Below are 106,599 nucleotides of genomic sequence, written 5' to 3'. Positions count from 1 at the left end.
CTGGGGTGACCGACGGGGCTCGAACCCGCGACAACCGGAATCACAATCCGGGACTCTACCAACTGAGCTACGGTCACCAATACTACTTTTCGTCCAATACCAGATGGCGCGCCCGACAGGATTCGAACCTGTGACCTCTGCCTCCGGAGGGCAGCGCTCTATCCAGCTGAGCTACGGGCGCTCTACATTTGGACGCTGCGAATACTAAGGTTCACCCCCTTTCTTGTCCAGCACTTTTTCACAATAAAGCACCGAGTGCTGATTTTACCGGCAGGATGCTGATTTTTTTGGCTAGACTGGCGGTAGGTGTCACGGATGCCGATTGACTTATAGAAGAAAAGATCTAGAATCCCCAAAAAATGAATGAACGTTCATTCACAAGTCATCTCATACGGTAACGCGGTAATCTCATGTCCGACAAACGCGAACGCATTCTCAGTGCAGCAGAAACCCTGATCGCCCGCTGCGGCTTTCAGGGCATGTCGATGCACCTGGTGGCTCAGCATGCTGGCGTCGCCACCGGCACCATCTATCGTTATTTTGCCGATAAAGAAACCCTGCTGCGCTGTGTGCACGAAGAGCGGATGCAGGAGATTGGAAACCGCGTCACCCGGGGACTCGATCCCGGGGCGAGCTGCTACGACCAGTTTCGCACCCTCTGGCTGAATACCATCCACTGCCTGCTCGACAGCCCGGATTGCCTGCTCTACCGGGTGCAATATGAAGCCTCACCGCTGTTCAGCAAGGAAGAAGACCAGGAACTGCACGACCGTTACTTCAAACCCGTGTTCGAATTTTTCGAACAGGGCCTCGAAGAGGGCCTGTTCCGGGAGCTGCCGGCCGAGGTGTTGTGCGGCATGACCCTGGAAAATCTGCTGCTGCTGACCCAGAAACACACCAAGGGACGTATCGATTTGCACGAAGGGCTGTATGAATCTCTGATCGATGCCAACTGGAACGCCATCCTGAAACGATAAACATTTGCGGAGCAATCTGATGAAAAAATGGACCCTGTCCATGCTGCTGATAGTCATAGTGATTTTTGGCAGCGTGATCGGCTTTAACCTGTTCAAGCAAGAGAAAATGGCACAGTTTTTCGCCAATCAGCCCGTGCCCAGCTTCCCGGTCACCACCCGGACGGTGGAGGCAGTCGACTGGTCCCCCAGCATTGCCGCCATCGGTTTTATCGAGCCCATTCAGGGTATCAACGTCAGTAACGAATCGGCCGGCATTGTGCGTACCATTCACTTCGAATCAGGCCAACAGGTTGCCACCGGCGATATTCTGCTTGAACTGGATGCCGATGTAGAAAAAGCAAACCTGCGCAGTACCCAGGGCCGCCTGCCAGCGGTGAAGGCCAATCTGGAGCGGATGCGCCAGCTCTACTCCCGCGGCTCGGTCTCCAAGGGCCAGCTGGATGATGCCCAGGCCAGTTATCAGGAGCTGCAGGGTCAGGTTGACTCACTCAAGGCCACCATAGAAAGACGCACCATTCGTGCCCCCTTCGATGGCGTCATGGGCATCCGTAATGCCTTTCTCGGTCAGTACCTGAATGCGGGCACCGATATCGCCCGACTGGAAGACATCAGCCAGTTCCGCATTCGCTTTACCATTCCCCAGACCCGGATTGCCGACATCAAGGTGGGGCAGACGCTGAACATCTTCGTCGATGCCTATCCGGAGACGCCGTTCGAGGGCGAGATCACCGCCATCGAACCCCAGATTAATCCGGAGTCGGGCGTGGTACAGGTGCAGGCCAGCATCCCCAATCAGGATGGCAAACTGCGCTCGGGCATGTTCGCCAAGCTGAACGTCAACCTGCCGACCCTCGCCGGTCAGCTGCTGGTGCCCCAGCATGCCATCAACTTTACCCTCTATGGTCAGACCGTCTATGTGGTGGAAGAGCAGCAGAACGATGACGGCGACACCGTGCTGGTCGCCCGGCAACGGGTGGTGGAAGTCGCCGAACGTGAAGCCGATTTTGCCCGCGTGACCAAAGGCCTGAAATCCGGCGAGACCATCGTTACTTCGGGCCAGGTGCGCCTGTCCAACGGCAGTCTCGTCAAGCCGGTGGAAAGCGATGCCCTCGACACCCCCGAATCGGCCCCCCTGCTGTAAGCGGAGAACCTGATGCGCTTTACCGATATCTTTATCAAACGGCCGGTACTGGCCGTCTCGATCAGCCTGCTGATCGTCCTGCTCGGGCTGCAGGCCCTGCAGAAAATGCAGGTGCGTGAATACCCGGAGATGACCAATACCGTGGTCACCGTCAGCACCAGCTACTTCGGCGCCAGTGCCGACCTGATCCAAGGCTTTATTACCCAGCCTCTGGAGCAGGCCATCGCCCAGGCCGACAACATCGACTTCATGAACTCCTCCAGCACCAACGGCAGCTCCACGATCACGGTGCAGATGAAGCTGAACACCGACCCCAATGCGGCACTGTCGGATATACTGGCACGGGTCAACTCGGTGCGTTCCGAGCTGCCTCAGGAGGCAGAAGACCCCAGCCTGGAGATGAGTACGGGGTCGTCAACCTCGATCATGTATATCGCCTTCAGCAGTGACGAGCTCAATTCCCCCCAGATCAACGACTACCTGGAACGGGTGGTGCAGCCCCAGTTCTACTCGGTGGACGGGGTAGCCAAGCTCAACCTGTTCGGTGGCACCCAGTTCGCCCTGCGTATCTGGCTGGATCCGCTGCGTATGGCGGCCCATCAGCTGACCGCCAGCGAAATCCTGTCGGTGCTGCAGGCCAACAACTATCAGTCGGCGGCCGGTCAGTCGACCGGTTATTTCATGCTCTACAACAGCGACATCAACTCCCAGGTCGAGAACACCGAACAGCTGGAGTCGCTGGTGGTTGCCACCCGGGATGATGCCGTGGTGCGGCTGCGCGACGTGGCCAAGGTATCGCTGGAAAAAAGCCACGATGTGGTGCGCGCCCTGGCCAACGGTGAGCCAGCGGTAATCATCGGTGTCGATCCCACCCCCTCCGCCAACCCGCTGGATGTGGCCGACAATGTGCGGATCATGTTGCCGGAGCTTGAGCGCAACATGCCCGACACCATCAAGATGAAGCTGCTGTACGACGCCACCGACGCCATCAACGAGTCCATCGCCGAGGTGCTCAAGACCATACTCGAGGCCTCGCTGATCGTGCTCGTGGTCATTACCCTGTTCCTGGGCTCGCTGCGCGCCGTACTGATCCCCATCATCACCATCCCCCTGTCGCTGATCGGGGTGGTCATGCTGATGAGCATGTTCGGCTTCAGCATCAACCTGATGACGCTGCTGGCCATGGTACTGGCCATCGGTCTGGTGGTGGATGACGCCATCGTGGTGGTGGAAAACGTCGACCGGCACATCAAGGCCGGCGAACCGCCCTACCGAGCCGCCATCCTCGGCACCCGGGAAATTGCCCTGCCGGTGATCACCATGACCATCACCCTGGCGGCGGTCTATGCGCCCATCGCGCTGATGAGCGGCATTACCGGTTCCCTGTTCAAAGAATTTGCCCTCACCCTGGCCGGTGCCGTGTTCATCTCGGGCATAGTGGCGCTGACCCTGTCGCCGATGATGTGCTCGAAATTGCTCAAGGCCCACGACAACCCTGACCGCTTCGAACAGGGGGTGGAAAACACCCTGAACAGGATTACCGCCATCTACGCCCGCATGCTGGATGCGGTGCTGCAAAAACGTCCCGTGGTGATAGCCTTTGCCCTGCTGGTGTTCGCGACCATGCCGGTACTGTTCAGCTTCATTCCCAGCGAACTAGCCCCCAATGAAGACCGTGGCGTCTTCATGATGATGGCCAAGGCCCCCAATACCGCCAACCTCGACTATATCGAGAGCAACATGCGCCAGGCGGTAGGTATCCTCAACCAGGACGATGCCGTCGGTACCTCGATAACCCTGTCCGGCGTGCCCAATGCCAACCAGGGCCTGGGGGTCGCCGTGCTCAAACCCTGGAGCCAGCGGGATGCCCAGCAAGACGTCATGGGTCGCCTCAGTCCCCAGCTGCAGACCATACCGGCGGTGGCCATCAGCGCCTTCCCGCGGCCCGAGCTGCCCGGGGTTTCCAGCGGCCTGCCGGTACAGTATGTGCTGACCACTCCCAACAACTTCGAGAGCCTGTATGAAGTGGCCGCCGAGATGCTGGGCAAGGTCCGCCAGAGCCCGCTGTTTGTCTACAGCGAGCTGAACCTGGCGTTCGACTCGGGCACCATGAAAATCGAGGTCAACCGGGACAAGGCCGGCGCCTACGGCGTCACCATGCAGGATATCGCCATTACCCTGTCCACCATGATGAGTGACGGCTACGTCAACCGGGTCGATCTGGATGGCCGCAGCTACGAGGTCATTCCCCAGGTTGCCCGGGAAAACCGCCTCAATCCGGACTCCATCAACGACTATTATGTGCGCGCCAACAACGGCGACATGGTACCGCTGGCCAATCTGGTGTCGATCACCATGGAAGCCGAGCCCCGCGCCCTGCCCCACTACAACCAGCTGAACTCGGCCACCATCGGCGCCGTGCTCACCCCCGGGGTATCCATGGGCGATGCCATCGGCTTTCTGGAGCAGGAAGTCACCGCCCAGCTGCCCAGCGGCTACAACCACGACTATCTGGGAGCGGCCCGCCAGTTCGTGACCGAAGGCGATGCCCTGTACATGACCTTTTTGCTGGCGCTGTTCATCATCTTCCTGGTGCTGGCGTCCCAGTTCGAGAGTGTGCGTGACCCGCTGGTGATCATGGTGTCGGTGCCGCTGGCCATTTCCGGCGCCTGGTGGCGCTGGCCTGGGGCCTGGGTACCATGAACATCTATACCCAGGTGGGGCTGATCACCCTGGTCGGCATCATCACCAAGCACGGCATTCTGATGTGCGAGGTGGCCAAGGAAGAGCAACTGCATAACGGCCGCGACCGCACCGACGCCATCCGTATCGCGGCTCGCGTCCGCCTGCGCGCCATCCTGATGACCACCGCCGCCATGGTGGCCGGCCTGATCCCGCTGCTGTTCGCGGTCGGTGCCGGTGCCATCTCCCGCTTCGGCATGGGCATCGTCATCGTCTCGGGTCTGAGCATAGGTACCCTGTTCACCCTGTTCGTGCTGCCGGTGATCTACACCTTCCTGGCTTCACGGCACAAACCCTTGCCGGTATTCGATGAAAGCCAGACGCCCAAGGCACAGGGTAATCATTAAGCAAAGCTCGATGTAATATCAATCGAAGGGCTGCCTCGTGCAGCCCTTCCTTTATTACGGCGGTCATTGGATAGTAAGCTGACCTTGTCACACCGGAGGGAATCATCATGTTGCTGTGGATACTGTTGCTGGGGCTGGTCATCGGTCTGGTGTTACTGCTGGTACATCAGGGCCGCACTCAGAGCGAAGTCGACGAGCGTCTGCAGGAGCTGGAAGCGGAAAACCACCGGCTGCGCGAGCGGGTCCGAATTCTGGAGGAGCTCACGCTGGAAGAAGAAAAACGCCGCCCCTTCGACGAACTGCAATAGCCGGCCGCTTACCCCTTGCTCCCCGCCCCCTGGCTTCCTACACTGGCCTATTCTCTGCACGGTTGATAACAGTTGATAACAGTTGATAACAACAATGAAAGATCAAAAGAAAGCCTATCTGTTCGGGCTGGGGGCCGTGGCCTGCTGGTCGACGGTGGCCACCGCCTTCAAGCTCTCGCTGAACTATTTTTCGCCGGCTCAGCTGTTGCTGGTGGCCACCGCCAGCTCCATCCTGGTGCTGCTGGGGCTGCTTTCCTACCAGGGCAAGCTGGCCTTGCTTGGCACTTATCTACGCGCCCGGCCCGGTTTTTATCTGCTGCTCGGCCTGCTCAACCCGGCACTCTATTACCTGATCCTGTTCCAGGCCTATGACCGGCTGCCGGCACAACAGGCACAAACGCTCAACTACACCTGGGCCATTACGCTTACCCTGCTGGCGGTGCCCTTCCTGGGTCAGAAAATCCGCCGACAGGACTGGGTCGCCATCGTGCTCGGTTATCTGGGCGCCATGGTCATCGCCACCAAGGGCAACGTGCTCAGCCTGGATTTTGACGATCCCCTCGGCGTAGCCCTGGCGCTGATCTCCACCCTGATCTGGGCAAGCTACTGGATACTCAACACCCGCAATCAGGGTGATCCGCTGGTGGCGCTGACCCTGAGCTTCATCCTGGCACTGCCGATTATTACCCTGGCCACCGCCATCTGGTCTGATTTCAACCTGACCGCCTGGCAAGGCTGGGTTGGCGCCATCTATGTGGGCATGTTTGAAATGGGCTTCGCCTTCGTGATGTGGCTGATGGCCATGCGCCATGCGGAAAATACCGCCCGTATCTCCAACCTGATCTTCATCTCGCCGTTCGCTTCGCTGCTGCTGCTGCGTTTTCTGGTGGGCGAAGAAATCTACCCCGCCACCCTGGTCGGGTTGTCGATGATAGTGGTGGCGTTGTTGATCCAGCAATTGAAGGTCAAGCCGCGGTTTGCCAACCCTTCGCAGGCGGAGTAGAGTGAGTCAATCGCAAACCCTATACAATTCCAGATGAACCGGGCCCCCTGCAAATCCCTGATCCAGCCGGCTGCACTGCCCGACCTGTGCAGCCTTGGCCATGGTCGTGACCCCCAGCGGGAGCGGCGCCAATTTGAAGCCGCCGTCCGGTTGAAACAACATATCGCATCGGCGGATCAGTCCATCACGCAACTGCTTAATTCTCGCTAAGGAGCCACCATGACGCATGCTTCTCGTCTTGCCGCCGTGCGCAACAGCATGGCACAACAGGGTCTGGACGCCTTTATCGTGCCCCATGACGACGAACACCTGGGCGAATACATTCCCCCCCATGCCGAGCGACTGGACTGGATCAGCGGCTTCAACGGCTCGGCCGGCGCCGCCGTGCTGCTGGCCGACAAGGCTGCGGTGTTCGTGGATGGCCGCTATACGGTGCAGGTGCGTCACCAGTGCGATCCGGCACTGTTCAGCTTTCACCACCTGATCGCCGATCCCTATCTGGACTGGCTGAGCGCCGAGCTGACCGCCGGCAGCCGGGTCGGCTTCGATCCCAGGTTGCACAGCCACCACTGGCATCAGCGCGCCGAGGCCAGACTGGCTGCCAGCAACATCACGCTGGTACCGGTCACGGCAAATCTGATCGATCTGCACTGGCACGACCAACCGGTGCCAGACTGTCGCCCTGCGTTACTGCTCGACCAGGAATACAGCGGCCAGCACAGCGAGGCCAAACGCAATCGCCTTGCCGACACCCTGGCCGCCGACCGGGTCGATGCTCAGTTGCTGACCCAGGCCGAGCCCATCAACTGGCTGCTGAATATTCGCGGCCGAGATATCGACTGCCTGCCGGTGGTACTGAGCTTTGCGCTGCTGCACCAGAATGGTGAAGTGCAGCTGTTTGCGGACACCGACAAGTTCGAGGATCTGGACCTGACCGCTCACTGCGGCCAGGGGGTGGCCCTGTTACCCATCGGTGAACTGGAAACGGCACTGCAAACACTGGGCGAACAAGGCGCCCGGGTGCAACTCGATCCGCACACCGCCAACGCCTGGAGCACCCTGATGCTGAGCCAGGCCGGGGCCGAGCTGGTATTTGCCGAAGACCCCTGCATGTTGCCCAAGGCCTGCAAGAACCCGGTAGAAGTAAACGGCAGTCGCGCCGCCCATCTGCGCGATGGCGCCGCCGTGTGTCGCTTTCTGGCCTGGCTGGACCGCCGGACAGCCGAGCCCCATCCCGAGCAGGAAGACGAAGGCACCCTCGCCGACCAGCTGGCGGCCTTTCGTCGCCAGAACCCGGAATTTGTGGAGCCGAGTTTCAACACCATCTCGGCACTGGGGCCCAATGCCGCCATGTGCCATTACCACCACGACAACGGCACTCCCCGTGCCCTGGGTCAGGATGCCATTTATCTGGTCGACTCCGGCGGCCAGTATCTGGACGGCACCACCGACATCACCCGTACGGTGGCCGTCGGCCAGCCCGATGACGAAATGCGCAAGCTGTTCACCCTGGTGTTGCGTGGCCATATCGATCTGGCCTGCGCCCGCTTTCCGGCCGGTACCGGCGGCCAGCAACTGGATGCCCTGGCACGCATGCCCCTGTGGCAACAAGGTTACAACTTCGACCACGGTACCGGCCACGGCGTGGGCCATTACCTCAGCGTGCACGAAGGGCCCCAGCGGATCTCGCCCAAAGGCAGCATGGTGCCGCTCACTACCGGCATGATCGTGTCCAACGAACCCGGCTATTACCGGGAAGACGGTTTCGGCATTCGCTGCGAAAATCTGCAGGTGGTGCAGCCCGCACACACCCGGGGGGATATCCCGGTCTTCGAATTTGAAACCCTGACCTTTGTACCCTTCGACGCCCGACTGCTGGATCTCGACTGGCTCGAGCCCAAACATGTCCAGTGGCTCAACAACTACCACAAGGCGGTATGGGAAAAAATCAGCCCGCAACTGAGCGGTAGTGATCTCACCTGGCTGGAACAAGCCACCAGGCCGCTGTAAGCCCCTGGGCGGTAATTTGCCGCCCCTGCTCAATATTCGGTAAACTGCCCCGAATCTTGTCGTGCGAGTATGCTCTTGCAGGACCGCCTTATTAACCGGGTTTATCTATGCCACTAGCCAAAAACTACCGAGCCTTGCTGGAGCGCCTGCCAACGCTGGCGGTAAATGCCGATCAGGTGCAGATACTGCATTCTGCCCATGCCTTCCGGCAGCGGTTGCTGGAACTGATCGCCAACGCCCAGCACCGTATTTACCTGGCGGCGCTCTACCTGCAGAACGACGCCGCCGGCCGTGAAATTCTGACCGCTCTTTATGAAGCCAAACAGGCTCGCCCCGAGCTGGATATTCGTCTGTTCGTCGACTTTCACCGGGCCCAGCGCGGCCTGATTGGCCATCAGGGCCAGGGTGGCAATCACCAGATGTATCAGGAATTTGCCGCCCGCTATCCGGAGCCTGTGGGCATTTACGGTGTGCCGGTCAAGGGCCGGGAAATACTGGGGGTGCTGCACCTCAAGGGCTTCGTGTTCGACGATACCCTGCTGTATTCCGGTGCCAGTATCAACGATATCTATCTGAACCAGCAGGACCGCTATCGCTGTGATCGCTACCATCAGTTCACCGACGCCAGACTGGCGGACACCATGGTCGACTATATGGACCGGCTGTTTGCCGATAACCCGGCAGTGCCTTTACTGACCGATAGCCAGATCCCCAGAGCCCGCCAGCTGCGTCATGCCATCCGCCAGTTCAAGCAGCAAATGAGGCGCACCCGCTACGAATTCACCCACCGGCCCCGCCAGTCTGGTCAGGTGGCGGTCACCCCGCTGGCCGGGCTGGGCAAGCTCGGCAACCGGTTGAACCGCGCCATTCGCACCCTGCTACGCGGTACCCGGGAAAAACTGTTTATCTGCACACCCTACTTCAACCTGCCCAAGCCGCTGGCCAAGGACATTCGCAGCCTGTTGAAGAAAGGGGTCGAGGTCACACTGGTGATCGGCGACAAGACCGCCAACGACTTTTATATTCCGCCGGATGAGCCGTTCCGTACCATCGGCGGCCTGCCCTATCTGTACGAGACCAATCTGCGCCGTTTTGCCCGCGCGAATCAGACCTATATCTATCAGGGCAAGCTCAACATCATGCTGTGGCATCATGATCGTAACTCCTACCATCTCAAGGGGTTATTCGTCGATGATGATCTGGCGATGATTACCGGCAATAACCTCAACCCCCGCGCCTGGGGCCTGGATCTGGAGAACGGTCTCCTGCTGCAGGATCCGGAGCAACTGCTGCACGCACCTTTCGCAGCAGAAAAGGCCAATATTCTCGCACACTGCCGCCGGCTGGAGCACTTCACGGAAATTGAAGAGCTGGCGGATTATCCCGCCCCGGTACAGAAACTGCTGAAGCGGGTCCAGCGCACCCAGGCCAACGTGCTGCTCAAGCGTCTGCTGTAACATCCGGGATTCGGGACTGGGGACTGGCCAGTCCCCTTTTAATCCCGGCTTTGCTATTCTCTGTAAATATTTACAGTGAAGGGCCGTTATGAATCTGGACAAGATGTCCCTCAGCCTGCTCAAGGGCGTTGGCGAGAAGATGCTGGAAAAACTGCACCGGTTAGGCCTGGAAACGGTGCAGGACCTGCTGTTTCATCTGCCGCTGCGCTACGAAGATCGCACTCATATCTGTCCCATCGCCGGGTTGATGCCCGGTATGCACACCTCGGTGGTGGGCGAAATCGTCGACAGCAACATCAGCTACGGCCGCAAGCGCATGCTGATCTGCCGGATGCGTGACGACAGCGGCACCCTGACCCTGCGCTTCTTCAACTTTGCCGCCGCCCAGAAAAACAGCCTGACGGCCGGTACCCGGCTGCGGGCCTTCGGCGAGATCAGGCCCGGTCATCACGGCCTGGAGATTATTCACCCGGAATACACCCTGTTGCAGGGCGACCAGCCCGCCAGTGCCGAGGCCAGCCTGACCCCGGTGTACGGCACCACCGAGGGACTGCGCCAGATAAGCCTGCGCCAGCTCACCGACCAGGCGCTGGCACTACTGGAGCAGCAGCCGCTGCAGGAATGGCTGCCCGACGGTCTCTACGACCGACAGTTGGGCCTTAACGAGGCCGTACGCCTGCTGCACCGGCCGCCGCCGGATGTCGCCCTGTTCGAACTGGAGCGGGGCCAGCACCCGGCCCAGCAACGACTGGTGATGGAAGAACTGCTGGCCCACAACCTGTCGGTGCTCAAGGTGCGCGAGCAGAGTCAGTCCCACCAGGCCCGGAGCCTGGCGCATCCCGGCCGGCTGATTGACGACTTTCTGGCCCGGCTGCCGTTCTCGCCCACGGTTGCCCAGCAGCGGGTGGTGGCAGAGATCGGTGCCGATCTGCAGAAAAACGTGCCCATGATGCGGCTGGTACAGGGCGATGTCGGGTCCGGCAAGACTCTGGTGGCGGCACTGGCGGCCCTGCAGGTGATCGGAAATCAGGGCCAGGTGGCCTTGATGGCGCCGACCGAACTGCTGGCCGAGCAGCATGCCAACAACTTCGCCGCCTGGCTGGCGCCACTCGGAATTCAGGTCGGCTGGCTGGCGGGCAAGGTAAAGGGCAAGGCCCGGGCCGAGCAGCTGGAACGGCTGGCCAGCGGCGAGCTGGGCATGATCGTCGGCACCCATGCGCTGTTCCAGGAGCAGGTGCAGTTCAACGCCCTGGAGCTGGTGATCATCGATGAACAGCATCGCTTCGGGGTGCATCAGCGGCTGGCCCTGCGCGAGAAAGGCAGCCAGGGCGAGGTCTATCCCCATCAGCTGATCATGACCGCCACCCCCATTCCCCGCACCCTGGCGATGACCGCCTACGCGGATCTGGACACCTCCATCATCGATGAGCTGCCGCCGGGCCGCACCCCGGTGACCACAGTCGCCATGCCCGATACTCGCCGCGAGGACATCGTCGCCCGGGTACGCGAGGTATGTCGGGAGCAGGGCCGCCAGGCCTACTGGGTCTGCACCCTGATCGACGAGTCGGAAGTACTGGAATGTCAGGCGGCAGAGGATACCGCCGCCGAGCTGACCGCTCAGTTGCCGGAGCTGAAGGTCGGGCTGGTGCACGGGCGGATGAAGGCGGCGGAAAAGCAGCAGGTGATGGCCGATTTCAAGGACGGCAAGCTGGATCTGCTGGTTGCCACCACGGTAATCGAGGTGGGGGTGGACGTGCCCAATGCCTCGCTGATGATCATCGAAAATCCGGAGCGCCTCGGCCTGGCCCAGCTGCATCAGCTGCGCGGCCGGGTCGGTCGGGGCGCCGTCGCCTCCCACTGTGTGCTGCTCTATCACGCGCCCCTGACCAAGACCGCCGGTCAGCGGCTGGGGGTACTGCGCGATACCAACGACGGCTTCGTCATCGCCCAGAAAGACCTGGAAATCCGCGGCCCGGGCGAGCTGCTCGGCACCCGCCAGACCGGGCTGGCGGATCTTAAAATTGCCGATCTGGTGCGCGATCAGGCCCTGTTGCCCGAGGTGCAGCGCCTGGCCCGCTACCTGGCCGACCGCCACCCGGCGGTGGTAGAACCGCTGATCCGTCGCTGGCTGGGGCAGCGGGATCACTACGGCAAAGTCTAGGGCTGCTTTGGGTCACCAATCGTGCATGCAGCGACCAAAGGGCCCGCTCCGCCGACTCGCTACGAGTACATCCATGTAAGCTCAGACATGCCATCCATGGCATGTCATGGTCGGCGGAACAGATCCCTTTGGCCTCCTGAAACGCCAATATCGCTTGATGGAGCCACCAGCAGGCGCCTCTTTAGCGATGAAAAGACTGGCCATGTATGGCAGGCTATTTCCGCCCCAGTTCAAGCTATGTATGATACAAGTATCGGATTTTAAAGGGATACACCATGAAGAAGCTGGCCAGATATCTGTTGGTGTTCGTGCTGCTGCTGCTGCTGGCCGGCTGGCTGCTGCTGAGTGTCTTTGATGCCAACCAGCTGAAAAAGCCGGTGCTGGGCTGGCTCAACGAGCACACCGAGCTGGACTTGTCGATCGGCAGCCTGGAATTCAACCCCCTGCATCCCTATACCCTGCTGGCGGAAGAGGTACGGCTGGGTGACTGGTTCAGCGCCCGCCAGTTGTATCTGCAACTGGCCACGCTGTCACCGCTGGCGGGCCAGACCCGCATCGCCACCCTAGACGTCATCGACGGCAAGCTGCAGCTGGACAAGGTCTCCGAGCTGGATCTGCCGGACAACCTGGCCAATATCACCATCGACGAGCTGAACACCAAAAACCTGACGCTGGCCTGGGATGGCTGGGAGGCTCAGGGCGCGAACCTCACCCTGAGCCGGTGGCAGCCCAGGCGCCAGGGGGAATGGCAGTGGTGGTCGGATCTGACCCTGAGCGGTCAGATCCGTCAGCTGTCTCACCCCTGGCTGGAGATGTCACAAATCAACCTCGCCGGCCGTATCAGCCAGCAGCAGCTGATGCTGGATCAGGTACAGAGCCGGTTGTTCGATGGCCTGTTCGATTCGGCGCTGACACTGGATCGTTCGACGCGGGAACTGACCCTGAACGAGCCGCAGTTCAACCATAACCAGCTGCAGTTCGAACAACCGCCTCGGCTCGATAAAGCGTGGACCCTGCTGCTCAACCGGGCCCGGCTCAAGGATGTCAGCATCACCAGCCCGACCCTGACCGCCAACGGCATCGACGGTCATCTTCGCTACCTCGAATGGCAAGACGGCGGCCTGCCCGAAGCCAGAGGCGAATGGCAGGCACGGGAAGCGGTACTGGACTGGCTGCGGCTGGACGAGCATCAGGGCCAGCTGCTGAGCAGCCGTGAACAGTTGGGGCTCACCCTCAGGGGCAAGGCCTACGAGGGCACCGTCGACACCGAGCTGCGCTGGTATCCACTGCAGGGACGGCTGGATATCGATAATCTGCAGTTGCTGGGCAGCAAGCTTATCTGGCAGCCGGATCTGAACTGGCCGGTGCCGGACCTCCGCATTCACAAACTCAACCTGAGCCAGACTGAACTGCTGTCGATGGATCCCAGGCTGCCGCTGTCACTGTTGGACGGACAGCTTTTTATCACCGACCTGGCCTGGTCCACGGCCCAGTGGCGGCCGCTCAGCGAACAGGCCCGGATCGAAGGCAACTGGAGCGAGCTGGCCTTCGACAGCCTGATCACCCGTCACGGCGCTGTCGAGGCCCGGCTCGATGACACCCGGCTGCTGCTGGATAACCTGAGCGGGGATTTCCTCGACGGCGAGATCCGCCTCGACGGCAGCATCGGACTCTATCCACCGCACCGGGGCCAGTTACGACTGGAAGGTCAGGAGCTGGAATTACGGCGATTAAGCCAGTGGCTGCAGGCAGAACGCGACTTTTCCGGGCGGCTGGATATCAGTGCCGATCTCACCGGTGCCGTTCGGCAGCCCGCCAGCTGGGAAGGCTCACTGGCGCTGGATGGCCGGGATATCTTCATCGAAAAACTGGGACTGGACGACTGGCTGAAGCATCGACTGGGCGAAGACTATGGCCGCCCAACTCGGGTCGACCCGATATTGGCGGCCCTGGATCTGGAACAAAGCGATGGTTTTATCTATCACACCGAGCTGAAAGGGCCGGTCCGGCAGGGCCGCTGGCAGCTGGACGGCAGTGCCCTGCAGAGCGTTCGTCACCTGCTGGCGGTTCGCGGAGCGCTGAACTTCGCCGGAAGCTGGCAGCTGGAGCTCGGCGCCATCAATGACCAGGGCTGCCGGGAACTGGCCATTCGACTGGAAGATCAATGGCAGACGCCGCGCCTGCGGCTGTTCCAACCCAAGCTGCCCACCCCCTGCCAGCCCTGGTACAAAGGCCCGGTGCCCTACCCTGCCGCCGGTCTGCCCGGCGGACTGGTAGAGTCGGTACGCAAGCTCAAGCGCGAGGATTAAGGAGCGGAGATCAGTGCGGCAGAATCACATAACGACCGGTGAAGGTCGCCGCCTTCTGTTCGCCGCTGTACAGGGTCACGTTCAGTTCGACCCTTACCCGCTCCCCCTTCTGCAACGGCAACAGTTGCTCCCGCAGCCGGCCCTGTACCTCGGCGGTAGGCTGATCCCATACCGGGGTCAGATATTTGATGTCACCACTGCCCTGCACTATGTCGCCGCTGAGGCCGAACTCCTGCATCTGCAACCAGATCAGCCCCCAGCCGGTCAACACGCACTGGCTATAGATACTGCCGGCGAACATCGATTCATGCAGGTTCAGGTTGGCAGTGAGGTTGGCCTTGGTCTTGAATCGGCTGCCGGTGTACTGAATGATCTTGACGCCCATTTTCTCACTGATGGGTATGCGTCGGTGCCACTGGCGCTGCAGTTCGTCACACAGCTCGGGGCAATGGCGGATCTGATGAATCGAGGTCAGCGCCTTGATCATCTGCCGATGGGGGATTTTGCCGAAACTGATGGGACCTTCCCCCACCACGGTAAAACCGCAGCGGCCGTAAAACGCCACCGCCTCTTCCCGGGCGTTCATCACCAGCCGGCGCACCCCCTGCTGCCGCGCCACCTGTTCCAGCGCCTGCACCATACGGGTACCCAGACCCTGGTCGCGCCAATCGGGCGCCACCGCCATAAAACGGATCTGGGCCTCGTCACCGCTGACATACAGGCGACCAATGGCGACCAGATTGCCGCTGTTGTCCACCATCATCCGATGGTGGGCATACTCGTCGAATTCATCTCGCTCCGAGCCTCTGGGCTGTTGCCAGGGCTTGCGCAGCAGCTGCCAGCGCAGCAGGTAATAGGCTTCAAGTTCCGCTTCCGTTTGCGGGGTGACCACCTGATACATGGTCTGCTCCTGTTGTCATCATTCCGGGATATCTGGCCGTGGGAGACGGCAGAGGTTTAGTTGGCTGCGTCAGACCTGCAGCCAGAAGGTGACGGGGCCGTCGTTGGTCAGCGTTACCTGCATATCGGCGGCAAAACGGCCCGATTCGGTGGTAATTCCCTGAACTCGCGCCGCCATCACGAAATAGTCGTACCAGTGTTCGGCGTCCTTCGGCGCGGCGCCACGGGAAAAGCTGGGCCGCAGGCCGCTGTTGGTGTCGGCGGCGAGGGTAAACTGCGACACCACCAGCAGGCTGCCACCGGCCTGACGCAGGTTCAGGTTCATCTTGCCGGCTTCGTCACTGAACACCCGATAACCGAGTACCTTGTTCAGTAACTTGTCCGCTCGGCTCTTGTCGTCATCCCGCTCCACGCCCAGCAACACCAGCAGACCGGGGCCGATGGCGCCCAAGGTCTCGTCGGCCACCACAACCGAGGCCGAACTCACTCTCTGGATCAGGGCTATCATGCCTGCGCTAACTCCTTCGCCATATGATCGGTGGCTTTCACCAACGCGTCTATGATACCCGGTTCGAAGGCGGAATGTCCGGCTCCCGGCACGATTTGCAGCATTAATTCGGGCCAGTGCGCGGCCAGTTCGGTGGCACCGGCAGCCTTGCAGATGACATCGTAGCGGCCATGTATCAGCACGGCGGGCAGACTCCTAACCTTGTCTAGCGCGCGGATAATATAGTTTTCCTCTACAAAACAGTTATTTACGAAGTAATGGCACTCTATGCGCGCCAACGCCAGGGCGCTGTGTGCCTCGCCGTAATGGCTTTCTGCGTCCATTCTCGGTAGCAGAGTCGCAATGCGTCCTTCCCAGATGGCCCAGGCCCTGGCTGCCTGCAGCCGGGCCACTTCGTTACTGCTGGTCAGCAACCGGTAGTACCGGCTCAACAGGTGACGGGCATCGCCGTCCAGCGGAAGCAGAAATTCCCGGTAATAGTCCGGGAACAACTGAGCGGCCCCCCCATCGGGCTGATAGAGCCAGTGCAGATCCTGCTGGCGGCCCAGAAAGAGACCGCGCAGCACCAGCCCCAATACCCGCCCGGGATGCTCGATGGCATAAAACAGGGCCAGGGTCGAGCCCCAGGAACCACCGAACACCAGCCAGGACTCCACGCCCACGGCCTCGCGGATCAGCTCCATGTCCGCCACCAGTGCCTGAGTATGGTTATCAGCCAGCTCTGCATGAGGCTCAGACTGACCGGCACCACGCTGATCGAACAGGATGATGCGGTACCGTTCGGGATCGAAAAAACGCCGGTGTTCGGGACTGGTGCCGGCGCCTGGCCCCCCGTGGACCAGCACCACCGGAATGCCGAGCGGGTTGCCGCTTTCTTCCACATAGATCCGGTGTCGCTCCGACACCTGCAGCCACTGCTGGCGATGGGCGCTAATACTCGGGTACAGGGTTCGCATCACTCGTTATCCTCGGTATCGTCGGTGTCATCCGCCTTAAAGCTTAGCCCCTGGGAACGCTCATAGTCACCGAGGCTGGCCGTCATCTCGGCCCCCAGCAGGGCAATCAGCCAGCTCAGATAGACCCAGACAAAGAGGATAGGAATGGTGGCCAGGGCGCCGTAGATCGCCTCGTAGGAAGGAAACTGGGTGATATAAAAAGCAAAGGCCCGTTTGGCCAGCTCGAACAGCAGTGCCGCCACCAGGGCCCCGCAGATGGCATGGCTGAACCGCACTCTCACGTTGGGCACGACCATATAAAACACCACGAACATCAGGGTCGACAGCAGGAAAGGCAGCAGTCCCAGCAGCAGAGTCCCGGCCCCCAGAACGGTATCGGCCTGGAACACGCGCATGGAAGTAATGTAGGAGGTCACGGCCAGGCTGGCCCCGGCGAGAATAGGCCCCAGGGTCAGTATCATCCAGTAGGTGGAAAAAGCCACCGACCAGCGCCGCTTCTGGGTAACCCGCCAGATATGATTGAAATTATCATCGATGGCCGAGATCAGCAGCATGGCGGTCACCGCCAGTGCCGCCACCCCCACCGCCGTCATCCTGGAGGCGTTGTCGACAAAGCCCTGGATATTTTCCTGCACCACATCACCGGCGGCCGGCACGAAATTGGTGAACACGAAATTCTGAATGGTTTCCTGCAATTCACCGAACATGGGAAATGCCGACATCATGGCGAACACCACGGCGATCATCGGCACCAGCGACAGCAGGGTGATATAGGCCAGGTAACCGGCAGTGACCGTCAGCCGGTCCTGCTGTACCCGTTTAAGCATGAAGCAGCCGAAACTCAGGCCATGTTCGCGAATAAAATGCAGCCGATGAACAATCTGCGCGACAACTTGATTCATGGAGACCTCGTTTCGCCAATAAGAGACTTCCATTGTGGCAAATTAGTCAGGCACAGTGCCAGCCGGATCTGGTTGATGCCGCAAATCGTGGCCGCGCCGGGACCCAGATACAACAAAGGGCGCCGAGGCGCCCTTTCACTTTTATTCAACTCGGCGGCTGAACTTATGCACGACCGGCACGTTTACGGTCGTTTTCACCCAGCAGACGCTTGCGAATACGGATGTGGTTGGGAGTTACTTCAACCAGCTCGTCATCATCGATGAATTCCAGAGCCTGCTCCAGTGTCATTCTGATCGGCGTTACCAGGGTCAGCGCCTCATCGGTACCGGCGGCACGGATGTTGGTCAGCTGCTTGCCCTTGAGGCAGTTTACGGTCAGGTCGTTGGAGCGGTTGTGAATACCGATCACCATGCCTTCGTACACCTCGGTGGCGTGCTCGATAAACAGGCGACCACGCTCCTGCAGGTTGAACAGGGCGTAGGCCAGGGCCTTGCCCTTGCCGTTGGAGATCAACACACCGTTGATGCGCTGACCGATGTTGCCACCCTTGTGCGGACCGTAATGGTCGAAGGTGTGGTACATCAGGCCGGAACCGGAGGTCAGGGTCATGAACTCGGTCTGGAAGCCGATCAGGCCACGGGCGGGAACGATGAAGTCGATACGTACACGGCCCTTGCCATCCGGCACCATGTTGGTCATCTCGGCCTTGCGCTCGCCCAGCTTCTCCATCACGGAACCCTGGCTTTCTTCTTCCACGTCCACGGTCAGGGTTTCGAAGGGTTCCATTTTGACGCCGTCTTCTTCCTTCAGAATAACTTCGGGGCGAGACACCGCCAGTTCGAAGCCTTCACGACGCATGTTTTCGATCAGGATGCCCAGGTGCAGTTCGCCCCGGCCAGATACGCGGAACTTGTCGGGATCACCGGTTTCTTCCACACGCAGGGCCACGTTGTGCACCAGCTCGGAAGTCAGACGCTCCAGAATGTTACGAGAAGTCACATACTTGCCGTCCTGGCCGGCGAAGGGCGAGGTGTTGACCTGGAAGGTCATGGTCACGGTCGGTTCGTCGACCGACAGCGCCGGCAGTGCTTCGGCTGAACCCTGAGCACAGACGGTGTCGGAAATTTTCAGCTCACCCAGACCGGTAATGGCCACGATGTCGCCGGCATTGGCGGAGGCCACTTCGTGACGCTTCAGGCCCAGATAGCCCATGACCTGGCCGATTTTACCGTTGCGGGTCTTGCCATCGGCACCGACGACGGTCACCTGCTGGTTGACCTTGACGGTACCGCGCTTGATGCGGCCGATACCGATAACGCCCACATAGGAAGAGTAATCCAGCTGGGAGATCTGCATCTGCAGCGGACCTTCCAGGTCGGCGTCGGGCGGCGGAACCTGATCGACGATGGTCTGGAACAGGGCGGTCATGTCTTCGGCCGGGGTATCGGCGTCCAGAGATGCCCAGCCGTTCAGGCCGGAAGCGTAAACCACCTGGAAGTCGAGCTGTTCGTCGGTCGCACCCAGGTTGTCGAACAGGTCGAAGACCTGATCCATCACCCAGTCGGGACGTGCGCCGGGCTTGTCGACCTTGTTGATGATAACGATAGGCTTCAGGCCCTGGGCAAACGCCTTCTGGGTCACGAAGCGGGTCTGCGGCATGGGACCTTCCTGGGCATCGACCAGCAGCAGTACCGAGTCAACCATCGACATTACCCGCTCTACTTCACCGCCGAAATCGGCGTGTCCGGGGGTGTCCACGATGTTGATGCGGAATTCCTGTTCTTCGGGAGACTTCCAGCGCAGGGCGGTGTTCTTGGCAAGAATGGTAATGCCGCGCTCCCGCTCTATATCGTTGGAGTCCATGACCCGCTCTTCCGCTTCACCGCGGCTTTCCAGGGTGCCGGACTGTTGCAGCAGCTTGTCCACCAGGGTGGTCTTGCCATGGTCAACGTGAGCGATGATAGCGATATTACGTAAGTTTTCTAACATTCCTGCCTCAAAATACCGGGGGTGGGTAAAAAATGGTCGGTCATTTTACTCGGCCACCTCGGATCTGCCTAGAAGAATTGAAAATTACTGCTCAACAGCTTTCCAAGCGCCACCGAATGCACCATGATGGTCAACGCCAGATCCAAATGCACCAAAAAGATCCATCAACGCACCAATTAAGTGCATTATGGCGGTCGTTGGTGCGCGTATACCAGAGTAGAACCCCAGTATGACAAGCATTTGGCAATGTGGCACAGTTTTCGCTTTGTATTTCTCTGTATAGTTGGCAACTGATGAATTTGTTCATCAAACATCAAACCCTAGGATGATTATTTTTGGAGGTCGAAATCCATGTCAGTAGAAAACGTAATGGACATGATCAAGGAACACGATGTCAAATTCATCGATCTGCGTTTTACCGATACCAAAGGTAAAGAGCAGCACGTGAGTATTCCGGTCAACCAGATTAACGAAGATTTCTTTGAAGACGGTAAAATGTTCGATGGCTCTTCCATCGGCGGCTGGAAAACCATCAACGAATCCGACATGGTGCTGATGCCCGATCCGGCTTCCGCAGTGATGGACCCCTTCACCGAAGACGCTACCCTGAACATTCGCTGCGACGTACTCGAGCCGAGCACCATGCAGGGCTACGACCGTGACCCGCGCTCCATCTCCAAGCGCGCCGAAGAATATCTGGTGTCTACCGGCATCGCCGACACCGTGTTGATCGGTCCCGAGCCCGAATTCTTCATGTTCGACGACGTCCGTTTCCACACCGACATGGCCGGCAGCTTCTTCAAAATTGACGATTCAGAAGCCAAATGGAACTCCGGCAGTGAATATGCCGAAGGCAACAAGGGTCACCGTCCCGGCGTGAAAGGCGGTTATTTCCCGGTTGCTCCGGTGGATTCCTCTCAGGACATCCGCTCTGCCATGTGTCTGATCATGGAAGAAATGGGCCTGGTGGTTGAAGCGCACCACCACGAGGTAGCGACTGCGGGCCAGAACGAAATTGCCTGTAAATTCAACACTCTGACCCTGAAGGCCGACGAAATCCAGATCTACAAGTATGTAGTTCACAACGTCGCCCACGCCTTCAACAAGACTGCGACCTTCATGCCCAAGCCGCTGGTAGGTGATAACGGTTCCGGTATGCACGTGCACCAGTCTCTGGCCAAGAACGGCGAAAACCTGTTTGCCGGCGACCTGTACGGTGGCCTGTCCGAAACCGCACTGTTCTACATCGGCGGTATCATCAAGCACGCCCGCGCCCTGAACGCCATCACCAACCCGTCCACCAACTCCTACAAGCGTCTGGTGCCCGGCTTCGAAGCCCCGGTTATGCTGGCCTACTCTGCCCGTAACCGTTCTGCGTCCATCCGTATCCCGCTGGTCAGCTCACCCAAGGCTCGCCGCATCGAGACCCGCTTCCCGGATCCGGCCGCCAACCCTTACCTGTGCTTCGCCGCCCTGCTGATGGCCGGCCTGGACGGTATCCAGAACAAGATCCACCCGGGCGATGCCATGGACAAGGACTTGTACGACCTGCCGGCCGAAGAAGCCGCCGAGATCCCGACTGTGGCCGTGTCTCTGGACAACGCCCTGGACAACCTGGATCAGGATCGCGAGTTCCTGACCCGTGGCGGTGTGTTCAGCGACGAGTTCATCGACGCCTACATCAAGCTCAAGCGTAAAGAAACCGAAATCATCAACATGGCGACTCACCCGCTCGAGTTCGACCTGTACTACTCGGTCTAATATCGCCGTTGGTGCTTCCGTCCAAGAAGAGCCGCAGACGTTCAGGTTGAACTCCGACGGACGGCGACACGCTGAAAATGAAAGGCCCGGGAAACCGGGCCTTTTTACGTTTGGTTTACGGGGAGCCGGCGGAGCGGGCCCTTTGCTCACACGCCTCACGCCACATTACCCCAGAATCTCGTGCCGGGTAGCAGGAAACAGGTTGAGCATCTTGTGTACCAGATACACACAGCACAGGGTCAACAGAATGGCGATGGTCATCGAGCTCATTCGATACAAGGCGCTGTACACCAGATCGTGCTCTGGTGACACATACTGGCCAAACAGAATGCCCACCGTGGTCAGGCCGGCAAAGCCGACTCCGGGCATGCCCTCCTTGACGTGCCAGCGCGCAAATACCATGGCGCACAACCAGAATGACAGCGTCAGCAGCAGCAGGTTGTGGTAATAGCGGTATAAAAACAGCTGGGTCAGCAGCCCCAGCGCACAGCCGAGCAAGGTGCCCATGCAGCGCTGACGACCCGACTGCACCGCGCCGACAAAACTCATGGGAAACAGTACCAGCACCGTCGCCACCTGGGCCGAGAGCGAGTCCACCAGATCGACCGTCTGAAACACCGTGAAGCTGAGGGTCGCTACGATGGCCCCCAGCAGTGCCTGATGGCGGATGATATTATCGCTCTTGACGGGCAGCGCCCGCGCCACCAGCGGCTCGCGATTGGGCAGCACCGCATAGGCGATGTACGCCAGCGCGACCGATAACACCGAGGCGGTGATATTGCTCATCGCCATGTCTGCCAGATCAAACTGCCGGTAGCTGGAAAAATGCAGCATGATGCTGAGGCTGACGCAACCCGAGGCGCCAAACAGCAGCATGGGCCCCCTGGCCATCAGCAGGAAGCGGCCCAGAAACAGACAGAACACCACCACCGTAAAGGCCGGCGGCCAATGACTAAGCAGGCCGGGTAGCACCATGATTTCGAGCGAGGTCAGCAACGACGAACCGATAAACTGCAGGCTGACGAAGCGGTTCAGCACCGGCACCATGCCCAGCAACAACATGGGATAGACGGTGAAGAAGACGCCGAAGTTCCAGTTCATCATCTTGGCTATCAGCATACCGGCGGCGCTGCCAAAGGCGATACGCAGACAGACGCGCAGCCGATCCGGGGTCAGTTCCATCGTCATCGCCTCAATACAGGTAACGCAGCAAACTGACCACTCGCGCCTGCATGGCGGCCAGACCATGCAGCACCGGATTGTCGACCGGATACAGCTGCACCGTGGCCTTGGCGCCGGTGGCCAGTGGCGGCCAGGTGTCATCCAGTGCAATATGGGTACGCAGCCGCTGGGCGTCGCGCACCCAGCGATCGGAGTTGACCGGCTGGGCCAGCAGTCCGTCGGCCGCCTGCTGACCTTCTCGAACCCCGCTGTCGATGCTGGTGACGTGACCGGCGAAGATTTGTCCCGGCAGGGCATCGAAGATGATGTCTACCGGGGTACCGGATTGCACATGGCGCAGGCTTTTCTCGCGCAAGTCTGCACTCACCCAGGCCTGCTCCGAAATCAGCGCCATCAGCGGCTGGCCAGCCGCCGCATGCTGACCCTGGCGCAACTGCAGGTTGCCGATGCGGCCGCGACTTTCCGCCTGAACCCGGGTGCGAGCCAGGTCGAGTCGAGCCTGGCGCAAGGCCACCTCGGCCTGTTCGACCGCAAGAGCAGCCGCCGTCAGTGCCTGCTCTGCCTCCTGCCGGCGAGCTTCGGCCACGGTGAGCGCATCACGGACCAGACCGACGCTGGTATTGGCCTGATCCAGCTGTTGCTGCGACATATGACCCTGTCGATGCAAGCGGGCTATCCGTTCCGCCTCCCGGGCCTGCTCATGCACTTGCAGTTCGGCTCTGTGAGCCTCGGCCTTCACTTCCGCCAGACCGGACTGCGCTCTGTCTTGTGCAACTTGCGCCTGACTCTTCGCCAGCTCGGCCCGCTTGACCGCCAGTTGATAATCGCTGTCGTCCAGTTCAAACAGCAGCTGCCCCGACTCTACTCGCTGATTATTGGTGACATGCACCCGGCTGACCTGGCCGGAGACCCGGGCCGAGACCGGCACCACATAGCGCTGCAGGCGGGCTTCCGGTGTCATCGGCATATAGTTGTCGGCGATAACGAAATAAACAAAAAGCAGAAAAAAGGCGCTCAGGGCCACTTTTATCCAGCGGCTGAAACTCTGTTCTGGCGTCATGATGACCTCGGTTGCGTTATTCTTTGTGGCCACAGATCCCGTTGAGGTTCTGGTTGATGTGCTCCACCATGCGGTTGAATTCCCTGATCTCCTGTTCACTCAGACCCGCCAGCACCTGCTGGCGGGTCTGGTCCAGCACCGCGTCCATCTCGTCCATCAACGGGCGCACCGCCGGCGTCAGGTGCACTCTCTTGCCACGGCGATCATCGGCACAGGTGCGACGCTCTACCAGCCCCAGCTGTTCCAGCCCGTCCAGGGTGCGTACCAGTGACGGACTTTCCACCCCCACCCGACGCGCCAGCTGATGTTGCTGGATACCGTCTTCATATTTCAGATGTGTCAGGGTGATCCAGCGGCTTTGGGTCAGTCCCAGCGGCTTGAGCCGCTCATCATTAAGCCAGCGCCACTGCCGAACCAGACAGGCCAGAGACATTCCCAGAGTTTTCATCGCCATCTCCAAATTAGTTAGCGCGCTAATTATGATCTTGATAACTATATTATTCAAATCCCTGACTGTATCACTCAGCCCCTTGACGCATTCTGGCAAATGGCAGGTTTCTTGCATTATTCCGATACAAGTAGCGGCACCAGTACGGGGCATGCCTGCGCCACTGTGCCCTGAGCGGCAGGGGCGCCGAATTCGGGTTAGAATGCATGCACCATGGTGGTGCAAATGCAGACGAGAGGAAAAAAAGTGTCGGGATCCCAGCCAGGTGCACAAACGATTATCGATAACCTGCTCACGGCGGTGCTGGTGGTAGACGCCGAGATGCAGGTTCATTTTGCCAACACCGCCGCCGAGCAGCTGCTGCCGCTGAGCAAGCGCCGACTGCAGGCGATGCCGCTTAACCTGCTGGAAGAGGATATCTCGCTCGATATTCAGCGCATCAAACACTGCATCAACACCGAGCAGGGATTTACCGACAGCGAAGTCCAGCTGATGATCGACGGCGATCCACGCTGGGTTGAAGTCAGCGTTACCCCCCTGCCCCAGCCTTTACCAGCCCGGGAACCGGCACGGTCCCAGGCACTGATCGAATTGAGGCTGATCGACCAGCAGAAAAAAATCAGTCAGGAGCTGCAACAACGAGCTCAGCAACAGGCGGCGCGAGAGCTGGTCCGCGGTCTGGCCCACGAAATCAAGAACCCGCTGGGGGGCCTGCGCGGCGCCGCCCAGTTACTGGAACGGGAACTGCCGCGGGAAGAACTGAAGGAATTTACCCAACTGATTATCGCCCAGGCGGATCGGCTACGTAACCTAGTCGACCGGCTGCTGGGGCCACAACGCCCCGGCCAGCGTCAGGTTACCAACCTGCATTCGGTACTGGAGCAGGTACGTCGGCTGGTCGCGATGGAAATTCCGTCCGGCATCACCCTCAGCCGGGATTACGACCCCAGCATTCCCGACTTCGAAATGGATCCGGAGCAACTGCAACAGGCCCTGCTCAATATCGTGCGCAACGCCGCCGAGGTACTGGGCGATCGCGGTCATATTCAAATCAGAACCCGCACCGCCTTTCAGGTCATGCTGCAGGGCCGCCGTTACCGGCTGGCCGCCGAGATCCGCATCATCGACGACGGCCCCGGTATTCCCGAGCCCCTGCGCGATACCCTGTTCTATCCCATGGTGACCGGGCGCGAAGGCGGTACCGGCCTGGGGCTGTCCATCGCCCAGGATCTGATCCATCAGCATCAGGGCCGCATCGAGACTCAGAGCCGGCCCGGGCGCACCGAATTTATCATTTATCTGCCGTTACGCCGCTAGGAGAGCCTTATGACAGAACAAGTATGGATAGTTGATGACGACAGCTCGATTCGCTGGGTACTGGAGCGCGCCCTGGGTCAGGCCGGCTTCGACTGCCAGAGCTTCAACGACGGCGAAAGCGTGCTGGCGGCACTGTCCCGCAGCCAGCCCAGCGTGGTGGTGTCCGATATTCGCATGGGGGGCATGGATGGCCTGACCCTGCTCGGCGCCATTCACGAACAGGTGCCCCAGCTGCCGGTCATCATCATGACCGCCCATTCGGATCTGGACAGCGCGGTCAGCGCCTATCAGCACGGCGCCTTCGAATACCTGCCCAAACCCTTCGATATCGACGAGGCGGTGATCCTGGTGCAACGTGCCATGGCCCACCTGCGGGAAAGCAAAAGCAAGGCCCGGGTCGCCGAACTGGACACCCTCAATGCCCCCGAGATCATCGGCGAAGCCCCGGCGATGCAGGAGGTGTTTCGCGCCATCGGCCGCCTGGCCCGCTCCTCCATCTCGGTACTGATCAACGGCCAGAGCGGTACCGGCAAGGAACTGGTGGCTCATGCGCTGCACAAGCACAGCCCACGCGCCAAGAGCCCCTTTATTGCACTGAACATGGCGGCCATCCCGAAGGATTTGATTGAATCTGAATTGTTCGGCCATGAAAAGGGCTCCTTCACCGGCGCCAACAGCGTCCGTCAGGGTCGCTTCGAACAGGCCAACGGTGGCACTCTCTTCCTCGACGAGATCGGTGACATGCCGCTGGATATCCAGACCCGGCTGTTGCGGGTGCTGTCCGATGGCCAGTTCTACCGGGTCGGTGGCCACCAGCCGATCAAGGTGGACGTACGCATCATCGCCGCTACCCACCAGGATCTGGAGCTGAAGGTAGAGGATGGCGATTTCCGTGAAGATCTGTTCCACCGGCTCAACGTGATCCGCGTCCATATGCCGGCACTGAAAGATCGAAGAGAAGACATTCCCAAGCTGGCCCGTCACTTCCTGACCAAGGCTGCGAAGGAGCTGAGCGTGGAAGCCAAGAGCCTGCATCCGGATACCCAGTCCTATCTGCAATCCCTGTCCTGGCCCGGTAATGTGCGTCAGCTGGAAAACGTCTGCCGCTGGCTGACGGTCATGGCCTCGGGCCAGGAGGTACTGGTCGCCGACCTGCCCCCGGAGCTGATGCAGAAAGAGCGGGAAAAAGAAACCGGTAGTGCCGGGCAAGACTGGCGCCAGGCGCTGCAGGACTGGGCCCGGCAGGAGCTGGCCCGTGGCCAGCAGGATTTGCTGGCCGATGCCATGCCCGAATTCGAGCGCATCCTGCTCGACTGCGCCCTGAGCCATACTCAGGGCCACAAGCAGGATGCGGCACGCCTGCTCGGCTGGGGTCGCAATACCCTGACCCGCAAGCTGAAAGAGTTGCATGGTGACGACAACCTGACCGAGGATAAAGGCTAGGGTCTGTCCCCCATCACGAGGAAAACGTCATGATCGATCCCAGCCTGCCCCTGCTCGACCTGCACCGCCACCTGGATGGCAATATCCGCCCCGCGACCATACTGGAGCTGGGTCAGTCCTTTAACATGACGCTGCCTGCCACCACCCTGGGCGGGCTGCGCCCTCATGTGCAGGTGCTGGATAACGCCCCGGACCTGATGTCCTTTCTCGCCAAGCTGGACTGGGGCGTCAAGGTGCTGGGCAGCTACGACGCCTGTCGTCGGATCGCCTATGAAAATATCGAAGATCTGCAAAACGCCGGCATCGACTACGCCGAGCTGCGTTTTAGCCCCGGCTACATGGCGATGAGCCACCGGCTTGACCCCCAGGGGGTAGTGGAAGCGGTGATCGACGGCGTGGCTGCCGGCAGCCGGGATTTCGGCATTCCGGTCAAGCTCATCGGCATCATGAGCCGCACCTTCGGCCAGCAGGCGTGCGAGCAGGAGCTGGCCGCCTGTCTGGCCCACAGAGACAAGCTGGTAGCCATGGATCTGGCCGGTGACGAACTGGGCTTTCCCGGTGATTTGTTCGAGGACCATTTCAGGCGGGTGCGCCACGCCGGTCTGCATGTCACCGTGCATGCCGGCGAGGCCGCCGGCAGTGACAGCATCTGGCAGGCCATCCGCGAGCTGGGCGCCGAGCGTATCGGCCATGGCGTCAAGGCGGTGGAGGATGACACCCTGCTCGACTACCTGGCCGAGCGACGCATCGGCATCGAGACCTGCCTGACCTCCAACCTGCAGACCAGCACGGTCGCCGAGCTGCACCATCACCCCATTCACCGTTTTCTGGACCGGGGCATCGCGGTCTGTCTGAATACCGACGATCCGGCGGTGGAAGGCATAGAGCTGCGCCATGAATACACGGACGCGGCGGCCAAGGCCGGCCTGACCGCCGCCCAGACCCGCCAGTGCCAGGAAAACGCGCTGGAAATGGCCTTTATCAGCGCCGAGGAGAAAGCCGCCCTGCTGCTGGCCAGCGCCGAGCGGGAGTGAAAACGGGGACTGGGGACTGGGGACTGGGGACTGGGGACTGAAAAGGATAAAATCCCTAATCCCCGCTGTTAATCAGATCACCCGCGAGAACTGCTGCATCCGGGCCTGACGGCGCAGGTGCACGTCGAAGCACATGCAGATATTGCGGATCAGCAGTTGCCCCCTGGGCGCGACCCTGATGGCGTCCTCGGTCAGGGTGACCAGGCCGTCGTCAATGAAGCTCTGCAACAGTTTGAGATCGTCGGCGAAGTAGTCGGCGAAGCGGATGCCGTACTGCCGCTCCAGCGGGGCCAGTTCCAGCTCGAAGTTGCATATCAGCGTCTTGATCAGATCCCGGCGCAGACAATCGTCGTCGTTCAGCGCATAGCCGACGGTCTGGGCATGACCCAGTTCATCCAGCTGGCCGTAGTAGCGCTTCAATTCCTTGTGGTTCTGGGAATAGGCGTCGCCGATCATGCTGATGGCCGACACCCCCAGCCCCAGCAAATCACAGTCACCCTGGGTGGTATAACCCTGAAAGTTGCGGTGCAGCTCGCCCTCGCGCTGGGCCACCGCCAGGCTGTCGTCCGGCAGCGCGAAGTGATCCATGCCGATAAACTGATACCCCTGAGCCGTGAGGTAGCCGATGCTGTCCTGCAGCATCGCCAGCTTCTTCGCCGGTGCCGGCATATCGGCCTCGTTCAGCTTGCGCTGGGCGGAGAAGCGGCTCGGCAGGTGGGCATAGTTGAACACCGACAGGCGGGCCGGTTTCATCGCCACCACCTGCTCCAGGGTATGTTGAAAGCTCTCCAGGGTCTGCAGCGGCAGGCCGTAGATCAGATCCAGATTGGTGGAACCAAAGCCCAGCTCGGCGGCCCGGCTGACCAGAGCCTTGATGAAGTCGTTATCCTGCTCCCGGTTGACGACCCGTTGTACGTCCTTGTTGAAGTCCTGCACCCCCAGGCTGATGCGATTGAAGCCTTCTTCTCGCAGCACGTCCAGCAGGCTCAGTTCGATGCGGCGCGGGTCGATTTCGATGCTGAATTCGCCCTGCTCGGCAAAGTTGAAGTGCCGGCGCAACAGGCCGTTCAGTCGGCGGATCTGGGGAGCGGTCAGGAAGGTGGGAGTGCCGCCGCCCCAGTGCAGCTGGGTCACGGTGCGCTCACGAAAGAGCGGCGCCAGACGCGCGATTTCCCGTTCCAGATAATCCAGGTACAGGTCGGCCTTGCCCTGATGGCGGGTGATGACCTTGTTGCAGCCACAGTAGTAGCACAGCTTGTGACAGAAGGGGATATGGACATAGAGCGACAGTGGCCGCCCGGGATAACGACCGGCGGCCACTTCGAGCTCCGCCATGCCAAAGTCCTCGTTGAACTCCAGCGCCGTGGGGTAGGACGTATAACGCGGCCCCGAATAATTGTATTTCTCGATCAGGGCCTGATCCCACTCAATCTGTGCTGACATTATCTCTCCCCGGTCAGCGACCGGGCAGTTCCAGGCTGGCCAGCCGCGTTACCTCGATTTTGATTTGTGCTTCCAGTTCCTGTTCGAAACCGGCGCGTTGCAGATCCATGCGCATGATTTCATTGCGCTTGTATTGCTTGCGGGCCTCGTGGGTCGGCATTTCCTTCACCCGTTCATACAGGTCATAAAGACCCGGATATTCGGCGGCAAAGTCTTTCGGCCGAGCAAACTGCAGGGTGTTGAGCAGGTTGGTCAGACGAATGGCGCCTTCCGACAGATTGCACTGGTCCTGACTCACAGCCAGGGCAATGGTGTGGATACTGTCCAGAATACGCAGGTTACGCCGGTGGATGGCCTGCTCTCGCCGCTGGGTTTGCTGCTTCAGCCGCGCCAGCAGCTGCCCCGCATAGACTGCCAGACCCACAATGATGACGCCGCCCACAAGGGCGGCTATCAACCAGGGTGAGATCATGACTTATCTTCCTTGTCTTCATATTGTGCAGGATCAATTTCTGCGTCCATAAAGCGGGTCCAGAGATCGTCGCCTTCCACCAGGTCTTCATCGTCCTCTTCCAGCAGGCCGAGTTCTTCCAGCAGTTGCTGATGACGGGCCAGGGTCTTGTCCAGCCAGCCGGCATCCTCCTTGCCCAGCTTCTCGCCCGCATCCACTCTGTCCAGCAGGGTATTGAGCCGCTCGTTGTTTTCCAGCTGTTCCAGTTCCTGCTCCGGCGTCAACACCTCCACATTGGGGGCGAAAACCGGCGTCACCCTGGCCGGTTTCGGCGCCTTGGCAGGCTTGGCCGCTTGGTACTGGTTTCTTCCGGCACCAGCGCTATCGGCTTTTTCGAACCCAGACGCGGATCCCGGGGTGCCTTGGTACCGGTGTTCTGCTGACCCGCGTCGCCGGGGTTATGCCGGGAGCCGGGCGCCAGCCCCTTGCGTTTGGCCTTGCGCTTGCGATCCTTGCTCTGCTCGGCATTTTCCCGACTTTCCTTGCGGGCTCCGATCTGGCCCGGAACTCGGGCCTTTTTAATACGTGTCATACAGACTCCGGTGTTTGCAGAAGTATCACATCGGCACCGATGAATTCGATACCGAGCCCGTCCCGTGCCGCCAGCCAGAGAAAGGTTTCCCGACTGAAAAAACTGACATGGGTGGGATCCTGTTTGTAATGCCAGTTGGCAAATGCCGCCTGGTCTCGGGCCAGCTTGGTCATGATGGCCAGCCAGCCTCCGGGTCGGAGCAGGGCCAGCAACTGCTGCCATTCCCTGCCCGGCCGGTAAAAATGTTCTATCGCTTCGGTACAGCAGACAAAGTCGTAGTCTCGCTGCAACCGGGCCGGATAATGCGCATAGTAAGGATCATAGGTAGTAGTGGCAAAGCCTGCTTCATTGAGCATCGCCGCCAGCGCCGGACCGGGCCCACAACCGAAATCGATGCCTTCGCTGCCGGCAGGAAGACGGGACATCAGCGGATCCGCCAGCCGCGCCAGAAAACGCCGATAACCGGCATCATCGGTCTGATTTTCATGCAGGTCATATTCGGCCTTCTCCGCCGCCGCATCCAGTCGGCACCCGGGCTCGACGAAGATCAGCCGGCACCGGCTGCAGCGATGGTAGCGACGCCGAAGATCCTGCCAGAACAGGGAAGTCTCGATATGATCACAGAGGGGACAACTCAGGTCGTGCGACAGGGCAGACATGGGGGAAACCAGAGAAAGCAGGGGGCACCAGGCCCCCGGAATGATAGTATTAACGCAGACCAGCTACGTACTGAGACAGTACGTCGATATCGTTGTCGGTCAGCTTGCCGGCAACACCGCGCATCATGGCGTTGTGATCGTTTTCACGCTCGCCACTGCGGAACATCTTCAGCTGGGCCGCAATGTAGGCCGGATACTGGCCGGACAGTCTCGGGAATCCGGCAGATTCCAGACCTTCGCCACGGGGGCCGTGACAGGCGGCACAGGCCGTTACGCCACGCTCGATGTCACCGCCACGGTACAGGGCTTCACCCTGGGCGATCACGTCTTCGGGAGTAGCAATCGGGGTGATGGACTGGCTGGCAAAATAGGCTGCCAGATCGGCCATGTCCTGTTCGGACAGGGGCATGGCCATGCCGCCCATGATGGCGTTGGCCCGGCCGTTACCACCGGTAGCGGCAGCCTTGAACGCGGCCAATTGCTTGGCCAGATAAGAGGCATGCTGACCGGCCAGTTTGGGATACATATCGGTCGGGCTGTTGCCATCGGCACCGTGACAGGCTGCACAGGTAGCGGCTTTGGCCTTACCAGCTTCGACGTCGCCCTGGGCCTGCGCAACACCGACCACTCCGAGCATTAAGGCTATCGTGAGAATAATTTTTTTCATGACGTTCCGACTTCTCGTTGTAAGAGCTTCCAGATCACATACCTACGAGGGCATGTTACAATGCGATTCAAAAAACGGCACCATTCTACACGATTTTGCGAGAAAGTAAGCAAAGCGGGCTCAGATCCCAGGGGAATTCATATTGAATAACAAGCAGATAAATTTTAACACCGCCCGCTTTATTACCAGCGCGCCCAATATCACCCAGATGCCGGAAGACAGCGGCGTAGAGATAGCCTTTGCCGGTCGCTCCAACGCCGGGAAATCCTCCGCATTAAACGCCATAACACAGCAGAAAAGTCTGGCTCGGACCAGTAAAACCCCCGGTCGCACCCAGCTGATCAACGTATTCGAGCTGAGCCCGGGCAAACGGCTGGTCGACCTGCCCGGTTACGGTTACGCCAAGGTACCGGAAGAAATGAAGCTGAAATGGCAGCAAGCCCTGTCGGTATACCTGCAACAGCGCGAAAGCCTGAAGGGGCTGGTGGTACTGATGGATATCCGTCATCCGCTCAAGGACATCGACCAGCAACTGCTGCAATGGGCCAGCGAAAGCAATCTGCCGGTACTGGCGCTGCTGACCAAGAGTGACAAGCTCAAGCCGGGCCCTCGCAAGTCCGAAGTGCTGCGGGTGCGGGAAGCCGTGACCGTCTTTGGTGGCGACATCCGGGTTGAATCCTTCAGCTCGCTCAAGGGCCTGGGCCTCGATAGAGCCAGGGAAGTCCTGAGCGAGTGGTTGCTGCAGGACGATGGTGAAGCCATAGACGAGCAAGCATAATCACCGCCCCACCAACATCACCTTTGCCAGGAATGATATGCACAAAACCAGAACGCAATTTGTGGCCGATGCCATCAGAACCAAGATTCTACGCGGCGAAATAAAAGGCGGCTCGGCCCTGCGCCAGGATGCCCTGGCAAAGGAATTCGACGTTAGCCGTATACCGGTTCGTGAGGCTTTACTCACCCTGGAAGCCGAGGGTCTGGTGGAATTCGAAGCCCACAAGGGAGCCTACGCCACCGAGCTGTCGGCTCCCAAGATCCTGGAGCTGTTCGAACTGCGGGTATTGCTGGAATGCCACATCCTTGCTGCTGCCATTCCCAGATTAACCAAAGAAAAACTGGATGCTGCCGAAGAGCTGCTCATTCAGCTGGATCATCTGCTGGATACCTCAAGCCAGATCGATCACTGGAGTGATCATAACTTCGCTTTTCACCGCGCCCTGTACGATGCAGCTGAAAAACCGGAAACCATGGCTCTGATCACCCAGTTGAATACCCAGTCCGACCGTTATATCAGAATTCACTTACTGCATGCCGCCGGCGTACACAAAGCCGAGGCGGAGCACAGAGAACTGTTAGAACTGTGCCGCCGTGGCGATATTTCCGCCGCCTGCGATCTGCTGCGGCGCCACATTCTGGTTGCGGCCGATGATATCGTCGCCCTACTACATCAACAACAGCAACAGGGTTGCTGACAACACTGGAAACCTAATGCGCCTCGATCGTTTTTTATGTGAAAGCACAGGCCTGACCCGCTCTGTGGCCAAAAAGGCCCTGCACCGAGGTGATGTCACCGTCGACGGCCTCGTGGTCAAAAAGAGCGACCAGCAGATCAACGGGCAGGAAGTACGTCTCGAAGGTCGTCTGCTGGTCGCGCCGGGGCCGCGCTATCTGCTGTTGCACAAACCCGCCGGTTATATCAGTTCCACCCAGGATGAAGACCATCCCTGTGTGCTGCAACTGCTACCGCCGGAGCTGCGCCGCGGTCTGCAGTGTGCCGGCCGGCTGGACGTAGATACTACCGGCCTGTTGCTGCTGACCGACGACGGCCAGTGGTCCCATCGCCTGCGCTCACCCAAAAAAGCCTGCAACAAGGTGTATCAGGTCGACCTGTCCGATCCGCTGGCAAGTGACGTCACCCAGCGTTTCGCCGAAGGCGTGGAGCTGCACGGCGAAGACAAGGCTACCTTGCCGGCCACCCTGGAAGTGCTCACTCCCACCCGGGTACTGCTGACCATACAGGAAGGAAAATACCACCAGGTGAAGCGGATGTTTGCCGCCGTCGGCAACCACGTCATGGGCCTGCACCGGCTGCAAATCGGAGACATAGTACTGGATGACAGCCTGGCTCCGGGCGAGTGGCGACACCTGACAGCGGAAGAAATCGCCAGTATATAAGTATCACCCCATGAAAATGGCGCCTGTTGGCGCCATTTTCATCTCTGCTGTTGCAATGTTTAACTCGCTATCAAGCTGGGCAGATAGGTAGCTGCCATCGGAAACACCACCACCGACAACAAGACCAGTAACTGCAGGATAACGAAGGGCATCACCCCCTGGTACATGTGCCTGTACGTCATATCATCCGGTGCTATGGACTTCAGGTAAAAAATCGAAGGTGCCATTGGTGGAGTCAGATAAGAAGTCTGTATCACTACCATAAACATCACTGCGAACCAGATAGGATCTATGCCGGCCGTTTTTATAAGTGGCGTAAAGATAGGGACAAAAATCAGCACAATCGAGATCCAGTCCAGCACGAAACCGGCCAGAAAAATCACCGCCATCAGGATAAAGGTAAGCTGATAGACACCGATATCCAGGCTGTTAATGGCATCGACGATCATCCAGCCGCCGCCGGAAACCGCGAAGATACTGGTGAACATGGTTCCGCCAACCACAATCATCATAATCATGGCGGTGATCTGTATCGTGGTTTTCAAGGCACCGATAAAACTGGGCCAGGACAACTCGCGAAAAACCAGGGCAATCAGCGCCGCACCGGCAGCGCCTACCGCAGCCGCCTCTGTCGGTGATGCAATACCCAGTAGCAGAGAACCCAGTACCGAGCTGATCAACAACAGGGGGGGCAAGATGGCCTTGGCAGTAATCAGCAGTTTTTCTGACCATGCCACTTCCTGTTCCAGTATCACCGCCGGCCCCAGATCTTTCTTGAAATAACAGGCGACAACCATATAGATCATGAAGAAGGCCACCATCATTATCCCGGGGATCAGACTGGCCGCAAACAACTGGCCGATCGACAACTGGGCCATAGAGGCATAAACCACCACCACAATGGAAGGCGGAATAATGGTGCCGAGAGAACCGCCAGCACAGACGGTACCCGCCATTAGTCCCTTGTTGTATTTATATTTGGCCATGGCAGGCAAGGCCATCATGCCCACGACGATTTCCACCGCGCCTACCACGCCCGAAGCGGCGGCAAAGATGGCACACATCACTATGGTAGACAACGCCAGACCGCCAGGTAAACGACCAAACCACAGTTGTAATGCCTGAAACAACCGGAGCGCCAGCCCCGTCTTTTCCAGAATGGCTCCCATTAATATGAATAATGGAATAGATGACAGGGTGAAATTTGATGCGGTATGTAATATGGCGCCATAGAGCTGGCTAAACAGCAGATCACCAAAGGTAACAAAGCCGAATATTACCGAGGTTACTATCAGTGATAGCGCCACGGGAATACCGAGAAAAACAAATACAAACAGGATGATAAACATCCACAATGGAATTAATTCAGTCATGACTCATCTCATCCTTGGTGACCGATTCGCCAGGGGTCTTATCCCCCTGTAAATATCTGATTCCGTCTATATAGACCTGCAGGGTAAATACCATCAAACCGATGGCGATGGCACCATAGAAAGGCCAGACCAGAGGCGACCAGGGACTGACACTTTCCACTTCACCCGTTACCCATGCACTGATGGCTTTCTCTCCTGCTACATAACTCAGGAAGAAAAATGACGGCCCTATCATGAAGAAATAAAAAAACAGATTGATGAGCTGTTGATACCGCAAGGCGAGCCTGGCAGAAAGGAAATCGATTCTTACATGGGCTTCCACCTTGAGCGAGTAACCACTTGCCAGTAAAAACAAGGCGCCATTGAGCATATAGGATATGTCAAATGACCATAATGTCGGCGCACCAAACACATAGCGGGAGACTACTTCATACAGGATAGAACTCACCAGCATTACGACCATGGCCATAGATATTTTTGCCAATAAATCGGAGATACCATCGAGACGTAAAAACAACGCATTCATAATTTTCACCCTATTAACAAGTGACGCCACACAGCTTCACTTGTCATTCCTCAAACAACCCTTCATTCAAAAATACAGGACCAGTCTGTAACAGACAGACAGCCCTGCATCTTGAATCAGGGGGTTATCGGTAAGCTATTTAATCTCTTACCAGTACGGATGAATTTCTAGACCAGCGCTTCTGATAATCCTGGTAATCCTTGAGCAGGCCTCTCATTTTTTTATTTCCTTTCTCGGCCTGCTCACTGGCACGTGCTTCCATCCAATGATGACCATAGCCTCGTATTTGTGCAATGACATCCTGATCCAGAGTGATAACTTCGGTGCCATATTCCTTGTATTTATCCATGGCCTTCATGTCTTCGTGAGCAAAGTGAAGATAGGACTCCATTGTCGTCAGACGAGCGGCATCTTCGATACGCCCCTGTAATTCGGAGGAAAGCGCATCCCAGGTTTCCTGTTTCACAAAAAACTCCCACACAAAGGTGGGCTGGTGAATGCCGGGAGTAATAATATAAGGCGCAACTTCATGGAACCCTTCCATGATATTCGAGCCCGGAGTAGCCCATTCCACCGCATCGACCCCTTTCCGTTGCAGCAGTGTATATATCTCGCCAGGTGGCACGACAGTAGGGACACCTTTGAGATAATTTTTCAATACCCCGGCCCAGGCACCGGAGGTGCGGTACTTGAGATTTTCAAAATCGGAAATGCCGTGAATCGGTTTATTGGCATGTGCCAGTATTTCCGAGGTACCCAGTCCTACTAGCATAGTATGTAGACCCATGGTTTCCTGCCGATATTGCTGCAGGCTTTCCAGTCCGCCACCCTCATATAGCCAGGTGATGGTGGCCTCGGGCGACATACCACCGGGAAAACCGGCAAAAATGGCATTGGTCGGATCCTGATTGACCAAATAGGAAGGGGTAGAGTGTCCCGCTTCTACAATACCATCCTGCACCGCTTCATATACCTGAAATGCCGGCACCACTACACCGGCACCAAAGGTTCTCAACTTGATTTCTCCTTCGGAATATACCTTAAGATGTTCACTGAAACGTTGCAGGAAGTTATTGTAGAAAAAGGATCCTTCCGGCACAGAAGTTGGAACCTTCCAGGTCACTTCCTTGGCTGCTACAGCCGGCGCGGCAAAAAGTACACAAGCTGTAATAATGGCACCACAGGAATTAGCTAATTTCATTTTCATATCCTTTTGAAAAATCTATTATTGTTTCACATGTAATGGGAAACAATGTTACGAAAATAATAAGCATAAGATTAAAGGGTTAATTTATTAATAATGGCGTCATCCATTCGTCTGACGCCATGCTATTAACTATTTATTCAGGCCTGGTTATACCAGATGGTTTTCTTTTGCAGATATTGATCCATGGCCTCAAGACCGTTATCTCTGCCGCCGAAACCGGACTGACCATAACCGCCGAAGGGGGTGGTAATGTCCCCCTCACTGAAGCAGTTGATGGAAACCGTACCCGCCTTCAGCGCCCGGGACACCCGATGGGCTCGTCCCATATGGCTGGTATAGAGGGAAGCGGCCAGGCCGTACTGAGTCTGATTGGCCAGAGAGACCGCCTCTTCTTCAGTGGAAAACTCGGTCACTGCCAGTACCGGGCCAAACACCTCGTCTCGGAACAGTATCATGTCGGCACTGACCTCATCGAAGATGGTCGGCTCCACAAAGAGACCGGCACCAAGGGCGGGGGTATTGCCGCCGTAACGCAGCCGGGCACCCTGCTCTCTGGCCTGCTCGACCATGGCCTTCACCTTGTTGAAATGCACCGGCTCCACCATGGGCCCGACCATGGTGTCCGTGTCCTTGGGATCACCCAGTTTCCAGCCGGACAGACGGGAACACAGCTTGTCCAGCAGCGGTTCCTTGATGCCCTTCTGCACCAGCAAACGAGAGCCGCAACTGCAGTTTTCACCCATGTTCCAGAAGGCTGCCGCCAGCACATCGTCGACGATAGAGTCCAGGTCTTCTACATCATCGAATACCAGCTGCGGGCTCTTGCCGCCACACTCGAGCACCACTTCTTTCAGGTTGCTCTGGGCCGAATACTGCAGGAACAGACGGCCGACCTCGGTCGAGCCGGTGAAAGACACCATATCCACATCCGGGTGCAACCCCAGTGGCATACCGGTTTGCTCACCCAGACCCGTTACCAGCTGCAGCGCCCCTTCCGGGATACCTGCCTGATGGGCCAACTGCACCATGCGCCAGGCACTCAGCGAGGTTTGCTCGGCTGGCTTCACAATCACCGAGTTACCGGTTACCAGCGCCGGACCCACCTTCCAGGCAAACATCTGCGCCGGAAAGTTCCAAGGCAATACGGCGGCAACCACACCGATGGGCTCATTGACCACCAGGCCCAGAGTGTCATCCCCGGTCGGCGCCACCTTGCCAAACACCTTGTCTACCGCTTCCGCATACCAGGCCAGGGTGTTGATGGTTTCCGGAATATCGGTGTTCAGACACTCGGTGATCGGCTTGCCGCCATCCACACAATCCAGCGCCGCCAGCTCTTCCCGGTTTTGTTCCAGCAGCGCAACCCAGGCTTGCATGCGTTGCTTGCGCTCGGCCGGGGCCAGCTTGCGCCATTCGCCTTGCTCGAAGCTGGTTCGAGCGGCAGCCACCGCCAGGTTAACTTGCTCTTCGGTACAGGCTTCAACCTGACCGATAACAGATTCATCAAAGGGATCTCGAGCTTCCAGTGTCTGATTACCAGGCGTATAGCCGACGATAATGGCATCGGCCCGTAATTCACCCTGCTTTGCCCTGGCAAAAACATTTTCCACTTGTACTGACATGCCGAATCTCCTTATTTCAGTGCCTGGGTCAGCAGAGCTAAAAATTCGTCTTCATCCTGCTTGCTCACCGGATACAGAGGCGCTCTGACCGGGCCCACCGGATAACCGATATGGCCGCAACCCAGCTTGGCTTTCTGGTTATAACCACCGGACTCCATGTTCTGCAGCACCGGTAAGATGCGGGCCATGATGCTCCTGACCTGCTGCCAGTCGCCGGCCTTGGACGCTTCGATTATGTTGACGTGATCGGCGGCCAGGTAGTTGGCGCCGCCGCCAATCCAGGAGCGGGCGCCCCAGAACATATAGTCCGCACCCTGGTCATCGGAGCCACACACCACTTCAAAATCTTCCAGGCCCAGATTGAGCAGGGTCACGGCGCGGGTAAAGTCGCCGCTGCTTTCCTTGATGCCGACGATATTGGGATCCCTGGCCAACACCTTGATGGCCTCGATGCCGATCTCCACCCCGGAGCGAGCCGGAAAGTTGTACATGATGATCGGCATGCCTGCTTCACGACTCACGGTCTGGTAATGGGCGATAATTTCGTCCTGCTCCGGCAAACAGTAGATGGGGGGCGCCAGCATCAGAGCCTGATAGCCCAGCTCCCTCGCTTCCAGCGCCTTGGCAATGGATCCTGCCGAGTGAGTGTCGTTAACACCGGCCACCAGTAACGCCTTGTCACCCACTTCTTTGGCAATAAAGGCCATCAGCTCACGGCGCTCGGCCTGGCTCAGGGCGTAATACTCACCGGTGGTGCCGCAAGCGACGATGCCGCTGACACCGGCTTCCAGTTGGTGGGCCAGCAGCGCCGCCAATGCCGGGTAATCGATATGGCCGTCTTGAGCAAACGGGGTGACTACCGGAACCATTACACCTTCGATTTTCATTATGCATATCCTTATCGTGATGAAGGGCCTGAGCACAGGCCCGGAAAAGTGAGTTATGAAGAAGCCTTAGCCAGAGGCAGGCTCTCTTCGGATTCGTCTGCAGGCAGGGAGCTGCCTGGACCGGTGCGCCAGACGGCGATGTTGGCGTAGCCGTAAATCAGCGAGATGATCAGCACCAGGAAATGGAACCAGAGGAAAGGCAGATAGCTGAGGGTGCTGACCCCCAGAGTGGTAGCCATGAAGACACCACCATCGGACCAGGGCACCATGGGCGTGGTGATGGTACCGCCGGCCTCGGCGTTGCGGGACAACACCCGACGGTCGATACCCTGCTTGTCGTAGTTTTTCTCGGTAATGGTGCTGGCGGTGATCAGCGACACATAGGCCGCACCACCGAAGAAGTTGCCGAAGAAACCGCCCAGCAGGGTCGACAAGGTCAGCCGGCCGGCATTGCTGGCCCAGGACAGAAAGCCGTTACAGATCACGGTCAGAACGCCGATGCGGTCCATCAGCCCGCCCAGCCCTAGGGCGAACAACACCAGGGCAATGACACCGAACATGGACTCGATACCGCCCCGATTCAGCAGAGTGTTGAGGAAGTCGACGTCAGAGCTCATGGCATTGCCAAAGTAGGCGGTATTAACCGCATCCAGCGCCGCCATGTCCTGGAACAGCACGGCACAGATGATGCCCAGCACGGCGCCGAAGCTAATCACCGGGATGGATGGCTTGCGCATGGCCAGCAGGATGATCACCATCAGCGTCGGCAGCAGCAGATACCAGCTGATGTTGAACTGCTCGGCCAGGGCTACCATGGCCGCATCCGCCCGGCTGGTGTCGGCGGCACCGTCAACGTAGAAATACCCCACCCCCAGAAACAGCAGGCTGGCAATCAGGGCAGAAGGCGCGCTGACATAGAGCATGGACTTGATATGATCGATCAGGTCGACCCGGCAAAGAGAAGCCGTCATCACGGTGGTGTCGGACAGCGGCGACAGCTTGTCACCCACATAGGCCCCGGAAATGACAGCCCCGGCCACCAGCGGCATCGGGATGCCGAAGCTGTGGCCGATGCCCATCATGGCGATACCGGCGGTGCCTGCGGTACCGAACGAGGTCCCGGTCGCCAGCGAGGTCAGGGCACAGATGATAAAGGCCGCAAAAAGAAAAATACTGGGGCTCATCACCGACAGGCCGTAATAGATGATGCTGGGCACTATGCCGCCGGCAATCCAGGTGCCGATCAGGGCACCGACGGTGATCAACACCAGCACGGCTTCCATGCCGTTATGAATCCCTTTCAACAAACCTTTCTGAATCGTTTCATATCCCAGTCCCAGCCGGATACCCAGGCCGATCACCAGAAACCAGGACACGAACAGTGCCAGTTGTATGGGCAGACCCCACACATTCAAAAATAAATACATGACGCCGATAAAGGCGCCAGCAGGCCCAGCACTTCAAAGCCGCTGGGAAGGCGGATCCGATCCGCCGGAGTTGACTGCTTGATATCCATATACATTCTCCCTGTTGTGCTACGAGTCCGGTTACATTTCTGAGCCGGGCAGGCAAACACTGTGGTTTAAGGTGTGCGAGGGTGGTAATTGCCCAAACCGCGCAAGGCGGAAAGGAGCTATATCGAGCCCGGACGGTTTTCCCGACAACAGGCCCAGAATGAGTTGGGCGGTAACCGCCGCTTGTGTCAGCCCCAGATGATGATGGCCCAGGGCCAGCAGCAGGCGGCCCTGTGGACCAACCCGGTCGATCACCGGTAATGAATCGGGTAAAGAAGGCCGGCAGCCCATCCAGGGGGTCGCGCCCTGGGTATCCAGCTGCCGCTCGAACAGCGCATCCGCGTGGTGCACCAGCCCCCAAGCCCGTCGATAGTCCGGCGTCTTATGCAGGCCGGCAAATTCCACCGTGCCGGCCAGCCGCAGCCCGCCCGTCATCGGCGTCATGATGAATTTGCGTTCCAGGGAGCTGACCGCCATCGGCAGACGTCCGGGTTCGGCCGGTAGCATCAGGTGATAGCCCCGCTCGGTATCCATAGGTATCTTGATACCGGCCAGCTCCCTGACCAGAGGCGCGGACCAGGCACCGGCGGCAACCAGCACCCGCTTGGCGAACAGCTTGCCTTTGCTGGTATTCAGCTCGATACCGTTGTCCAGACAGCGCCCGCCATGAACGTCGGCCTGCTGTCGTTCCATACCTGCGGCCTGCGCCTGTACAAAAAGCTGTGCTACCAGTTGATAAGGGTCGGTCACATGGCCGGTCGCGGGGAAAAACAGACCACCGCTTACCGCGGGTGACAGACCACCAACCTGCCGACGCAATGTATGTGCAGACCAGGGATCACTTGATATCCCCAGCTTGCCCAGCACCTGCGCATGCCGCTGCAACTCGGCGAAGGCAGACTCGCTTTCACACACCAGCAAAGAGCCATCTTCCTTCAGCAACCGGTTCAGACCCGCCTGCTGTAACAACTGCTGCCAGGCCGACAGGCTGGCTTCATTCAGCAAGCGCAATCCGGCGCTGCTGTTACGCTGGGCCTCGGGCCGCATATTGGCCACCAGTTTCAGCAGCCAAGGAGCGATGCGGGGCAGATAACGCCAGTCCAGACGCAGAGGACCCAGCGGATCCAGCAACATGCGCGGCAACTGCTGCAGCACGGCGGGTGAGGCCAGGGGTAACACCTGCTCGGTGGCGATATGGCCGGCATTCCCGAACGAGGCGCCCTGTCCAATTTCATTCTTCTCCAGCAGCAATACCCTGTAGCCGGCCTGAGTTAACTGCCAGGCGCAGGTAACGCCGATAATTCCACCACCGATGACCACCAAATCGTGATTCAGCTCTTGCATCTGAGTATCCCTTCACCAAATTCCTTGATTGTATAAAATATACAATTTATACCTAGATGCCAGAGCCACTGGTTAATGAGTTGTAAAATCATGATCCAGATCTCATAAGTCGATATCATTACAAGGAGAGACATCAGATGCGCGAAGGTACTTTTTTCTGTATAGATGCCCACACATGTGGAAACCCGGTAAGGTTGGTAGCAGGAGGTTATCCTGCCTTACAAGGCAGAAACATGAGCGAGAAGCGGCAGGATTTTCTGGCTCACCACGACTGGATTCGCCAGGCACTGATGTTCGAGCCTCGGGGGCATTCGATGATGTCCGGCTCCGTCCTTTACCCCCCGTGCAGCGAACAGGCCGATGCTTCCATCCTGTTTATCGAGACCAGCGGCTGTCTGCCCATGTGTGGCCACGGCACCATAGGCACCGTCACCAGCGCCATCGAGCATGGCCTGATCAGGCCGAAAACACCGGGCAAACTGATTCTGGACGTGCCTGCAGGGCAAATCCGTATCGACTATGAACAAAACGGTAACAAGGTAGAAAAGGTGCGCATCTATAACGTGGCCAGTTATCTGGCGCACAAGGATGTGACCATAGAGGTGGAAGGGTTGGGAAAACTGACCGTCGATGTCTCCTATGGCGGCAATTACTACACCATCGTCGATCCACAGGCCAACTTTCCAGGTTTAGAGTCATTCAGTGCCGATCAGGTGCTGCATTATTCACCCAAAGTACGGGAGGCGATCAACAAGGTGGTGGACTGCGTGCATCCGCTGGATCCTACCGTGCGCGGTGCCAGCCATGTAATGTGGACCGGCCAGCCGACCCGGCCGGGTGCCCATGCCCGCAATGCGGTGTTCTATGGCGATCGCGCTATCGACCGCTCTCCCTGCGGTACCGGCACCAGCGCCCGCATGGCACAATGGGTGGCCAGAGGCAAACTGGGGGTGGGTGAAGAGTTTGTACACGAAAGCATTATCGGCAGCCTGTTCGTCGGGAGGGTGGAAAGCGAAGCCCGTGTCGGGGACTCCCCGGCCATCATGCCCAGCATTCAAGGCTGGGCCCGGGTCACCGGCCACAACACCATCTGGGTGGACAGCGACGATCCCTACGCCTACGGCTTTGAAGTAAAGTAATAAAGAAGGGGGCCTCATAGCGATGCAATGCTTGCCTGACCATGAGATGAGCTGCCTTGCAAGCCGACTTCTACGTCTGGAATCGCGCAGCAGAGCCCCCTTAAATGACTTGTATGCAGGCATGTGTGGACACGCTGTCCTCGCTTGCCTGCAACCTTGTCAGTGTATGTCAGGAGCCGCCGGTATCTCGAGCCAGAAACAGGCGCCCTGCCCCGGCGTCGATTCGAAGCCCACACTTCCCTCCATACGCTCCATCAACTCCCGGGTAATGGCCAGTCCCAGCCCGGTACCGCCTTTCTTGCGGGTATCCGAGCTGTCTGCCTGAGCAAATTTCTGGAAGATGCGCGAGCGAAAGTTCTCGGGAACACCCTCACCCCGATCTCGCACCAGAATGCGCAGTGCCTCGGGACCACGCCATTCGGTCGAGATGGTCACCTGGCCATGATCCGGCGAAAACTTGATGGCGTTGGACTGCAGATTGGACAACGCCTGCAACAGCCGGTCCCGGTCGGCCACGATGCGGGCATCGGACACCATGGCTGCCGGTTCGAGCCGAACCCCCCGCTCCTTGCCCAGCGGGCGGTTCATTTCCATCGCGTCATGCACCACCCCGGTCAGATCATGAACCTGCAGATCGAACTCCATTTTACCGGCCACCAGTTTTTCCATATCGAGCAAATCGTTGATCAGCAGGTTCAGGCGCCGGCTGTTGTTATGGGCCACCTGTACCATCTGCATGGCCTTGTCCGGCAGTTCGCCCAGCACGCCCTGGGTCAGCAGCCCGAGCGAACCGGTAATGGAGGTCAGCGGCGTGCGCAGCTCATGACTCACCGTGGCCACAAACTCCTTTTGCATCAGCTCCACCTGCTTCAGCTCGGTAATGTCCTCGACAAAAGACCACAGCAGACTTTTGCCTTCGGCATCGCGGACCAACATCCCCCGCTGGCGGACCGGAAAACGTGACCCATCCCAGCGGGTGTATTCTTTTTCATAGGGCGGATAACTGCCATGAAGTTTCAGTTGCTCCAGCGCCTGCTGGTCTGCCGCATGGTATTCCTCCGGGGTGAGCACGCGATAGTCCAGCGCCAGCAGATGCTCCTTGTCGAACCCGGTCGCGTCCAGCAGGGCCTGGTTGACATCGATAAAGTCACCGGTCAGAAAATCATTGAGGGCGATACCGATGGATGACAGCTCAAACAGGCCGCGCAGTCGCTGTTCGCTATCGGCCTGCGCCAGCTCCGCCTGTTTTTCATGCTGGATATCGGTGATATAGCCATGCCAGATGGTACTGCCATCTTCCAGTCGCTCGGGCCGGGCCCGTCCTTCCACCCAGTGCAGGGAGCCGTCGGCCTGCTGCACCCGGTACTGGGTGTGCCAGGTATCAAGCTGCCGCTCCGAGCGCCGGATCGATTCGACCACCGAAGCCAGATCGGCAGCATGAATCCGGTCGAAGAGCACGCTGGCATCCTCTCGTGCCGCCTGCGGCGTCACCCGATAAATCTGCTCGATGCCCCCACTGCAATAGGGCATGGTACTGCGGCCATCCGGCCAGAGCCGGTACTGATACAACATGCCGGGCAGTTGCTCTACCAGCTTGTCCAGGCGTTCCTGATGCGCCTTGTGACTCAACAGTTCCCCCAGCCAGTGTGCCAGCAGGCCGAGAAACATGCGGTCGGTGTCATCGAAAGGCCGTTCTCGCACCGAGCCGGACGAGAAGTTGAGGGTCCCGAACAGCTGCCCGTCCACTTCCAGCCGAATGGCGATATAGGTCTCCAACCCCATGTTCCGGTAGCATGACGCCTGCCGGTAAGGCGACGCGCCCATATTATCGATCGCCAGCATCCCCGTTTGCTGCAGCAGCAAATTACAGTAGGTTTGCTCCACCGCCAGGTGCAAACCGGGTTCGATACCCGTTTCGACCGGTGCCGACGCCCAGCGTACCGCATACACCTCTCCGACGATCTCGCTGACGATGCCGACCTCGAGCCGCAGATAATCACGGCCCAGTGTCAGCGCCTGATGGATTTTCTCATCCAGGGTGCCGGTCAGGTCGAACGCCATGCGGTTGAGCAGCGCCAGCGCCTGATTCTTGCGCTCCAGTTCGACCAGCGCCTCGCGCTCGGCACTGACATCCATATGGGTTCCATACATCATCAGCGGCAGCCCCTCTTCGGTGCGGCTGAACAATTGCCCCCGGCTGTGCACCCAGACCCAGTGTCCGGCCTTGTGCTTCATCCGACACCTGCATTCATAGACTGGCTGGAGCCCCTCAATATGCTGCTCCATCAGCGCCGTGGCCTGAGCCAGGTCATCCGGATGGATCCGTTGCCTCCAGGTGTCCAGGTTCTGCGCTCCCAGCTCCGCCAGCCGGTAGCCCAGCATCTCGGCCCAGCGCTCGTTGAAGACACAGTCGCCGCTCTGCAGGTTGCACTGCCAGGTGCCGATATTGGCGCCTTCGATAATCAGTTGCGCGTGGTATTCACTGGCCTTGAGAGAGCTTCTCAGCTCGGCCAGCTGCCGATGGTTGACCAGCTCTTCCACACAGTCGGCCAGCTCCCTCAGCAGCGCCGCATCTTTGGCACCGAAGGTACGCGGCAGGCTGTCGATAATGCAGAGCGTGCCTATCCGGTGGCCATCGAGCGTACGCAGCGGTGCGCCGGCATAAAAGCGGATATGGGGTGCCTGCAGCACCAGCGGATTATCGAAGAAGCGTGGATCCTGCAGGGCGTTTTCCACCACAAAAACGTCCTGATCCAGAATGGCATGACCGCAGAAGGAGATATCCCGCCCGGTTTCACAGACATCCACCCCCTGAGCCGATTTGAACCACTGCCGCTCGCGATCTACCAGCGACACCAGAGCGATCTCGACGCCAAAACTCTGCCTGGCGACGCTGGTCAACCGGTCGAAGCGGGCCTCGGGCGGCGTATCCAGCAGCCCGGTGTTGAACAAGGCCTGCAGCCGCTGCCATTCATTGGTTGGTACAGATGGCGTGATCATCGCCTGTTTCCTCGTCTGGCTGAATCTCGGCACCGCCATGGTCGTCCGGTGCCATCACCGGTAATTCCACCCACAGGTGAGCGCCATCACTGTTGTAAAAACCGATATGGCCCTGCATCTGCTCGACCAATTCCTTGCAGATGGCCAGCCCGAGCCCGGTGCCCTTGCTCGCCCGCATGGTACCGTATTCGGCCTGGGCAAAACGCTCGAACAGCCGCTCGTGAAAGCTGTCGGGAATGCCTTCTCCCTGATCGCTGACCGTCAGGCGCAGCCGCCCCTGCGATATTGGCTCGGCCCTTACCGTGACCCAGCCGCCGGGGGGAGAAAACTTGATGGCATTGCTGATCAGGTTGTCCAGTATCTGTCGCAGACGCAGTGGGTCGAGGCGGGCGGGGAGTGGCACCGCAGTCTGACTGCGCAACTGCACCCGGTGGCTCCGGGCCAGAGGCTCGTTGCCGGAGATCGCCTCCTGCACCAGCTCGGCCACGAGGCAAGACACCGGCACCAACTCCATCTTGCCGGCCCTCAGCTTGTTGAAATCCAGCAGGTCATTGATGATGGTCTGCAGCCGCTCGCCGTTGCGTAACGCCAGTGCCGTCAGCTCGTCGGCCTTTTCCGGCAGCACTCCCGTCGCCCCCGACTGCACCAGCTTGAGGGCACCATTGATGGAGGTCAGGGGAGTACGTAATTCATGGCTGACCACCGCCACAAAATCATCCTTTACCTCGCTCAGCGCCTTGCGCTCCGCCGTCAGCTGGTTGAAGGCCCGGGCCAGGCTCACCACCTCGCTGACGCCGCTTTCCGACAACGGCCGGTTGTCGCCACCATGGGTGGCCATCACCCGGATCTGACGCGTCATGGACTCCAGCGGTCGCATCGAGGTCCAGGCCAGCCAGAACGCCACCAGCGCCAGAGCGCCACCAATCAGCACGCTGATGCCCGCAAAACGCAGAAAGAAGGCTCTGGCCGGCGCTATCGCCTGTTCATAGGACACGGCGCGTACAAACACCCAGCCCAGCTGATGCAGGTGAGTGGAGGCGAACACCCATCGCCGATGATCACTCCGCTCGGTCACCCCGAGACGGAACCCGGACAGGGCCGCATCGATCAGCGGGTCTTGCCGAGGCGCGGGCAGCGGCTGCAAATCGGCCGACAGGTCGGCACCGTTGTAGACATAAACCAGGTTGTCGGTATCCAGTATCTTGAACACAACGCCGTCACGCAGAGCCTCGGCGAGCCGCTGCTCCGGCAGAATGGAGGTTTTCGCCAGATTGACCACACCACTGAGCACACCGAGCAGGTCGCCATCATCCGAGAGAATAGGACTCAGAAAAGAGATCAGCGGCGCCCCCGTGGTACGACCGATAATGGGATGACTGATCACCGGCTGACGGGTCTCGAACAGCTGCTGGAAATGGGCTCTGTCCGCATAGTTGGTCCCCAGTCGCTCCGGCACCATTATGCTTTCGGCAATGGCGGTACCGTCGCTGTCCATCACCACGATGCCATCAGGAAAAAACGACCCCAGATTCCGCTGCCGCTCCAACTTGGCGGTCAGTACCGGTGCCGGATCGAGCATGGTTCCGTTGGATAGCTGGGCGCTGACGCTTTCCAGTGCATTCATGCGCAATGCCAGCGTTTGTTCCACCTGTTCCGCCGACCTGATCGCTTCCCGGGCCTGGTGCTCGCTGTGCAATTGTTCGAAATCTCCCACCAGCGAGTGGTAGGCCGTGGCCAATACCGCCATCACGGTAAGCAGGGCCCCGGCCAGAATAATGAGTGCAATTCGTCCCTTGAGCGATAACCGCATGAACCCTCTTCCTTGTCGTGAGCGGGAGCGACCGATACTGTATAGCCACCGTTGTTGCCGCACAGAAGTTGTTGCCGAACAGAATAAGTCCCATACGAAACTTTATCAGCATATACTGGCTCTGCCTATTTAACCCGGCCTGGGCCATGAGACACAAGATTAACACTGGAGGATCGGATGACGTCTGACCTTATCGCCATGGATCATCGGCTGACCGCGCTGAAAGCGCGGTTTGCCGATAGAACGGCAAGCCAGCTGAACAGCATGATCGAGAACGTAGAGACATGGCAGCGCGGCGGCATCCATCATGACAGCCTGGAGGCCCTCTACCAGTTGCTCCACCGGCTGGCGGGTTCCTCGGGCACCTTTGGCTTTCCCAGGCTGGGTCGGCAGGCAAGCCAGCTGGAACAACGTATCAAGCCGCTGCTGGAGAGTCCCGATTTTTCCGCTTCCCGGGCCCGGGACATCATCGATGCCCGTTTTATGGAGCGGCTGTGCCAGCTGGCCCAGTTACTGGAAGACGGGGAGCAGAACGCCCCCCCGTCACCGATACCGCAACAGCCCAATCTTTCCACCGTGCGGGCCACCGAAGTGTTGGTGCTGGGTGAAGAGCTGGCCGGGCTGGCGTCAGCCCTGGACCACCACGGCTTTCGCTTTCATCTGGCGGCCATGACCACCGATATCCCGGAGCACCACTGGCACGAAGGCAACACCATAGTGACCTCGAGTCACCACCTGAAGCAGGTTGCCGCCTGGAACAAGGCGCTGTCGCTGCGTTTGCAGCAAAAAGAAGCGACCATACTCTGCATCGGGTCGGATGACGACTTTTCCGCCCGCTACCGGCTGGCCGAACTGGGTGCCAGCGGGCTCTTTACCCTGCCGGTCGATGTACCCAGGCTGGCGGAGCGCATAGAGCAGCTTAATCGTGAACGGCAGGAAGCCAGTACCGGCAAGGTGCTGCTGCTGGATGATGATGAAGAACTGACCGAACATTATCGACTGGTACTCACCAACGCCGGCATGAGTGTAAGGATCATGTCCCGCCCCGATGGCCTCCTGAACACACTGGCGGAATTCAGGCCCGATATCGTGCTGATGGATATCCATATGCCCCCCTTTTCCGGCATCACCCTGGCCCGGATGATCCGTTTTGAGCCCGAATGGCTGAGCCTGCCGATCATCTACCTGTCCTCGGAGCAGGACAGAGACGAGCAGCTCAGCGCACTGGCTCAAGGCGCCGATGAATTTATCACCAAGCCGATTTCCGACCGGCTGCTGATCCGTACCGTGCGCATCCTGTGTTACCGGGCCCGCCAGCTATCCAAGCTGGTATCCTGCGATGGCCTGACCGGCCTGCTCAATCACTCCCATATCAAACAGGCGCTGGGCCATGAACATGCCCGGGTGCAGCGACAGGGACATGACACCATCGTCGCCATGCTGGATCTGGATCATTTCAAGGCCGTCAACGACACCCATGGCCATGCCATCGGCGATCAGGTCATCAAGGCCCTGGCCACCCTGCTGCAGAAGAGGCTGCGCGATACCGACCACCTGGGCCGCTACGGTGGTGAGGAGTTTGTGGTGATTCTACCGGAATGTGAACTGCCCCAGGCCACGGCCATGTTCGAGGAGATCTGCCGTCATTTTTCCGATCTGACGTTCAGCAGCCCCGAGGGCCAGTTTCACGTGACGGTCAGCATCGGCCTCGCCAGGCTGAACCAGTTTTCACTGGCCGAGCAGGCCTTGAATGCCGCCGACGAGGCGCTTTACGAGAGAAAGCGACAGGGTCGCAACGGCGTCAGCTGCTATGCTTCCATTACCTCGCCGCCGGATGATGAATAAGCCATGGATGTGCTGCTCTTGGAGGACGATCTGTTAACCGCCGAATTAATCCAGACCGTGCTGCAGGGTTCGACGCCCGGCGTCCGGATCCTCCTGACATTCAATGTAGCGGAGGCAGGGCTGCCTGGACCAAACAACCGGTTCAACTGGTTCTCTGTGACTGGAATCTGCCGGACGGCTGCGGACTGGAGCTGATTAAATTTATTCGCGGCACCGGTAGCCTCGTCCCCATCGTCGTCATCAGCGCCAACTCCGACCGGGAGAGCGTGACGATGGCGGTGCGTCATGGTATCAGCGACTTTATCGCCAAACCCTTCGATGTGCCCACGCTGCAGCAACGGCTGTTGCCGCTGCTGGCCGCCAATGACGCCGACGAACCGCCGGCCTCTGTCCCCCTGCTGGAAGCCTGGTTTGACCGTACGCAGACAGAGCCACTCCGCCTGCCGAGCAGTCTGGATCCGAATGCCATATTGCCATTGCTGACCAAAAGCAGCGAGCTGGCGGCAAAGGATCTGGTACCACTGTGGAAAAACGAAACGACACTGACCGCCAGACTGCTGCATCTGGCCAACAGCGCATCACTGAGGCGCAGCGGCAAACCGGTTTCGCGGCTGGATGAGGCCATCACCGCCCTGGGGGTGGACATGTCGCTGCGCTGCGCCATGGCGCTGGCCCTCGATATCACCGGCACCCTGCACGACGAACGTCTGATTGAGCGGGCCCGCCAGTATATGACCACCGCCGAGCAGGTCGCGTCCATCGCCCGGGCCATGGCCCTGAGCCTCGGTCTGGACGGTCTGAGCTGCTATACTGCCGGTCTGCTGAGCCGGATCGGAGAGCTGGCGGTACTACGTACGCTGCAGGATTTCATCACCCAGGGCGGTACCCTGGACGAAGGTGATATAGCACCGCAGCTCTCGCAATGGGGGCCGGCCTATGGCAACCGGCTCAAACAGCAGTGGGGACTGCCGCTATCGGTGCGCGAGCTGGTCGGCGCCATACATGTAGCGCCCACCCACACCACCAAACGCTCCCTGCTGATCATGCACCTCGCCGCACTCAGAGTCTCATCCCGATTGCAGGGTCCCGAGGCCTTGCGCATGCTGCGCCAGGCGGGACTGGAACCCGAAAAATGGCTGGCCGAAATGCCGCCGGCATCACCAACTCAACAAGGATGTCACCATGAACAAGACCACCCCTGAACGCATCCTCTATGTGGAAGACGATGAAGACATTCGCGAGATAGCCCAGCTGTCGCTGGAAATGGTCGGCGGTTTCACGGTGCTGCTGTGCGATTCTGGCGAGCAGGCGCTCGAGCAGATCGGTGCCTTTCAGCCGGATCTGATCCTGCTGGATGTGATGATGCCGGGCATGGATGGCCCCTCGACCCTGACCGCCCTGCGCCAGCAACCCGAGTGGGCCCAGACGCCGGTGGCGTTCATGACGGCCAAAATACAGCCGCAGGAAATAGCCGCCTACAAGGCGATGGGGGCGCTGGATGTGATTGCCAAACCCTTCGATCCCATCCAGCTGCCCGAGCAGATAAAAGCCATCTGGCAGCTGAGCCGTCAGCCGTCAGCCTAGGCGACTTGCCGCCGGTGTCAGTCTTCTTCCCGCTTGCGGGGCGAGCTGCCCAGCCGGTGCGTCTTGAGATCGTAGCGTTCCTTGATGACGTCCTTGACCGTCCCTTCCCACAGCTTGATCCCCACAAAGTAACCGGCCCGGGCCAGCACATGGGCCGCCACCGGCGCCGTCACTATCACGAACACCACCACCGCCAGGGCGCGCACCACCACACTGGTGTCATGGGCATAAAACACCGCCACCCCGCAGGCCATCAGACCGGCGCCCAGGGCACCGGCCTTGCTGGTGGCATGCATCCGGGTCAGCAGATCGGGCATGCGGATAATGCCGATGCCGGACAGCAGCATCAGCAGGGAGCCGAGCAGCATCAGCAGGCTGGTAATGATTTCAGTCATCATCGCGTTGGCCTCCCCGTTCCAGATAGCGGGCAAAGCCCACCGCCGCCATGAAGGAGGTCAGCGCCATGACGATGGCCACGTCGATAAACTGCGGGCTGTCGTAGGCCACACTGTAGAGCAGAATAAAGCCCACCGTCATCGAGGCGATCACTTCCAGCGCCACCACCCGATCCGGCAGGGTCGGGCCACGCAGCAGCCGCACCGCCGCCAGCACCAGCCCCAGACTCAAAAAAACAAACGATAAGGTTACAGCAACATCAAACATCGGCTTATCCCAACAAGTCCAGCACACGGGCCTCCAGGGCCTTGAATTCCGCCAGCTGGCGGGCCTCGTTATCCAGATACATCAGATGTACATACAGCACCTTGCGGTCGCTGGACACATCCAGTGCCAGCGACCCCGGGGTGGCGGTGATCAGATTGGCAAACATGGTGATACCGGCGTCATCCTTGAGATCCAGCGGAATGGCGATCACCCCGGGCCGCATCAGATGCGTCGGCGTGATCACATCGTAGGCCACCCGGGCGTTGGCCTTGATCAGATCCCAGATAAAAAACAGAATAAAACTGATTATTCTGGGCAGTTTGCCGAAGTAGCGGGCAAACATGGGTTTGTCTCGCGCCACATAGGCCAGCACCAGATAACTCAGTATCATGCCGGCCACCAGGTTACCTATGGTATAGGTGCCGGACAGTATGACCCAGACCAGGGCCAGCAGCATATTCCAACCAAAGGCTCTCATCGGCTTGCTCCCAGTACCGCTTCGATATAACCGGCCGGTGACAGCAGCTGATCCGCCGTCGCCAGCGCCAGCTGTACAAACCACTCGGCACCAAAGCCGATGGCCAGGGTGGTCAGCGCCAGGCACAGCACCGGCAGGTACAGCACATAGCGGTTCGGATCCTCGGCTCCACGCAGGGCTTTGGCTTCTTCCGGCAAGGGCTTCCAGAAGGCTTCGGCCCAGATTTTGACCATGGAGTACAGGGTCAGCAGACCCACGATCAGGGCGATGGTCACCATCAGCCAGGATTCGGCCTGCAAACCGGCCTTGATCACCGTGTACTTGGCGAAAAAGCCCGACAACGGCGGCAGACCGGCCAGTGACATGGCCGGGATCAGAAACAGCAGCGCCAGCCAGGGCGCAGATCGGTACAGACCGCCCAGCCGGGCCAGCTCATAGCTACCATGATAGCGGTACATGATGCCGCTGATCAGAAACAGGTTGGTCTTCACGATGATGTGATGAAAGATGTAGAAGACGCCACCGGCAATGGCCAGCGGCGTAAACAGCGCCAGCCCCACCAGCATGTAGCCAATCTGGCTGACGATATGGAAAGAGAGGATACGGCGCACTTCGAACTGGGCCGCCGCCCCCAGCACCCCGGTCAGCATGGTGAACACCCCCATGCCCATCAGGATGGTATGGTGAGTCAGGCCGACGTCCTGCACGAAGATCAGGCTGAACACCCGATACAGCGCATAGACCCCCACCTTGGTCAGCAGGCCGGCGAACACCGCCGATATGGCCACCGGTGGCGTATGGTAGGAGGCTGGCAGCCAGAAGAACAGCGGAAAGGCCGCCGCCTTGATGCCGAAGGCCACCAGAAACAGCATGGCGATCACCGTCACCAGCCCCGGTTGCTCGCCATTACCCAGCTTCAATGCCAGATCCGCCATGTTCAGGGTGCCGGCATAGCCATAAAGCAGGCCCACCGCGGTCAGGAACAGCGCCGACGACAGCAGGTTGAGCGTCACGTACTTGAGCGCCCCTTCCATCTGCGCCCGCTCTCCCCCCAGGATCAGCAGCCCGAAGGAAGCCACCAGCATGATTTCGAACCACACATAGAGGTTGAAGATATCGCCGGTGAGAAAGGCCCCGACCACGCCGGCCAGCATCAGGTGCAGCAGCGGATAATACCCGAAGGCCTCGTGGCTGCGGCTCATGGTGGCCAGCGAGTAGACCGCCACCGCTAGTCCGATGACCCCGGTCACCACCACCATGATGGCACTGAGCAGATCGGCCACCAGCGTAATACCGTACGGCGCCGGCCAGTTACCGATATAGGCGACCAGAATGCCCTGTTGGCGTACCTGGCTGAACAGATAGATGGATGCCAGCAGCAGACCACTGCCGGAAAACACCGAAATCCAGCGCTGCACCAGCCGCCAGCGCCAGCAGGTGAGCGTCAGGGCGCCGGCCAGCATGGGGATAAAAATGGGTAAGATAACGGCTATGTTCACGAGTCTGTGCTCTTCATTTCGTTCATGTCATCGGCACCGATGACTTCATAGGCTCGATGGATCAGCACCACGGCGAATGCCAATACCCCGAAGCTGATGACGATGGCCGTCAGGATCAGCGCCTGAGGCAGGGGATCGGCGGTGACCCCGACCGGATGATAGAGACCTTCCGGGATCAGGGGCGGCGCGCCCCGTACCAGCCCGCCCCCGGTCAGGATCAGCAGGTTGGCGGCGTTGGACAGGATCATCAGCCCGATCACCAGTTTGACGATGCTGCGCCTGAGCATCATGAACAGCGAGGTGGCATAGAGACCACCGATCACGAAAGCAAACAGGTTTTCCATTTATTCCTCCACCTTGTCCAGCGACAGCATGATGGTCGACACCACCCCGATCACCACCAGATAAACACCGATATCGAACAGCAGCGGGGTACTCAGACTGAGTTCACCGATGCCTGGTACATAGAGGGTCCACCACTGGCTGGTCAGAAAAGGCTGGCCATGCAACAGCATGCCCAGCAGGCCGCTCAATAGCGCCAGCAACAGGCCGACACCCATCAGCAGCTGGCTTTCCACCTTCATCAGCTTCTTGGTGCTGCTGGCATCGAAGGCAAACAGATGCAGGGCAAAGGCACTGGACGCCACCAGGCCGGCGATAAAGCCGCCCCCGGGTTCGTTATGACCGCGCAACAGCAGAAAGATGGACGACAACAGCAGCAGCGGTACCAGCAGACGGGTCGCGGTCTGCAGGATAATGGAAGTATCGGATCTCATTTCTGGGTCTCCCAGCGGAAACGGATCATGGCATTGACGCCGATCGCCGCCAGTGCCAGTACAAAAATTTCACCCAGGGTATCCAGGGCCCTGAAATCGACCAGAATGACGTTGACGATGTTGCGCCCGTGGGCCACCGTGTAGCTGTTTTCCACCAGATAGGCGGTAATGCCCTCGCCCGGCAGAGAAGACTGGTTCACGGTGAGCACCATCATGGTAACCAGCACCCCGAAGGCCCCGGCCACGGTGGCATCACGCAGGCGCACCAACGGGCTCGACAGATCCTGAAAGCCGGGCAGACGGAACAGCACCAGCACCAGCAGGATCACGGTCAGGGTCTCGATCAATACCTGGGTAATGGCCAGATCCGGCGCACTGAAGAAGACGTAAATCATCGCCATGGCGAAGCCCAGCACCCCTATCGCCGCCACCGCTCCCAGTCGCAAATGAGTGGCACTGGCATAGACCACCGCCACCAGCATCAGCAGGCTGATCACCACCTCGTAGAAATGTACGCCCTCGAACGACAGCGAATAGACAAAGGCATCTTCCGACCAGAAGGCGTAGGCCAGCAAGGCGATGATGGTCACCAGTATGGTCAGAATATAGTTGGTCATGTAGCCGTTCTGCAGCACCCGGGTCTGGCCACGGGCCAGCCACACCAGGCCATCCATCATCCGTTCATAGCCGCGCTCGGGGCCGTAGGCCAGCGGGTGCATGGCGGTGGCCAGGGGATTGCGCAACCGCTCCCAGTAACGGTACAGCAAACCGCCCCCCACCAGTGCCAGGGCGCTGAGCAACAAGGGCAGGTTAAGACCGTGCCACAGCGCCAGATCCAGTTCCGCCGCCGGTGCACCGGCGATGGCGGTGACGGCCGCCTGCAGCAAAGGCTCTGCCAGACCGGGCAGGATCCCCAGCAGCAGGCCAAGCGAGGCCAGCACCGAAAAGCCCAGCCGCATCGACAGCGGTGCTTCGTGGGGCGTTTTGGGCGTGGGCTTCAGGGTGCCATAGAAGGGCTTTATCGCCACCAGCGCCGCGGCGGCCACGATACCGATGGCGGTGATCACCGACAGCGCCGTCAGCAAAGGAGCCAGCCAGGTCGCTCCCAGCGCCGATTCGAACATCAGCTCCTTGGCGATAAAACCGAACAGCGGCGGAATACCGGCCAGCGACAGCGCCGCAGGGTGATAAACAAGGCGGTCTGGGGCATGGCGCTGCGCAGACCGCTCAGCTCGCGCACATCCTTGGTGCCGGTTTCATGATCCAGGGTACCCGCCGCCATGAACAGCGCCCCCTTGTAGAGCGCGTGCGCCAGCAGAAACACCATGGCCGCCTCCAGCGCATGAGGGGTGCCGATGCCGATCAGCATGGTCAGGGTGCCCAGCGCCATGACGGTAGAAAAGGCGAGAATACGCTTGAGATCGGTGCTGCATACCGCCATCAGGGCGCCGACCGTCATGGTTACGCCGCCAAACAGCGACAGCGTCAGCATCCAGGCCTCGTTGCCGGCCATCATCGGCTGCAGCCGGGCCATCAGATAGACCCCGGCCTTGACCATGGTGGCCGAATGCAGATAGGCGCTGACCGGGGTCGGCGCCGCCATAGCATTGGGCAGCCAGAAGTGAAAGGGGGTCTGGGCCGACTTGGTAAAGGTACCCAGCAGAATAAGCACCATCATCGCCAGAAACAGCGGCTGCTGCTGTACGTCCGTACCCTGGGTCAGCAGCTCGTGCAACTCGAAACTGCCACCGAGATGGCCCAGCAGTATCAGTCCGGCCATCAGCGCCAGACCGCCACCGGCCGTGATAAAGAATCCCTGCAGTGCCGCCTTGCGCGCCTTTTCCTGCTCGTGGTTGAAGCCAATCAGCAGATAGGAGGTGAAGCTGGTCAGCTCCCAGAACACAAACAGCGAAATCAGGTTGCTGGACAGCACCAGTCCCAGCATGGCGCCCATGAACGCCAGCAGATACATCAGCAACTTGTGAATGTCTTTGTGGCCCTGCAGATAGCGGCCGGCGTAAATGAAGATAAAGGTGCCGATGCCGGTGATCAGCAGCGCAAACATCAGGCTGAGACCGTCGAGCATGAAATTGAGATTGATACCCAGACTGGGGATCCAGTCGTAGTGGTGCAGCACGGTCTGACCGCCGGTGACCGCAGGCCAGAACCCCAGGAAATATCCGAACAGGGTCGCCGGCAAAATAGCCAGGCACCAACCGATCCTGTCGCCCAGCAAGGGCATGAGACGAGGCACCAGCATCGCCAGAACAAAACCGGCTATCACAGCAACAAGCATAGGAAAACGCCTCCTTTCTATGCCTGTTCAGGCAACAGAATGAGCTAAAAAAGGGGGGAGAAACAGCACGGTAGCAGGCTATAGTAAGGAAGTAATTTGATTAACTTTCAATCGGTTAATCTATTATTTTTGAATTTTTATAGCAGCCGATACTACAAGTCGCACCGTTAAAACGCAAGCAGAGCCGGATTCATCGGCTCTGGGTGCCAATCCGTTTCCGAGCACGACTCAGCGCGCGAAAAAATGCTCCACCGGCCCCCGCCCCTGGCCGATACGCAGGTTGCTGCCCGCCAGAATGGCCTTGTCGATATAATGCTTGGCGGTGGACACCGCCATCTCCAGTGCCAGCCCCTGACCCAGATAGCAGGCCAGCGCCGCCGAGAGGGTACAGCCGGTGCCATGGGTGTTGGCCGTGATCACCCGGGGGGTATCGAAGCAGCGCACCTCGCCACCGCTCAGCAGCCAGTCCGGGCTGCGCGATTCCTGCTGCAGAAAGCCGCCCTTGAGCAGCACGGCGGCACAGTCCAGGTTGCCAAGCCCCTCGAACAGCGATTCCACCCCGGACAGAGTCGCGGGCAGGCGCGCGCCGATCAGCGCCGCCGCTTCCGGCAGATTGGGGGTAATCACATCGGCCAGCGGCAGCAGCTCCTGACGCAGGCTGTTCACCGCATCCTCCGCCAGCAACATGTCGCCATTGGCGCTGACCATCACCGGATCCACCACCAGATGGGCCGGGCGATAACGACGCAAGACCTCGGCCACGGTACCGATGGTGGCGCTGTCGCCGAGCATGCCGACCTTGACCGCCGTGACCTGCAGATCGCCGAACACCGCCTCCAGCTGGGCCCGGATCATCTCCTGGGGCACCGGATGAACGGCGCTGACGCCACGGGTATTCTGGGCGGTAAGGGCGGTGATCACCGAGCAGGCATAGCCACCGGTGGCAGAAATGGCCTTGATGTCGGCCTGAATGCCGGCGCCACCACCGCTGTCGGATCCGGCGATGGTGAGCACTATCGGCTTGTGACGTGAGTGGGTGTTACTTGAACGGTCGTGACTGGTCATATCCTTATGGTCCTCCGGGCGAAGGCACCACCGGCAAACTGACGTTTGCCCGTTAGTTTCCTACGCCAGCATTAACTGGATCAGGTACAGCGGGTCCGGTATCGATACCGTCTCAGCCTGGCGGCTCCCCGACTAACAATCGCTCGATAATAGCGACCCCGGCTGGCAAATACCAGCCAGAAGCCGAGAGGGACAAGGTGTGAGAGCGGTCTTCACACCTTGCCCCTCACGTCTTACCTCTCACGCAATGGTTAATGCGCCTGATCCCAGTTGTCCCCTTCACCGGCCTCCACCAGCAAGGGCACATCCAGGCTGACCGCCTGCTCCATCAGCGTGCGGATCTGCTCCTTGAAGGCCGCTACCTTGTCTTCGCGGATTTCGAACACCAGTTCATCGTGTACCTGCATCAGCATGCGCACCTCATCATCGGCTTGCTGCTCCAGCCAGCCGGCGACCTTGATCATCGCCTTCTTGATGATATCGGCGGCGGTACCCTGCATGGGCGCGTTGATGGCCGCCCGTTCGGCCCCCTTGCGGCGAGCGCCGTTCTTGGCGTTGATTTCCGGCAGGTACAGCCGGCGACCGAACAGGGTAGACACATAGCCCTTGTCCGCGGCCAGGGTACGGGTGTCTTCCATGTAGCGCAGCACCCCCGGATAGCGCTCGAAGTAGATATCCATGTAGGCCTGGGATTCGGCGCGGGGAATGCCGAGCTGGCGCGACAGGCCGAAGGCGCTCATGCCGTAGATCAGGCCGAAGTTGATGGCCTTGGCCCGGCGGCGCTGCTCGGTGGTGACCTGATCCAGCGCCACCCCGAACACCTCGGCGGCCGTCGCCTTGTGAATATCCAGCCCCCGGGCAAAGGCATCGAGCAGACCCTTGTCCTGAGACAGGTGCGCCATGATCCTCAGCTCAATCTGGGAGTAATCCGCCGCCACCAGCTTGTAACCGGGCGCGGCCACGAAGGCCTGACGAATGCGGCGCCCTTCCGGGGTACGGATGGGAATGTTCTGCAGGTTTGGATCCGACGACGACAGCCGGCCGGTGGCGGTATTGGCCTGGTGATAGGAGGTGTGAATGCGGCCGCTGTGTTCGTTGACCATCAGCGGCAACTTGTCGGTATAGGTGGACTTGAGCTTGCTCAGCGCCCGATATTCCATCAGCAGTTTGGGCAGCGGATAGTCCAGAGCCAGCTCCTGCAGCACTTCTTCGGCGGTGGACGGCGCGCCCTTGGGGGTTTTCTTCAGCACCGGCAGTTCGAGCTTGTTGAACAGGATCTCGCCCAGCTGCTTGGGAGAACCGAGGTTGAAGGGTTCGCCGGCCAGTTCATGAGCTTCCAGCTCCAGCTCTTTCAGCCGGGTGGCGATCTCGTCGCTCTGAATGGCCAGCAGCCCGCTGTCGATACGCACCCCGGTGTATTCCATCTGCGCCAGTATCGGCACCAGCGGCATTTCAATTTCCTCGAACACCTGCTGCAGCTCGGGCTCGGCCGCCAGCTGTGCCGCCAGATGATGATGCAGCCGCAGGGTAATGTCGGCGTCTTCCGCCGCATAGGGGGCCGCCTGCTCCAGCGGTATCTGGTTGAAGGTCAGTTGCTTGGCGCCCTTGCCGGCAATCGACTCGAACGAGATGGTGTTATGGTTGAGGAAAAACGCCGCCATACTGTCCATGTCGTGGCGGGTCTGCACCGAGTTGAGTACATACGACTCCAGCATGGTGTCCATGCCGATCCCCTTCAGCTCGATACCGTGGTTTTTCAGTACATTGGCATCGTACTTCAGATTCTGGCCCAGCTTGATGAGCCCTGCGTCTTCCAGCAGCGGCTTGAGCGCCCCCAGCACTACTTCTTCACTCAGTTGTTCGGGCGCATCCAGATAGTCGTGGCCGAAGGGCACATAGGCGGCCTGACCCGGCTCGATGGCAAACGACACCCCCACGACCCGGGCATCCCGGTAATTGAGGCTGGTGGTTTCGGTATCGAAGGCGAAATAAGGCGCCTGCTTCAGCCGCCCGATCCAGTCATTCAACTGCGCCTCGGTGTCGATGGTCTGATAATCGGTGGCCATCGCCGGAGCCGGCTCTGGCGCAGGCTCGTCACTCTGATCCGGCTCCAACTCTGCCAGCAGGTTGCGGAATTCATATTCCCGGTAGAGTGCCTTCAGGGCCTCGGTGTCCGGTGCGCTCTGCTGCAGATCCGCCGGGCCCCATTCCAGTGCCACATCGGTCTTGATGGTCGCCAGCACGCGTGACAGCTTGACCATGTCCTCATGCTCGACAAATTTGGCAGCGAAGGTCTTGGAGCCGCGAAAGCCCAGGGCCGCGACCTTGTCGGTGTTGGCGGCGATCTCGTCGATCGACCCCAGCCCCTGCAGCAACGCCAGCGCGGTTTTTTCACCCACCCCGGGCATGCCCGGAATGTTGTCCACCTTGTCGCCGACCAGTGCCAGCAGATCCACGATCAGCTCCGGCGGCACGCCGAATTTCTCCACCACGCCGTCTCTGTCCATGAAACTGTTCTTCATGGTGTCCATCAGCAACACATGATCCGATACCAGCTGGGCCATATCCTTGTCGCCGGTGCTGATCACCACGTCCAGCTGCTGTTCGGTAGCCTGGCGGGCCAGGGTGCCGATAACGTCATCCGCCTCTACCCCATCCTCGATCAGCAACGGCAGACCCATGGCCCTGATGATGGCATGGATGGGTTCGACCTGACTGCGCAGATCGTCCGGCATCGAGGGCCGCTGCGCCTTGTACTCCGGATAGATCTCGTCGCGGAAGGTCTTGCCCTTGGCATCGAATACCACCGTCACCCGTGAGTCGGGAAACTGCTTGTGCAGGCTGCGCAGCATGTTGGTGACCACCCGAATCGCGCCGGTGGGACGACCATCGCTGGTGCGCAGATCCGCCTGCTGGGAAGCAAAAAAAGCGCGGTACAGATAGGAAGATCCATCGACCAGGATCAGGGGTTTGGCAGGAATGGCAACCATGACGTCTTTCTCGTTAATGCGTTGGCCGCTAGCATGCCACAGCCGGGCCGCCGACACCACGGCGGCCCCTGCTGGAGCCTGTGGATAACTCTGTGCAAAGGAGATCGAGCCAGGATCCCGGCTAAATCAACAATTTCTTGTTTATCAGTACCTTATAAATTAATAGTGGATCTTGCTTGCGGATCTGAAAATGTGGAAAATCGGCAGCAACGACGTTCTGCGTAATTGTTGAGCGAAATAAATGCTAGCATAGTTCTGACAGATCACCCGGTGCTGCATCATAAATTTTTACCGCCGAACAAGGAGAGCCACATGAAAAAAGTTGCCGTTATTTTAAGCGGCTGCGGCGTCTATGACGGAGCAGAAATTCACGAGGCCGTGTTGTGTTTGCTGCACCTGGCCAGGCAAGGGGCCAGTTATCAGTGCTTTGCCCCCGACAAGCCCCAGCATCATGTGATCAATCACCTCACCGGTGCAGAACAGCCCGGCAGTCGCAACGTGCTGGAGGAGTCGGCCCGTATCGCCCGCGGCGAGATCAAACCGCTGTCTGAGCTCGATGCCGGCGAGTTCGACGCCCTGCTGCTGCCCGGCGGTTTCGGTGCCGCCAAAAACCTGTGCGATTTCGCCTTCAAGGGTGACGCCGCTCAGGTCGATCTCGATGTGCTGCTTGCCTGCAAGGCCTTCGCCGCCGCCCGCAAGCCCGCGGGTTATTGCTGCATAGCGCCGATGCTGATGCCGCGGGTCTATCCCGCCGGGGTCAAGGGCACCATCGGCACCGACACCACCGCGGCCCAATCCTTCACTGCCATGGGCGGCGAACACATCGGTTGTGCGGTGACCGATGTGGTGGAGGATGAACACTACAAGGTGATCTCCACTCCCGCCTACATGCTGGCCCAGAGCATCACCGAGGCCGATACCGGCATCGGCAAACTGGTGAAACGGCTACTGGAAATGTAAGAGGCTGTTTACAATAAAAAAAAGGCCGGCATAGGCCGGCCTTAAAACTCTGGAAGCAATGTGAGCAATGTGAGCAATGTCGTGCCTTCGCAAGCTGGCTTCACCTACCTCTGAAAAAGTGGAAGTCATGTTTCGAAAGCAAGTTAACGATAATCGTTATCATTTATAATTGCAAACAAATTTCTTCATTTTATTCCGCTTTTCTTTAATGCCCACCCCGACTTCCCCCGCTGCCAGCTTGACTACAATGAGTAATATCGCAACCGGAGGAAAGCCGATGAGCAAGCCATGTTTATGGGTAGGGTTATGGGCGGGACTCTTGCTGCCCGGTGCACTGTTCGCCGACGATGCCGAAACCAATACCGACATCAGGCAGGCGATCACCGAAGGTAACCGGGCCTATGAGGCCGGTGAGTTATCCCAGGCGGCGGCACAATTCGACTATGTCGCCACTTTGCTTCGCCAGCTCCAGGCCGGTGAGCTCGGTACCCTGTTCCCGGAACCGCTCGCCGGCTGGCAGGCCGAAAACGTCGACACCCAGGCCGGATCGGCGGCTTTTTTTGGCGGCGGTATCAACGCCTCCCGCCGCTACCACAAAGAGGGGGCCAGCCTGGACATATCCATCACCAAGGATTCTCCCCTGCTGCAGACCATGGCGGTACTCTTTACCAATCCCAGCATGGCTGCCATGGGCGGCTACAGAATGAAACGCATCAAGGGGCAAACCGCCATGGTGAAAGAAGAGGGTAACAGCCGGGAACTGCAGATGCTGATTGCCAACCGCATCCTGCTCCAGCTCAGTGGTCGCGGGATCACGGAAGAAGACCTCAACGCCTATGCCGAAGCCCTCGATATGGACGCGCTGACCCGACTTTAGCAGCTGGCTCTGACTTCCACCCCTGCTTCGCCGACCACCTTGCGGCTCAGATATTTGAGCAGCAAGCCGTAGGCGGGCACAAACAGGCCCAAGCTGAACACCAGTTTGACGCCGTAATCCACCCAGGCAATTTCGACCCAGTGTTGTGCCATGAACGGGTCCGGCGAACGATAGAAGGCCAGGCTGAAGAACACCAGGGTATCGACCAGATTACCGAAAATAGTCGAGCAGACCGGCGCTACCCACCAGGCCCTGATCTGCCGCAACCGGTTAAACACCGACACATCCATGATCTGCCCCAGCACATAGGCCATGAAGCTGGCCAGGGCGATACGGGCCACGAACAGGTTGAACTCCGACAGCGACTCCAGCCCCTGATATTGCGCCTCGAAAAACAGCACCGACAGTACATAGGACGTGGCCAGCGCCGGCAGCATCACGTAAAAAATAATACGCCGGGCCATCTCGGCACCGAAGATACGTACCGTCAGATCCGTGGCCAGATAAATGAAGGGAAAACTGATTGCCCCCCAGGTGGTGTGCAGGCCAAACAGGGTAAAGGGCAGCTGCACCAGATAGTTACTGGCGGCAATGATGACAATATGGAGCAGCGACAGCCGGAGCAGGGCAGTGCGATATTGGGCGGGAGAAATAACCATTTTTCACCTTTTTGATTAATGGGGTCAGGGAACCCATCCCGGAAACGGCGCCCAGTATAGCCAGCCGCGCGACATTGACAACTGCTTTCTTTTTAATCAAACCCGGAATGTGTGCGGCGCCATCTTACCCTTGTATCGAGCCTTTGTCTTTACATGAAAGTAATTTCCAGAGGCGCACGCCAAACACATTCAGCCCCAGGCCCAGCATCACCAGCAGGGCACCGACCCACTGGACCGAGGTGAGTCGCTCATTCAGCAACAGGGCGGCCGAGCTAAGACCCACCACCGGCACCAGCAACGAAAATGGCGCGACCATGCCGGTGGGATAACGCTGCAACAGGCGACTCCAGAGCCCGTAGCCCAGCAAGGTGGCCACAAAAGCCAGATACCCCAGCGCCAGCAGGGTATGGCTGCCGATATGGCGCAAGGCCTCGCCTATCTGCTGCGGCCCTTCCAGCCAGAGCGACAAACCGAGAAACGGCAGCGGCGGCACCAGATTACCCCAGACGATAAGACCGATAAGATCGACCCGACCTATCTTCTTGGTCACGATATTGCCCAGCGCCCACATGGCCGACGCCGCCAGGGTCAATCCCAGCCCCAGCATGGTCATGGTGCCATCTCCGCCTCGGCCGATCACCGCCAGTCCGGCCGCCGCCACCAGCAAGCCGGCCAGATTGACCGGCTTAATTCTTTCCCCCAGCAGCACGGCGGCGAACAGCAGGCTGAAAAAGGCCTGGGACTGCAGCACCAGCGAGGCCAGCCCTGCCGGCATGCCGTTAGCCATGGCGTAAAACAGAAAGGCAAACTGGCCCAGCGAAATGGTGCCGCCGTAGGCAATTAACCAACGCCAGGGCACCTGCGGCCGCCTGATCAGCAAAACGGCGGGAAACGCCACCAGGGTAAAGCGCAGTGCTCCCAGCAGCATGGGCGGCACGCCGTCCAGTCCCACCAGGATCACCACGAAATTCATGCCCCAGACACCAATCACCACCAGTGCCAATAACAAATCCTTGGGTGCCATGCGGGGAGCTTCCTTTGATTATAGAGACAGGGTCAGATGGTCATACCAATCTGATGTTTCACGGTGATAGCGGCAACGGGGATATCCGAGGTTCAGGGTCTGATCAGCCGTTCCACTGTCCGGTCAGCCAGTCGGCCACATCCTGATCCTGCTCGCTCAGCGGCTGCAACCAGGCGCAGTCCGCATAATGCTGAAAACACAGCAACAGCCGGCTCTCTTCGAAGCCAACCAGCCACTGGTGGTAGTCGGCCCCCTCTTCCCGCTCAATCAGTTCCAGATCCAGCTCTCGCACCAGGCTTCGGCCCAGGCGGGAAAGGTTTCTATGGTCAATGGTGTATCGGTGTCGAGTGTCTTGGTCATCATCAGGAGCTACAGGAAATACAGAGTGATTCGGCCCAGGCCGGTGCCGGCATGGCGTAATGGTCCAGCTCGGGCTGCTCGTCGAAGGGCCGGGCCAGCAACAGCAGCAGCCGATCGGCCTCGCTCATGTCGCCCTGCTCCGCCCGCTCGATGGCCTGCTGAGCCAGGTGGTTGCGCAGTATGTATTTGGGATTGACCGCATTCATACCGGCGGCTTTTTCAGCCTGCGTTCGGCTTTCTCGCGCCAGTCGGGCCTGATAACGACCAAACCAGTCGCGGCCGGCTTCGGGCTCGGTCAGCAAGCCCAGCAGGCTGTCGGGCACCGGCCCGGACGATTCAAGCTGTGCCAGGCGGCGGAACCAGCAGCTGTAATCCACCTTCTGCGCCGCCATCAGGGTAAACATGTCCCGGAACAGTGCCGGATCCTCGTCCTGCCAGGCCGTCAGCCCCAGCTTCTGGCGCATGCCTTCGGAGTAGGTCGACAGCAACTGATACTCGTATTTGCCCAGCGCCTGCTGCAGTGCCTCCAGCTCGATCACCCCGGACAGGGCCTGGGCCAGCCGCTGCAGGTTCCAGTTGCCGACCGCCGGTTGCTGATCGTAGGCATAGCGGCCACCGTGATCCGAGTGATTGCAGATATGGTCAGGATCGTAGGCGTCGAGAAAGCCGTAGGGGCCGTAGTCCAGAGTCAGGCCCAGCATCGACATGTTGTCGGTGTTCATCACCCCGTGGCAGAAACCCACCAGTTGCCAGCGGGCGATCAGGGTCGCCGTCTTTTCCACCACCCGCTCGAACAGGGCGGTATAACCGGCTTGATCCTTGGTGAGATCGGGCCACTGAGTGTCGATCAGGTAGTCGAGCAAAACGGGGATCCGTTCCGGCTGGCCGCTGTAATAGAAATACTCGAAATGACCGAAACGCAGATGACTGGGCGCGGCACGCAGCACGGCGGCCCCCGGTTCCCTCTGCTCCCGGTACACCGGTTCTTCGCTGCCCACCAGGCTCAGGGCCCGGGTGGTGGCAATGCCCAGATGATGCATGGCCTCGGAGGCCAGATATTCGCGCAGCGAAGAACGCAGCACCGCCCGGCCGTCACCGAAGCGGGAGTACGGCGTCTTGCCGGCCCCCTTGAGATGGAGATCCCAGCGCCGGCCATCGGGGGCCACCACCTCGCCCAGCAACAAGGCCCGGCCATCTCCCAGCTGCGGGCTGAAACCGCCGAACTGATGGCCGGCATACACCTGGGCAAAAGGAGTCATCTCCGGCAGCAGCCGGTTGCCGCTGGTCAGCTCGCGCCATTGCGGTTCGGACAGATCCATACCCAGCTCATCGGCCAGGTCCCGATTCAATAACAGCAGCCGGGGTGAAGACAGCGGTGTCGGTTCGACCCGGGCACCGGCCCAGTCAAACCTTGCATACAAATTGTCTAACATCATATATTCCATCCTGTCGCCGTCGACCGCATTTTCTTTTTGACCATGGCTTACTTTATACTGCTTTGGCTAAATAAATAGCGATTCCTGAACACTGGGCTACAGGAGCCGACCGCAAATAGTCGTTGCCCGTCCGGTCCTGTGGTCAGCAAGCGCTATTCAACGAATATCGGAAGCAATGTATCTTTCTAACAATAACGGAGTTCGATCATGAAAAAATTGATGACAGCCGCCGCCGCTCTGGCCCTGCTCAGCGCCCCTGCCCTTGCCGCCGGTGACGCCGAAGCCGGCAAGGCCAAGTCTGCCGTTTGTGCCGCCTGTCACGGTGCCGAAGGTATTTCCGCCATGGACATCTACCCCAACCTGGCCGGTCAGAAAGAAGCCTACCTGGTTGCCCAGCTGAAACATTTCCGCGACGGTGAACGCCAGAACCCCATCATGGCGCCCATGGCCAAACCGCTGTCCGATCAGGACATCGAAGATCTCGCCGCCTACTACTCAGGCCTGTAAGGGTGTCCGGTCCGCCTCGGCGGACCCAGGGGTGTGTTCCGGCACACCCTAGTTCGGCCCGCGCAACAGCGCGAGAAAGGCCGCGCCATAACGCTCCAGCTTGCGCATACCCACCCCGTTGATCCCCAGCAATTCCGACTCGGTTCTGGGCCGGTAACGGGCCAGTTCGGTCAGGGTCGCATCGCTGAACACCACATAGGGTGGCACATCCGCCTCCTCGGCCAGCTGCTTGCGCAGTTGCCGCAACTCCTTGAACAGTGCCCGATCTTCGGCCCGGCTCAGCACCGCTTCGCCCTTGTCTTTCTGCTTTACCCTCACCAGCCGGGGCTCTGCCAGCTGTAACCGGGCCTCTCCGCGCAGCACCGGCCGGGCCGCCTCGGTCAGCTGCAACACCATGTTGCGGGTGATGTTCTGGGTCAGCAGCCCCGAGTGAATCAACTGACGAATGACACTGACCCAGTGCTCCTGGCTCTTGTCCTTGCCGATACCATAGGTAGTGAGCTTGTCGTGGCCGTGTTCGCGAATACGCTGGGTGGCGGCGCCACGCAATACCTCCACCACATAGATGACGCCGAAATGCTGCCCGACCCGGTAGACACAGGACAGCGCCTTCTGCGCATCTTCGGTGCCGTCGTAACGCTTGGGCGGATCCAGACAGATATCGCAGTTGCCACAGGGCTCGCGCTGGTATTCGCCAAAATAGTTGAGCAGCACCTGACGCCGGCAGGTGAGCGATTCGGCAAAGGCCGCCATCACGTTGAGCTTGTACAGTTCCACCTGCACCTGCTGTTCGTTGTCACTGTTTTCCAGCAACCGCCGCACCCGGCCCACATCGCCCGGGTCGTAGAGCAGCAGCGCCTCCGCCGGCAGACCGTCACGACCGCCGCGACCGGTTTCCTGATAATAGGACTCGATATTCTTGGGAATGTCGTAGTGCACCACGTAGCGCACATTGGGCTTGTCGATACCCATGCCGAAGGCCACGGTGGCCACCACGATGTCCAGATCGTCACGAATAAACCGTTCCTGCACCGACTGACGCAGTTCCAGTGGCAGGCCGGCGTGATAGCTGGCCGCCTTGTGACCCCGGGCCAGCAAGCGCTCGGCCACCTCCTCCACCCGCTTCCGACTGGAACAATAGACGATGCCGCACAGCCCCGGCTGCTCGGCCACGTAACGCAACAGCTGATCGATGCCCTTGAACTTTTCCACCAGGGTATAGCGAATATTGGGCCGGTCGAAGCTGGCGATATGGATCAGCGGATCGGTCAGACTCAGCCGGCTCAGCATGTCCTGACGGGTAGCCTCGTCGGCGGTAGCGGTCAGCGCCATCACCGGAATATGGGGAAACCATTGCTTGAGCCGGCCCAGGGCGGCGTATTCGGGCCTGAAATCGTGACCCCACTGGGAGATGCAGTGAGCCTCGTCGATGGCGAACAGCCCCAGTTCCAGCTCGCCGAGCCGTTCCATGAATTCGTGTTGCAGCAGCCGCTCCGGCGACACGTAGACCAGCTTGATTTCGCCCCGGCGCATGGCCGCGAAGTGGCGCAGCATCTCTTCCCGGCTGAGGGAACTGTTGATATAGACCGCCGCGACCCCGTTGGCGACCAGGGTATCGACCTGATCCTTCATCAGCGAAATCAGCGGCGACACCACTATGGTCAGGCCGGGCCGCAGCAGGGCGGGGATCTGGTAACAGATGGACTTGCCGCCACCGGTAGGCTTGATCACCAGCGCATCGCGTCCGGCAATCACGGTGTCGATGATCTCCTGCTGACCATCACGAAAGCTCTGGTAGCCGAACACCTGCTGCAACACCGCCAACGGGGTATCGGGAATGGGAACGGAAGCGGTGTCTTCGGTGTCGGGATTCATCGCGGTCGGCCAGGCAAAAATGAACGAGCATTGTAAGACAGGGGGCGTCAACAATAAACCGGCATGAACCGCCCCGACTCACAGGGTCAGCCGTTTCAAGCATCCCGCCTCCATATCATCTTGCCGAATACCCTGACCCAATCATTTTATTCCATGATATTTTAATTTTCGGGCCAGCGTTGTTCTGTGAATACCAAGTTTCGATGAGAGTTTTCCTGTGTCCTGCTCACTTTTTATTGCCATGGAAAGAAACTCCTTTTCATGAATATCCATATAGTCCTGCAGCGTCAGATTGAGTTCAATTGGTATTTCAGTGGGTTTTAACACCGACGGCGAGAAGATCTTATCAGGCAGGCTGTCTACCCCAATCACTGAGCCATCCAGCAGTACAACCATTTGCTCAATCACATGCTCAAGCTCACGCAGGTTACCCGGCCAGTCATAAGATTCCAGAAAGAGAAAAACCTCTTTCGACATTTCCACCGCCTTCCCATACCTTTCATTAACAGCACCCAGAATATCCTTTGCCAAAAAAAAGACATCCTCTTTCCTTTCTTTCAGGTCGGGCAGAGTCAGGGACACCAACGATAACCGGTAAAAAAGATCCTCTCGCAACATGCCGGCCTCAATAAGCTTTACTGGATCCTTGTTTGTTGCCGAGATAATGCGAACATTGATCTTTCTATCATTAGTTTCTCCAAGGCGTCTTATTTTTCCTGTTTGCAAAAAGGTAAGCAATTTCACCTGTAGGTGAATCGGCATATCCCCTATTTCATCCAAAAAAAGAGTGCCTTTGTCCGCCGACTCAATCAGTCCCACCTTGCCTCTGTCGGATGCTCCGGTAAAGGCTCCTTTGACATAACCAAAAAGCTCTGACTCAAACAAACTTTCAGGTACGGCCCCGCAGTTGACCTCTATAAAGGCTTCTTTCGCTCGCTGGCTATTTTTATGAATACTGTATGCCATGGTACTTTTGCCCGTTCCGGTAGAGCCAAGCAAAAGAACGGAAACATCAGAGTCTGCAAGCTTCTCGGAGATTTTGTAAACACTCTTCATGATAGCGCTTCGTGTAGAGCTGGAGTGCGATTGACCAACCCTTGCTCTTAATCGATCTATTTCTATATCTTTTCTCTTTAATGAAATTTCACTTTTCTTGACATCTTCTTGCAGCCTGTTCATTTCGGTAAGATCATAGGCAGAGTTGATTACCGCTATCAAATTATTGTTCTCATCAAAAACCGGCACACCAGTAACCAAGCATATCTTGTTATTGTTTATTTTCTGCATATTGGAAAATCTTGTTCTGGATTTCATTACCCTAACTGTCATTGAGCTGTCGAAAACACCAAAAGACAGCAATTCAGCCACATGCTTTCCTTCCAGATCCTGTCTACTTAACCCTGTCAACTCTGTATAGGCGTTATTGATTTTTTTGGTAAACCCCTCACCATCGGTAATATAAACCCCTTCCTGCAGAGAGTTTATAACAGACTCCATATTATCATCTATATTCAACACACCTCTGCTTTCAAGCAGGTTATGAAGAACAACATGAAACAGTGTGGTTCCGGAAATGATTATCTTTCTTACCAGGGCATCATAGCTTTCGCCAACTCTTATAGTACTTATTACCTCACCGTCAGCGGGAATCATGCCATGTAAATAATCCACCGATAAAAGATGGTTTTTTAACAAAAGTTCAGTAAGCACATTACTATAAACAAGGGCACCCTTCTCATTCAGTATAAAACAAGGTCTATCTGTACCCTGCACAAAATCTTCCAGTTGGACATCAATAAAACCATTTTCTTTCATCATATTCACCACAATCCCCGGAGGCCATCAGAAAAATGTAGCGCATTTTTGCACTAAATGTGCACTTCTGCACTAAATAACGAGCTTTTTTGCACACATGGCAGGTTCACCGTCTTGGCTACGATAACAAAAGCCGTCTTTCATAGAGTGAAGAATAAAGTGCAAAAACACATCAACTCATTGTTAAAAGTGACTTTTTTGATAAAACAAACGTCCAAAACACTGTGTAACCCAGTTGTTTCCGACAAGTTAAAAGTTGGCACAGTACCTGCATTAGTACTAGGGGACTCGCTGCTATACACCAAATCCAGAACAAGCAGCGGTACAAAGTAAAGGCAATGTGTTAATCGACAACGAATAAGTGAACAGGTGATACAGCATGCAGGAACTTAAAGATCTTACTTTTACCATGGATACCCAAATAGTTTTTGGTAACTTATGCATATCCAAATTAAAGGAAGCCCTGAAAAACAACAACTTCAACAGGGCTCTTTTGGTAAGCGACAATGGCTTAAAAGAATCGGGTATTCTGGACAAGGTTACTGCAAGCCTGTCCGATAAAAATATCGTTATCGCTACGTTTATCGACATTGCTCCCAATCCCACGGTAGCCAATGTAGAGAGTGCATACCGGTTCGCCCAGGATTTTCAGCCCGATGTGATCATTGGTGTTGGGGGTGGCAGCCCGCTAGATGCTGCCAAGGTGCTGGCTATACTGATGACCAACGATCAAAAAGTCATTGATCTCGAAGGTATTGAAAAGTATGAAAACCCTCCCCTGCCACTAGTCGCCATTCCAACCACTGCAGGAACGGGAAGCGAAGTGACTGTGTTCTCAGTTATAACCGACTCGGATCGGGAATATAAAATTACTATCGGTGGAAGAAGCATGGCTCCCAAATGGGCCTTCGTCGATCCGGATCTGACACTGAGCCTGCCCAGACACATTACCGCCTCCACCGGTCTGGATGCTCTGGTTCATGCCATTGAGTCCTACACCTCTACCATGTCCTCGCCTATGAGTGAGTTGTTCTCGATGAAGGCCATCGAAATCATCAGCGCCAACTTGCGGCAGGCAGTTTTCAACGGTAATAACCTGCAAGCTCGCTCCGCCATGATTTACGGCAGCCTGCTGGCCGGCATCGCGTTCAACAACACTCGGCTTGGCAATGTTCATGCAATGAGCCACCCGCTAAGCGCTATCTATCACGCTCCTCATGGCATTGCCAATGCGGTACTGTTACCCACTGTGATGAACTTCAATCTGCTGGCCTGTCCGGAAAAATATGCAAACATAGCCCAGCTGATGGGTGAGCCATTGGACAACAACTTGTCGCTTACCAAAAACGCTGAAAAATCACTTTATGCCGTTCAAAAACTGTCGGCAGACATTGGTATTCCCGGAGACTTTTCCGACTTCAATGTAGAAAAAGACAGCATCAATATTATGGCTAAAGATGCCATGAAAAGCGGTAACGTGCTGGTGAACCCGAGAAAAACAACCCTCGAAGATATCATCAATCTTTACCAGGAAATTATCAGATAAGCATACTTAAGAGTATGAGGTATACGCATGCAAGTTTACAAAAGAAAATCGGGAGAAAAGCAGCCACACATTGCTGTTGGACCTTTCAAGATAAGGCTTCCCTTTATTCATTATCGGCTTGAGGCTACAGAGTTTATTTAGGCCATTACACTTTCTGTTGTTACCATCAGCATGACACCTTATATTCTTTTCAGGTGTACGACCATGATTGATGGCGGAATAGCTGTTGAGGCGGCCAAAGACGTAATTGGACACTTCCCAAATGCTATACACATGATTCAGCGCACAGAATATTACTATGCCATTAACTCGGATTAATATGCTGTAGAATCTTATATCCTAAAATATTTAAAAAAACCTAACATTGACTAGTTATCTCTTGAAGGTGTGAATGATGGTTGCTATGATTTTTATGTCTATGGCGTGCAGAAAACTATATATACCCCGGGCACTCTTTTGGTCACACATCAACATTAATTAATTTGCCGATAACGGGAGCGACTGCACTCGCCACCGATGCTGCATATACAACTAATTACTGGGAGGAGAAGTCACTTCCTGAACTTTTTGTTCGGTTGTATATACGACCCGTCCAGTCAAAAAATTGAGGAGATTGTCTTAAAAAGTCAATACAAAGGTAGTAACTGAACACGATCAGAATTCGTGGTTAACTTTGATAAATTCGCCCGAGTTCTACGAAAAAAACTTCATAATATTTAAAAAGGAAGCTGAAAATATGAAAAATAAAACCATCGTTAAAACAGCCGCCAGCGTGTTGCTTATCTCTTCACTTAATACCCATGCTGCCCCACCCGAAATAGGTAATCTAGTTGATAATTGTGTAAAAGATTCGAACGGAGAATATCCAGAGTATATTGCTCCTGCGTGCGAGACCACTGATGCATTTCTTGAGGCATTCAATGCTGCAGATGAACAAGCTCTGTCAGAAACTCTAAATTATCCTCATGTCCGCATTTCAGGTGGAAATGTCCACGTGTGGCAAAAACCTGAAGACTATGCCTCTGATCAAGATAAAAACTCTCTCAGAGCCATCGGCTGGAAGGAGTCACGCTGGGATTATAGAAATGTTACCCAAGCTGGGATGGACGGTGACACCGGTGAAATGAAGTATCATGTGTCACTTTCTTTCACTCGATATGACGAAGAAGGTAATAACATTCCTGGTCAAACATTTGACTCATTCTATATTGTGACGAAGCAGGATGGGCACTGGGGGGTGGCTGCACGTTCAAGCATGGCTGGCTCTATCCAGGGTAGATCAGGTTTTTAATAGCTCTTGGTAAATGGAGGCTTCATTTATTGAGGCCTTTTATATCATTAACAAATTACGACTTAACCGCTAAAAATCCTGCTCCAAAGACCCACGGGTTGTTGGACCAGTGTGAGGAATGAGCTATGCCTAATCGAAAACTCCGCATTGTTGCAGATGGATTCACCTTTACCGAAGGGCCTCGCTGGCACAATGGCGAGCTATGGTTCGTTGATTTTTACACCTACACCGTCAACAAAGTACGCAGCGACGGCTCGGTAGAAACCGTTGCCAAGGTCGAGCAGCAGCCCTCCGGCCTTGGCTGGTTGCCCGATGGCCGGATGCTGGTCGTCTCAATGAAGGATCGCCGCGTTCTGCGTCAGGAGCCTAACGGAACCCTTGTCGAGCATGCCAATATCCATGACCTGTGTGGCGGTCACGCCAACGACATGGTGGTCGCAAGGAATGGACGAGCCTACGTGGGCAACTTCGGTTTTGATCTGATGGGTGGCGCTGACCACGCCACAACCAGCATCGTGCTGGTTAACCCGGACGGCTCGGCACAGGTCGTTGCCGAGGGCCTGTCGTTTCCCAACGGCATGGTTATCACGGAGGACGATAACACCCTGATCGTCAACGAACTCTTTGGCAATAAGCTCTCGGCCTTTGACATTCTCGAAGACGGCACCCTCGGCCCTCGCCGCGATTGGGCGAACTTTGGCGATATCGGCGACGAGCCGAACATCGAAAAGCGCTTGGGGACTGCAACCATCGTTCCCGATGGCTTGGCTCTGGATGCTGAAGGTTGTGTCTGGATTGCCGACTGCACCAACCAGCGCGCGCTGCGCATCGCCGAGGGCGGCAAGATACTTGATGAAGTCAGCGTTGCGCCGAATCAGGTCTTCGCCGTTGCGCTCGGAGGTGCGGAAGGCAAGACACTATTTCTCTGTGTGGCGCCTGATTTTGACGAGGGCAACCGCAGCGCAGCGCGCGAGGGCTATGTCGCTGCCACCGATGTCGATGTGCCCCACGCAGGCACACCCTAGCGAAATCCTGACTTATTCATGAGGCAGGCTTGAAAATGAAGATGGCGAGTGATTTTTCTTTCAAAATCAATTTCTTGCTTGAGTGGTGAGACTCAAAAGAACTCCTCGCCATGGGTGAAACCCTAACGTCCTGCTCGCCCTCGTGCAACGGCGCTGTCCGTGCCGAGCTGACCGGCCATCGCACCACCAGTGACGGCGGCGCCTTGCTGCAGCGCGAAGCACTCGACAACAGCGGCGTGATCGCCGCCCTTGAAGAGTATTTGGCCGACCAGCGTGACCCGCAGTGCGTTCGTCACTCGCTGGCCAGTCTTCATTACAGCGTGCCATGGGCTGGCTCGATATCAGCGATACCACCACGCTGCGCCGTGATTCGCTCTGGCAACTGGCGTGCAGCGACGCGCGGGGCTCGACGCCATTGACGCAGGTCTGGCAGCCCTGTTTGGAGAGTTTGAAGCGGGTGGCCGTGTAATGGAAATCCCATTTCCATCATCGCCGGCGGTCTGCTCACCGCTTACCTGATGTTCTCCGCCTCATTCAAGGAAATGAGGGCCCATAGCGCCCTGATCAGGTTTATTTCCAACTACGGCATGGCTCCTGCCATCATAGTTGCCATTACCATAGGCATACTCAGTGGTGAGTTCCCCGTTCCCGATGTTAAATGGGGTCTGGTAACAGATGGACTTGCCGCCGCCGGTAGGCTTGATCACCAGCGCATCGCGTCCGGCAATCACGGTGTCGATGATCTCCTGCTGACCATCACGAAAGCTCTGGTAGCCGAACACCTGCTGCAACACCGCCAACGGGGTATCGGGAATGGGAACGGACTCAGGTTCTTCGGTTAAGGAATTCATTTCGGCCCGCAGGATAAAAACGAAGGAGCATTGTAAAGCAGGGTCCGGCAACCATAAACCGCACCGGACCCGGTGGCATGGCGGATCCCGCCCGCCGACAGCATGAGCATGCATACCAAACCGGCCTGATTCTTCACCTCTGGGTCCTCAAGCGCACACCCTAGTGATATTTGCTGCTGGTCAGCCTCGGCATATTGTCGCTACACTGGGTTTTTAGCCTATCGCCAGATATATGACCATGAAAAAAGACCAAGCCGTCCAGGGAGCCCTGTTTGCTCTCGGGGCCTATTTCCTGTGGGGTATCGCCCCCATCTATTTCAAGCAGCTGATGCATGTGCCGGCCAACGAGATACTCAGCCATCGGGTGATCTGGTCTTTCCTGCTGCTGCTCGCATTGCTCAGCTTCCTCGGCTACTGGCCGCGGGTCCGGGCCATGTTGCGCGAGCCGGGGCATCTGCTGATGCTGCTGGTGTCATCCTTGACCATCGGTTTGAACTGGCTGGTGTTTATCTGGGCGGTGAACAACGATCACATGCTGGATGCCAGCCTGGGGTATTACATCAACCCGCTGTTCAATATCGTGCTGGCCATGCTGTTTCTGGGTGAGCGCTTCCGGCCGGTACAGTGGCTGGCGGTGGGACTCGCGGCCAGCGGCGTGCTGATCCAGCTGCTGGTCTTCGGCAGCCTGCCCTGGGTGGCGCTGGTGCTGGCCACCACCTTCGGCTGCTACGGCCTGATCCGCAAGAAGGTGCCGGTCGACCCTTTTACCGGCCTGATGCTCGAAACCCTGGTGTTGCTGCCCATCGCCGCCATTTACCTGTGGGGCTTTGCCGACAGCGCCACCAGCCAGATGAGCACCAATTCACTGAACACCAATCTGTGGCTGATTGCTGCCGGCATCGTGACCACGGCACCGCTGCTGCTGTTTGCCGGCGCCGCCAAGCGGCTCAAGCTGTCTACCCTCGGCTTTTTCCAGTATCTGGGCCCCAGCCTGATGTTCCTGCTGGCGGTACTGCTCTACGACGAACCCTTCACCCAGGACAAGGTGATCACCTTTGCCCTGATCTGGGTGGCACTGGTGATCTACACCCTGGACAGTGTCCGGCAGCGGAAGCGCCATGCTTTACCCAACCGCCCCCGGGCGACACCGCTAAAATAGGCTCATGAGCGCAGTAAAATACTGGAAACACCCTTCGCTGCCGGGCATGGAACTCTGTCTGGCGGATCATGCTGCCTTCAGTTACGGCCGGCATGTTCACCTCGACTATCATATCGGCCTGGTCGAGTCGGGCGCGCAGAAGTTTATCCACCAGGGCAGCTCAATGGCACTGGCCGCCGGCCAGCTGTCGCTGCTCAACCCCGATATCGCCCACGACGGCAGCTGCTTCGACGAACGGGGCTTCCGGGTCCGGGTGTTCGCCATCGCCCCCGAACTGATGGCATCCCTGGCCGGCGATCTGGAGCAGCCAACGCCCTTTTTCACGACCCCGCTGCTCAACCATTCCGGCCTGTACCGGCAAAGCCTGGACCTGCACCGGCAACTGGAGCAGAAATTGCTGGATCCCCGGGAAGCCGAAGACCAGCTGCTCGACCTGCTGTCCGCCTTCTTCCCTCTGGCAGGCAACAACCCCCTGACGGCCGGCACCCTCTCCCGGGTCAGGGAACGGCTGCTGGACGAGCTGGACCAGCCTCATAGCCTGGCGCAGCTGGCCGATGAGCAGGGCTTGTCGCGCTTCCAGTTCCTGCGCCGGTTCAAGGCGGCGGTCGGCCTCACTCCCCATGCCTATCTGAAACGGCTGCGCCTGGAAGCGGCCAAGAAACACCTGTCCCGGGGCGCAACGGTGGCAGACACGGCCCAGCTGGTCGGCTTTTTTGATCAGGCCCATTTTCACCGCGCCTTCGTCGGTGCCTATCATGTCACCCCGGCCCGCTTTCGCGGCCAGATGCAATAAGTTACAAGCCGACCAGGATCCGGCTCCATACACTGTGAACACATCATCGCAGGAGCCGGACATGAATCTTTCACTTCTTTTGACCATAGGCATTATTCATCTGGTGGCGCTGGCCAGCCCGGGGCCGGATCTGGCACTGATGCTGCGTTACTCCGCCTGCCGCCGCGCCGCTGTCGGGGCGGCAGCCGGCATCGCGCTGGGCATAATGGTGCATAGCATACTGAGCCTCACCGGTGTCAGCCTGCTGCTGCAGGGTCATGCGCTGCTGTTCGATCTGGTGCGACTGGCGGGAGCGGTCTATCTGGGCTGGCTGGGCATCGGTGCCCTGCGGGCGGCACTGCGCCCGTCCGCAGCAAGCATGGCCGCGGACGCTGCTGCGCCGGGTCTTCCGACCAGTGGATTCTGGACCGGTTTCACGACCAACCTGCTCAACCCCAAGGCACTGGTGTTTTTTATCGGCCTGCTCGCCGCCCTGGTCGGGCCGGAAGTCAACTGGCTGACCCGCGCCGCCCTGGTGGCAGAGCTGTTCCTGCTGAGCCTCGTCTGGTTCATGCTGCTGGCCTGGTGGCTGTCCTCGCCGCGGGTGCAGAGCCGGCTGCTGACCTGGAGTCGCCCGATCAACGGCCTGTGCGGCCTGCTGTTCTGCGGCGTGGCCGGCTCCATCCTGTGGCTGCTGGCGAGCGAGGCCTTGGGATAACAGCCCCGGGCGGAGCGGGAGCAACCGGGGTCATCGGCCTCACTCCCGCCATACAGGGCTACGAGTTACAGGGCTTCCAGCCGGGCGTAGGCGGTCACCAGCCACTTGCTGCCGCCGTCGTCGAAGTTGACCTGTACCCGGCTCTGGGCGCCGGCCCCTTCGAAATTCAGCACTATGCCCTCGCCAAATTTGGGGTGTGATACCCGCTGACCCAGGCGGAAGCCGGTTTCGTTGAAGGTTTCCTGCACCCGATCCTGGCTGAAGCGACCGTTGGGCACGGCACGGCTGACGGTGGCCTTGAGCCGGATTTCCTCCACGCAGTCGCCGGGCAGCTCCTTGATGAAACGGCTGGGGCGGTGAAACATCTCCCGGCCATAGAGCCGGCGACTCTCGGCGTGGCTGATATAAAGCTTGCTCATGGCCCGGGTCATGCCCACGTAGGCCAGGCGGCGCTCCTCTTCCAGCCGCTGGCTTTCTTCCGCCGACTGCTGGCTGGGGAACATGCCCTCTTCCACTCCCACCATGAACACCAGCGGAAATTCCAGGCCCTTGGCCGAGTGCAGCGTCATCAGTTGCACCGCATCGTCGAACTGATCCGCCTGACTCTCGCCCGCCTCCAGCGCCGCGTGGGACAGAAAGGCCGACAACAGCGGCATATCGTCGTCTTCGGACGGGGTGAACTGGCGGGTGGCGCTGACCAGTTCTTCCAGGTTTTCCACCCGGGCCTGGGCCTTTTCGCCTTTTTCGGCCTGATACATGGCCTTGAGTCCGGACAGCTCGATCACCCGGTCGGTCTGCACATGCAGCGGCAGCTCGCGGGTTTCGTCTTCCAGCTGGTTGATCAACGCCAGGAAGCGGCTCACCGCCGAGGCGGCGCGGCCGGTGAGCACCTTTTCCTCCACCAGCGCCCAGGCCGACTGCCACAGGGTAAGCTGCCGATCCCGGGCCGCCTCGCGCACCAGCCCCAGGGTACGCTCGCCGATACCACGGGTGGGCGTATTGACGATACGCTCGAACGCCGCCTCGTCACCTCTGTTGTTGATCAGCCTCAGATAGCCGAGCGCATCCTTGATCTCCTGCCGCTCGAAGAAGCGCAGACCGCCGTAGATACGGTAGGGCAGCCGCGCCTGGATCAGCGCCTCTTCCAGCACCCGGGACTGGGCGTTGTTGCGATACAGGATCGCCGCCTCGCTCAACAGCCCGTCCTGCTGGCGCCACTGCTTGATGCGCTCGACCACGAAGCGGGCTTCGTCCACCTCGTTGAAGGCGCCATAGAGAGCGATGGGCTCGCCCTCACTGCCCTCGGTCCACAACTCCTTGCCCATGCGCTCGGCATTGTTGGCGATCAGGGTGTTGGCGGCCTTGAGGATGGTACCGCTGGAACGGTAGTTCTGCTCCAGACGAATGGTGTCGGCACCGGGGAAATCGCGCAGGAAGCGGGCGATATTCTCGACCCGGGCGCCGCGCCAGCCGTAGATGGACTGGTCGTCGTCGCCCACTATCATCACCCGGGCCTGCTGGCCCGCCAGCATCTGCAACCAGGCGTACTGGATGCTGTTGGTATCCTGAAATTCGTCCACCAGAATATGGCGGAATCGGTCCTGATAGTGGGCCAGAATATGGGGTTTATACAGCCACAGCTCGTGGGCACGCAGCAGCAGCTCGGCGAAGTCCACCAGTCCGGCCCGGTCACAGGTGTCCTGATATACCTGATAGATGCGCTGGTAGGTTTTTTGCAACGGATCGTTGAGTACCTGAATGTCTTTGGGGCGCAGACCTTCGTCCTTGCGGGCGTTGATGAAACCGGCGGCCTGTCGTGGCGGCCACTGTTTTTCATCCAGGTTCATGCCCTTGAGGATGCGGCGCAGCAGCCGCAATTGATCGTCCGAGTCGAGGATCTGGAAGTCCTGAGGCAGATTGGCATCCAGGTGATGGGCCCGCAGCAGCCGGTGCGCCAGGCCGTGGAAGGTGCCGAGCCAGAGCCCGAATAGCCGGCCACCGAGCAACTGCTCGACCCGGCCACGCATTTCCGCCGCCGCCTTGTTGGTAAAGGTCACCGCCAGAATGGCCGACGCCGGCACCTGTTCCACCTGCATCAGCCAGGCAATGCGATGCACCAGCACCCGGGTCTTGCCACTGCCGGCACCGGCCAGCACCAGCATGTTCTGGGCAGGAGCGGCGACCGCCTCCCGTTGCTTGTCGTTCATGCCGTCAAGCAGGCTGGATACATCCATTACAACTCCTGGGAATATTTACAGTATGGCGGCGATTATAACAGCTCCAGCATTTGCTCCAACCGCTCGAGGGCGACATGAGGCAAACAGTGCAGATCCGCTTCGGTCCGGCCATTGTCGTTGAGCCACACCGCCTGACAGCCGCTGTGCACGGCGCCGGCCACGTCGGTGTTGATGTGATCACCGATGTGCAGAATCTCCTCCAGACTGACGCCGGTCTGCTCGGCCAGTCGATGAAACATATCCGGTGCCGGTTTCATCCGGCCATCGGTACCGGCCCTGAGCACGATATCGAAATAAGGCGCCAGCTCGGTACTCTCAATCGGCAGGTTGCCGTTGGTGATCACCGTCAGCCGATACTTCTGACCCAGAGCCGACAGCACCCGGTGGGTCGCGTCCGGCACCCGGATTTTACCGCGCTGCTCCAGAAAGCCCCGATAAAACGCCTCGGCCATGGCCGCCGCCCGAGCCTCGTCCAGCCCCTGTTGTTGCAGACCTTCGGTCAGCACCCGCAGGCGGCAGGCGCTCACATCGTGGCTCAGTTCGGGTTGTTCCTGCAGCACCCGGCGCTTGATCGCCGCCAGGTTTTCCTTGCCGAGCAGGGTGGACTCCGGGTGATGCTGCTTGAGCGCATCCAGCAACCAGGCTTCCGCCGCCGCTATCACCGGCACGTTGTCGTACAGGGTATCGTCCAGATCGAAGCTGATGACCTTGACGGGAGTGAGTCGTTTGTAAAAGCGCATTTGGGTTCCTTTATATTTTTACTGGCAGCAGCATACTTGGTTCGTTGTAGATACACCGATATGACAAATTGACGTGGCACAGGCGCCACCCAGTCGCAAGAGAGGTAACAGGGATTGCCTCTGCCGACCGTCACATGCCATGGATGGCATGTGCGAGCTTACAGGGATGTACTTGTAGCGTGTCGGAGGAGGCAGCCCTGTTACCTCTTTGATCGGGCCGTGTCGGCGGAGCGGGCCCTTTGTCCGCCCTTCGCCCCTGAACACCCAGACGTCAGACGTCTTCATCCTTGCTGCGTTTGGCTCTGGGGTGGGCCTGATCATAGGCCTTGGCCAGATGCTGAAAATCCAGATGGGTATAGATCTGGGTGGTGGCCAGATCCGCATGGCCCAGCAGCTCCTGCACCGCGCGCAGGTCGCCGCTCGACTCCAGCATGTGAGTGGCAAAGGAGTGGCGCAGCTTGTGCGGATGAATATGGCTCGACAGCGCCTGCCTGCCGCCCCACTGGGCCAGCCGCAGCTGCACGCTGCGATGGCTGATGCGCCGCTGTTGCTTGCTGACAAACAACGCCGGTTCATCCGGGCCGGCCAGCGTCCCCCGTACCTTGAGCCACTTGCCCAGCCACTCCAACGCCATGCGACCCACCGGCAGAATACGCTCCTTGTTGCCCTTGCCGATGACCCTTACCTGACGCTCGTCAAACTGGATGTCTCCCAGGTTCAGGTTCACCAGTTCGGCCAGCCGCAGGCGGAAGAATACATCAGCTCCATGATGGCGCGATCACGCACCGCCAGCGGATCGGACTCGTCGATATTCATCAACTGATGCAGTTCGTCCACGTCCAGGTTCTTGGGCAGAGGTCGGCCCTGCTTGGGCGCACTGACGCCCCGGGCGGGATTCGCGGACAGTTCACCCTGCAGGATAAGCCAGTCGCAGAAACTGCGCAGGGCGCTGAGTTTGGTGGCGATGGTGCGGGCCGACAGCCCGCCTTTATGCATGCGGGTGGCCAGCCCCCGCACATGACTGACCGTGAGCGCCGACCAGCTGGCGAGCGACAATGCGGCCAGCTGGTCGACCATGGCGTTGAGGTGACGGCCATAGCCGTCGCGGGTATGCACGCTGAGCTGGCGCTCTACCCGCAGGTATTCGAGAAAGTCGGTGATGGCCGGCGTCAGCTCAGCGGCCGTCATCGGTCACCAGTTTCGGTAACAACACCGCCAGCATATCGGCCAGCTGGCGGAGCAGCAGGGTATCCATGCCCGAGCGATAATGGCTGCTGTCGGCACTGCCAAACGCCAGCAGCCCCATTTCACCGCGAGTGCCCAGACGGATCAGGGCACAGGAATTCACCATGGCGCCCTGAAACAGACGCTGCTTCTCATCCTTACCGAGCCGACCAAGGTACACGTCCTCGCTCGACATCCGCTCCCGGTACAGTCGCTCCAGCTGCTCGCCGGCCGGGCTCTGCGCCACCGGATAGCGACGCGGATCCAGTACCAGCCGCACCGCGGACACCCGCAACTGTTCCTGAAAGGTGCGGCGCATGCACAGTTCCAGCTCGCCCGGGCTGGCGCATTCGAACAGCCGCGGCAGCAGATCCATATAGACCCGGAAGATACGTTCGTTTTCTCCGGCAACCGTCATCAGCCCGGTGATTTCATCTTCCAGCTCGTGAATACGCTGGCGCTGGCGTTCCAGCTTGGCCTCCACCAGCGACACGCTGCCACGCTGCTCATGAGGCAGATGCAATTGCTCCAGCAAGTCTTTGTGGTAGGTGAAAAAGTTTGGGTTGACGGCCAGGTAGTCGGCAATCTGGCGGCCGTCCAGCCCTGTTTCGGCGCACTGGGTACTGTCGGTCATAGGTTGATCTGCCCGTCAAACACATGCTCCGCCGCACCGGTCATGTACACCGGCTTGCCCGGCCCCTTCCAGGCGATGGTCAAGCTGCCGCCGGGCAGATTCACCTGTACCCGATCCGCCAGCTTGCCCCAGCTCATGCCCATCACCGCCGCCGCACAGGCACCGGTGCCGCAGGCAGGGTTTCTCCGGCACCGCGCTCATGCACCCGCAGCTTGATCTCGCGGGCATTGATAACCTGCATAAAGCCAACGTTGACCCGGGCCGGAAACCGCTCGTGATTTTCCAGCTCGGGTCCCAGGGTGGCGACCAGATCGGTGTCGATGTCATCCACTTCCAGCACGCAGTGCGGGTTGCCCATGGACACGGCACCACACAGCACCGTCTGTTGCTCGGCCCGGACCAGATAGGTTTTCTCTGCCTTCTGGGCCTTGAACGGGATCTTGGCCGGATCAAATTCGGGCACGCCCATGTTGACCGTGACCTGATTATCCTTTTCGAGCTGCAGCACTATGTTGCCTTTCTGGGTGCTGACGCTGATCCGGTCTTTATGGGTCAGCCCCTTCAGCCGCACGAAACGGGCGAAACAGCGGGCACCGTTGCCGCACTGCTCCACCTCCGAGCCGTCGGCATTGAAGATGCGATAGTGAAAGTCGAGGTCGGGATCATAGGGCGGCTCGACCAGCAGCAGCTGGTCGAAGCCGATACCAAAATGACGGTCGGCCAGTTGCCGGATCACCTCGGGATTGAAAAATACCTTCTGGGTGACGCCATCGACCACCATAAAGTCGTTGCCGAGCCCCTGCATTTTGGAAAACTGGATCACGTTAACCCCTTAAGACTCGGGCAACAGGCTTTCGCCCCGCCACAAATCGGCCAGTTGCTCGCGCTCGCGCACCACCACGGCCTGATCTCCGTCCACCATGACTTCGGCGGCCCGCGGGCGGCTGTTGTAGTTGGACGCCATCACGAAGCCATAGGCACCGGCGGAGCGTACCGCCAGCAGATCACCTTCGGTGATCGCAAGCTCCCGGTCCTTGCCGATAAAGTCGCCGGTTTCACACACCGGACCCACCACGTCATACACGGCAGCCGGGCGCTCGAGGGTTTTATCCAGTGGAATAATGGCCTGCCAAGCGCTGTACAGGGCCGGGCGGATCAGGTCGTTCATGGCCGCATCGACGATGGCAAAGTTCTTGGCTTCACCGGGCTTCAGGTGCTCTACCCGGGTCAGCAGCACGCCGGCATTGGCGGCAATGGCCCGCCCCGGTTCGAACACCAGGGTCAGGTTGCGATCCTGCAACCGCGCCTTGAGCTGCTCGGCATAACGGCTGGGCTCGGGGGGAGATTCCTGATCGTAACGCACACCCAGGCCACCGCCCACGTCCAGATGATGGATATGAATACCGTCTTCGGCCAGTTCATCAATCAGCGCCAGCAGCTTGTCCACCGCTTCCAGGAAGGGAGACAGCTCGGTCAGCTGGGAGCCGATATGGCAATCCACCCCGTTGATCTCGAGGTGTTCCATGGCCGCCGCCTGACGATAGATATCCCGGGCCTGATCGATGGGAATGCCGAACTTGTTTTCCTTCAGCCCGGTGGAGATGTAGGGATGGGTACCGGCATCGATATCCGGGTTGACCCGAATGGAGATCGGCGCCTTGCGACCCATGCTGCCCGCCACCTGGTTGATGCGAGCCAGCTCGGCCACCGACTCCACGTTGAAGCAGAAAATGTTCTGCTCCAGCGCAAAACGGATTTCATCGACTCGTTTGCCAACGCCGGAAAACACCACCTTGCCAGGATCGCCACCGGCGGCAATGACCCGGCTCAGCTCGCCTTTGGACACGATGTCGAAGCCCGAGCCCAGCCGGGCCAGTACGTTCAGTACCGCCAGGTTGGAGTTGGCCTTCACCGCGTAGCAAATCAGGTGATTGACCTCACCGGCGGCCTGATCGAAGGCCCGCCAGTGGCGTTCCAGGGTGGCACGGGAATAAACATAGAGCGGGGTGCCGTGTTCCTCGGCCAGACGACGAAGATCGCAGGCTTCGCCGTAAAGGCGGCCATCGTCCTGATAATTAAAATAATCCAAGATATTTTCCTTTACGACTGCTCAACCCGGGGTTGTTCCTGCTCGGCGGCGGGCAGGGTCAGCGGCCCCTTGAGGCCACATCCCGCCATACTCAGGCATAGGACAACCAGTGCGGTCAGCTTGAATTTGTTCATCGGATGACTGTGAATATGGTTCCAGGCTCTTATAATCGCATTCACATTCTCAAAAGCAATAGGAAGCGGGCGATGAAAGACAGTGAATTCCATGCCTTGGCGGATGCCATTTACCAGCATATTGAAGAGAGTATCGATCGGAGCGGGGTCGATATCGACTGCGAAACCATCGGTGGCGTCATGACGCTGACTTTCGAGAACGGCATCAAGTTCGTGATCAACCGCCAGGAGCCACTGCATCAGATCTGGCTGGCCACCCGGGAAAACGGCCACCACTTCGCCCTCAAGGAGGGTAAATGGATCGACAACCGCCAGGGCCATGAGCTGCTGAGCTGGCTCAGCCTGCAGGCACAACGCCAGGGTGACACCGAGCTCGCGCTCTAACGCTGGCTCAGGGAATGCCGGGGATCGTCCCGGTCTTCCTTGACGGTTCTGTAGGGCAGCACGCGCTGTTGCCCGTCCTCAGCCTCGATATCGTAATACTGGGGCAGATTGAAGTTGGCAAAATGGCTCTTCCCTGCCACCTGCTGATTGGAGGTATAGAACCGGTTGATACTCTGTACCAGCTCGTCCTTGCTGCCGGACACCTGCCGGTAAACTTCGATGCGGTTGGCCTCGTCGAGAATATAGAGATTGTAATCCTCGCCGCTGTCTTCGAAGAAAAACTGCATCAGCCCTTCACTGGCATAGGCGTCCACCACCTCGGGCACCGGCTTGCCCTTCTGCTGAGCCAGGCGCGGCGCCTGATGGGCTGCCGTCTGCCGGGAAAGCTGCTCGCCCACCGAGGCTTCCATTTTTTGCACGCTGACCCCGCGCCGCTCGAAGAAGAAACTGTATTTATCGGTGCCCAACAGCAGGGTCTTGACGGTACTGCCCTGATCCCGAGCCAGCCGCAGGCCGATGCACTCCCTGACCAGCTGTTCGAAACGCGTGCGGATCAGGCTGCGGAAATTCAGGCTGTAACAGAACACGTCCAGGCTTTGCGGGGCATGGGCCCCCTGGTGCATCTTGCCGAGAATGGTGGTGAGCGCGTCCACTACCGCCGTGGGGCCGTTAAAATGCAGGGTGCGGATTTCGTCCCAGGAATTGCGGTAAAGCAGGTCCACCGAGCCCACCAGACTTTCCTGCTGCTGGCCAAAACTGAGGGGATCGCTGGCCCGGGCGCTGAATTCGATGGGCGTGTTGCGCCAGCGGGTCGTGGGATCCTGTTCCAGGTTGAGGAAGATGCCGAGCTGGCGCACCTCACAGGGCCGGCTCAGGGCCAAATTGCTGGGCGAGGGGGCTCTGACCGGGAAGAGTCGCGCCAGATCGCCGCAGTATTCCTGCAAGTTCTCCAAGCTGGCATCGGTATTCTGATTAAACAGATGCAGTTGGGTATCCGTCACCAGCAAACCGTTAAAATGGGCCCAGGCGACCAGTTTGCCCACATAACCGCTGTACTCAAGCGGGCTGCGACCGATGATATCGGCCGGTGTCAGCGCATGCTTGTACAGGTACCAGCCGGCCTTGTTGAGCCGGCCTTCCGGCACCTGTACCAGGCTGATGTCCGGCTCACTCAGATCCGGCGCTATCTTGAGGTTGATCAGCTGTACCTTGCCCGGCAGGTTTTCGAAGGCAGCATAGAGCTTGCGCGACAGAATGCCGATGTCTTCCGGGTTGATGGACTCGGTGATGTTATTGCGCCGGGCAAACTGGATAAGATTGCGATAGCTCTGCATCAGGCTTCCAGCAACTCGCCGTAGGCCGCCCTGACCTCCTCCACCTTCCAGTTGGCTCTGTCATCCAGCCGGGCCAGCTTGTCGGCGGACCAGCCCCAGGTCGAGACCAGACGCAGGATCTGCTCGCTACGCCAACCGTGTTGGTCGTCGTTGTCGGAAGCCAGGTCCAGCCCTTCCGACACCTTCAGATAAAAACAGCGCCGCACCAGATCGAGTCGTTTGTCATCGCCGATGGACCGGAGATAACCGGTCACCTTTTCCAGCATCAGGATGTAGTGATCCTGACGCTCGTCGAGCTGGTCCGCGTTATGAAAGTTTCCCTTGAGATGCCGACAGAGTAACTTGGTATCGGGATACTCATGGGAATAGGCTTCCATCAACACCGTTTTCAGCACCGCCTTGTAGGGCGAGTCGATGCTCTTGTACAGCTGCCACAGGGCGGAGCCAAAATATTCTTCTGCCGGAATCCGGGCAAAGCCTCCCAGATCCAGCCATTCATCGGTATTCAAGGTGCCGTTGGCAAAGTGCTCGGCGACAAACTGGTCGTATTTGGGCCCGAGTTTACCCGGCGCGCACATCCATACCAGCCGCTTGCCGGCGATACGCAAATGACTGCGATAAAACTCGTCCAGTAACAGCAGGTGCTGGGCGCTGCCACAGCTTTCGCCCTCGACCCACTGCTGATTATCGGTGCGAAATTTATTGTCCGGGATCAGGAACAGGTTGAGCTCGACCTGGCGCTGCTCGGCCCACTGGGAGATCAGCAGGCACTTCTGTTGCAGCCACGCAACCCGCTCCGGCGCCATGCGATGGGAATAGCACACCCACACATCCAAATCCGAATGCCGACACTGGCCGATGGATGAGGTACTGCCCATGGAGTAGATACCGAATATTTCGTTCTGGCCCTGCTCCAGACCCTGGTGACCATTGGCGGCCTGGCACAGCTCGTCGATAAACTGCTGCTGACGTGAGTTGGGCTGGAAGTGGCATACACCCGCAGGCACGTCACCGGGCAGGTAGCCGGGTAACAGAGGGTGATGGTAGTGCAGCAGCACCGGCAGCAACTGAAACACCTGCTGCCCGTAACGGCTCATCACCGCCAGGGCGCGAGCCTGTTTCTGCTGGTTAAACTGATCACATCGCTCGGCGAGACGGTGAAAATTCGCGTGCAAGGGTACTGGCCTTTATTGGACCGAAACAGACCCGGAACAGGTCAAAAGTGTGATCATGGTAACAATTAGCCAGTAAATGAACAATATGTGTCATGACACATTTTCGCAACATCGTACCGGTCCGGCTTTCTTCCCTGTAATGCACCGACAGGAATGATAATATCGGCGCATTAATGGACACAAAGAAGAGATTCAAATGGCAAATCGCATCATCCGCATCGCCACCCGTAAGAGTCTGCTGGCTCTGTGGCAGGCCCATTATGTCAAAGAGCGGCTGGAACAGCTGCATCCCCATATCGGTGTCGAGCTGGTGCCCATGACCACTCAGGGTGATGTGCTGCTCGACACACCCCTGTCCAAGATCGGCGGCAAGGGGCTTTTCATCAAGGAACTGGAGCAGGCCATGCTGGACGGTCGTGCCGATATTGCCGTGCATTCGATGAAAGACGTACCAGTCGAGTTTCCCGAGACTCTGGGGCTGACCGTGATTTGTGAACGGGAAGATCCACGCGATGCCTTTGTTTCCAATCACTATACCCATCTCGAGCAACTGCCGGCCGGTGCCGTGGTCGGTACCGCCAGCCTGCGGCGGGAATGCCAGGTCCGCGCCCGCTACCCACATCTTGAGGTCAAGACCCTGCGCGGAAACGTGCAAACCCGGCTGCGCAAGCTGGATGAGGGCCTGTACGATGCCATCATCCTTGCCGCCGCCGGCCTCAAGCGACTGGAGCTGGAAGGCCGCATCGCCGGCCTGATGAGTCCGGAAGACAGCCTGCCCGCCAACGGCCAGGGTGCCGTGGGCATAGAGTGTCGGCTGGATGATGCGGAGCTGCTCGAACTGCTGGCTCCGCTCGATCACCATGAAACCCGGTTGCGGGTGGTGGCAGAACGCGCCATGAACCATGGCTTGCAAGGAGGTTGTCAGGTTCCTATCGGCTCTTATGCAGAGCTGCAAGGCGACAACATCTGGCTGCGGGGCCTGGTTGGTCGGCCCGATGGCAGTCAGATTATCTTCGAGGAGATCACCGGCCCCGCCGGTCAGGGCGAAGCCCTGGGCGCCGAGCTGGCCAAGCGGCTGCTGGCCCGGGGCGCAGACCAGATACTGGACGAGGTTTACCGGTCATGATCCCGTTGGTGGTACGCCCCGAGCCTCAGGCCACCAGCCTGAGCCAGGCTTTGCTCGCGGCTGGCCACCAACCGGTGGTCAGCCCGCTGCTGAGCTTTGTCGAGGGAGTCGAATTAGACCGATTGCCCGCCCTGCTTGCCGATCTTTCGGCTCGGGATTATGTGATAGCGGTCAGCGTACAGGCGGTTAATTTCGCCGATAATGCATTGAAACAACAAGGCTCTTCCTGGCCGGACGCCCACTACATTGCCGTAGGCGAGGCGACCGGAAATGCCTTTGACTCGGTGGGGGTTCCCGGTGCGACAGTACCGGATGATCCCCGCTCCGAAGGCGTTATTTCACTGCCGGAGTTACGGCAGCTTACGGGACGCCGGGTGGTTATCCTGCGTGGTAATGGCGGCCGTCATCTGATCGCCCCGACCCTGATGCAGGCAGGGGCACTGGTCGACTATTGTGAAGTCTACCGACGCCACTACCACCCCGATCCGAATGGCACCTTGGTGAAAAGCTGGCAGAGCCAGGGTGTGGACAGTATTATCATCACCAGTGGCGGGCTGCTGAACCATCTGGTGCAACTGACTGCCACCAGCGCAAGGGACTGGCTGACAAGCCGTTTATTGATTGTACCCAGTATACGGGTGGCCCTCGAGGCCAGAGAGCTGGGCTTCACTCAGGTCATTAATGCAGAAGGTGCATCCAATCAGGCGCTGATTGACGCTCTGGATGAGAGGAAACGGAATGACAGACAAGACAGATAATCATCAAGAACATCAGAATACCGCGGTCAAGGGCGAGGTTGATGCCGACGTGACCGCCGAGCAACAGCAGGCAGTACCGCCTGCGGCTTCCTCAGAACCGGAACAGCGAGCACCGGAGCAGAAAAAATCCTCTTCGTCCGGCAAGATACTGGCCATCATCGCCATTATTATCGCCATTCTGCTGACGGCCATACTGTACTGGCACGGTCACAACCAGGCGCTGGCTCAGGCCGAGCAGATGAGCCAGCTGCAGGCGGAAGTTGCACAGCAACAGCAACGCCTGCAACAGGCCGAGGCCAAGCAGAGCAGCCAGCTGGCCGCCGTGATCAACAACCAAAGCAGCACCACCGAGCAGCTTGAAGGGCTGTCACACAAGGTGCTGGATCTGGACAGCAAGCGCCCCAACGACTGGATGCTGGCGGAAGCCGAATATCTGGTGCGCATGGCTGGCCGCAAACTCTGGCTGGAGCAGGATGCGGTATCCGCCGCCATGATGCTGGCCAATGCCGACGAACGTCTGGCCGCCCTGAACGATCCCGGCCTGACTCCGGTACGCCGGGCATTGGCGGACGATATCGCCAGCATCAAGTCGGTGCAGAAAGTCGACCGGGAAGGCCTGGTGATCAAGCTCAACAGCATCAACGATCAGGTAGACAAGCTCACGCTGGCCGGGGTCATCATGGCCCGGGCCGAAGAGCCGGATTTCACCCTGTCCGAGTCGGTCAGCGACTGGAAAGAAAACCTGAAAAAGAGCTGGGCCAGTTTCAGTGACAACTTCGTGACCGTGCGCCGCCGCGACGGCAACGTGGAAGCCCTGCTGTCACCCCAGCAACACTGGTACCTGAGCGAAAACCTCAAGGGCAAGCTGCTGCAGGCCCAGCTGGCGGTCTATCGCGAACAGCAGGAGATCTACGACAGCTCTCTGGCTCAGGCCAGACAATGGCTGCAGGACTACTTTGCCGACGACAGCGTGCGCCAGTTTATGCTGGAACAGATAGAGCAGCTCAGTGGCCAGCAGATCAAGGTGGACTATCCCGAGCAGTTCAGCGCTCAGGAACGCCTGCAGCAACTGCTGGATGACAGGCTGCAACGCCTGCTGACCGGCCTGTAAGGGGGAGTCTATGATACGTCTTGCGATTATCGTCGCCATCCTGGTCGCCGGCCTGGTCATCGGTCCGGACATCACCGGCCAACAGGGTTATGTACTGGTCGCCGCCAGCGGTTACACCATCGAAACCACCGCCACCGTATTTCTGGTGGCCGTGGTGCTGTTCTATGTATTGCTGCTGTTTATCGAATGGTTGCTGGGTCGGATTTTCGGGCTGAGCCATCGCACCCGCGGCTGGTTTGTCGGCCGCCGTCGCCGCAAGGCCCTGAGCTTTACCCAGAGCGGCATGCAGGCGTTGGTGGCGGAAGACTATGCCACCGCCGAAAAAATGCTGCTCAAGGGGACCAAGGGCAACGATCTGGCCCTGCTCAACTACCTGAATGCGGCCACCGCCGCCCAGGCGCAGGGGCACGAAGAAAAGCGCGACGATTACTTGCGTCAGGCCCATGAGCAGAATCCGGGCGCCGGTCTGGCGGTGGGACTCACTCAAACGCGACTGCAATACCAGCAAGGTCAACTGGAACAGGCACTGGCCGGGGTGCGGCAGCTGGAGCAGGAGTACGGCAGCCAGCCAGCCCTGCTCAAGCTGCAGAAAGACGTCTATTTCGCCGCCGGTGAATGGTCGTCGCTGCTGAGTACCCTGAATGCCCTGGCTGAAAAGGGGCTTATCGAGTCCGAAGAGCAGCAGACCCTGAAGCAACAGGCCTATGCCGGCTGGTTTAACAGCACCGCCAAGACCGACGGCAGCGAAGGTCTGCTCACCCTGTGGCAGGGCCTGCCGCGCAAGGAAAAGTATCAGGCCGACATTCTGGCCCCGCTGTGCGATCGGTTGACCGGACTCAAGGCATACAAGGAAGCCCAGCAACTGCTGCTGGAAGGGCTGAACAAGGAAAGCGATCCGCGGCTGCTGGCCTGTATGACCCGGCTGCAGCTGAGCGACTATCATCCGTTGCTCACCGTGCTGGAGAAGAAGGCGAAGAAGGAAACCCTGCCCGAGCTGCATTCCACCCTGGGCCAGTTGTACCTGAAGGATGGCAAGCCGGAAGAAGCGGAAGCGCACCTGCAACAGGCGGTGGCACTCAAGCCCTGTGCCGGTGACTATGTGCTGCTGGCGGGTCTGGCGGAAAAGCGCAAGGATCTGGCCAAGGCCAACGACTACTATCGTCACAGCCTGGCGCTGGCCTCCTGAGCCGGTATTCATTCAGACACCAAAAGGAGCCGCAAGGCTCCTTTTTTATCAGTCCTTGTACAATTTGATCAGGGTGGCGGGGTCCCGCTCCAGATAGCCCTTGCTGCCGTGCTGCCGCATCAGCTGAGCGGCCAGGCCCGACATAGGGGTGGCACTGCCCTCGCGCAGGCTCAGAGCCACCGCCATGTCCAGATCCTTGAGCAGGGTGCGCACATGCCACTTGGGATCCGGATCCGACTCGTCCGCCATCAGCGGGCCGGTGAGCTGCATCGGCCTGGAGTCGGCGAAGCCACCGGCCAGAGCATCGGGGATCTTGTCTGCATCCACACCGCTGGCTTTGGCCAGCGCCATCATCTCCGCCAGCACCATCAGGTTGCAGCCGACGATCATCTGGTTGCACACCTTGGTGACCTGACCGGCCCCCACCGCTCCCATATGAGTTGCCCGCTGCGACAACGGCGCCAGCACGGGACGAATGCGTTCGATATCTGTCGCCTCACCGCCACACATAATCGCCAGGCTGCCGGCCTCGGCACCGGCCACGCCACCGGAAACCGGTGAGTCGACCCAGCTCATGCCACATTGCGCTTTCAGCCGTGCGGCAAAGTCCCGGGTCGCTTCCGGATCCGAGCTGGAAAAGTCCACCAGCAGCTGATCTGCCCGGCCGTGAGTCGCCACGCCACCGGCACCGAAGACTACCTCTTCCACCACGGCGGTATTGGCCAGGCACAGCAGCACCAGATCCACCTGCTCCACCAGTTCACCTATGCTGCTGGCAACGGTGGCACCGGCAGCCTCGACCTCGGACAGCTTGTGCACGCTACGGTTCCATACCGAGACCTAAAAGCCGGCCTGCAGAAAACGCTGTGTCATCGGCTTGCCCATCAACCCTATTCCGATAAAGCCCAGCTTCATTACACCCTCTCCCTGTTGTTCATGTATTCGTCCGGTAATCACACAGCCGGCCGCGTAATGCCAGACACAGCCAGCAGCTTAATACGAAGGGCATGGTCAGCATCGGCAGCCCGGTTTTCAGCATGATGGCGGTCATCAGGCCCGCCAGCACGGCGGCAACGATACTCCAGCCGGGCTTGAAGCCATGCCAGAACATGGCGATGGCGGCCAGCACCCCGTTGTAACCAGTCAGGCCAAAATTGATGTAATCGGGATTCACCAGCAATAACAAGGCGGTACCACTGGTGATCACCGCCCCCGCAAAAGCCCAGCCCAGCATGCCAATACCCGCCAGCAACAAGGCGGCACAGCCCATGATCGCCGGCACCGTATCGGGTAAAAAAACCACCTGTCCGATAGCCGATAACGAAAAGTCATAACCTTGCGGTATTTCATCGACCAGACGATGCCCATTCCAATATAACCAGGGCAGAACCAGCAGGTTAAAAGGCAGTGTGTAGCAGGGAAAACGGACTTTCATACGCAAGAAGGCATAAATAAGGCAAGACAGCGCACCCAGCACGGCGGATGCCACCAGCATACCCACACCGGGCGGTGCAAATAACGCCAGCGCCAGCCCGACCAGGGCCGCATTGAAGCCGTAACAGCCTTCGGCCTGTAGTTGGGCATCGAATTCAAGACAGTGCGCGACCAGCACCCCGCTCAGGGCCGCAATCAGCATGGCCAGCGCCATGTAGGGCGCGGCCCACAGCACACCCAGTGTAATCAACAAACCGGCTAGCGGGCGGTTAACAAAATAGATCTGACCGATGGAAACCAGTAGTGCAGACAACAGACCCATGGTGGGAGTCCTGAAGATAATGAAGAAACGAGCAGAATTAGAACAAGAGATGGTGTTTTTATCAACGGAAATGTACACAATATCGGTGCGATATGTTCTGCATTATACCGGTTGGCGTAAACGGTACCGGCAAGGCCAGAACGGGACCTTGCCGGTATTGCTTAATGCGCCAGAAAAAACTGGTAGGCGGGATCCTGAGTCACATCATCCCAACGGTAGCCCAGCTCGGCCAGATATCGCTCGAACGAAACCAGATCTGCATCGGGCAGTTCGAAGGCACAGAGTACCCGGCCAAACTCGGCCCCGTGATTACGATAGTGAAACAGGCTGATGTTCCAGTGCGTCCCCAGGGTATGCAGGAAGCGCATCAGGGCACCGGGTTGCTCGGGAAAACGGAAGCTGTACAGCCGCTCGTGCAGGGCCTTGGGTGGCCGGCCACCGACCATGTAACGCACGTGAGACTTGGCCAGATCGTTATCGGTCATGTTGGCCACCGGATAACCGGCCTGCTCCAGTTCCATCATGATCTGGGTCAGCTCCCGATCTCCGTCGCTGAGCCGCACCGACACCAGCAGGGCGGCCTTGTCTTCCGACGAGTAGCGATAGTTGAACTCGGTGACCATGCGGTTGCCGAGCACTTCGCAGAACTCGAGAAAGGCACCCTTGCGCTCGGGGATGGTTACCGCCAGCACCCCTTCCCGCTTTTCACCCAGCTCGCAGCGCTCGGAGACATAACGCAGGGAATGGAAGTTGACGTTGGCACCGCTGAGCACCGCCGCCATGCGGGCATGCTTGTAATCACCCGCCTGGCTGTATTTCTTCAACCCGGCCAGCGACAACGCACCGGACGGCTCGGCGATGGCTCTGGTATCTTCGAAGATATCCTTGAGCGCGGCGCAGATCTCGTCGGAACTGACGGTGACCACCCCATCAAGATACTGCTGACACAGACGAAAGGTTTCGGTGCCCATGCGTTTCACCGCCACCCCGTCGGCAAACATGCTGACCCGATCGAGGGTGACAATCTCCCCGGCCTTGAGCGCGGCATTGAGACAGGCCGACCCTTCGGCCTCGACCCCGATCACCTTGACCTGAGGCAGCAGCTGCTTGATATAGACCGACACCCCGGCCGCCAGGCCACCACCACCCACCGGCACAAACACATGGGTCAAGCGGGTATCCTGCTCCAGCAGTTCGCGCCCTATGGTGCCCTGACCGGCAATCACGTCTTCGTCGTCGAACGGCGGTATCAGGGTCAGGTTGTGCTCTTGTGCCAGCTCCAGACAACGGGCATAGGCCTCATCGAAATTATTGCCGTGCAGCACCACCTTGCCGCCGAAGCGGCGCACCGATTCCACCTTGATATCGGGGGTGACGGTGGGCATGACGATGGTGGCATCGATACCCAGTTTGGCCGCCGACAGGGCCACGCCCTGAGCATGATTACCGGCCGAGGCTGCAATGACCCCGGCCTGCTGTTGCTCCGGACTGAGCTGGGCAATCTTGTTATAGGCACCCCGCAGCTTGAAAGAATGCACCGGTTGCATGTCTTCCCGTTTTAGCGATACCGGGTGACCCAGCCGCTCGGAGATTTTCTTGAGCGGCGACAGCGGGGTTACCCGTGCCGCTTCATAAACCGGAGACAGCAGGATGCGGCGCAGATATTCGGCCGCCGACCGCAATGTGGCGACCTCTTTCAATGCCGGTTGTGCCATTGTTATCCCCCCAGCTTGCTGATGTCGCGTACCGCGCCCTTGTCGGCACTGGTTGCCAGTGACGCATAGGCGCGCAGGGCGAAGGACACTTCCCGCTCGCGGTCGACCGGGCGCCAGCCCTGTTCACCCTTGGCATCCATCGCCTCGCGACGGGCGGCCAGTTCGGCTTCCGGCACATCCAGCACGATGCTGCGGCCCGGAATATCGATATCGATGATATCGCCGTTCTGTACCAGACCGATGGTGCCGCCGTTGGCCGCCTCGGGAGAGACATGGCCGATGGACAGGCCGGAAGTCCCGCCGGAGAAGCGACCATCGGTGATCAGCGCACACTTGGTGCCCAGGCCCATGGATTTGAGGTAGGTGGTGGGATAGAGCATTTCCTGCATACCCGGGCCGCCCTTGGGGCCTTCGTAGCGGATCACCACCACCTCACCGGCCTTGACTTCGCCGCCCAGAATGCCGGCCACGGCGGTATCCTGACTCTCATAAATGCGGGCGGGTCCGCGGAAAACCAGGTTGTCGTCGGAGACGCCGGCGGTCTTGACGATACAGCCGTCCACCGCCAGGTTGCCGGACAGCACGGCCAGACCGCCTTCCAGGCTGTAGGCGTTTTCCAGGCTGCGGATACAACCTTCGGCTCTGTCGTCGTCCAGGGTCGGCCAGCGACAATCCTGACTGAACGCCTTGGTGGTACGGATACCGGCAGGGCCGGCGCGGAACATGGTTTTAACCGCCTCGTCTTCGGTCACCATCACATCATATTTGGCCAGCTGCTCGGCCATGGTCATGCCCAGCACGGTAGGCAGCTCGGTGTGCAACAGGCCGGCACGGGCCAGTTCGCCGAGAATCCCCATGACGCCACCGGCACGGTGTACGTCTTCCATATGGTATTTCTGGGTCGAGGGGGCCACCTTGCACAGCTGGGGCACCTTGCGCGACAGCGCATCGATGTCGTCCATGGTGAAGTCGACGCCCGCCTCGTGGGCGGCGGCCAGCAGGTGCAGCACGGTGTTGGTGGAACCGCCCATGGCGATATCCAGCACCATGGCGTTTTCGAACGCCGCCTTGGTGGCGATGCTGCGCGGCAGGGCCGAGTCGTCATCCTGCTCGTAATAACGCTTGGTCAGCTCGACGATGCGATGACCCGCCGTCTTGAACAGCTGCTCCCGATCGGCGTGCGTCGCCAGCAGCGAGCCGTTGGCCGGCTGGGACAGGCCCAGGGCCTCGGTCAGGCAGTTCATGGAGTTGGCGGTGAACATGCCGGAGCAGGAACCACAGGTCGGGCAGGCGCTGCGCTCGATCTGCTCGCTCTGGGCATCCGATACCTTGGGATCTGCGCCCTGGATCATGGCGTCGACCAGATCCAGCTTGATGATCTGATCGGACAACTTGGTCTTGCCCGCTTCCATCGGGCCACCGCTCACGAAAATCACCGGAATATTGACCCGCAGTGCGGCCATCAGCATGCCCGGGGTGATTTTGTCGCAGTTGGAGATACACACCATGGCATCGGCACAGTGGGCATTGACCATGTACTCGACCGAGTCGGCGATCAGATCCCGGCTGGGCAGGCTGTACAGCATGCCGCCATGACCCATGGCGATGCCGTCATCCACGGCGATGGTGTTGAATTCCTTGGCGACGCCACCGGCGGCCTCGATTTCCCGCGCCACCAGCTGGCCCATATCTTTCAGGTGCACATGGCCCGGTACAAACTGGGTAAAGGAGTTGACCACCGCAATGATCGGCTTGCCGAAATCTTCTTCGGTCATGCCGGTGGCGCGCCAGAGGGCGCGGGCGCCGGCCATGTTGCGGCCGTGGGTGGTGGTGGCGGAACGATACCTTGGCATTCTATAACTCCTGTAAAACAAGTGAGTAAAACAGAGGCGCCCGGCGCCCCTCTCTCGATCTGATAATCAATCTTTCACCGGGGTCAGCCAGCCCCATTTATCCTTGGTGCTGCCATCGAACAGCCCGAAGAAGGCTTTTTGCAATTCTGTGGTGATCGGGCCTCGTTTACCAGCCCCCAGCGTGATGCCATCTACGCTGCGCACCGGCGTCACCTCGGCAGCGGTGCCGGTCATGAACATTTCATCGGCCAGATACAGTGCCTCGCGGGAGATGGCTTCTTCCCGTACCTGATAACCGGCTTCACGCGCCAGGGTCATCAGGGTATCGCGAGTGATACCGGGCAGGATACAGGCGGTAACCGGCGGGGTATAGAGCACCTTGTTCTTGATCAGGAACAGGTTCTCACCCGCGCCCTCGCTCAGGTGACCATGCACGTCGAGGGAGATCCCCTCGTCATAACCATGGCGCTTGGCTTCGCCCGAGATCAACTGGGACGACAGATAGTTACCACCGGCCTTGGCACCGGTGGGCATGGTATTGGGTGCCAGCCGGTTCCAGGAGGTCACACAGACATCCACCCCCTGCTCCAACCCTTCCTCGCCCAGATAGGCGCCCCAGGGAATGGCGGCAACGATCACGTCGCAGGGCACGTCTTTGGGCGCGTTGAGGCCCATGCCGACGTTGCCGATAAACACCAGTGGCCGCAGGTAGGCGCTGTTCAGCTCGTTCTCGCTCACCGCCTTGCGGCAGGCATCCATCAGTTCGGCATGGGTATAAGGGATCTTCATTCGATAGATTTTGGCGGAGTCGAACAACCGCTGCACATGCTCTTCCAGACGAAAAATCATCGGGCCCTTCGGGGTGTTGTAGGCACGAATGCCCTCGAACACCGAAGAGCCGTAGTGCAACGCATGGCTCATCACATGCACCTGGGCCTGATCCCAGGGCACCATATCACCATTGAACCAGATATATTTGGCTGTCGTCATTGGTTGTTCCCTCACGCCGTTTTTTTTGAATCGTTGCTCCACAACCTGCGCTTCGACACGGGTTACATCCATCAGCTTTTCAAGCTGGCGGCTCAACAGCTGAATGGATCTGTCACTGCTGACAGTAACCCTAATATTAAGGCTTTTACAATCGACCGAGGTGGACATTTCCATATCATCCACCCGAAAGCCACGATGACGGGTCAGGCGAAGTACTCGTTCGAGGACTTCAGGGCGAAACTGGGTTTCTATCTGCACGTTGTGCTGGTTCATGCTTTGCTCTCCATCATCTGGTCGTTGGCAACGCCCGGCGGCACCAGAGGCCAGACGTTTTCTTCCTCTGAAATACGGACATGTAACAGGTAGGCGGTATCGGCCGCCAGCATGCGCTGGATGGCGGGCTCCACCTCTTCCTTGCGGGTAATGGTTTCTCCCGGAATATTGAAAGCGGCGGCCATGGCCACAAAATCGGGGTTATCGGTGAGGATGGTTTCGCTGTAGCGCCCGTCGAAGAACAGTTCCTGCCACTGACGCACCATACCCAGCCGCTGATTGTCGAGCAGCACCATTTTCACCGGCAATTGGGCGCGCTTGAGGGTACCCAGCTCCTGTACGTTCATCATGAAGGAGCCATCACCGGAAACCAGCACCGATTCATGTTCGGGACGGGCCAGCTTGGCGCCGATGGCCGCCGGCAGGCCAAAGCCCATGGTCCCCAATCCTGCGCTGCTCAGGTGGTTGCGCGGGCTGGTGAAGCGCATGTGCTGAGCGACCCACATCTGATGCTGGCCCACATCGCAACTCACCATGGCGGTATCCTGCAGGGCGGCACTCAGCTGCTTGAGCATCAGGGGCGCATAAATGGCCTCACCCGGGTGATCGTAGCGCCAGCCATGCTCGGCCCTGAGCGCCTGGCACTGCTGCCGCCAGTCGTCGATATCCAGTGGCTCGTTACCCAGCAGCGGCAATACCTGGCTCAATTCGGCATCGATCCCCACCTGGGCATGACGCACCTTGCCGAATTCGGCGGCGTCCTTGTCCAGATGAATCACCTTGGCGTTCACCGCAAAGGCGTCCAGTTTACCGGTAACCCGGTCGTCGAAACGGGCACCAACCACAATCAGCAGATCACTCTGCTGAACAGCAAGATTGGCGGCTTTTGTTCCGTGCATGCCCAGCATGCCCAAAAACAGCTGGTCATCCGGATCCAGAGTCCCGATTCCCTTGAGCGTGGTTACGGCAGGGATACCGGTTTGCCGCGCAAAAGCACGTAATTCTGTCTCGGCATTGGCCATGCCCACGCCGCCACCAACGTACAGTATCGGCTGACGCGCAGACGCCAGCATCGACTGCGCCTGGGACAACGCTTGCCGGTCCAGCACATTGGGTTCGGTGCTGAATTCGGGTGTTGTTCTGGGTTCAACCAGCGCAACCTGTACATTCTTGGGCACATCGATCAACACGGGACCGGGACGACCGGAACGGGCGACTTCGAAGGCTTCGGCGATGATCCCGCCCAGATCTTCGGCATTTTCCACCAGATAGGAGTGCTTGGTACAGGAGAGGGACATCCCCAGCACGTCGACTTCCTGGAAGGCATCGGTGCCGATAGCCGACATCGGCACCTGACCGGTGATGGCCACCAGCGGGATGGAGTCGAGCATGGCATCGGCCAGACCGGTGATCAGGTTGGTAGCCCCCGGGCCGGAAGTGGCCATGCACACTCCCACCTGACCACTGGCTCTGGCGTAGCCCACCGCAGCCAGTGCAGCCGCCTGCTCGTGGCGACACAGCAAATGTTCCACCCCACCGTCGTAGAGCGCGTCATAGAGCGGCATGATGGCGCCGCCGGGATAGCCGAATATCTGGGTAACTCCCTGCTGTTTTAAGGTCTGAACGATGTACTGTGCGCCATTCATGTTATTGCTGTCCCTGTATTGCTGCCAAAGCCGGTAAAAAAAAAACCCCCGAGTGGTAACTCGGGGGTTTTGCGTTGTTGTCTGCCGGTTGTTTTACGTTTCGTCAGACCACAGTGCCCCGAGAGGTGATTTAACAATCACCACTAGGACCACGATAATGCTGACGAAACGTACAAACAGATTCATGTCACCGACCATTGAATAGAGTGATGAGCCGTAACCTTCGACTCAAGCTGGCCTATAGAACTAGCATGATGAGCTAAACTAGACAAGAATTTATCGTTAAAAACACAAAAAAAGCGGCCAAATGGGGTAACGAAAAGGTAGTTTAAAAAGCTGATAAAAGTTAATTATTAAAAATAAAATATCAGGGAGACCGGGATGTCACTCGCCGTAGTTTTTGCCCGCGCCAGCCTGGGCGTCGCCGCACCACTGGTCACCGTTGAAGCCCACCTTGCCAATGGTCTGCCCGCCTTCAATATCGTCGGTTTGCCGGAAACCACCGTCAAGGAAGCCCGGGATCGGGTGCGCAGTGCCCTGCTTAATTCCGGCTTCGAGTTTCCCGCCCGACGCATCACCGTCAACCTGGCCCCCGCCGATCTGCCCAAAGAAGGGGGTCGTTTCGACTTGCCTATCGCCATGGCCATTCTTGCCGCCTCCGGACAGATCCCCGTCACTCGACTGGAGCAACTGGAGTTTCTGGGCGAACTCGCTCTGACCGGGGCGCTGCGGCCGATTAAAGGTGCCCTGCCGGCAGTACTGGCCGCGCGCGACAATGAACGCTTGCTGGTACTACCCGCCGATAATGGCACCGAAGCCGGAGTTATCCATCCTTGCCCTGCCCGCCTGGCTCCTGACCTGCTGGCCATTACCGCCTGGTTGCAACAACAGGGAGAATTAACGAGTCCTGAACGGATTATTCCGGCAGAACACCACTATATCACCGATCTTTGCGATGTTATCGGCCAGGAAAGTGGCAAGAGAGCCTTGGAGATTGCCGCCGCCGGTGAGCACAATCTGTTGCTGCTCGGCCCACCGGGTACTGGCAAGAGCATGCTGGCCAGCCGCTTGCCGGGGCTGCTTCCCCCGATGAGCGAAGAGGAAGCACTCGAAGCCGCCGCCGTCAGATCCATCGGTGGTCTGAGTCTTGATCCCGAGAACTGGCGACTGCGGGCCTTTCGTCAGCCACATCACTCGTCTTCGGCCGTGGCCCTGGTGGGGGGTGGCAGCTATCCCCGCCCCGGAGAAATATCTCTGGCCCATCACGGCGTGCTGTTTCTCGATGAAATGACCGAGTTTGAGCGGCGGGTACTGGATGCCTTGCGCGAACCGCTGGAAACCAGCAGCATCTCCATTGCCCGGGCGGCACACAGGGTCACGTTTCCTGCCCGTTTTCAGTTGATTGGCGCCATGAATCCCAGCCCCTGTGGCCACTATGCCGATGGCTACAGTCGCAGCTCCTCCGAACAGATACTGCGTTATCTCGGCAAAATCTCGGGACCTTTTCTGGATCGCTTCGATCTGTCGGTAGAAATACCGCTATTACCCCCGGGGGAATTGAGCCGCACACGGCCCAAAGCCGAAGGGTCGGCCGAGATACGCAAAAGAGTACTGACGGCCAGAAACCGGCAACTGCAACGTGCCGGCAAGACCAATGCCCGCCTCAGCGCCGCCGAGCTGGACCTGTTCTGCCCGCTGAAACAGGAGGATGCGCAATTCCTGGAGCAGGCTCTGCACCGGATGAAGCTGTCGATACGCGCCTGGCACAAATTGATCCGGGTCGCCAGAACCATTGCCGATCTGGCCGATGAAGCGGCGATAAGTCGTCATCATTTGATCGAAGCCTTAGGCTACAGAGCCATGGACAGGCTGTTACAGCGCCTGCAGAGCTGAGCCGACAAGAAACTGCTATACCTTAACTAACTGCTTTTCAACGAGAGGATTGTGGATGAAGATGAAAAGTGCAAAGGAGTTTGCCGCCTGGCTTCATGATCGTTTCAAGGAAGTAAAAACCGGGGTGTACCTGAACAAGGAAGATATCGCCAACCTCTCCGGCAGACAGCGTTTTACCCATGAGTTCATCAGCGATATTCATTACGAGTTGGTGTTAAAAGGCATGGGATTTGTCACCGATACCCACAGAGAAAAGTTTTATCTTTTTCACCTGCCTACCGAGTATTGGCAGACCCAGAAAGATGGCTATCAGGAAGACAGTCACTCCAACGTACGCACCATCATTCCGCCCAAACGACATTCGTCATGATCACAGACCCCATGATGCGGCGCCAACCGCATCATGGGGTACCGCTTATCCGGCTGACAGCAGATATTCCACTACCCGGAAAAACCGTTCTTCCGAGCCGATTTCGCTCATGTTCAGCTGATACTTGTCCTTGACGACTATGGTGGGGGTGCCGCGCACATTGAAGCGTTCGGTGGCCTTATCATACTGGGCCACCATGCCATTGAGTGCAAAGCTGTTGATCACGCCATCGAAGGCCTTTGCTTCAACCCCCTCGGACACGAAGATAGCCTTGATATCATCCAGACTGCCGGGCATTTTTTTTCTGCCGATGGATGCGATCGAAGATAACCGGAGTCAGTTTATCTTCCACCTCAAGCAGCACCGCCGCGCCATAGGCACGTTGCAGCACCGGACCCATATCCCGGCCAAGGAAAGAAACCGGCACCTTCTTCAGCTGCGCGTCGGGTAGCCGTTGTTCCAGCTTGCTCATCAGCGGCTCAAAGCTGTAGCAATGTGTACAGACATAAGAGAAAAACTCGGTCACTTCCGGCTTGCTGCTCGCCGTTTCACTCACCACGGTATATTCCACCCCTTCCTTGAACTCGGGAGCGGCATTGGCCAGCGGAGCCAGCAGCAGGGTAAAAAAGGCAAAAATAAACTGTTTCATACAGGATCCCATTCAGTAAAGTCTGCTTCAAGTTAAGTAATCAATTCCAGGAGGTCAAGGATAATGGTGGTGCTTCCAGACTCTGTAATTGCTCGGTCAGTACGCCAAGCTGCTGCTGCCAGTAATCGTCGGTATTAAACCAGGGAAAACTGGCCGGAAAGGCGGGATCAGACCAGCGCGTCGTCAGCCACGCCATGTAATTAACCATGCGCATGGCTCTGAGTGGCTCAATGAGAGCCAGCTCTGCCGCATCGAACTCCCGGATCGTCTCGTAACCGGCCAACAAGGTGTCCAGCTGCATCAATTGTTCCTGACGACTGCCACTGAGCATCATCCACAAATCCTGTACCGCCGGCCCGGTGCGGCAATCATCGAAGTCGAGCAGCCAGAGTCCGTCCCGCCACAGGATGTTGCTGGCATGGCAGTCGCAGTGCAGGGTCAGCTGCTGTGCTGGCCGATACAGTCCGGTTGCCCTCTCTATCACCTCGTTCAGCCGGGCAAAAAACTCGCCCCGCAGTCGATTCGGTATTCGCGCCTGTTGTTCGAGTACAGCCCGAGCTCGTAGCAGGTAGTCATCGGTACTCAGCTGTGGCCGGTGGCGTAGCGTAAAATGTTCACCAACGCTGTGTAGCCGCCCCAGCTGCTCTCCCAGCGCTTCCAGTTGATCGAGGTTGTCGGCTTCAAACTGACGACCGGAGACTGCCGGCCAGACCGCGAACAACATGGTGCCGAACTCAAAGACACTATGGCCATCGCGTATCAGTGGTACTGCCACCCTGACTCCGGCATCATCCAGCGCGAACAAAAAATCATGTTCTTCCTGTATCTGCTGGCGACTCCAGCGCTCCGGGCGATAAAACTTGGCTATCAGGATACCGTCGGTATCGCTTTTGAAACGGTAGACCCGGTTTTCATAGCTGTTCAACGCCATGAGACCCGAGTCGACATAAATGCCGACACTGACCAGCGCATCGGCGATCACATCGGGGGTAAGCTGGTAATAATTCATATTTATCCACAAAAAGACCGCAGCGACAGGCTGCGGTCCGAGCATATCAGTTAATCGGACTGAAGAACTTGGTATCGCTGCGCAGGATGGCCTTGCTGTCGTGCTCATCGAGCCCGGCGTGACTCATCACGAAGGTGATGTCCTTGACCGGTGTGGATAACAGATAAGGATCAGCCGCCAGACTGATCGGCAGGCTCAGCACTTCACCACCGCGAACCTCGACTTCGGTAGGTCCTATCCAGTCCACATCATCCATCCCCTCGACTCGGAGCCGATAGGTTTCGGTCTCCAGCGTCTTGTTCATGATTTTCAGGGTATAGGTGTTCTCCACCAACCCTTCGGAAGTTTCGCGGTAGAGCTGATTGCGATCCCGGATGATCTCGATGCCCATGGGCATGATATTGGCCGCCATGTAACCAAAGGCTGCCAGCATCAACACCATGACAATACCGTACCCAATCAGTTTGGGTCGCGCCACATGGGTCTCTCTGTGCCGTAACTTGTGTTCGGTGGTATAGCTGATCAGGCCTTTTTCATACCCCATTCGGTCCATGGTCTGATCGCAGGCATCAACACAGGCACCACAGTTGATACATTCGTATTGCAGACCATCCCGAATATCGATACCCGCCGGACAGACCTGTACACAGAGATCACAATCGATACAATCCCCCAGCCCCAGCTTTGCGGGATCCGCCTTGCGCGGACGAGGCCCTCGGCGCTCGCCACGCTCGGTGTCATAGCTGACGGTATAGGTGTCTTTATCAAACATCGCGGACTGAAAGCGAGAATAGGGGCAGATGTGGGTACACATGATGGTCCGCATCCAGCCGGCATTGCCATAAGTACAGAACGCAAAGAACAGTACCCAGAAGCCGAGCCAGAAGCTGGTCGAAAAGGTCAGCAGTTCTACCGCCAGCTCTCTGGCCGGTGCAAAATAGGCAACAAAGGTAAAACCGGTCAGAAGTGACACCGTCAGCCAGGCAACATGCTTGGCGCTCTTGCGCCATATCTTGTTGAAATTCCAGGGCGACTTGTCCAGCTGGCGGCGCTTGTTGGCACTGCCTTCCAGCTTTTCTTCAAACCAGATAAACACAAAGGTCCATACCGTCTGCGGACACAGGTAACCACACCACACCCTCCCGAGAAAGGTAGTGATAAAGAACAGGCCGAAGGCGGCCACCATCAGCAACAGCGCCAACAAGGTCAGATCCTGTGGCCAGATGGTGGTGGAAAAAATCTGAAAACGCTGCTGCTCTACATCAATCAGGATGGCCTGGCGGCCGTTCCAGCTCAGCCAGGGACCCACTGCGAACAACAGCATGAAAAACCAGCCCATCACCTTGCGCAGTTGCTGCCATTGCCCTTTTTGCGCTCGTACATAGATATGACCTTCGTCGGTAGGCCGGTGGGAACGCACCGCTTCGGTGACATCCTTGATGTCTATTTGCTTGTTTTTATCGTTCATTATGCTCACATTGTTGTTCTGACTGACTGCGACCGAATCTTCTGCATGACCATCCATCAACAGGATCTTGTTAACTTGCAGATAAAATACGAGTTATGCCGCATTCTGCAGCAAAACCCCCGATAAAAAGGTGATACATATCACTCTTTACCGAGCCAGGGACGGTTCATGCTACCCGGAGCATCATCATAGAGTACCCCGGCTTACCGGCACCATGACAGCGATCAGCAAACTGCGTGAAACAGAAAAATCCGGATTAGCCCCGTGAGGAAAAGACACCACAATGGATAAAAGACAGGTAAAACAAAAAGCCCCGCTCATTGAGCGGGGCTTGGTGATAGGCGTTTGACTGTGACCTACTTTCACATGGCAGCTGCCACACTATCATCGGCGCGGGTGCGTTTCA

At 58.7% G+C, this 106,599-nt stretch carries 90 protein-coding genes, 2 tRNA genes, 8 pseudogenes and 1 riboswitch; of the genes and pseudogenes, 38 read left to right on the top strand and 62 right to left on the bottom strand.

Translation table 11 applies throughout. The features are described 5' to 3' along the window. Window position 1 precedes the first annotated feature (1 nt). Window positions 2-77: transfer RNA gene (locus BFR47_RS00970), tRNA-His, on the bottom strand. A 27-nt stretch (window positions 78-104) separates the two neighbouring features. Next, a tRNA-Arg gene (locus tag BFR47_RS00965) sits at window positions 105-181 on the bottom strand. 229 nt (window positions 182-410) lie between these two features. On the opposite strand from BFR47_RS00965, the gene BFR47_RS00960 reads away from it, so the two are divergent. The 9 genes and pseudogenes from BFR47_RS00960 (at window position 411) to BFR47_RS00920 (ending at window position 14,455) form a co-directional block, all read left to right on the top strand. After that, window positions 411-977, top strand: coding sequence for a TetR/AcrR family transcriptional regulator (locus BFR47_RS00960; RefSeq protein WP_071471326.1), 567 nt, complete (start codon window positions 411-413; stop codon window positions 975-977). A 19-nt stretch (window positions 978-996) separates the two neighbouring features. Further along, a complete protein-coding gene (locus BFR47_RS00955) occupies window positions 997-2,118 on the top strand; it encodes an efflux RND transporter periplasmic adaptor subunit (protein WP_071471325.1) in 1,122 nt (373 codons plus the stop codon). Between the two features lie 12 nt (window positions 2,119-2,130). Beyond that, window positions 2,131-5,207 (top strand): annotated as a pseudogene (locus BFR47_RS00950) (multidrug efflux RND transporter permease subunit). A gap of 107 nt (window positions 5,208-5,314) precedes the next feature. After that, window positions 5,315-5,515, top strand: coding sequence for a hypothetical protein (locus BFR47_RS00945; RefSeq protein ID WP_071471324.1), 201 nt, complete (start codon window positions 5,315-5,317; stop codon window positions 5,513-5,515). 94 nt (window positions 5,516-5,609) lie between these two features. After that, window positions 5,610-6,518 carry a DMT family transporter gene (locus BFR47_RS00940; protein ID WP_071471323.1) on the top strand — a complete coding sequence of 303 codons (909 nt, stop codon included), beginning with the start codon at window positions 5,610-5,612 and terminating at the stop codon, window positions 6,516-6,518. A gap of 219 nt (window positions 6,519-6,737) precedes the next feature. Then, window positions 6,738-8,528, top strand: a complete 1,791-nt coding sequence (locus BFR47_RS00935; RefSeq protein WP_071471322.1) for an aminopeptidase P family protein — start codon at window positions 6,738-6,740, stop codon at window positions 8,526-8,528. A 107-nt stretch (window positions 8,529-8,635) separates the two neighbouring features. Continuing rightward, window positions 8,636-9,985 carry a CDP-diacylglycerol--serine O-phosphatidyltransferase gene (pssA, locus tag BFR47_RS00930; RefSeq protein ID WP_071471321.1) on the top strand — a complete coding sequence of 450 codons (1,350 nt, stop codon included), beginning with the start codon at window positions 8,636-8,638 and terminating at the stop codon, window positions 9,983-9,985. A gap of 88 nt (window positions 9,986-10,073) precedes the next feature. Further along, entirely contained in the window at window positions 10,074-12,146 is a 2,073-nt protein-coding gene (gene recG / locus BFR47_RS00925; RefSeq protein ID WP_071471320.1) for an ATP-dependent DNA helicase RecG, read from the top strand. 275 nt (window positions 12,147-12,421) lie between these two features. Continuing rightward, entirely contained in the window at window positions 12,422-14,455 is a 2,034-nt protein-coding gene (locus tag BFR47_RS00920; RefSeq protein ID WP_071471319.1) for an AsmA family protein, read from the top strand. A 10-nt stretch (window positions 14,456-14,465) separates the two neighbouring features. On the opposite strand, the gene BFR47_RS00915 is transcribed toward BFR47_RS00920, so the two are convergent. The 5 genes from BFR47_RS00915 to typA form a co-directional block, all read right to left on the bottom strand. Continuing rightward, window positions 14,466-15,356, bottom strand: coding sequence for a bifunctional GNAT family N-acetyltransferase/hotdog fold thioesterase (locus tag BFR47_RS00915; RefSeq protein ID WP_071471318.1), 891 nt, complete (start codon window positions 15,354-15,356; stop codon window positions 14,466-14,468). Window positions 15,357-15,425: 69 nt separating this feature from the next. Beyond that, window positions 15,426-15,863 carry a D-aminoacyl-tRNA deacylase gene (dtd, locus tag BFR47_RS00910; protein WP_071471317.1) on the bottom strand — a complete coding sequence of 146 codons (438 nt, stop codon included), beginning with the start codon at window positions 15,861-15,863 and terminating at the stop codon, window positions 15,426-15,428. Further along, window positions 15,860-16,819, bottom strand: coding sequence for a prolyl aminopeptidase (pip, locus tag BFR47_RS00905; protein WP_071471316.1), 960 nt, complete (start codon window positions 16,817-16,819; stop codon window positions 15,860-15,862). The genes dtd and pip overlap by 4 nt, the downstream gene beginning before the upstream one ends. Beyond that, window positions 16,819-17,721, bottom strand: a complete 903-nt coding sequence (locus BFR47_RS00900; protein WP_071471315.1) for a virulence factor BrkB family protein — start codon at window positions 17,719-17,721, stop codon at window positions 16,819-16,821. The genes pip and BFR47_RS00900 overlap by 1 nt, the downstream gene beginning before the upstream one ends. A 163-nt stretch (window positions 17,722-17,884) precedes the next feature. Further along, window positions 17,885-19,711, bottom strand: coding sequence for a translational GTPase TypA (gene typA, locus BFR47_RS00895; RefSeq protein ID WP_071471314.1), 1,827 nt, complete (start codon window positions 19,709-19,711; stop codon window positions 17,885-17,887). 351 nt (window positions 19,712-20,062) lie between these two features. Between typA and glnA the strand changes: the two genes are divergently transcribed. Beyond that, complete coding sequence (gene glnA / locus BFR47_RS00890) at window positions 20,063-21,472, top strand: glutamate--ammonia ligase (RefSeq protein WP_071471313.1); 1,410 nt, start codon at window positions 20,063-20,065, stop codon at window positions 21,470-21,472. A 165-nt stretch (window positions 21,473-21,637) separates the two neighbouring features. Here glnA and BFR47_RS00885 read toward each other — a convergent pair whose 3' ends face one another. From BFR47_RS00885 to slyA, 3 genes are read right to left on the bottom strand one after another with little or no spacing between them, the layout of a single operon-like run. Beyond that, window positions 21,638-22,654, bottom strand: coding sequence for a DUF2955 domain-containing protein (locus BFR47_RS00885; RefSeq protein WP_083398951.1), 1,017 nt, complete (start codon window positions 22,652-22,654; stop codon window positions 21,638-21,640). A 10-nt stretch (window positions 22,655-22,664) separates the two neighbouring features. Beyond that, window positions 22,665-23,714, bottom strand: coding sequence for an HlyD family secretion protein (locus tag BFR47_RS00880; protein WP_083398950.1), 1,050 nt, complete (start codon window positions 23,712-23,714; stop codon window positions 22,665-22,667). A gap of 16 nt (window positions 23,715-23,730) precedes the next feature. After that, window positions 23,731-24,162, bottom strand: a complete 432-nt coding sequence (gene slyA / locus BFR47_RS00875) for a transcriptional regulator SlyA (protein WP_083398949.1) — start codon at window positions 24,160-24,162, stop codon at window positions 23,731-23,733. A 246-nt stretch (window positions 24,163-24,408) separates the two neighbouring features. Here slyA and glnL point away from each other — a divergent pair, with 246 nt between their 5' ends. The 3 genes from glnL to add are packed head-to-tail and all read left to right on the top strand — an operon-like array spanning window position 24,409 to window position 27,956. Further along, entirely contained in the window at window positions 24,409-25,479 is a 1,071-nt protein-coding gene (gene glnL / locus BFR47_RS00870) for a nitrogen regulation protein NR(II) (RefSeq protein WP_245748736.1), read from the top strand. Window positions 25,480-25,488: 9 nt separating this feature from the next. Further along, on the top strand, window positions 25,489-26,922 hold the full coding sequence (gene glnG, locus BFR47_RS00865; RefSeq protein ID WP_071471309.1) for a nitrogen regulation protein NR(I): 1,434 nt from the start codon (window positions 25,489-25,491) through the stop codon (window positions 26,920-26,922). 29 nt (window positions 26,923-26,951) lie between these two features. Then, the gene (add, locus tag BFR47_RS00860; RefSeq protein WP_071471308.1) at window positions 26,952-27,956 is read left to right on the top strand and encodes an adenosine deaminase; all 1,005 of its coding nucleotides are present in this window, start codon (window positions 26,952-26,954) and stop codon (window positions 27,954-27,956) included. Window positions 27,957-28,028: 72 nt separating this feature from the next. Here the strand turns inward: add and hemN are convergent, their stop codons facing one another. The 6 genes from hemN to BFR47_RS00835 are packed head-to-tail and all read right to left on the bottom strand — an operon-like array spanning window position 28,029 to window position 31,768. Next, on the bottom strand, window positions 28,029-29,399 hold the full coding sequence (gene hemN, locus BFR47_RS00855) for an oxygen-independent coproporphyrinogen III oxidase (protein ID WP_139215066.1): 1,371 nt from the start codon (window positions 29,397-29,399) through the stop codon (window positions 28,029-28,031). Between the two features lie 13 nt (window positions 29,400-29,412). Continuing rightward, window positions 29,413-29,856 (bottom strand): DUF2489 domain-containing protein, encoded by a 444-nt coding sequence (locus tag BFR47_RS00850; RefSeq protein ID WP_175514040.1) that lies wholly within the window; start codon window positions 29,854-29,856, stop codon window positions 29,413-29,415. Window positions 29,857-29,867: 11 nt separating this feature from the next. Continuing rightward, window positions 29,868-30,167, bottom strand: coding sequence for a GTPase-activating protein (locus BFR47_RS18925; RefSeq protein ID WP_281245918.1), 300 nt, complete (start codon window positions 30,165-30,167; stop codon window positions 29,868-29,870). Further along, window positions 30,164-30,442: a GTPase-activating protein gene (locus BFR47_RS18920; RefSeq protein WP_281245917.1), complete on the bottom strand. Its 279-nt coding sequence runs from the start codon at window positions 30,440-30,442 to the stop codon at window positions 30,164-30,166. The genes BFR47_RS18925 and BFR47_RS18920 overlap by 4 nt, the downstream gene beginning before the upstream one ends. Further along, window positions 30,439-31,101: a class I SAM-dependent methyltransferase gene (locus tag BFR47_RS00840; RefSeq protein WP_071471305.1), complete on the bottom strand. Its 663-nt coding sequence runs from the start codon at window positions 31,099-31,101 to the stop codon at window positions 30,439-30,441. Before BFR47_RS00840 ends, BFR47_RS18920 begins: the two co-directional genes overlap by 4 nt. A gap of 49 nt (window positions 31,102-31,150) precedes the next feature. Next, entirely contained in the window at window positions 31,151-31,768 is a 618-nt protein-coding gene (locus BFR47_RS00835; protein ID WP_071471304.1) for a c-type cytochrome, read from the bottom strand. 142 nt (window positions 31,769-31,910) lie between these two features. On the opposite strand from BFR47_RS00835, the gene yihA reads away from it, so the two are divergent. From yihA to rsuA, 3 genes are read left to right on the top strand one after another with little or no spacing between them, the layout of a single operon-like run. Beyond that, window positions 31,911-32,546: a ribosome biogenesis GTP-binding protein YihA/YsxC gene (yihA, locus tag BFR47_RS00830; RefSeq protein ID WP_071471303.1), complete on the top strand. Its 636-nt coding sequence runs from the start codon at window positions 31,911-31,913 to the stop codon at window positions 32,544-32,546. Between the two features lie 37 nt (window positions 32,547-32,583). Further along, window positions 32,584-33,243, top strand: coding sequence for a GntR family transcriptional regulator (locus tag BFR47_RS00825; RefSeq protein WP_071471302.1), 660 nt, complete (start codon window positions 32,584-32,586; stop codon window positions 33,241-33,243). Between the two features lie 16 nt (window positions 33,244-33,259). Continuing rightward, on the top strand, window positions 33,260-33,946 hold the full coding sequence (rsuA, locus tag BFR47_RS00820) for a 16S rRNA pseudouridine(516) synthase RsuA (protein WP_139215065.1): 687 nt from the start codon (window positions 33,260-33,262) through the stop codon (window positions 33,944-33,946). A 59-nt stretch (window positions 33,947-34,005) separates the two neighbouring features. Here the strand turns inward: rsuA and BFR47_RS00815 are convergent, their stop codons facing one another. The 7 genes from BFR47_RS00815 to BFR47_RS00785 all read right to left on the bottom strand — a co-directional run bounded on the left by BFR47_RS00815 (window position 34,006) and on the right by BFR47_RS00785 (window position 42,419). Further along, a complete protein-coding gene (locus BFR47_RS00815; protein ID WP_071471300.1) occupies window positions 34,006-35,319 on the bottom strand; it encodes a TRAP transporter large permease in 1,314 nt (437 codons plus the stop codon). Beyond that, window positions 35,312-35,845 carry a TRAP transporter small permease subunit gene (locus tag BFR47_RS00810; protein WP_245748735.1) on the bottom strand — a complete coding sequence of 178 codons (534 nt, stop codon included), beginning with the start codon at window positions 35,843-35,845 and terminating at the stop codon, window positions 35,312-35,314. Before BFR47_RS00810 ends, BFR47_RS00815 begins: the two co-directional genes overlap by 8 nt. A 139-nt stretch (window positions 35,846-35,984) precedes the next feature. Continuing rightward, window positions 35,985-37,046, bottom strand: coding sequence for a TRAP transporter substrate-binding protein DctP (gene dctP, locus BFR47_RS00805; RefSeq protein ID WP_245748734.1), 1,062 nt, complete (start codon window positions 37,044-37,046; stop codon window positions 35,985-35,987). 143 nt (window positions 37,047-37,189) lie between these two features. Next, complete coding sequence (locus BFR47_RS00800) at window positions 37,190-38,674, bottom strand: aldehyde dehydrogenase (protein ID WP_071471298.1); 1,485 nt, start codon at window positions 38,672-38,674, stop codon at window positions 37,190-37,192. An 11-nt stretch (window positions 38,675-38,685) separates the two neighbouring features. Next, window positions 38,686-39,561 carry a dihydrodipicolinate synthase family protein gene (locus BFR47_RS00795; RefSeq protein ID WP_071471297.1) on the bottom strand — a complete coding sequence of 292 codons (876 nt, stop codon included), beginning with the start codon at window positions 39,559-39,561 and terminating at the stop codon, window positions 38,686-38,688. Between the two features lie 53 nt (window positions 39,562-39,614). Next, the gene (gene nhaC, locus BFR47_RS00790) at window positions 39,615-40,988 is read right to left on the bottom strand and encodes a Na+/H+ antiporter NhaC (RefSeq protein WP_245748733.1); all 1,374 of its coding nucleotides are present in this window, start codon (window positions 40,986-40,988) and stop codon (window positions 39,615-39,617) included. A gap of 120 nt (window positions 40,989-41,108) precedes the next feature. After that, window positions 41,109-42,419, bottom strand: coding sequence for an NAD(P)/FAD-dependent oxidoreductase (locus BFR47_RS00785; RefSeq protein ID WP_071471296.1), 1,311 nt, complete (start codon window positions 42,417-42,419; stop codon window positions 41,109-41,111). 137 nt (window positions 42,420-42,556) lie between these two features. On the opposite strand from BFR47_RS00785, the gene BFR47_RS00780 reads away from it, so the two are divergent. Beyond that, entirely contained in the window at window positions 42,557-43,558 is a 1,002-nt protein-coding gene (locus BFR47_RS00780; RefSeq protein WP_071471295.1) for a 4-hydroxyproline epimerase, read from the top strand. Window positions 43,559-43,717: 159 nt separating this feature from the next. Here BFR47_RS00780 and BFR47_RS00775 read toward each other — a convergent pair whose 3' ends face one another. Next, entirely contained in the window at window positions 43,718-46,558 is a 2,841-nt protein-coding gene (locus tag BFR47_RS00775; protein WP_071471294.1) for a PAS domain-containing protein, read from the bottom strand. Then, the gene (locus BFR47_RS00770) at window positions 46,530-48,368 is read right to left on the bottom strand and encodes a sensor histidine kinase (RefSeq protein WP_071471293.1); all 1,839 of its coding nucleotides are present in this window, start codon (window positions 48,366-48,368) and stop codon (window positions 46,530-46,532) included. Before BFR47_RS00770 ends, BFR47_RS00775 begins: the two co-directional genes overlap by 29 nt. Before the next feature lie 177 nt (window positions 48,369-48,545). Here BFR47_RS00770 and BFR47_RS00765 point away from each other — a divergent pair, with 177 nt between their 5' ends. Genes BFR47_RS00765 through BFR47_RS00750 form a run of 4 tightly spaced genes read left to right on the top strand, consistent with a single transcriptional unit; the run spans window position 48,546 to window position 51,797 of the window. Continuing rightward, window positions 48,546-50,213, top strand: a complete 1,668-nt coding sequence (locus tag BFR47_RS00765; RefSeq protein ID WP_071471292.1) for a diguanylate cyclase — start codon at window positions 48,546-48,548, stop codon at window positions 50,211-50,213. 3 nt (window positions 50,214-50,216) lie between these two features. After that, entirely contained in the window at window positions 50,217-50,408 is a 192-nt protein-coding gene (locus tag BFR47_RS18385) for a hypothetical protein (protein WP_071471291.1), read from the top strand. Further along, on the top strand, window positions 50,360-51,415 hold the full coding sequence (locus BFR47_RS00755; RefSeq protein ID WP_342713608.1) for an HDOD domain-containing protein: 1,056 nt from the start codon (window positions 50,360-50,362) through the stop codon (window positions 51,413-51,415). The genes BFR47_RS18385 and BFR47_RS00755 overlap by 49 nt, the downstream gene beginning before the upstream one ends. After that, complete coding sequence (locus tag BFR47_RS00750; RefSeq protein WP_071471289.1) at window positions 51,396-51,797, top strand: response regulator; 402 nt, start codon at window positions 51,396-51,398, stop codon at window positions 51,795-51,797. The genes BFR47_RS00755 and BFR47_RS00750 overlap by 20 nt, the downstream gene beginning before the upstream one ends. Window positions 51,798-51,814: 17 nt before the next feature. Here the strand turns inward: BFR47_RS00750 and mnhG are convergent, their stop codons facing one another. The 10 genes from mnhG to polA form a co-directional block, all read right to left on the bottom strand. Continuing rightward, entirely contained in the window at window positions 51,815-52,195 is a 381-nt protein-coding gene (gene mnhG / locus BFR47_RS00745) for a monovalent cation/H(+) antiporter subunit G (RefSeq protein WP_217645418.1), read from the bottom strand. Beyond that, window positions 52,185-52,460, bottom strand: a complete 276-nt coding sequence (locus BFR47_RS00740; protein ID WP_071471288.1) for an MrpF/PhaF family protein — start codon at window positions 52,458-52,460, stop codon at window positions 52,185-52,187. The genes mnhG and BFR47_RS00740 overlap by 11 nt, the downstream gene beginning before the upstream one ends. A gap of 4 nt (window positions 52,461-52,464) precedes the next feature. Then, window positions 52,465-52,938, bottom strand: a complete 474-nt coding sequence (locus BFR47_RS00735) for a Na+/H+ antiporter subunit E (RefSeq protein ID WP_071471287.1) — start codon at window positions 52,936-52,938, stop codon at window positions 52,465-52,467. After that, window positions 52,935-54,437, bottom strand: a complete 1,503-nt coding sequence (locus BFR47_RS00730) for a Na+/H+ antiporter subunit D (RefSeq protein WP_175514038.1) — start codon at window positions 54,435-54,437, stop codon at window positions 52,935-52,937. Before BFR47_RS00730 ends, BFR47_RS00735 begins: the two co-directional genes overlap by 4 nt. Then, on the bottom strand, window positions 54,434-54,781 hold the full coding sequence (locus BFR47_RS00725) for a Na+/H+ antiporter subunit C (protein ID WP_071471286.1): 348 nt from the start codon (window positions 54,779-54,781) through the stop codon (window positions 54,434-54,436). The genes BFR47_RS00730 and BFR47_RS00725 overlap by 4 nt, the downstream gene beginning before the upstream one ends. Further along, entirely contained in the window at window positions 54,782-55,213 is a 432-nt protein-coding gene (locus BFR47_RS00720; RefSeq protein WP_071471285.1) for a Na+/H+ antiporter subunit B, read from the bottom strand. It abuts the gene before it with no gap. Then, entirely contained in the window at window positions 55,210-56,337 is a 1,128-nt protein-coding gene (gene mbhE, locus BFR47_RS18380; RefSeq protein WP_245748732.1) for a hydrogen gas-evolving membrane-bound hydrogenase subunit E, read from the bottom strand. Before mbhE ends, BFR47_RS00720 begins: the two co-directional genes overlap by 4 nt. Beyond that, the gene (locus BFR47_RS18375; RefSeq protein ID WP_245748731.1) at window positions 56,337-57,509 is read right to left on the bottom strand and encodes a proton-conducting transporter transmembrane domain-containing protein; all 1,173 of its coding nucleotides are present in this window, start codon (window positions 57,507-57,509) and stop codon (window positions 56,337-56,339) included. Before BFR47_RS18375 ends, mbhE begins: the two co-directional genes overlap by 1 nt. Before the next feature lie 228 nt (window positions 57,510-57,737). Further along, complete coding sequence (thiD, locus tag BFR47_RS00710) at window positions 57,738-58,574, bottom strand: bifunctional hydroxymethylpyrimidine kinase/phosphomethylpyrimidine kinase (protein ID WP_071471284.1); 837 nt, start codon at window positions 58,572-58,574, stop codon at window positions 57,738-57,740. A 40-nt stretch (window positions 58,575-58,614) separates the two neighbouring features. Next, window positions 58,615-58,715, bottom strand: a riboswitch (TPP riboswitch). Between the two features lie 110 nt (window positions 58,716-58,825). Continuing rightward, complete coding sequence (gene polA / locus BFR47_RS00705; protein ID WP_071471331.1) at window positions 58,826-61,564, bottom strand: DNA polymerase I; 2,739 nt, start codon at window positions 61,562-61,564, stop codon at window positions 58,826-58,828. 312 nt (window positions 61,565-61,876) lie between these two features. Between polA and elbB the strand changes: the two genes are divergently transcribed. Then, a complete protein-coding gene (gene elbB / locus BFR47_RS00700) occupies window positions 61,877-62,524 on the top strand; it encodes an isoprenoid biosynthesis glyoxalase ElbB (protein ID WP_071471283.1) in 648 nt (215 codons plus the stop codon). Between the two features lie 277 nt (window positions 62,525-62,801). Beyond that, window positions 62,802-63,401 carry a hypothetical protein gene (locus BFR47_RS00695; RefSeq protein ID WP_139215064.1) on the top strand — a complete coding sequence of 200 codons (600 nt, stop codon included), beginning with the start codon at window positions 62,802-62,804 and terminating at the stop codon, window positions 63,399-63,401. Here the strand turns inward: BFR47_RS00695 and BFR47_RS00690 are convergent. From BFR47_RS00690 to BFR47_RS00675, 4 genes are all read right to left on the bottom strand, one after another. Continuing rightward, window positions 63,398-64,060, bottom strand: a complete 663-nt coding sequence (locus BFR47_RS00690) for a 7-cyano-7-deazaguanine/7-aminomethyl-7-deazaguanine transporter (RefSeq protein WP_071471281.1) — start codon at window positions 64,058-64,060, stop codon at window positions 63,398-63,400. The two genes, BFR47_RS00695 and BFR47_RS00690, sit on opposite strands and share 4 nt — an antisense overlap. Window positions 64,061-64,184: 124 nt before the next feature. Then, window positions 64,185-65,084, bottom strand: coding sequence for an EamA family transporter (locus BFR47_RS00685; protein ID WP_071471280.1), 900 nt, complete (start codon window positions 65,082-65,084; stop codon window positions 64,185-64,187). A gap of 103 nt (window positions 65,085-65,187) precedes the next feature. Beyond that, complete coding sequence (locus tag BFR47_RS00680; RefSeq protein ID WP_245748730.1) at window positions 65,188-65,376, bottom strand: DUF3630 family protein; 189 nt, start codon at window positions 65,374-65,376, stop codon at window positions 65,188-65,190. A gap of 70 nt (window positions 65,377-65,446) precedes the next feature. Continuing rightward, window positions 65,447-66,880 carry a protein adenylyltransferase SelO gene (locus BFR47_RS00675; RefSeq protein ID WP_071471279.1) on the bottom strand — a complete coding sequence of 478 codons (1,434 nt, stop codon included), beginning with the start codon at window positions 66,878-66,880 and terminating at the stop codon, window positions 65,447-65,449. Window positions 66,881-67,087: 207 nt separating this feature from the next. Between BFR47_RS00675 and BFR47_RS00670 the strand changes: the two genes are divergently transcribed. Then, window positions 67,088-67,387, top strand: a complete 300-nt coding sequence (locus BFR47_RS00670) for a c-type cytochrome (RefSeq protein WP_071471278.1) — start codon at window positions 67,088-67,090, stop codon at window positions 67,385-67,387. A gap of 48 nt (window positions 67,388-67,435) precedes the next feature. Here the strand turns inward: BFR47_RS00670 and recQ are convergent, their stop codons facing one another. Then, window positions 67,436-69,262: a DNA helicase RecQ gene (recQ, locus tag BFR47_RS00665; protein WP_071471277.1), complete on the bottom strand. Its 1,827-nt coding sequence runs from the start codon at window positions 69,260-69,262 to the stop codon at window positions 67,436-67,438. A gap of 141 nt (window positions 69,263-69,403) precedes the next feature. Then, a complete protein-coding gene (locus tag BFR47_RS00660; protein WP_071471276.1) occupies window positions 69,404-71,080 on the bottom strand; it encodes a sigma-54 interaction domain-containing protein in 1,677 nt (558 codons plus the stop codon). Window positions 71,081-71,456: 376 nt separating this feature from the next. Between BFR47_RS00660 and BFR47_RS00655 the strand changes: the two genes are divergently transcribed. The 4 genes and pseudogenes from BFR47_RS00655 to BFR47_RS17660 form a co-directional block, all read left to right on the top strand. Beyond that, complete coding sequence (locus tag BFR47_RS00655) at window positions 71,457-72,623, top strand: iron-containing alcohol dehydrogenase (RefSeq protein ID WP_071471275.1); 1,167 nt, start codon at window positions 71,457-71,459, stop codon at window positions 72,621-72,623. Between the two features lie 736 nt (window positions 72,624-73,359). After that, window positions 73,360-73,914, top strand: coding sequence for a hypothetical protein (locus BFR47_RS00650; protein ID WP_071471274.1), 555 nt, complete (start codon window positions 73,360-73,362; stop codon window positions 73,912-73,914). A 125-nt stretch (window positions 73,915-74,039) separates the two neighbouring features. Next, on the top strand, window positions 74,040-74,939 hold the full coding sequence (locus tag BFR47_RS00645; protein WP_071471273.1) for an SMP-30/gluconolactonase/LRE family protein: 900 nt from the start codon (window positions 74,040-74,042) through the stop codon (window positions 74,937-74,939). 110 nt (window positions 74,940-75,049) lie between these two features. Continuing rightward, window positions 75,050-75,363, top strand: a pseudogene (locus BFR47_RS17660) (transposase); the annotation flags it as partial. Between the two features lie 217 nt (window positions 75,364-75,580). On the opposite strand, the pseudogene BFR47_RS17905 reads toward BFR47_RS17660, so the two are convergent. After that, window positions 75,581-75,790 (bottom strand): annotated as a pseudogene (locus tag BFR47_RS17905) (DEAD/DEAH box helicase); the annotation flags it as partial. A gap of 238 nt (window positions 75,791-76,028) precedes the next feature. On the opposite strand from BFR47_RS17905, the gene rarD reads away from it, so the two are divergent. From rarD to BFR47_RS00620, 3 genes are all read left to right on the top strand, one after another. Further along, window positions 76,029-76,949 (top strand): EamA family transporter RarD, encoded by a 921-nt coding sequence (rarD, locus tag BFR47_RS00630; protein ID WP_071471270.1) that lies wholly within the window; start codon window positions 76,029-76,031, stop codon window positions 76,947-76,949. Between the two features lie 4 nt (window positions 76,950-76,953). Next, window positions 76,954-77,742 carry an AraC family transcriptional regulator gene (locus BFR47_RS00625; RefSeq protein WP_071471269.1) on the top strand — a complete coding sequence of 263 codons (789 nt, stop codon included), beginning with the start codon at window positions 76,954-76,956 and terminating at the stop codon, window positions 77,740-77,742. Window positions 77,743-77,803: 61 nt separating this feature from the next. Beyond that, window positions 77,804-78,439, top strand: a complete 636-nt coding sequence (locus tag BFR47_RS00620; RefSeq protein WP_071471268.1) for a LysE family translocator — start codon at window positions 77,804-77,806, stop codon at window positions 78,437-78,439. 65 nt (window positions 78,440-78,504) lie between these two features. On the opposite strand, the gene uvrD is transcribed toward BFR47_RS00620, so the two are convergent. From uvrD to lptM, 7 genes and pseudogenes are all read right to left on the bottom strand, one after another. After that, window positions 78,505-80,673 (bottom strand): DNA helicase II, encoded by a 2,169-nt coding sequence (uvrD, locus tag BFR47_RS00615; protein ID WP_071471267.1) that lies wholly within the window; start codon window positions 80,671-80,673, stop codon window positions 78,505-78,507. A gap of 35 nt (window positions 80,674-80,708) precedes the next feature. Further along, window positions 80,709-81,416 carry an HAD-IA family hydrolase gene (locus BFR47_RS00610; protein ID WP_071471266.1) on the bottom strand — a complete coding sequence of 236 codons (708 nt, stop codon included), beginning with the start codon at window positions 81,414-81,416 and terminating at the stop codon, window positions 80,709-80,711. A 271-nt stretch (window positions 81,417-81,687) separates the two neighbouring features. Then, window positions 81,688-82,604: pseudogene (gene xerC / locus BFR47_RS18915) on the bottom strand (tyrosine recombinase XerC). Next, window positions 82,591-83,274 carry a DUF484 family protein gene (locus BFR47_RS00600; protein ID WP_071471265.1) on the bottom strand — a complete coding sequence of 228 codons (684 nt, stop codon included), beginning with the start codon at window positions 83,272-83,274 and terminating at the stop codon, window positions 82,591-82,593. The pseudogene xerC and the gene BFR47_RS00600 overlap by 14 nt, the downstream one beginning before the upstream one ends. Further along, window positions 83,271-84,079, bottom strand: a pseudogene (dapF, locus tag BFR47_RS00595) (diaminopimelate epimerase). Before dapF ends, BFR47_RS00600 begins: the two are co-directional and overlap by 4 nt. 27 nt (window positions 84,080-84,106) lie before the next feature. After that, entirely contained in the window at window positions 84,107-85,363 is a 1,257-nt protein-coding gene (lysA, locus tag BFR47_RS00590; RefSeq protein WP_071471264.1) for a diaminopimelate decarboxylase, read from the bottom strand. Window positions 85,364-85,374: 11 nt separating this feature from the next. Beyond that, window positions 85,375-85,497 carry an LPS translocon maturation chaperone LptM gene (lptM, locus tag BFR47_RS18360; protein WP_245748727.1) on the bottom strand — a complete coding sequence of 41 codons (123 nt, stop codon included), beginning with the start codon at window positions 85,495-85,497 and terminating at the stop codon, window positions 85,375-85,377. A 72-nt stretch (window positions 85,498-85,569) separates the two neighbouring features. Between lptM and cyaY the strand changes: the two genes are divergently transcribed. Further along, complete coding sequence (gene cyaY, locus BFR47_RS00585; protein ID WP_071471263.1) at window positions 85,570-85,881, top strand: iron donor protein CyaY; 312 nt, start codon at window positions 85,570-85,572, stop codon at window positions 85,879-85,881. Here the strand turns inward: cyaY and BFR47_RS00580 are convergent. Then, a pseudogene (locus tag BFR47_RS00580) lies at window positions 85,878-88,390 on the bottom strand (class I adenylate cyclase). The gene cyaY and the pseudogene BFR47_RS00580 sit on opposite strands and share 4 nt — an antisense overlap. A 196-nt stretch (window positions 88,391-88,586) precedes the next feature. Between BFR47_RS00580 and hemC the strand changes: the two are divergent. From hemC to BFR47_RS00560, 4 genes are read left to right on the top strand one after another with little or no spacing between them, the layout of a single operon-like run. Continuing rightward, window positions 88,587-89,516 (top strand): hydroxymethylbilane synthase, encoded by a 930-nt coding sequence (gene hemC / locus BFR47_RS00575; RefSeq protein ID WP_071471262.1) that lies wholly within the window; start codon window positions 88,587-88,589, stop codon window positions 89,514-89,516. Next, a complete protein-coding gene (locus tag BFR47_RS00570; RefSeq protein ID WP_071471261.1) occupies window positions 89,513-90,274 on the top strand; it encodes a uroporphyrinogen-III synthase in 762 nt (253 codons plus the stop codon). Before hemC ends, BFR47_RS00570 begins: the two co-directional genes overlap by 4 nt. 49 nt (window positions 90,275-90,323) lie before the next feature. Beyond that, window positions 90,324-91,385 carry a uroporphyrinogen-III C-methyltransferase gene (locus BFR47_RS00565; RefSeq protein ID WP_071471330.1) on the top strand — a complete coding sequence of 354 codons (1,062 nt, stop codon included), beginning with the start codon at window positions 90,324-90,326 and terminating at the stop codon, window positions 91,383-91,385. Window positions 91,386-91,395: 10 nt separating this feature from the next. After that, window positions 91,396-92,571, top strand: coding sequence for a heme biosynthesis HemY N-terminal domain-containing protein (locus BFR47_RS00560; protein ID WP_071471260.1), 1,176 nt, complete (start codon window positions 91,396-91,398; stop codon window positions 92,569-92,571). A gap of 48 nt (window positions 92,572-92,619) precedes the next feature. Here BFR47_RS00560 and BFR47_RS18355 read toward each other — a convergent pair whose 3' ends face one another. The 8 genes and pseudogenes from BFR47_RS18355 to ilvG form a co-directional block, all read right to left on the bottom strand. Next, a complete protein-coding gene (locus BFR47_RS18355) occupies window positions 92,620-93,006 on the bottom strand; it encodes an NAD-binding protein (RefSeq protein WP_281245919.1) in 387 nt (128 codons plus the stop codon). Between the two features lie 6 nt (window positions 93,007-93,012). Next, a pseudogene (locus BFR47_RS18350) lies at window positions 93,013-93,486 on the bottom strand (NAD(P)-dependent oxidoreductase); the annotation flags it as partial. Between the two features lie 19 nt (window positions 93,487-93,505). Beyond that, window positions 93,506-94,327: an urea transporter gene (locus BFR47_RS00550; protein ID WP_071471259.1), complete on the bottom strand. Its 822-nt coding sequence runs from the start codon at window positions 94,325-94,327 to the stop codon at window positions 93,506-93,508. Between the two features lie 161 nt (window positions 94,328-94,488). Continuing rightward, a complete protein-coding gene (gene ilvA, locus BFR47_RS00545) occupies window positions 94,489-96,009 on the bottom strand; it encodes a threonine ammonia-lyase, biosynthetic (RefSeq protein ID WP_071471329.1) in 1,521 nt (506 codons plus the stop codon). 35 nt (window positions 96,010-96,044) lie between these two features. Continuing rightward, window positions 96,045-97,895, bottom strand: a complete 1,851-nt coding sequence (ilvD, locus tag BFR47_RS00540) for a dihydroxy-acid dehydratase (RefSeq protein WP_071471258.1) — start codon at window positions 97,893-97,895, stop codon at window positions 96,045-96,047. Window positions 97,896-97,961: 66 nt separating this feature from the next. After that, on the bottom strand, window positions 97,962-98,885 hold the full coding sequence (locus BFR47_RS00535; RefSeq protein ID WP_071471328.1) for a branched-chain amino acid transaminase: 924 nt from the start codon (window positions 98,883-98,885) through the stop codon (window positions 97,962-97,964). A 24-nt stretch (window positions 98,886-98,909) separates the two neighbouring features. Further along, window positions 98,910-99,158: pseudogene (ilvM, locus tag BFR47_RS17900) on the bottom strand (acetolactate synthase 2 small subunit); the annotation flags it as partial. Beyond that, on the bottom strand, window positions 99,155-100,804 hold the full coding sequence (ilvG, locus tag BFR47_RS00530) for an acetolactate synthase 2 catalytic subunit (RefSeq protein ID WP_071471257.1): 1,650 nt from the start codon (window positions 100,802-100,804) through the stop codon (window positions 99,155-99,157). The pseudogene ilvM and the gene ilvG, both read right to left, overlap by 4 nt. Before the next feature lie 381 nt (window positions 100,805-101,185). On the opposite strand from ilvG, the gene BFR47_RS00525 reads away from it, so the two are divergent. Beyond that, window positions 101,186-102,697, top strand: a complete 1,512-nt coding sequence (locus BFR47_RS00525) for a YifB family Mg chelatase-like AAA ATPase (RefSeq protein WP_071471256.1) — start codon at window positions 101,186-101,188, stop codon at window positions 102,695-102,697. A gap of 55 nt (window positions 102,698-102,752) precedes the next feature. Beyond that, entirely contained in the window at window positions 102,753-103,067 is a 315-nt protein-coding gene (locus BFR47_RS00520; RefSeq protein ID WP_071471255.1) for a hypothetical protein, read from the top strand. 45 nt (window positions 103,068-103,112) lie between these two features. On the opposite strand, the gene BFR47_RS18345 is transcribed toward BFR47_RS00520, so the two are convergent. From BFR47_RS18345 to ccoG, 4 genes are read right to left on the bottom strand one after another with little or no spacing between them, the layout of a single operon-like run. Continuing rightward, window positions 103,113-103,364, bottom strand: coding sequence for a DsbA family protein (locus BFR47_RS18345; protein ID WP_245748726.1), 252 nt, complete (start codon window positions 103,362-103,364; stop codon window positions 103,113-103,115). Continuing rightward, window positions 103,345-103,716, bottom strand: coding sequence for a DsbA family protein (locus tag BFR47_RS18340; RefSeq protein ID WP_245748725.1), 372 nt, complete (start codon window positions 103,714-103,716; stop codon window positions 103,345-103,347). The genes BFR47_RS18345 and BFR47_RS18340 overlap by 20 nt, the downstream gene beginning before the upstream one ends. Window positions 103,717-103,756: 40 nt before the next feature. Next, window positions 103,757-104,725 carry a serine/threonine protein kinase gene (locus tag BFR47_RS00510; RefSeq protein WP_071471254.1) on the bottom strand — a complete coding sequence of 323 codons (969 nt, stop codon included), beginning with the start codon at window positions 104,723-104,725 and terminating at the stop codon, window positions 103,757-103,759. A 46-nt stretch (window positions 104,726-104,771) separates the two neighbouring features. After that, window positions 104,772-106,193 (bottom strand): cytochrome c oxidase accessory protein CcoG, encoded by a 1,422-nt coding sequence (gene ccoG / locus BFR47_RS00505; protein ID WP_071471327.1) that lies wholly within the window; start codon window positions 106,191-106,193, stop codon window positions 104,772-104,774. Window positions 106,194-106,599 lie beyond the last annotated feature (406 nt).

The organism is Oceanisphaera psychrotolerans (genome assembly GCF_001870485.1).
Classification (GTDB): Bacteria; Pseudomonadota; Gammaproteobacteria; order Enterobacterales; family Aeromonadaceae; genus Oceanimonas; species Oceanimonas psychrotolerans.
Note: the sequence above shows the minus strand (reverse complement) of the source record. Positions and strands in the feature narration are given on the sequence as shown.

Bases quoted from the DNA above. Each gene is read 5' to 3' on its own strand.
- BFR47_RS00960 (WP_071471326.1), top strand. From the start codon at position 411: ATGTCCGACAAACGCGAACGCATTCTCAGTGCAGCAGAAACCCTGATC.
- BFR47_RS00955 (WP_071471325.1), top strand. From the start codon at position 997: ATGAAAAAATGGACCCTGTCCATGCTGCTGATAGTCATAGTGATTTTT.
- BFR47_RS00945 (WP_071471324.1), top strand. From the start codon at position 5,315: ATGTTGCTGTGGATACTGTTGCTGGGGCTGGTCATCGGTCTGGTGTTA.
- BFR47_RS00940 (WP_071471323.1), top strand. From the start codon at position 5,610: ATGAAAGATCAAAAGAAAGCCTATCTGTTCGGGCTGGGGGCCGTGGCC.
- BFR47_RS00935 (WP_071471322.1), top strand. From the start codon at position 6,738: ATGACGCATGCTTCTCGTCTTGCCGCCGTGCGCAACAGCATGGCACAA.
- pssA (WP_071471321.1), top strand. From the start codon at position 8,636: ATGCCACTAGCCAAAAACTACCGAGCCTTGCTGGAGCGCCTGCCAACG.
- recG (WP_071471320.1), top strand. From the start codon at position 10,074: ATGAATCTGGACAAGATGTCCCTCAGCCTGCTCAAGGGCGTTGGCGAG.
- BFR47_RS00920 (WP_071471319.1), top strand. From the start codon at position 12,422: ATGAAGAAGCTGGCCAGATATCTGTTGGTGTTCGTGCTGCTGCTGCTG.
- BFR47_RS00915 (WP_071471318.1), bottom strand. From the start codon at position 15,356: ATGTATCAGGTGGTCACCCCGCAAACGGAAGCGGAACTTGAAGCCTAT.
- dtd (WP_071471317.1), bottom strand. From the start codon at position 15,863: ATGATAGCCCTGATCCAGAGAGTGAGTTCGGCCTCGGTTGTGGTGGCC.
- pip (WP_071471316.1), bottom strand. From the start codon at position 16,819: ATGCGAACCCTGTACCCGAGTATTAGCGCCCATCGCCAGCAGTGGCTG.
- BFR47_RS00900 (WP_071471315.1), bottom strand. From the start codon at position 17,721: ATGAATCAAGTTGTCGCGCAGATTGTTCATCGGCTGCATTTTATTCGC.
- typA (WP_071471314.1), bottom strand. From the start codon at position 19,711: ATGTTAGAAAACTTACGTAATATCGCTATCATCGCTCACGTTGACCAT.
- glnA (WP_071471313.1), top strand. From the start codon at position 20,063: ATGTCAGTAGAAAACGTAATGGACATGATCAAGGAACACGATGTCAAA.
- BFR47_RS00885 (WP_083398951.1), bottom strand. From the start codon at position 22,654: ATGGAACTGACCCCGGATCGGCTGCGCGTCTGTCTGCGTATCGCCTTT.
- BFR47_RS00880 (WP_083398950.1), bottom strand. From the start codon at position 23,714: ATGACGCCAGAACAGAGTTTCAGCCGCTGGATAAAAGTGGCCCTGAGC.
- slyA (WP_083398949.1), bottom strand. From the start codon at position 24,162: ATGAAAACTCTGGGAATGTCTCTGGCCTGTCTGGTTCGGCAGTGGCGC.
- glnG (WP_071471309.1), top strand. From the start codon at position 25,489: ATGACAGAACAAGTATGGATAGTTGATGACGACAGCTCGATTCGCTGG.
- add (WP_071471308.1), top strand. From the start codon at position 26,952: ATGATCGATCCCAGCCTGCCCCTGCTCGACCTGCACCGCCACCTGGAT.
- hemN (WP_139215066.1), bottom strand. From the start codon at position 29,399: ATGTCAGCACAGATTGAGTGGGATCAGGCCCTGATCGAGAAATACAAT.
- BFR47_RS18920 (WP_281245917.1), bottom strand. From the start codon at position 30,442: ATGACACGTATTAAAAAGGCCCGAGTTCCGGGCCAGATCGGAGCCCGC.
- BFR47_RS00840 (WP_071471305.1), bottom strand. From the start codon at position 31,101: ATGTCTGCCCTGTCGCACGACCTGAGTTGTCCCCTCTGTGATCATATC.
- BFR47_RS00835 (WP_071471304.1), bottom strand. From the start codon at position 31,768: ATGAAAAAAATTATTCTCACGATAGCCTTAATGCTCGGAGTGGTCGGT.
- BFR47_RS00825 (WP_071471302.1), top strand. From the start codon at position 32,584: ATGCACAAAACCAGAACGCAATTTGTGGCCGATGCCATCAGAACCAAG.
- rsuA (WP_139215065.1), top strand. From the start codon at position 33,260: ATGCGCCTCGATCGTTTTTTATGTGAAAGCACAGGCCTGACCCGCTCT.
- BFR47_RS00815 (WP_071471300.1), bottom strand. From the start codon at position 35,319: ATGACTGAATTAATTCCATTGTGGATGTTTATCATCCTGTTTGTATTT.
- BFR47_RS00810 (WP_245748735.1), bottom strand. From the start codon at position 35,845: ATGAATGCGTTGTTTTTACGTCTCGATGGTATCTCCGATTTATTGGCA.
- dctP (WP_245748734.1), bottom strand. From the start codon at position 37,046: ATGAAATTAGCTAATTCCTGTGGTGCCATTATTACAGCTTGTGTACTT.
- BFR47_RS00800 (WP_071471298.1), bottom strand. From the start codon at position 38,674: ATGTCAGTACAAGTGGAAAATGTTTTTGCCAGGGCAAAGCAGGGTGAA.
- BFR47_RS00795 (WP_071471297.1), bottom strand. From the start codon at position 39,561: ATGAAAATCGAAGGTGTAATGGTTCCGGTAGTCACCCCGTTTGCTCAA.
- nhaC (WP_245748733.1), bottom strand. From the start codon at position 40,988: ATGTATTTATTTTTGAATGTGTGGGGTCTGCCCATACAACTGGCACTG.
- BFR47_RS00785 (WP_071471296.1), bottom strand. From the start codon at position 42,419: ATGCAAGAGCTGAATCACGATTTGGTGGTCATCGGTGGTGGAATTATC.
- BFR47_RS00780 (WP_071471295.1), top strand. From the start codon at position 42,557: ATGCGCGAAGGTACTTTTTTCTGTATAGATGCCCACACATGTGGAAAC.
- BFR47_RS00775 (WP_071471294.1), bottom strand. From the start codon at position 46,558: ATGATCACGCCATCTGTACCAACCAATGAATGGCAGCGGCTGCAGGCC.
- BFR47_RS00770 (WP_071471293.1), bottom strand. From the start codon at position 48,368: ATGCGGTTATCGCTCAAGGGACGAATTGCACTCATTATTCTGGCCGGG.
- BFR47_RS00765 (WP_071471292.1), top strand. From the start codon at position 48,546: ATGACGTCTGACCTTATCGCCATGGATCATCGGCTGACCGCGCTGAAA.
- BFR47_RS18385 (WP_071471291.1), top strand. From the start codon at position 50,217: ATGGATGTGCTGCTCTTGGAGGACGATCTGTTAACCGCCGAATTAATC.
- BFR47_RS00750 (WP_071471289.1), top strand. From the start codon at position 51,396: ATGAACAAGACCACCCCTGAACGCATCCTCTATGTGGAAGACGATGAA.
- mnhG (WP_217645418.1), bottom strand. From the start codon at position 52,195: ATGATGACTGAAATCATTACCAGCCTGCTGATGCTGCTCGGCTCCCTG.
- BFR47_RS00740 (WP_071471288.1), bottom strand. From the start codon at position 52,460: ATGTTTGATGTTGCTGTAACCTTATCGTTTGTTTTTTTGAGTCTGGGG.
- BFR47_RS00735 (WP_071471287.1), bottom strand. From the start codon at position 52,938: ATGAGAGCCTTTGGTTGGAATATGCTGCTGGCCCTGGTCTGGGTCATA.
- BFR47_RS00725 (WP_071471286.1), bottom strand. From the start codon at position 54,781: ATGGAAAACCTGTTTGCTTTCGTGATCGGTGGTCTCTATGCCACCTCG.
- BFR47_RS00720 (WP_071471285.1), bottom strand. From the start codon at position 55,213: ATGAGATCCGATACTTCCATTATCCTGCAGACCGCGACCCGTCTGCTG.
- mbhE (WP_245748732.1), bottom strand. From the start codon at position 56,337: ATGTTCGAATCGGCGCTGGGAGCGACCTGGCTGGCTCCTTTGCTGACG.
- BFR47_RS18375 (WP_245748731.1), bottom strand. From the start codon at position 57,509: ATGCTTGTTGCTGTGATAGCCGGTTTTGTTCTGGCGATGCTGGTGCCT.
- thiD (WP_071471284.1), bottom strand. From the start codon at position 58,574: ATGACCAGTCACGACCGTTCAAGTAACACCCACTCACGTCACAAGCCG.
- polA (WP_071471331.1), bottom strand. From the start codon at position 61,564: ATGGTTGCCATTCCTGCCAAACCCCTGATCCTGGTCGATGGATCTTCC.
- elbB (WP_071471283.1), top strand. From the start codon at position 61,877: ATGAAAAAAGTTGCCGTTATTTTAAGCGGCTGCGGCGTCTATGACGGA.
- BFR47_RS00695 (WP_139215064.1), top strand. From the start codon at position 62,802: ATGAGCAAGCCATGTTTATGGGTAGGGTTATGGGCGGGACTCTTGCTG.
- BFR47_RS00690 (WP_071471281.1), bottom strand. From the start codon at position 64,060: ATGGTTATTTCTCCCGCCCAATATCGCACTGCCCTGCTCCGGCTGTCG.
- BFR47_RS00685 (WP_071471280.1), bottom strand. From the start codon at position 65,084: ATGGCACCCAAGGATTTGTTATTGGCACTGGTGGTGATTGGTGTCTGG.
- BFR47_RS00675 (WP_071471279.1), bottom strand. From the start codon at position 66,880: ATGATGTTAGACAATTTGTATGCAAGGTTTGACTGGGCCGGTGCCCGG.
- BFR47_RS00670 (WP_071471278.1), top strand. From the start codon at position 67,088: ATGAAAAAATTGATGACAGCCGCCGCCGCTCTGGCCCTGCTCAGCGCC.
- recQ (WP_071471277.1), bottom strand. From the start codon at position 69,262: ATGAATCCCGACACCGAAGACACCGCTTCCGTTCCCATTCCCGATACC.
- BFR47_RS00660 (WP_071471276.1), bottom strand. From the start codon at position 71,080: ATGATGAAAGAAAATGGTTTTATTGATGTCCAACTGGAAGATTTTGTG.
- BFR47_RS00655 (WP_071471275.1), top strand. From the start codon at position 71,457: ATGCAGGAACTTAAAGATCTTACTTTTACCATGGATACCCAAATAGTT.
- BFR47_RS00650 (WP_071471274.1), top strand. From the start codon at position 73,360: ATGAAAAATAAAACCATCGTTAAAACAGCCGCCAGCGTGTTGCTTATC.
- BFR47_RS00645 (WP_071471273.1), top strand. From the start codon at position 74,040: ATGCCTAATCGAAAACTCCGCATTGTTGCAGATGGATTCACCTTTACC.
- rarD (WP_071471270.1), top strand. From the start codon at position 76,029: ATGAAAAAAGACCAAGCCGTCCAGGGAGCCCTGTTTGCTCTCGGGGCC.
- BFR47_RS00625 (WP_071471269.1), top strand. From the start codon at position 76,954: ATGAGCGCAGTAAAATACTGGAAACACCCTTCGCTGCCGGGCATGGAA.
- BFR47_RS00620 (WP_071471268.1), top strand. From the start codon at position 77,804: ATGAATCTTTCACTTCTTTTGACCATAGGCATTATTCATCTGGTGGCG.
- uvrD (WP_071471267.1), bottom strand. From the start codon at position 80,673: ATGGATGTATCCAGCCTGCTTGACGGCATGAACGACAAGCAACGGGAG.
- BFR47_RS00610 (WP_071471266.1), bottom strand. From the start codon at position 81,416: ATGCGCTTTTACAAACGACTCACTCCCGTCAAGGTCATCAGCTTCGAT.
- BFR47_RS00600 (WP_071471265.1), bottom strand. From the start codon at position 83,274: ATGACCGACAGTACCCAGTGCGCCGAAACAGGGCTGGACGGCCGCCAG.
- lptM (WP_245748727.1), bottom strand. From the start codon at position 85,497: ATGAACAAATTCAAGCTGACCGCACTGGTTGTCCTATGCCTGAGTATG.
- cyaY (WP_071471263.1), top strand. From the start codon at position 85,570: ATGAAAGACAGTGAATTCCATGCCTTGGCGGATGCCATTTACCAGCAT.
- hemC (WP_071471262.1), top strand. From the start codon at position 88,587: ATGGCAAATCGCATCATCCGCATCGCCACCCGTAAGAGTCTGCTGGCT.
- BFR47_RS00570 (WP_071471261.1), top strand. From the start codon at position 89,513: ATGATCCCGTTGGTGGTACGCCCCGAGCCTCAGGCCACCAGCCTGAGC.
- BFR47_RS00560 (WP_071471260.1), top strand. From the start codon at position 91,396: ATGATACGTCTTGCGATTATCGTCGCCATCCTGGTCGCCGGCCTGGTC.
- BFR47_RS18355 (WP_281245919.1), bottom strand. From the start codon at position 93,006: ATGGGAGCGGTGGGGGCCGGTCAGGTCACCAAGGTGTGCAACCAGATG.
- BFR47_RS00550 (WP_071471259.1), bottom strand. From the start codon at position 94,327: ATGGGTCTGTTGTCTGCACTACTGGTTTCCATCGGTCAGATCTATTTT.
- ilvD (WP_071471258.1), bottom strand. From the start codon at position 97,895: ATGCCAAGGTATCGTTCCGCCACCACCACCCACGGCCGCAACATGGCC.
- BFR47_RS00535 (WP_071471328.1), bottom strand. From the start codon at position 98,885: ATGACGACAGCCAAATATATCTGGTTCAATGGTGATATGGTGCCCTGG.
- ilvG (WP_071471257.1), bottom strand. From the start codon at position 100,804: ATGAATGGCGCACAGTACATCGTTCAGACCTTAAAACAGCAGGGAGTT.
- BFR47_RS00525 (WP_071471256.1), top strand. From the start codon at position 101,186: ATGTCACTCGCCGTAGTTTTTGCCCGCGCCAGCCTGGGCGTCGCCGCA.
- BFR47_RS00520 (WP_071471255.1), top strand. From the start codon at position 102,753: ATGAAGATGAAAAGTGCAAAGGAGTTTGCCGCCTGGCTTCATGATCGT.
- BFR47_RS18345 (WP_245748726.1), bottom strand. From the start codon at position 103,364: ATGCCCGGCAGTCTGGATGATATCAAGGCTATCTTCGTGTCCGAGGGG.
- BFR47_RS18340 (WP_245748725.1), bottom strand. From the start codon at position 103,716: ATGAAACAGTTTATTTTTGCCTTTTTTACCCTGCTGCTGGCTCCGCTG.
- BFR47_RS00510 (WP_071471254.1), bottom strand. From the start codon at position 104,725: ATGAATTATTACCAGCTTACCCCCGATGTGATCGCCGATGCGCTGGTC.
- ccoG (WP_071471327.1), bottom strand. From the start codon at position 106,193: ATGAACGATAAAAACAAGCAAATAGACATCAAGGATGTCACCGAAGCG.